104 protein-coding genes and 2 tRNA genes (2 of these 106 cut by a window edge) are annotated in these 115,343 nt (G+C 67.3%); 59 read left to right on the forward strand and 47 right to left on the reverse strand.

What is annotated here, in order from left to right:
- Positions 1-21 carry the start of an SUF system Fe-S cluster assembly regulator gene (locus IFT82_RS00785; protein ID WP_192123428.1) on the reverse strand. It extends 453 nt beyond the left edge of the window, so only the first 21 of its 474 coding nucleotides appear in the window; the start codon lies at positions 19-21; its stop codon lies beyond the left edge, outside the window.
- A 163-nt stretch (positions 22-184) separates the two neighbouring features.
- Between IFT82_RS00785 and IFT82_RS00790 the strand changes: the two genes are divergently transcribed.
- From IFT82_RS00790 to IFT82_RS00800, 3 genes are read left to right on the forward strand one after another with little or no spacing between them, the layout of a single operon-like run.
- Positions 185-1,219, forward strand: a complete 1,035-nt coding sequence (locus IFT82_RS00790) for a quinone-dependent dihydroorotate dehydrogenase (protein WP_192123436.1) — start codon at positions 185-187, stop codon at positions 1,217-1,219.
- Positions 1,220-1,259: 40 nt separating this feature from the next.
- Positions 1,260-3,002 (forward strand): gamma-glutamyltransferase, encoded by a 1,743-nt coding sequence (ggt, locus tag IFT82_RS00795; RefSeq protein ID WP_244646315.1) that lies wholly within the window; start codon positions 1,260-1,262, stop codon positions 3,000-3,002.
- A 44-nt stretch (positions 3,003-3,046) separates the two neighbouring features.
- A complete protein-coding gene (locus IFT82_RS00800) occupies positions 3,047-4,834 on the forward strand; it encodes an AMP-dependent synthetase/ligase (protein WP_192123439.1) in 1,788 nt (595 codons plus the stop codon).
- A 49-nt stretch (positions 4,835-4,883) separates the two neighbouring features.
- Here the strand turns inward: IFT82_RS00800 and IFT82_RS00805 are convergent, their stop codons facing one another.
- The gene (locus tag IFT82_RS00805; protein WP_192123441.1) at positions 4,884-7,802 is read right to left on the reverse strand and encodes a M16 family metallopeptidase; all 2,919 of its coding nucleotides are present in this window, start codon (positions 7,800-7,802) and stop codon (positions 4,884-4,886) included.
- A 123-nt stretch (positions 7,803-7,925) separates the two neighbouring features.
- On the opposite strand from IFT82_RS00805, the gene IFT82_RS00810 reads away from it, so the two are divergent.
- The 16 genes from IFT82_RS00810 (at position 7,926) to mtnP (ending at position 21,613) form a co-directional block, all read left to right on the forward strand.
- Complete coding sequence (locus IFT82_RS00810; RefSeq protein ID WP_192124244.1) at positions 7,926-8,498, forward strand: NifU family protein; 573 nt, start codon at positions 7,926-7,928, stop codon at positions 8,496-8,498.
- Complete coding sequence (locus tag IFT82_RS00815) at positions 8,498-9,088, forward strand: malonic semialdehyde reductase (protein ID WP_192123443.1); 591 nt, start codon at positions 8,498-8,500, stop codon at positions 9,086-9,088. Before IFT82_RS00810 ends, IFT82_RS00815 begins: the two co-directional genes overlap by 1 nt.
- A gap of 20 nt (positions 9,089-9,108) precedes the next feature.
- Positions 9,109-9,720, forward strand: a complete 612-nt coding sequence (gene tsaB, locus IFT82_RS00820; RefSeq protein ID WP_192123445.1) for a tRNA (adenosine(37)-N6)-threonylcarbamoyltransferase complex dimerization subunit type 1 TsaB — start codon at positions 9,109-9,111, stop codon at positions 9,718-9,720.
- The gene (locus tag IFT82_RS00825) at positions 9,720-10,196 is read left to right on the forward strand and encodes a GNAT family N-acetyltransferase (RefSeq protein ID WP_192123447.1); all 477 of its coding nucleotides are present in this window, start codon (positions 9,720-9,722) and stop codon (positions 10,194-10,196) included. The genes tsaB and IFT82_RS00825 overlap by 1 nt, the downstream gene beginning before the upstream one ends.
- 79 nt (positions 10,197-10,275) lie before the next feature.
- Complete coding sequence (locus tag IFT82_RS00830; RefSeq protein WP_192123449.1) at positions 10,276-10,698, forward strand: Fur family transcriptional regulator; 423 nt, start codon at positions 10,276-10,278, stop codon at positions 10,696-10,698.
- 6 nt (positions 10,699-10,704) lie between these two features.
- Positions 10,705-11,424, forward strand: coding sequence for a 1-acyl-sn-glycerol-3-phosphate acyltransferase (locus IFT82_RS00835; RefSeq protein WP_192123451.1), 720 nt, complete (start codon positions 10,705-10,707; stop codon positions 11,422-11,424).
- Between the two features lie 71 nt (positions 11,425-11,495).
- Positions 11,496-12,827, forward strand: a complete 1,332-nt coding sequence (gene miaB, locus IFT82_RS00840) for a tRNA (N6-isopentenyl adenosine(37)-C2)-methylthiotransferase MiaB (RefSeq protein WP_192123453.1) — start codon at positions 11,496-11,498, stop codon at positions 12,825-12,827.
- Positions 12,828-12,884: 57 nt separating this feature from the next.
- Complete coding sequence (locus IFT82_RS20685) at positions 12,885-13,568, forward strand: PEPxxWA-CTERM sorting domain-containing protein (protein WP_244646317.1); 684 nt, start codon at positions 12,885-12,887, stop codon at positions 13,566-13,568.
- A 99-nt stretch (positions 13,569-13,667) separates the two neighbouring features.
- Positions 13,668-14,678 carry a PhoH family protein gene (locus IFT82_RS00850; RefSeq protein ID WP_192123455.1) on the forward strand — a complete coding sequence of 337 codons (1,011 nt, stop codon included), beginning with the start codon at positions 13,668-13,670 and terminating at the stop codon, positions 14,676-14,678.
- 25 nt (positions 14,679-14,703) lie between these two features.
- Positions 14,704-14,973, forward strand: a complete 270-nt coding sequence (locus tag IFT82_RS00855) for a type II toxin-antitoxin system VapB family antitoxin (protein WP_192123457.1) — start codon at positions 14,704-14,706, stop codon at positions 14,971-14,973.
- Positions 14,970-15,368 carry a type II toxin-antitoxin system VapC family toxin gene (locus IFT82_RS00860; protein ID WP_192123460.1) on the forward strand — a complete coding sequence of 133 codons (399 nt, stop codon included), beginning with the start codon at positions 14,970-14,972 and terminating at the stop codon, positions 15,366-15,368. Before IFT82_RS00855 ends, IFT82_RS00860 begins: the two co-directional genes overlap by 4 nt.
- Positions 15,369-15,377: 9 nt before the next feature.
- A complete protein-coding gene (ybeY, locus tag IFT82_RS00865; protein ID WP_192123468.1) occupies positions 15,378-15,887 on the forward strand; it encodes an rRNA maturation RNase YbeY in 510 nt (169 codons plus the stop codon).
- The gene (locus IFT82_RS00870; RefSeq protein ID WP_192123470.1) at positions 15,888-16,790 is read left to right on the forward strand and encodes a transporter associated domain-containing protein; all 903 of its coding nucleotides are present in this window, start codon (positions 15,888-15,890) and stop codon (positions 16,788-16,790) included.
- Positions 16,791-17,005: 215 nt separating this feature from the next.
- On the forward strand, positions 17,006-19,234 hold the full coding sequence (gene katG, locus IFT82_RS00875) for a catalase/peroxidase HPI (RefSeq protein ID WP_192123472.1): 2,229 nt from the start codon (positions 17,006-17,008) through the stop codon (positions 19,232-19,234).
- 119 nt (positions 19,235-19,353) lie between these two features.
- A complete protein-coding gene (locus IFT82_RS00880) occupies positions 19,354-20,679 on the forward strand; it encodes a PQQ-dependent sugar dehydrogenase (RefSeq protein ID WP_192123474.1) in 1,326 nt (441 codons plus the stop codon).
- 64 nt (positions 20,680-20,743) lie between these two features.
- Positions 20,744-21,613 carry an S-methyl-5'-thioadenosine phosphorylase gene (mtnP, locus tag IFT82_RS00885; RefSeq protein ID WP_192123481.1) on the forward strand — a complete coding sequence of 290 codons (870 nt, stop codon included), beginning with the start codon at positions 20,744-20,746 and terminating at the stop codon, positions 21,611-21,613.
- 21 nt (positions 21,614-21,634) lie between these two features.
- Here mtnP and IFT82_RS00890 read toward each other — a convergent pair whose 3' ends face one another.
- Positions 21,635-22,336, reverse strand: coding sequence for a murein L,D-transpeptidase catalytic domain family protein (locus tag IFT82_RS00890; RefSeq protein ID WP_192123483.1), 702 nt, complete (start codon positions 22,334-22,336; stop codon positions 21,635-21,637).
- A gap of 210 nt (positions 22,337-22,546) precedes the next feature.
- Between IFT82_RS00890 and IFT82_RS00895 the strand changes: the two genes are divergently transcribed.
- Positions 22,547-23,140, forward strand: a complete 594-nt coding sequence (locus IFT82_RS00895; protein ID WP_192123485.1) for a L,D-transpeptidase family protein — start codon at positions 22,547-22,549, stop codon at positions 23,138-23,140.
- 9 nt (positions 23,141-23,149) lie between these two features.
- Here the strand turns inward: IFT82_RS00895 and IFT82_RS00900 are convergent, their stop codons facing one another.
- The gene (locus tag IFT82_RS00900) at positions 23,150-23,755 is read right to left on the reverse strand and encodes an HAD family hydrolase (protein ID WP_192123487.1); all 606 of its coding nucleotides are present in this window, start codon (positions 23,753-23,755) and stop codon (positions 23,150-23,152) included.
- A 23-nt stretch (positions 23,756-23,778) separates the two neighbouring features.
- Positions 23,779-23,904 carry a type B 50S ribosomal protein L36 gene (gene ykgO, locus IFT82_RS00905; protein WP_003046794.1) on the reverse strand — a complete coding sequence of 42 codons (126 nt, stop codon included), beginning with the start codon at positions 23,902-23,904 and terminating at the stop codon, positions 23,779-23,781.
- Positions 23,905-24,027: 123 nt separating this feature from the next.
- On the opposite strand from ykgO, the gene IFT82_RS00910 reads away from it, so the two are divergent.
- The 4 genes from IFT82_RS00910 to gpmA are packed head-to-tail and all read left to right on the forward strand — an operon-like array spanning position 24,028 to position 27,008.
- Complete coding sequence (locus IFT82_RS00910) at positions 24,028-24,648, forward strand: DUF4136 domain-containing protein (protein WP_192123489.1); 621 nt, start codon at positions 24,028-24,030, stop codon at positions 24,646-24,648.
- Complete coding sequence (locus tag IFT82_RS00915) at positions 24,645-25,808, forward strand: M14 family metallopeptidase (protein ID WP_192123491.1); 1,164 nt, start codon at positions 24,645-24,647, stop codon at positions 25,806-25,808. The genes IFT82_RS00910 and IFT82_RS00915 overlap by 4 nt, the downstream gene beginning before the upstream one ends.
- A 13-nt stretch (positions 25,809-25,821) precedes the next feature.
- Positions 25,822-26,298: a GNAT family N-acetyltransferase gene (locus IFT82_RS00920; RefSeq protein WP_244646320.1), complete on the forward strand. Its 477-nt coding sequence runs from the start codon at positions 25,822-25,824 to the stop codon at positions 26,296-26,298.
- Positions 26,299-26,321: 23 nt separating this feature from the next.
- Complete coding sequence (gene gpmA / locus IFT82_RS00925; protein ID WP_192123493.1) at positions 26,322-27,008, forward strand: 2,3-diphosphoglycerate-dependent phosphoglycerate mutase; 687 nt, start codon at positions 26,322-26,324, stop codon at positions 27,006-27,008.
- Positions 27,009-27,088: 80 nt separating this feature from the next.
- Here gpmA and IFT82_RS00930 read toward each other — a convergent pair whose 3' ends face one another.
- Positions 27,089-27,286 carry a hypothetical protein gene (locus tag IFT82_RS00930; RefSeq protein WP_192123494.1) on the reverse strand — a complete coding sequence of 66 codons (198 nt, stop codon included), beginning with the start codon at positions 27,284-27,286 and terminating at the stop codon, positions 27,089-27,091.
- 135 nt (positions 27,287-27,421) lie between these two features.
- On the opposite strand from IFT82_RS00930, the gene purE reads away from it, so the two are divergent.
- The 3 genes from purE to IFT82_RS00945 are packed head-to-tail and all read left to right on the forward strand — an operon-like array spanning position 27,422 to position 29,646.
- On the forward strand, positions 27,422-27,901 hold the full coding sequence (gene purE, locus IFT82_RS00935; protein WP_342355009.1) for a 5-(carboxyamino)imidazole ribonucleotide mutase: 480 nt from the start codon (positions 27,422-27,424) through the stop codon (positions 27,899-27,901).
- Complete coding sequence (locus IFT82_RS00940; RefSeq protein ID WP_192123496.1) at positions 27,898-28,992, forward strand: 5-(carboxyamino)imidazole ribonucleotide synthase; 1,095 nt, start codon at positions 27,898-27,900, stop codon at positions 28,990-28,992. The genes purE and IFT82_RS00940 overlap by 4 nt, the downstream gene beginning before the upstream one ends.
- 9 nt (positions 28,993-29,001) lie before the next feature.
- Positions 29,002-29,646, forward strand: coding sequence for a peptidylprolyl isomerase (locus IFT82_RS00945; RefSeq protein ID WP_192123498.1), 645 nt, complete (start codon positions 29,002-29,004; stop codon positions 29,644-29,646).
- 122 nt (positions 29,647-29,768) lie between these two features.
- On the opposite strand, the gene IFT82_RS00950 is transcribed toward IFT82_RS00945, so the two are convergent.
- The 4 genes from IFT82_RS00950 to IFT82_RS00965 form a co-directional block, all read right to left on the reverse strand.
- Entirely contained in the window at positions 29,769-30,779 is a 1,011-nt protein-coding gene (locus IFT82_RS00950; RefSeq protein WP_192123501.1) for a sugar kinase, read from the reverse strand.
- 59 nt (positions 30,780-30,838) lie between these two features.
- Entirely contained in the window at positions 30,839-31,594 is a 756-nt protein-coding gene (gene kduD / locus IFT82_RS00955) for a 2-dehydro-3-deoxy-D-gluconate 5-dehydrogenase KduD (protein WP_342355023.1), read from the reverse strand.
- A gap of 94 nt (positions 31,595-31,688) precedes the next feature.
- Positions 31,689-32,528 carry a 5-dehydro-4-deoxy-D-glucuronate isomerase gene (gene kduI / locus IFT82_RS00960; protein ID WP_192123505.1) on the reverse strand — a complete coding sequence of 280 codons (840 nt, stop codon included), beginning with the start codon at positions 32,526-32,528 and terminating at the stop codon, positions 31,689-31,691.
- Positions 32,529-32,666: 138 nt separating this feature from the next.
- Positions 32,667-33,980: a sugar MFS transporter gene (locus IFT82_RS00965; protein WP_192123507.1), complete on the reverse strand. Its 1,314-nt coding sequence runs from the start codon at positions 33,978-33,980 to the stop codon at positions 32,667-32,669.
- Positions 33,981-34,097: 117 nt separating this feature from the next.
- On the opposite strand from IFT82_RS00965, the gene IFT82_RS00970 reads away from it, so the two are divergent.
- The gene (locus IFT82_RS00970) at positions 34,098-35,282 is read left to right on the forward strand and encodes an aldose epimerase family protein (protein WP_192123509.1); all 1,185 of its coding nucleotides are present in this window, start codon (positions 34,098-34,100) and stop codon (positions 35,280-35,282) included.
- Positions 35,283-35,302: 20 nt separating this feature from the next.
- On the forward strand, positions 35,303-37,093 hold the full coding sequence (locus IFT82_RS00975) for an IlvD/Edd family dehydratase (RefSeq protein WP_192123511.1): 1,791 nt from the start codon (positions 35,303-35,305) through the stop codon (positions 37,091-37,093).
- A 55-nt stretch (positions 37,094-37,148) separates the two neighbouring features.
- On the opposite strand, the gene IFT82_RS00980 is transcribed toward IFT82_RS00975, so the two are convergent.
- The 8 genes from IFT82_RS00980 to rhmD all read right to left on the reverse strand — a co-directional run bounded on the left by IFT82_RS00980 (position 37,149) and on the right by rhmD (position 45,132).
- Positions 37,149-37,979: a formate/nitrite transporter family protein gene (locus tag IFT82_RS00980; RefSeq protein WP_192123513.1), complete on the reverse strand. Its 831-nt coding sequence runs from the start codon at positions 37,977-37,979 to the stop codon at positions 37,149-37,151.
- Positions 37,980-38,045: 66 nt separating this feature from the next.
- Positions 38,046-38,969, reverse strand: coding sequence for a Gfo/Idh/MocA family protein (locus IFT82_RS00985; protein ID WP_199860268.1), 924 nt, complete (start codon positions 38,967-38,969; stop codon positions 38,046-38,048).
- The gene (araD1, locus tag IFT82_RS00990; RefSeq protein WP_274602199.1) at positions 38,969-39,952 is read right to left on the reverse strand and encodes an AraD1 family protein; all 984 of its coding nucleotides are present in this window, start codon (positions 39,950-39,952) and stop codon (positions 38,969-38,971) included. The genes IFT82_RS00985 and araD1 overlap by 1 nt, the downstream gene beginning before the upstream one ends.
- Positions 39,953-40,072: 120 nt before the next feature.
- The gene (locus IFT82_RS00995) at positions 40,073-41,005 is read right to left on the reverse strand and encodes an amidohydrolase family protein (RefSeq protein WP_244646322.1); all 933 of its coding nucleotides are present in this window, start codon (positions 41,003-41,005) and stop codon (positions 40,073-40,075) included.
- A 4-nt stretch (positions 41,006-41,009) separates the two neighbouring features.
- Positions 41,010-42,149: an L-rhamnose/proton symporter RhaT gene (gene rhaT, locus IFT82_RS01000; protein ID WP_192123515.1), complete on the reverse strand. Its 1,140-nt coding sequence runs from the start codon at positions 42,147-42,149 to the stop codon at positions 41,010-41,012.
- Between the two features lie 130 nt (positions 42,150-42,279).
- Positions 42,280-43,032, reverse strand: a complete 753-nt coding sequence (locus IFT82_RS01005) for an SDR family NAD(P)-dependent oxidoreductase (protein WP_192123518.1) — start codon at positions 43,030-43,032, stop codon at positions 42,280-42,282.
- Positions 43,029-43,886, reverse strand: coding sequence for a fumarylacetoacetate hydrolase family protein (locus IFT82_RS01010; protein ID WP_192123520.1), 858 nt, complete (start codon positions 43,884-43,886; stop codon positions 43,029-43,031). The genes IFT82_RS01005 and IFT82_RS01010 overlap by 4 nt, the downstream gene beginning before the upstream one ends.
- Before the next feature lie 61 nt (positions 43,887-43,947).
- Positions 43,948-45,132 (reverse strand): L-rhamnonate dehydratase, encoded by a 1,185-nt coding sequence (gene rhmD, locus IFT82_RS01015; RefSeq protein ID WP_192123522.1) that lies wholly within the window; start codon positions 45,130-45,132, stop codon positions 43,948-43,950.
- Between the two features lie 157 nt (positions 45,133-45,289).
- Here rhmD and IFT82_RS01020 point away from each other — a divergent pair, with 157 nt between their 5' ends.
- From IFT82_RS01020 to IFT82_RS01085, 14 genes are all read left to right on the forward strand, one after another.
- The gene (locus IFT82_RS01020) at positions 45,290-46,108 is read left to right on the forward strand and encodes an IclR family transcriptional regulator (RefSeq protein WP_192123524.1); all 819 of its coding nucleotides are present in this window, start codon (positions 45,290-45,292) and stop codon (positions 46,106-46,108) included.
- Between the two features lie 26 nt (positions 46,109-46,134).
- Positions 46,135-46,899 (forward strand): glucose 1-dehydrogenase, encoded by a 765-nt coding sequence (locus tag IFT82_RS01025; protein WP_192123526.1) that lies wholly within the window; start codon positions 46,135-46,137, stop codon positions 46,897-46,899.
- Positions 46,900-46,909: 10 nt separating this feature from the next.
- Positions 46,910-48,064, forward strand: a complete 1,155-nt coding sequence (lldD, locus tag IFT82_RS01030; RefSeq protein WP_192123534.1) for an FMN-dependent L-lactate dehydrogenase LldD — start codon at positions 46,910-46,912, stop codon at positions 48,062-48,064.
- Positions 48,065-48,349: 285 nt separating this feature from the next.
- Complete coding sequence (locus IFT82_RS01035) at positions 48,350-49,708, forward strand: oligogalacturonate lyase family protein (RefSeq protein ID WP_192123535.1); 1,359 nt, start codon at positions 48,350-48,352, stop codon at positions 49,706-49,708.
- 32 nt (positions 49,709-49,740) lie between these two features.
- Positions 49,741-52,197, forward strand: coding sequence for a glycoside hydrolase family 2 TIM barrel-domain containing protein (locus IFT82_RS01040; RefSeq protein ID WP_192123537.1), 2,457 nt, complete (start codon positions 49,741-49,743; stop codon positions 52,195-52,197).
- A 47-nt stretch (positions 52,198-52,244) separates the two neighbouring features.
- Positions 52,245-52,985, forward strand: coding sequence for a GDSL-type esterase/lipase family protein (locus tag IFT82_RS01045; protein WP_192123539.1), 741 nt, complete (start codon positions 52,245-52,247; stop codon positions 52,983-52,985).
- An 11-nt stretch (positions 52,986-52,996) separates the two neighbouring features.
- Complete coding sequence (locus IFT82_RS01050) at positions 52,997-54,157, forward strand: rhamnogalacturonan acetylesterase (protein WP_192124256.1); 1,161 nt, start codon at positions 52,997-52,999, stop codon at positions 54,155-54,157.
- A 4-nt stretch (positions 54,158-54,161) separates the two neighbouring features.
- Positions 54,162-55,121 carry an alpha/beta hydrolase gene (locus IFT82_RS01055; RefSeq protein ID WP_192123541.1) on the forward strand — a complete coding sequence of 320 codons (960 nt, stop codon included), beginning with the start codon at positions 54,162-54,164 and terminating at the stop codon, positions 55,119-55,121.
- A gap of 154 nt (positions 55,122-55,275) precedes the next feature.
- Positions 55,276-56,844, forward strand: coding sequence for a rhamnogalacturonidase (locus tag IFT82_RS01060; RefSeq protein WP_192123543.1), 1,569 nt, complete (start codon positions 55,276-55,278; stop codon positions 56,842-56,844).
- A gap of 192 nt (positions 56,845-57,036) precedes the next feature.
- Positions 57,037-57,351, forward strand: a complete 315-nt coding sequence (locus IFT82_RS01065; RefSeq protein WP_192123545.1) for an L-rhamnose mutarotase — start codon at positions 57,037-57,039, stop codon at positions 57,349-57,351.
- On the forward strand, positions 57,351-60,326 hold the full coding sequence (locus IFT82_RS01070) for a glycoside hydrolase family 35 protein (RefSeq protein ID WP_192124259.1): 2,976 nt from the start codon (positions 57,351-57,353) through the stop codon (positions 60,324-60,326). Before IFT82_RS01065 ends, IFT82_RS01070 begins: the two co-directional genes overlap by 1 nt.
- A 3-nt stretch (positions 60,327-60,329) precedes the next feature.
- Positions 60,330-61,442 (forward strand): beta-galactosidase BglB, encoded by a 1,113-nt coding sequence (gene bglB / locus IFT82_RS01075; protein WP_192123547.1) that lies wholly within the window; start codon positions 60,330-60,332, stop codon positions 61,440-61,442.
- A 125-nt stretch (positions 61,443-61,567) separates the two neighbouring features.
- The gene (locus IFT82_RS01080; protein WP_446740933.1) at positions 61,568-63,100 is read left to right on the forward strand and encodes an MFS transporter; all 1,533 of its coding nucleotides are present in this window, start codon (positions 61,568-61,570) and stop codon (positions 63,098-63,100) included.
- On the forward strand, positions 63,097-63,912 hold the full coding sequence (locus IFT82_RS01085; protein WP_244646326.1) for an alpha/beta hydrolase: 816 nt from the start codon (positions 63,097-63,099) through the stop codon (positions 63,910-63,912). Before IFT82_RS01080 ends, IFT82_RS01085 begins: the two co-directional genes overlap by 4 nt.
- Positions 63,913-64,065: 153 nt before the next feature.
- Here the strand turns inward: IFT82_RS01085 and IFT82_RS01090 are convergent, their stop codons facing one another.
- The 4 genes from IFT82_RS01090 to IFT82_RS01105 form a co-directional block, all read right to left on the reverse strand.
- The gene (locus tag IFT82_RS01090) at positions 64,066-65,652 is read right to left on the reverse strand and encodes an alpha-N-arabinofuranosidase (RefSeq protein WP_244646328.1); all 1,587 of its coding nucleotides are present in this window, start codon (positions 65,650-65,652) and stop codon (positions 64,066-64,068) included.
- Between the two features lie 56 nt (positions 65,653-65,708).
- Positions 65,709-68,453: an exo-rhamnogalacturonan lyase family protein gene (locus tag IFT82_RS01095; RefSeq protein WP_192123551.1), complete on the reverse strand. Its 2,745-nt coding sequence runs from the start codon at positions 68,451-68,453 to the stop codon at positions 65,709-65,711.
- A gap of 13 nt (positions 68,454-68,466) precedes the next feature.
- Entirely contained in the window at positions 68,467-69,111 is a 645-nt protein-coding gene (locus IFT82_RS01100; RefSeq protein ID WP_199860269.1) for a DUF6250 domain-containing protein, read from the reverse strand.
- A 131-nt stretch (positions 69,112-69,242) separates the two neighbouring features.
- Positions 69,243-72,512: a TonB-dependent receptor gene (locus tag IFT82_RS01105; RefSeq protein WP_192123555.1), complete on the reverse strand. Its 3,270-nt coding sequence runs from the start codon at positions 72,510-72,512 to the stop codon at positions 69,243-69,245.
- A gap of 149 nt (positions 72,513-72,661) precedes the next feature.
- On the opposite strand from IFT82_RS01105, the gene IFT82_RS01110 reads away from it, so the two are divergent.
- The gene (locus IFT82_RS01110) at positions 72,662-74,536 is read left to right on the forward strand and encodes a rhamnogalacturonan lyase (protein WP_244646329.1); all 1,875 of its coding nucleotides are present in this window, start codon (positions 72,662-72,664) and stop codon (positions 74,534-74,536) included.
- A 33-nt stretch (positions 74,537-74,569) separates the two neighbouring features.
- Here IFT82_RS01110 and IFT82_RS01115 read toward each other — a convergent pair whose 3' ends face one another.
- A complete protein-coding gene (locus IFT82_RS01115) occupies positions 74,570-75,337 on the reverse strand; it encodes an SDR family oxidoreductase (RefSeq protein ID WP_192123558.1) in 768 nt (255 codons plus the stop codon).
- A gap of 75 nt (positions 75,338-75,412) precedes the next feature.
- On the opposite strand from IFT82_RS01115, the gene IFT82_RS01120 reads away from it, so the two are divergent.
- Both IFT82_RS01120 and IFT82_RS01125 read left to right on the forward strand, forming a co-directional pair.
- On the forward strand, positions 75,413-76,165 hold the full coding sequence (locus IFT82_RS01120) for an ATP-binding cassette domain-containing protein (RefSeq protein WP_192124271.1): 753 nt from the start codon (positions 75,413-75,415) through the stop codon (positions 76,163-76,165).
- Entirely contained in the window at positions 76,162-77,700 is a 1,539-nt protein-coding gene (locus IFT82_RS01125) for an ABC transporter permease/substrate-binding protein (RefSeq protein WP_192123560.1), read from the forward strand. The genes IFT82_RS01120 and IFT82_RS01125 overlap by 4 nt, the downstream gene beginning before the upstream one ends.
- Positions 77,701-77,882: 182 nt before the next feature.
- Here IFT82_RS01125 and IFT82_RS01130 read toward each other — a convergent pair.
- The 3 genes from IFT82_RS01130 to lon form a co-directional block, all read right to left on the reverse strand.
- A tRNA-Val gene (locus IFT82_RS01130) sits at positions 77,883-77,957 on the reverse strand.
- 52 nt (positions 77,958-78,009) lie between these two features.
- Positions 78,010-78,282 carry an HU family DNA-binding protein gene (locus IFT82_RS01135; protein ID WP_192123567.1) on the reverse strand — a complete coding sequence of 91 codons (273 nt, stop codon included), beginning with the start codon at positions 78,280-78,282 and terminating at the stop codon, positions 78,010-78,012.
- 174 nt (positions 78,283-78,456) lie between these two features.
- The gene (lon, locus tag IFT82_RS01140; protein ID WP_192123569.1) at positions 78,457-80,853 is read right to left on the reverse strand and encodes an endopeptidase La; all 2,397 of its coding nucleotides are present in this window, start codon (positions 80,851-80,853) and stop codon (positions 78,457-78,459) included.
- Between the two features lie 133 nt (positions 80,854-80,986).
- Between lon and IFT82_RS01145 the strand changes: the two genes are divergently transcribed.
- Together IFT82_RS01145 and IFT82_RS01150 are read left to right on the forward strand one after the other, a co-directional pair.
- Positions 80,987-82,720 carry a M1 family metallopeptidase gene (locus tag IFT82_RS01145; RefSeq protein WP_192123571.1) on the forward strand — a complete coding sequence of 578 codons (1,734 nt, stop codon included), beginning with the start codon at positions 80,987-80,989 and terminating at the stop codon, positions 82,718-82,720.
- Positions 82,684-82,959 carry a hypothetical protein gene (locus IFT82_RS01150; RefSeq protein ID WP_244646332.1) on the forward strand — a complete coding sequence of 92 codons (276 nt, stop codon included), beginning with the start codon at positions 82,684-82,686 and terminating at the stop codon, positions 82,957-82,959. The genes IFT82_RS01145 and IFT82_RS01150 overlap by 37 nt, the downstream gene beginning before the upstream one ends.
- A 3-nt stretch (positions 82,960-82,962) precedes the next feature.
- On the opposite strand, the gene IFT82_RS01155 is transcribed toward IFT82_RS01150, so the two are convergent.
- The 8 genes from IFT82_RS01155 to IFT82_RS01190 all read right to left on the reverse strand — a co-directional run bounded on the left by IFT82_RS01155 (position 82,963) and on the right by IFT82_RS01190 (position 90,043).
- Positions 82,963-83,733 (reverse strand): hypothetical protein, encoded by a 771-nt coding sequence (locus IFT82_RS01155; protein WP_192123573.1) that lies wholly within the window; start codon positions 83,731-83,733, stop codon positions 82,963-82,965.
- Between the two features lie 72 nt (positions 83,734-83,805).
- The gene (locus tag IFT82_RS01160) at positions 83,806-84,723 is read right to left on the reverse strand and encodes a glycosyltransferase family 2 protein (RefSeq protein WP_192123575.1); all 918 of its coding nucleotides are present in this window, start codon (positions 84,721-84,723) and stop codon (positions 83,806-83,808) included.
- A 46-nt stretch (positions 84,724-84,769) separates the two neighbouring features.
- Positions 84,770-86,035 carry an ATP-dependent Clp protease ATP-binding subunit ClpX gene (clpX, locus tag IFT82_RS01165; RefSeq protein WP_192123577.1) on the reverse strand — a complete coding sequence of 422 codons (1,266 nt, stop codon included), beginning with the start codon at positions 86,033-86,035 and terminating at the stop codon, positions 84,770-84,772.
- A 182-nt stretch (positions 86,036-86,217) separates the two neighbouring features.
- On the reverse strand, positions 86,218-86,907 hold the full coding sequence (gene clpP / locus IFT82_RS01170) for an ATP-dependent Clp endopeptidase proteolytic subunit ClpP (RefSeq protein ID WP_192123579.1): 690 nt from the start codon (positions 86,905-86,907) through the stop codon (positions 86,218-86,220).
- A 102-nt stretch (positions 86,908-87,009) separates the two neighbouring features.
- Positions 87,010-87,945, reverse strand: coding sequence for a glycosyltransferase family 2 protein (locus IFT82_RS01175; RefSeq protein WP_192123581.1), 936 nt, complete (start codon positions 87,943-87,945; stop codon positions 87,010-87,012).
- A gap of 21 nt (positions 87,946-87,966) precedes the next feature.
- Positions 87,967-88,167, reverse strand: a complete 201-nt coding sequence (locus IFT82_RS01180) for a hypothetical protein (RefSeq protein WP_192123583.1) — start codon at positions 88,165-88,167, stop codon at positions 87,967-87,969.
- Between the two features lie 74 nt (positions 88,168-88,241).
- Complete coding sequence (gene tig, locus IFT82_RS01185; protein ID WP_192123585.1) at positions 88,242-89,897, reverse strand: trigger factor; 1,656 nt, start codon at positions 89,895-89,897, stop codon at positions 88,242-88,244.
- 61 nt (positions 89,898-89,958) lie between these two features.
- Positions 89,959-90,043: transfer RNA gene (locus tag IFT82_RS01190), tRNA-Leu, on the reverse strand.
- A 153-nt stretch (positions 90,044-90,196) separates the two neighbouring features.
- Between IFT82_RS01190 and IFT82_RS01195 the strand changes: the two genes are divergently transcribed.
- Positions 90,197-90,358: a hypothetical protein gene (locus IFT82_RS01195; RefSeq protein WP_192123586.1), complete on the forward strand. Its 162-nt coding sequence runs from the start codon at positions 90,197-90,199 to the stop codon at positions 90,356-90,358.
- A gap of 1 nt (position 90,359) precedes the next feature.
- On the forward strand, positions 90,360-90,611 hold the full coding sequence (locus tag IFT82_RS01200) for a hypothetical protein (protein WP_244646334.1): 252 nt from the start codon (positions 90,360-90,362) through the stop codon (positions 90,609-90,611).
- Between the two features lie 307 nt (positions 90,612-90,918).
- Here the strand turns inward: IFT82_RS01200 and IFT82_RS01205 are convergent, their stop codons facing one another.
- From IFT82_RS01205 to IFT82_RS01220, 4 genes are all read right to left on the reverse strand, one after another.
- Positions 90,919-91,710, reverse strand: a complete 792-nt coding sequence (locus tag IFT82_RS01205; RefSeq protein WP_192123589.1) for a DUF1206 domain-containing protein — start codon at positions 91,708-91,710, stop codon at positions 90,919-90,921.
- 370 nt (positions 91,711-92,080) lie between these two features.
- Positions 92,081-94,003 carry a 1-deoxy-D-xylulose-5-phosphate synthase gene (dxs, locus tag IFT82_RS01210; protein ID WP_192123591.1) on the reverse strand — a complete coding sequence of 641 codons (1,923 nt, stop codon included), beginning with the start codon at positions 94,001-94,003 and terminating at the stop codon, positions 92,081-92,083.
- A gap of 61 nt (positions 94,004-94,064) precedes the next feature.
- Positions 94,065-94,559, reverse strand: coding sequence for a Fur family transcriptional regulator (locus IFT82_RS01215; RefSeq protein ID WP_192123593.1), 495 nt, complete (start codon positions 94,557-94,559; stop codon positions 94,065-94,067).
- Positions 94,560-94,587: 28 nt separating this feature from the next.
- Positions 94,588-94,980: a MerC domain-containing protein gene (locus tag IFT82_RS01220; protein ID WP_192123594.1), complete on the reverse strand. Its 393-nt coding sequence runs from the start codon at positions 94,978-94,980 to the stop codon at positions 94,588-94,590.
- Positions 94,981-95,170: 190 nt separating this feature from the next.
- Here IFT82_RS01220 and IFT82_RS01225 point away from each other — a divergent pair, with 190 nt between their 5' ends.
- The 6 genes from IFT82_RS01225 (at position 95,171) to IFT82_RS01250 (ending at position 101,847) form a co-directional block, all read left to right on the forward strand.
- Complete coding sequence (locus IFT82_RS01225) at positions 95,171-96,211, forward strand: COX15/CtaA family protein (RefSeq protein ID WP_244646335.1); 1,041 nt, start codon at positions 95,171-95,173, stop codon at positions 96,209-96,211.
- Positions 96,212-96,555: 344 nt separating this feature from the next.
- Complete coding sequence (gene rplM, locus IFT82_RS01230; RefSeq protein WP_192123596.1) at positions 96,556-97,035, forward strand: 50S ribosomal protein L13; 480 nt, start codon at positions 96,556-96,558, stop codon at positions 97,033-97,035.
- Positions 97,035-97,589 carry a 30S ribosomal protein S9 gene (rpsI, locus tag IFT82_RS01235; RefSeq protein ID WP_192123598.1) on the forward strand — a complete coding sequence of 185 codons (555 nt, stop codon included), beginning with the start codon at positions 97,035-97,037 and terminating at the stop codon, positions 97,587-97,589. The genes rplM and rpsI overlap by 1 nt, the downstream gene beginning before the upstream one ends.
- Before the next feature lie 255 nt (positions 97,590-97,844).
- The gene (locus IFT82_RS01240; protein WP_244646337.1) at positions 97,845-99,602 is read left to right on the forward strand and encodes a DUF1800 domain-containing protein; all 1,758 of its coding nucleotides are present in this window, start codon (positions 97,845-97,847) and stop codon (positions 99,600-99,602) included.
- Entirely contained in the window at positions 99,602-100,990 is a 1,389-nt protein-coding gene (locus IFT82_RS01245; protein WP_192123602.1) for a DUF1501 domain-containing protein, read from the forward strand. Before IFT82_RS01240 ends, IFT82_RS01245 begins: the two co-directional genes overlap by 1 nt.
- Positions 100,991-101,070: 80 nt before the next feature.
- Positions 101,071-101,847 (forward strand): IclR family transcriptional regulator, encoded by a 777-nt coding sequence (locus IFT82_RS01250; protein ID WP_192123604.1) that lies wholly within the window; start codon positions 101,071-101,073, stop codon positions 101,845-101,847.
- A 12-nt stretch (positions 101,848-101,859) separates the two neighbouring features.
- On the opposite strand, the gene IFT82_RS01255 is transcribed toward IFT82_RS01250, so the two are convergent.
- Positions 101,860-102,924: a glycosyltransferase gene (locus tag IFT82_RS01255; protein ID WP_446740934.1), complete on the reverse strand. Its 1,065-nt coding sequence runs from the start codon at positions 102,922-102,924 to the stop codon at positions 101,860-101,862.
- A 183-nt stretch (positions 102,925-103,107) separates the two neighbouring features.
- Here IFT82_RS01255 and IFT82_RS01260 point away from each other — a divergent pair, with 183 nt between their 5' ends.
- Complete coding sequence (locus IFT82_RS01260; RefSeq protein ID WP_192123606.1) at positions 103,108-104,103, forward strand: hypothetical protein; 996 nt, start codon at positions 103,108-103,110, stop codon at positions 104,101-104,103.
- Positions 104,104-104,358: 255 nt separating this feature from the next.
- Here IFT82_RS01260 and IFT82_RS01265 read toward each other — a convergent pair whose 3' ends face one another.
- Positions 104,359-105,213, reverse strand: coding sequence for an SDR family oxidoreductase (locus tag IFT82_RS01265; RefSeq protein WP_192123608.1), 855 nt, complete (start codon positions 105,211-105,213; stop codon positions 104,359-104,361).
- An 85-nt stretch (positions 105,214-105,298) separates the two neighbouring features.
- On the opposite strand from IFT82_RS01265, the gene IFT82_RS01270 reads away from it, so the two are divergent.
- Entirely contained in the window at positions 105,299-105,679 is a 381-nt protein-coding gene (locus IFT82_RS01270; RefSeq protein WP_192123610.1) for a winged helix-turn-helix transcriptional regulator, read from the forward strand.
- 77 nt (positions 105,680-105,756) lie between these two features.
- Here IFT82_RS01270 and IFT82_RS01275 read toward each other — a convergent pair whose 3' ends face one another.
- The 7 genes from IFT82_RS01275 to IFT82_RS01305 form a co-directional block, all read right to left on the reverse strand.
- Positions 105,757-107,235 carry a porin gene (locus tag IFT82_RS01275; RefSeq protein WP_192123611.1) on the reverse strand — a complete coding sequence of 493 codons (1,479 nt, stop codon included), beginning with the start codon at positions 107,233-107,235 and terminating at the stop codon, positions 105,757-105,759.
- A 5-nt stretch (positions 107,236-107,240) separates the two neighbouring features.
- The gene (lepA, locus tag IFT82_RS01280) at positions 107,241-109,064 is read right to left on the reverse strand and encodes a translation elongation factor 4 (RefSeq protein ID WP_192123613.1); all 1,824 of its coding nucleotides are present in this window, start codon (positions 109,062-109,064) and stop codon (positions 107,241-107,243) included.
- Between the two features lie 29 nt (positions 109,065-109,093).
- Positions 109,094-109,612 (reverse strand): AAA family ATPase, encoded by a 519-nt coding sequence (locus tag IFT82_RS01285; RefSeq protein WP_192123615.1) that lies wholly within the window; start codon positions 109,610-109,612, stop codon positions 109,094-109,096.
- Positions 109,609-110,166 carry a nicotinamide riboside transporter PnuC gene (gene pnuC / locus IFT82_RS01290; protein WP_192123617.1) on the reverse strand — a complete coding sequence of 186 codons (558 nt, stop codon included), beginning with the start codon at positions 110,164-110,166 and terminating at the stop codon, positions 109,609-109,611. Before pnuC ends, IFT82_RS01285 begins: the two co-directional genes overlap by 4 nt.
- A 235-nt stretch (positions 110,167-110,401) precedes the next feature.
- A complete protein-coding gene (locus IFT82_RS01295; RefSeq protein ID WP_192123619.1) occupies positions 110,402-111,256 on the reverse strand; it encodes a flagellin in 855 nt (284 codons plus the stop codon).
- A 294-nt stretch (positions 111,257-111,550) separates the two neighbouring features.
- Positions 111,551-111,817 carry a hypothetical protein gene (locus IFT82_RS01300; RefSeq protein ID WP_192123621.1) on the reverse strand — a complete coding sequence of 89 codons (267 nt, stop codon included), beginning with the start codon at positions 111,815-111,817 and terminating at the stop codon, positions 111,551-111,553.
- Positions 111,818-111,891: 74 nt separating this feature from the next.
- Positions 111,892-112,110, reverse strand: coding sequence for a hypothetical protein (locus IFT82_RS01305; protein ID WP_192123623.1), 219 nt, complete (start codon positions 112,108-112,110; stop codon positions 111,892-111,894).
- Between the two features lie 221 nt (positions 112,111-112,331).
- Between IFT82_RS01305 and IFT82_RS01310 the strand changes: the two genes are divergently transcribed.
- A protein-coding gene (locus tag IFT82_RS01310; RefSeq protein ID WP_199860270.1) for a TonB-dependent receptor crosses the window boundary here: on the forward strand, positions 112,332-115,343 show its 5' portion. The gene runs 15 nt beyond the window's last position; 3,012 of the gene's 3,027 nt are visible here — the first part of the coding sequence; the start codon lies at positions 112,332-112,334; its stop codon lies off the right edge, out of view.

Here is a 115,343-nt window from a genome sequence, read left to right on the forward strand (position 1 = left end):
GGCAAGGGAGGACAGGCGCATAGGCTAATCGGACCAATTCATTCCGATTGGGCAGATGGTGCAGCGCGGGAGGCGAATCAACCGCTATCTTTGCAAACGACTCGCAGGGCGCGGGCGGGTGGCGTTCGAACGGACAGGCGATCCACCCTTCTCGTTTCACGCCGTACAGGGCAGAGGGTCAATCATGGCCTTCTACCACCCCGCCCTCTTCGCCCTCGACGCCGAACGCGCACATCTGCTGACCGTCAGGGCGCTGAAGGCGTGGGGCCGGATCGGTGCCCCGCTGGGCCGCGCGCCGGATGCGTTTCCCCGGCTGGCCAGCCGCGTGGCGGGTATCGACTTCGCCAACCCGGTCGGGCTGGCGGCGGGGGTGGACAAGAACGGCGAGGCGATCGCCGGGTTCTTCGGCCTCGGCTTCGGCGCGGTGGAGATCGGCACGCTGACGCCGCGCCCGCAGCCGGGCAACCCGACGCCGCGCCTGTTCCGGCTGGTCGAGGACCGTGCGGTGGTGAACCGCTACGGCTTCAACAATGACGGGCTGACCACGGGACTCGCGCACGCCAAGGCCGCGAAACGAAGCGGCGTGCTGGGCATCAACGTCGGCGCCAACAAGGATTCCGCCGACCGCATCGGCGATTATGCTTTGGGCGTCGCGGGGGCCGCGCCGGTCGCGGATTACGTGACGATCAACATCAGCTCCCCCAACACGCCGGGCCTGCGCGACCTGCAATCGGGCGCGGCGCTGCGCGACCTGCTGGCCGCGTGCGCGCAGGCACGGGGCGATACGCCGTTGTTCCTGAAGGTCGCGCCCGATCTGGATGCCGCCGGGATCGATGATGTCGTGCGCGCCGCCGCCGACCACCGGGTCGATGCGATCATCATCGGCAACACCACGATCAGCCGCCCCGCGCTGCGCTCCGCCAACGGCGCGGAGACGGGCGGGCTGTCGGGCGCCCCGCTCGCCCCGCTCGCCCGCCAGCGGCTGGCCGATTTCCGCCGGGCGACGGGCGGCGCGATCACGCTGGTCGCCGTCGGCGGGATCGGCGACGCGGCCGAGGCCTATGCCCGCATCCGCGCCGGCGCCAGCCTGATCCAGTTCTATACCGCGCTGGTCTATGAAGGGCCGGGCCTGCCGGCACGGATGCTGCGCGACCTGGATGCGCTGCTGGCGCGCGACGGTTTCGCGCACATGGCCGAAGCGGTCGGAATCGACGCCTGACGGCTTGCCCGTGGCGGCGGGGACGTTACGGTCTGCGATCATGAAAACGCTGCCCGCGCTGCTCGCGCTCCTCCTGCCCCTCGCACCGGCGACTGCCCGCGACACGGCACCGCGTCCGGACCAGGGCATGGTCAGCGCCGCCGATCCGCGCGCGGCGATGGCGGGGGTGGAAATCCTGCGCGCCGGCGGCAGCGCCACCGATGCCGCGATCGCGACGATGCTGGCGCTGGGTGTGGTCGAACCGCAGAACAGCGGCATCGGCGGCGGCAGCTTCTGGGTCAGCCATGCCGCCCGCGGCGCGAAGACGACGACGATCGACGCGCGCGAAGCCGCCCCCGCCGCCGCCACCGCCGACTGGTTCTACGACGCGGCCGGCCGGCCGATGGATCATGCCGAAGCGGTGCCGGGCGGGCGCAGCGTCGGCGTGCCGGGCGCGCTGCGCGGCATGGCGCTGGCGCATCGGCAGGCGGGCACGCTGCCCTGGGCGACGCTGTTCGGCCCGGCGATCCGGCTGGCGCGCGATGGCTTCACCGTGACGCCGCGCCTGGCCAACGGCATGGCCCGCTATGGCAAGCACGTCACGGCGGAGACGCGCGCGATCTACACGATGGCGGATGGCACGCCGGTGAAGCCGGACGTGACGATGCGCAACCCGGCGCAAGCCGCCCTGCTGGAACGGATCGCGAAGCTGGGGGCGGACAGCTTCTATGTCGGGCCGCAGGCCACGAAGATCGTCGCCACCGTCAACGGCGCGGCGCGCAATCCGTCGAAGATGACCGCCGGTGATCTCGCCAGCTACGATGCCAAGGCTCGCCCGCCGGTGTGCGTGACGTACCGGGTCTATCGCATCTGCGGGATGGGGCCGCCCTCGTCCGGGGGAATCACCGTGCTGATGATCCTGAAACAGCTCGAACGGTTCGACATGGCCGCGCTGGGCAAGGACGATGCGACCGCGTGGCACCTGTTCGCCGAATCCTCGCGTCTCGCCTATGCGGATCGCAACCTGTACATCGGCGATCCCGATTACGTCCGCGTGCCGGTGAAGGGGATGCTCGACGCGCGCTACCTCGCCTCCCGGTCGGCGCTGATCGCCCCTGACCGCACGATCGCGACCGTCGCCGCCGGCACCCCGCCCGGCGCCCCCCGGCGGCTGCCGGTACCGGCGTCCGAGGTCGCGGGAACCACCGATCTCGTCACGGCCGACCGGCACGGCAACGTCGTCGAGGTGACGACCACGATCGAGGGGTATTTTGGATCGGGCCTGTCGGTGGACGGCATCCCGTTGAACAACGAACTGACCGATTTCGATACCGTGCCCGCCAGGGACAGCTATCTCGTCGCGAACCGGGTGGAGGGCGGCAAGCGGCCGCGCAGCTCGATGGCGCCGACGATCGTCTATAATCCGGACGGCAGCGTGCGGCTCGCGCTGGGGGCGGCGGGTGGCCCCACCATCATCGCGCAGATCGCCAAGGCGCTGGTCGGCGTGCTCGACTGGAAGATGACCGCGCAGGACGCGATCGGCATGGGCCTGCTCTATGCGCCCGGCCCCGGCGCGACCGCCGAACAGGGCACCGCGCTGGAGGCGATGGTGCCTGCGTTGCAGGCGCTGGGCGAAACCGTGAAGGTCGCGCCGCTGGGGCTGAAGGCGAACGCGATCGAGCGCGTCGGCGGCCGCTGGGTCGGCGCCGCCGATCCCCGCAGCGAGGGCGTGGCGATCGGCGAGGACGGCCGCGTCACCAACATCAGGCGCGTCGGCAGCCTGCTGAGCAGACCACCGGAATAACCACCATGACAGGCGCAGGAAGCAATGCGCCGGGCGGAGAGAGAATGCGCAGGCTCGAACATTTCCCCAACCTCGTCACCATGTTCTTCACCCGCGCGCACGACCTTGGCGATGTGCCGTTCCTGTGGGCGAAGAAAGGTGGCGCGTGGCAATCCACCAGCTGGGCGGAGGCGGCGCGGCAGGTCGCCGCCCTCGCCACCGCGCTGACCGCGATCGGGCTGAAACGCGGCGACCGGGTGATGCTGGTATCGGAGAACCGGCCGGAATGGTGCATCGCCGATCTGGCGATCATGGCCGCGGGCTGCGTGACGGTGCCGACCTACACGACGAACACCGAACGCGATCACCTGCACATCCTCGAAAACTCCGGCGCGTGCGCGATCATCGTATCGACCGACAAGCTGGCGCGCGTGCTGCTGCCCGCCGTGCTGCGATCGAACCAGGGGCAGACGGTGATCGGCATCGATGCGATCCGCGCCCCCGCCGCCAGCCTCGACGTGCATCAATGGGACCGGTTGATCGCCGACCACGCGACCGATCCCGCCACGGTGGCGGCGCGGGCGGATTTCCGGCGCGACGACCTTGCCTGCATCATCTACACCAGCGGCACCGGCGGCGCGCCGCGTGGGGTGATGCAGCATCACGGCGCGATCCTGCACAATGTCGGCGGCTGCGTCGCGGTGATCGCGGAGGATTTCGGCTGGGGGGACGAGGTGTTCCTGTCGTTCCTGCCCCTGTCCCACGCCTATGAGCACAGCGGCGGCCAGTTCGTGCCGATCGGGCTGGGCGGCCAGATCTATTACGCCGAGGGTCTGGAGAAGCTGGCGGGCAATATCGAGGAGGTGAGGCCGACGATCATGTTCGTCGTCCCCCGCCTGTTCGAGGTGCTGCGGACGCGGATCAGCAAGACGATCGAGAAGCAGGGCGGTCTGCCGCAGAAGCTGCTCACGCGCGCGCTCGACATCGGCGCGCGCCGGCACGAAGGGCGGTTGCGGCTGATCGACCGGCCGTCGCAATGGGCGGTGGACCTGCTGTTCAAGCCGAAGATCGGCCGTAAGTTCGGCGGGCGGCTGAAGGCGATGGTATCGGGCGGTGCGCCGCTCAACCCGGAGATCGGCGTGTTCTTCCAGTCGCTCGGCCTCACCTTCCTGCAGGGCTATGGCCAGACCGAGGCGGCACCCGTCATCTCCTGCAACCGGCCCGCCGCCGGCGTGAAGATGGACACGGTCGGCCCGCCGCTCGCCGATACCGAGGTGGTGATCGCCGCGGATGGCGAGATTCTTGTGCGCGGCGAGCTGGTGATGCACGGATACTGGCGCAACGAGGCGGAGACGGCGCGGGTGTTGCGGAGCGGCTGGCTGCACACCGGCGATATCGGCGAATTCGACGCGGCCGGCCGCCTGCGCATCACCGATCGCAAGAAAGACCTCATCATTAACGACAAGGGCGACAATGTCGCGCCCCAGAAGGTGGAGGGGATGCTGACCCTGCAACCCGAGATCGGGCAGGCGATGATCGCCGGCGACCGCCGCCCCTATATGGTGGCGCTGCTGGTGCCCGATCCCGACTGGACGCAGGAATGGTGTGCCAGGACCGGGCGCGGCTGCGACGCGAAGGCGCTGATGGACGACCTGGACTACCGCGCGGCACTGTCGGCGGCGGTGGAACGCGTGAACCGCGACCTGTCGGTGACCGAACGGGTCCGCCGCTTCATCCTGGCCGACGAACCCTTCACGATCGAGAACGAACAGCTGACGCCCAGCCTGAAGATCAGGCGTCACGTGATCCGGCAGATGTATGGCGAGCGACTGGAGGCGCTGTACAAGGGCTAGGCGGCCGGCGCCTGCTTCTCCCCTCCCCGCAAGAGAGGGGAGAAGCTGGTCACTTCGCGACCGCCGCGGCTTCCTTCCCCTTCGGCAACACCGCCAGCGTCCAGTCCGTCTCCGGCCGCAGGTAGCGTGCCGCCAGCGCCTGGATGTCGCCCGGCGTCGTGCCCATCAGGTCGCTGCCCAGCGTACCGATCGCGCTCAGGCGGCGGGGGTCGACGGTGCCGCCGCCCATCTGCTGCATCCAGAACTGGCTGGAGGTGGAGGCGCGCATCAGTTGCTGGCCCATCGGCTTGATGGTGCGCTCCAGCTCGTCCGCACCGACCGGGTTCTTCGCCAGATCGGCCGCGATCTCACGCGACAGGCGGAAGAACAGGCCGACATTCTCGGGCGCGACCTGCCCGATCGCGACCAGCCGGCCGCCGTTGGTCGATCCCATCGGCCACTGGCTCTGCACCGAGGGGCTGTAGCTGGCGCCCGATGCCTGACGCAGCCGCTCGAACAAGCGGTCGGAGAACAGTTGCGCCAGCACGTCGAGCTGGCGGCTGGTGCGGATTTCCGCGACGCCGCCTGCGGTCGGCCATGCGATCACCGCCGCCGCCTGCGTATCCGCGCCGTCATGGGTGCGGATCACCGGGGTTGCGACATGCGCGGGGAAGCGCATTGCTGGGGCGGGCGGCAAATTGCCGTCACGCGGTTTCATGGCGCCGAACGTCGCGGCGACCGCGGCGATCGCTTCGTCGGTCTTCACATCGCCGAACACCATCACTTCGACCGGGCCGGTGGCGAGCAGCGGCTGCCACAGCTTGCGGAAGTTCTTCGGATTCAGCTCGCCGATCTGTTGCGGGGTCGGTGTGGTGAAGCGGGGATCGCCGTCACGCAGCAACCCTTCCAGATCGCGACCGAGCACGCCAGAGGGAGAAGCCGAGAAGCCCGCCTGCGCCGCCAAGGCCCCGGCCCGCGCCCGCGCGATCGGTGCAGGGTCCCAACCGGGAAAGGCCAGCTTGGCGGCCATCAGCTTCAGCTGGTCCTTGTAATCCGCCGGCGAAGTCATCGCACCCAGCAGGAACGCATCGTCATCGATCCCGAAATCGAGTCCGATGCGCCGCCCGGCCGACAGCGTCTCCAGATCGCCCTGATCCAGCTTGCCGACACCGCTGGCCACCAGCGCGTTGTCAGCGGCCCAGGCCGGGGTCGGCCGGTCGGCCGGCAGCGCGCCGTACCCGCCGCCGAAGCGGGTGCGAACATAGACCCGCCCCGTCTCCGACGGATTGGAGAAGACGAGCAGCCGCACCCCGTTGGCGAAGGTGACGCGTTCCAGCCCGATCCCCGCCATCGTCGTACGGCCGGTCACGGCGCCGGGCTGGCCGAGCGACGGCAGGCTGGAGAAATCGACCGCCGCCTGCACCCGCCGCTTGCCGGCCAGGCCGGTCACGTCCGCCTTCAGCGCGGCATCCAGCTTCGCCGCGACCCCGGTTTCGGGCGTCGGCGTGTTGACGATCGCGCGGGTGGCATCCCCCTGGAAGATGCGGCGGGTGGACGCCAGCACGGTATCGGGGGTGAACATCCCCTTGGTCCGCGCATCCTTGAAGATCGCATAGGAGGTGGCGGGCGCAGTCACCGTCTCGCGGATGTCCAGCGCCTCGGCCATGTCGTCGGCCTGCTTGCCGCCCGCCTCGACGCGTGAGGTTTCGACGACGGTGCGCAGGATGGTGTCGTAATCCGCCAGTTCGCGGTCGATCTCGCCCTGCGTCGGCGGCTTGGCGAGCGCATCGGCGACGACCGCGCGCACCTCGCGCAACGCGGCATCCCATTGGTTGCCGACCGGCACGATGGTGGTGAAGGTACCGTTGGCGGAGCGTTCCTGATCGTCCAGCGAGATCGACGCCTGGAGGAAGGGCGCACCGCCTCGCGCGCGTGTCTCCAGCCGGCGGCTGACGACACGGGTGGCGATCGTGTCGACCATCCGCTTCTGGTTGAAGACGATCGTATCGGCATTGAACTGCCACGGCCGCAGCACCGCCATCGCGACGACGGAGGGTAATCCCGGCTCGACGATCGTGGCGGTGGCGGGTTTGGCGGGATCGGGCTTGCCGAAATCGGGATCGGCGGGATCGGGGCCGATCGGCCGCCAGCCGGCGAAATGCTTGACGACGAGGCGCGACAACAGTGCCGGGTCCATGTCACCGGAGATGATGACGACCGCCCGGCTCGGGCGATACCAGCGATCGTGGAACGCCTTCATGGCGGTGCCGTTGGCGGCCAGCAGCGTCTTTTCGGTGCCGATCGGTGACCGTTCCGCCAGCCGCTGCCCGGCGAAGAACGTCTCGCGCAGCGCATCCTGGAAACGGACCTGCGGGCCGGGCTGTTCGCGGCGCTCCGCCAGCACGATCGGCCGTTCGGCATCGACCGAGGCGTCGGTCATCACCGGTGCCGCCATCATGCCCGACAGGATGTGAAGCGACTCGTCGATCCCCGCCTCGGTCGCGGAGGGCAGGTCGAGCTTGTACAGCGTCTGGGTGGGCGTGGTCTGCGCGTTGGAGTCCGACCCGAAGGTCGCGCCCAGCCGCTGCCACACCCGCTTCGCCTCGCCATCCGGGACATAGGCCGATGACCGGAAGCTCAGATGCTCGATAAAATGCGCATAGCCGCGCTCGGCATCCGTCTCGTGCAGCGAGCCGACATCCATCGCGACCCGTACCGACACCTGCCCCGGCGGCACGCCGTTGCGCCGCACCGCGAAGCGCAGGCCGTTGGGCAGGGTGCCGAAACTCCACGCCGGATCGGGGGCGATGTCGCTGCCCTTGTACAGCCAGGCGGTCGTATCGACGGCGACCGGCGCAGGCGCAGGCGCGGGCGTCGCCACCGGGACCGGCCGGGGTCGTGCGGCGCGCTGCTGGGCAACCAGCGGCGACGTCGAGACGAGGAGGAAGGGCAGGATGGAAGCGCGGAACGCGCGCGACAGGGACGTCATGCCCGCCATCTAGCGATGCCGGGACGATCCCGCCATGACCTGTCGCGATTTCCACGACAGGATACGTATCGTTTCGGCCTGCGACGGGTTGATCCCCTGCCCCGGCCGGGCCACATGCCCGATATGCTGATCGAGACAGAATCCACGCCGAACCCGGCAACGCTGAAATTCCTGCCCGGCCGCCAGGTGATGGATGCCGGCACCCGCGACTTCGCCACGCCCGAGGAGGCGGAGGCCAGCCCGCTGGCCGAAGCGCTGTTCGGGCTGGGCGACGTGACCGGCGTGTTCTTCGGCCGTGACTTCGTATCGGTCACGGTCGCGCCGGGGATCGACTGGCGCGACGTGAAGCCCGACGTGCTGTCGATCCTGCTCGATCATTTCACCGCCCACATGCCGCTGTTCCGAGGCCCCTCCGCCGGCTTCTCGGTTCCGGCCGAGGAGGAGGCGTTCGCCGACGATCCCGCCGATGCGGAGATCGTGGCGCAGATCCGCGAACTCATCGAAACGCGGGTGCGCCCGGCGGTGGCGAACGACGGCGGCGACATCGTCTATCGCGGCTTCGACAAGGGCAAGGTGTTCCTGCGGATGCAGGGCGCCTGCGCGGGTTGCCCGTCGTCCAGTGCGACGCTGAAGAACGGCATCGAGCAGTTGCTGCGCCATTACGTTCCCGAAGTCACCGAAGTAAGGGCCGTCTGATGACCGCGATCGATCCCGCCGCCATCGCCCAGTTGTTCACCGAGGCGCGCACCTTCAACCACTATACCGACGAACCGGTATCGGACGCCGATCTGCACGCGATCTGGGACCTGATGAAGATGGGGCCGACCAGCGCCAACCAGCTTCCCGCCCGCCTCGTCTGGTGTACCAGTGCCGAGGCGAAGGAAAAGCTGGCCGCCTGCGCCAGCGACACCAATGCCGACAAGATCCGCCAGGCGCCGGTCGCGGTCATCATCGCGATGGATCACGAGTTCCACGAGCATCTGCCGGAGCTGTTCCCGCATACCGATGCGAAGAGCTGGTTCGACGGCAATGCCGAGCTGCGCGCCGCCTCCGCGTTTCGCAACTCGACGTTGCAGGGCGCCTATCTTATCATGGCGGCGCGGGCGCTGGGGCTGGATACCGGGCCGATGTCCGGGTTCGATGCGGGTGCGGTCGACAAGGCGTTCTTCAGCGACCAGCCGGCGGTGAAGACCAATTTCATCGCCACGCTGGGCCATGGCGACCGTGCGACGCTGCAAGGCCGCTCGCCGCGCCCCGCGTTCGACCGGTTCAACACGATCGCCTGAACGGCCGCGAAGGAAGCGCCGTGCAGGCCGACACGCTGGTCATCGAGACCGCCACCGCCGCCTGTTCGGTCGCATTGCTTGCTGGCGGGCAGGTGATCGAGGCACGATACGAGGAGATCGGACGGGGCCATGCCGAACGGCTGGTGCCGATGATCGCCGAACTGTCGGGTGGCGGCCGCGCCCCGCGCATCCTGGTCGATGTGGGACCGGGCAGCTTCACCGGTGTACGCGTCGGTATCGCCGCGGCACGCGGACTGGCGCTGGGCTGGGGCAGCGAGGTGCGAGGTTTCTCGTCGCTGGCGCTGGTCGCCGCCGCCGCACTTGCCCGCCGACCGTCGCCGCGAATCGCTGCGCTGCTCGAAGCCGGTCATGGCGAGGTCTTCATGCAGATGTTCGATGCCGCCCTGACCCCGCTTGGCGAGGTGGTTTCGCTGCCCCCCGCCGCCGCGGCGGCGGCGCTGGCGGGTCATCCGGCGGTGGGCAGCGGCGTGCGCCGGCTGGCCGGGATGGCGAACAATCTGACCGATGCGCTGCCCGACGCGCGCGACCTGCCGCTGCTGCCGACGCTGCTGGCCGACCTTGACCCGCGCCCGCTCTACGGCCGCGCGCCCGATGCGAAGCTGCCCGGCTGATGGCGACCCGGCTGATCACGCTGCGCCAGGGCGATGCCCGCGATGCCGGCATCGTCGATGCGCTGATGGCGGCGGCATTCGATCCCCGTTTCGGCGAGGCGTGGACGCGCAGCCAGTGTCTGGGCGTATTGGCGATGCCGGGCGTACGGCTGTTGCTGGCGACGGTCGATGACGAGCCGGCCGGCTTCTCGCTGACCCGCGCGATCGCGGGTGAGGCGGAGTTGCTGCTGCTCGCGGTGGCGCCACCGTTCCGGCGCACCGGCGTCGGCCGGGCGTTGATGGACGCAGTGGTCGCGGATTGCCGGATGCAGGACGTCACCATTCTGCACCTGGAGGTGCGCGCCGATAACGACGCGCTGTACCTTTACCGCGCCACCGGTTTCGCCAAGGTCGGCGAACGGCGCGGCTATTATCGCGGTCGCGACGGCCGGCAATATGACGCGCACACCTATTCGCTGGCGCTGGGATCAACCTGATCGGCTTGTTGCGAGTCGGTATCTCTTTTCGCAACAAGCGTTCCGGCCTACAGGAACGGTATCGAAGGGATTTCACGACATGCCGCGCAATATCGATCTGGAAGCACTCTGCCACGAAAAAGGGCTGCGCATCACCGAGCAGCGCCGGGTTATCGCGCGCGTCCTGTCGGAGGCGGAGGATCACCCCGACGTTGAAAAGGTGTACGAACGCGCCTCCGCGATCGACAAGGGCATCTCGATTGCCACCGTCTATCGCACCGTCCGCCTGTTCGAGGAGGCGGGTATCCTCGATCGCCATGATTTCGGCGATGGCCGCGCCCGGTACGAACCCTCGCCAGAGGCGCATCACGATCACCTGATCGATGTCGAGACCGGTCGTGTGCTCGAATTCGTCGATCCGGAACTGGAACAGCTGCAAAAGGCAATCGCCGAGCGGCTGGGCTTCCGGCTGGTCGATCACCGGATGGAACTCTACGGCGTCAGCCTCGACCGCAAGAACTGACCGCACGTGGGGGCGATCCGCGCCGGCCTCCGCCTGATCGCGCTGGCCGCCCTGCTGCTGACGTTGCTGCCGGTCCACGGGCTCTGGCGACTGGCGCGGCGGCCCTCCCCCTGGCCCCGGCGTTTTCTGGGCACATGCGCGCGGATCGTCGGTGCGCGGCCGGTGACAATGGGCACCCCCCTGCCCCGCGACGTGGTGATCCTCGCCAATCATCTGTCATGGATCGATATCCTGTTGCTGGCCGGGTTCGCCAATGCGGTGTTCGTCGCCAAGGGCGAATTGCGTGCCGCCCCGCTGGTCGGCTGGCTGGCGGCGCTGAACGACACGATCTTCGTCGCGCGCGGTGAACGCATGGCGGTAGGCGCGCAAGTGAATGCGGTGCGCGCCGCGATCGGCCCACGCCCGGTGGCGATCTTTCCCGAAGGCACGACGGGCGACGGGATGACGCTGCTCCCGTTCAAGTCCGCGCTGCTCGCCGCGCTTGATCCCGCGCCGCCGGGGGTACGGGTGCAGCCGGTAGCGATCGATTACGGCGCGGCGACGCAGGAACTGGCGTGGACCGGCGGCGAGACGGGAGTGGCCCATGCGCTGCGCGTCCTGCGGCGGCCCGGCGGCTTCACCGCGCATCTCCGCTTCCTGCCGCCGATCGCGCCGGCTGGCCGCAAGGCGATCGCGGCGGCGGCGCAGCAGCAGATCGAGGCGGCATGGGTGCGCGACCGCGAATAGGTCACGTGGAGACGCGGCGCCGACACCGCCGCCCCTCCCCTCGCCACGGGAATCTTGCTACGGGCACAGTCATGAAGACCCCACCCAAGACCTTCCACGTCAAATCCTTCGGCTGCCAGATGAACGTCTATGACGGCGAGCGGATGGCGGAACTGATGGCGGCGCAGGGAATGACCGCGACAGCGGCGGGCGAGGCCGATCTGGTCGTGCTCAACACCTGCCACATCCGCGAACGCGCGACCGAGAAGGTCTATTCGGACATCGGCCGCCTCCGCAAGGATGCGCGCAAGGTCGGTCGCGATCCGATGATCGCGGTCGCCGGCTGCGTCGCGCAGGCGGAAGGCGCGGAGATCGTCGCCCGCGCCAAGGTGGATGTGGTGGTCGGGCCACAAGCCTATCACAACCTGCCCGGCCTCGTCGCGCAGGCCGCCGCCGGTGAGGCGGCGCTGGATACCGACATGCCGCTCGCGTCCAAGTTCGGCCGGCTGCCCGCGCGCCGCCGGGTCGGCCCGTCCGCCTTCCTGACCGTGCAGGAAGGGTGCGACAAGTTCTGCACTTATTGCGTCGTGCCCTATACGCGCGGCGCGGAAATCAGCCGGCCGTTCGCCGCGATCGTCGACGAGGCGCGCGCGCTGGTCGATGCCGGCGCGCGGGAGATCACGCTGCTCGGCCAGAACGTGAACGCCTGGACCGACGGTACCGAGGAGCACAACCGGCGCGGCCTGCACGACCTGATCCGCGATCTGGACCGGATACCGGGGCTGTCGCGTATCCGCTATACCACCAGCCATCCCAACGACATGACGCAGGGGCTGATCGACGCGCACGGCGATGTCGAAAGCCTGATGCCGTTCCTGCACCTGCCGGTGCAGTCCGGCTCCACCCGCATCCTGAAGGCGATGAACCGCAGCCATGGCCGCGACGATTATCTCCGCCTGCTCGACCGGGTGCGCGCGGCGCGACCCGATATCGCGCTGTCGGGCGATTTCATCGTAGGTTTCCCGCGGGAAACTTCCGACGATTTCGCCGACACGCTCAGCCTGGTCGACGCGGTCGGCTATGCCCAGGCATTCTCGTTCAAATATAGCCCCCGCCCCGGCACCCCTGCCGCCGACATGGACGACGAGGTGCCGGAAGCGGTGATGGACGAACGGTTGCAGGCGTTGCAGGCCGCGCTCGGCCGCGATCAGCAGGCATTCAACCGCGCCAGCGTCGGGCGGACCTGCACGGTGCTGATCGAACGGCCCGGCAAGCTGCCCGGCCAGATGCTCGGCAAATCGCCCTGGCTGCAATCGGTCCACCTGATGGGGGATCACGCGATCGGCGATCTGGTCGAGGTGGAACTGACCGCCGCCGGGCCAGTGTCCCTGTCAGGGACGGCACGGCGATTGCTGGCCGCCTGAGTCTTTAATCGGTCATCTCGATCGCCTAGGCATTGTCGATAAAGGGAGAAATCGATCATGACCACGTTTCGCACGCTGGCGCTCGGCGCCGTTGCCGTTGCCCTGTCGCTGACCAGCCTGCCGGCCGCCGCCACGACCTTCGAAGTGGTATCCGGCGCGCGCGCGGTGGCGCTCGGCAGCTTCGGCAACACGGTCGGGCAGAGCTTCACCGCGGTCGACAACAGCCTGACGTCGATCGGCTTCCAGTTCACGCGCGGCGCGAACGCGGCCGCCGTCAACTCCGCCTATACGCTCAACATCCTGTCGGGCGACGGCCTGTCCGGCACCTCTCTATACACCACCAGCTTCGTCGTCTCGTCGACGCTTGCCCAGCGGACCTTCACCTTTGTCGACATCCTGCTGCCCAGCATCGCGGCGACGATCGGCAGCCGCTATACGGCGACGCTGAGCAGCACCAACATCCGCAATCTGGTGGGCATCGGGCCGACGGTGAACACATCTACCGGTGTGCAGTTGACGGGCGATGCCTATGCCGGCGGCACCGCCTACTTCACCGCCGTTCCCTATGCCGACTGCACGACCACCACGAACTGCGACTTCAATTTCCGCGTCAGCGGCACGATGGTCGCCGCGGTTCCGGAACCTGCCACTTGGGCGACGATGTTCCTCGGCCTGTCGCTCGGCGGGGTCGCGCTGCGCCGCCGCTCGCGCCGGTCGGCGACGGTTCGCGCCGCCGCCTGACGAAATCCTGCGCCCGTACCCGTCGCCCCGGCGGCGGGTGCTTGCGCAACGCCGGGCGAGTGGCCACCTTTCGGGTCGTAACCCAACGGAAAGGACCGCATGAGTCGCAAGCCAGTACCCGCCCAGGCGGGTGAACGTTCCCGTGCCGAGGTGCTGTTCGACAGGCCGCAGGCGCTGGCGCAACTGTTCGGGCAATACGACCAGAATCTGGTCGCGCTGGAAAACCGGCTTGGCGTCTACATCACCGCGCGGGGCAACCGCATCGGGCTGGAGGGGACCGCCGAACAGGTCGCGATCGCACGCGACGTGCTGCACGACCTGTACCGCCGGATCGAACGCGGCGAACAGATCGATACCGGGCTGGTCGATGCCGCGATCGCGATGGCGAACGAACCGACGCTGGACGGCATCGTCTCCGCCGAGGCGCAGGGTCGCGGTGGCCCGGGCATCATGATCCGCACCCGCAAGAAGACGATCGTGCCGCGCACCCCGGCGCAGGCGCATTACATGCGCGAACTGGTGGCGAACGACATGATCTTCGCCCTCGGGCCGGCGGGCACCGGCAAGACCTATATCGCGGTCGCGCAGGCGGTGGCGCAGCTCATTACCGGCAGCGTCCAACGGCTGATCCTGTCGCGCCCGGCGGTGGAGGCGGGCGAGAAGCTCGGCTTCCTGCCCGGCGACATGAAGGAGAAGGTCGATCCCTATCTCCGCCCGCTCTACGACGCGCTGTACGACTGCCTGCCCGCCGAACAGGTGGAACGCCGGATCGCCAGCGGCGAGATCGAGGTCGCGCCGATCGCCTTCATGCGCGGCCGGACATTGGCGGACGCCTTCGTGATCCTCGACGAGGCGCAGAACACCACACCCGCCCAGATGAAGATGTTCCTGACCCGGTTCGGCCAGAACAGCCGCATGGTGATCTGCGGCGATCCCAATCAGGTCGACCTTCCCGGCGGCGTCGCGGCCTCCGGCCTCGCCGACGCGGTCCGCCGGCTGGAGGGAGTGGAGAGCATCGCGATGAGCCGCTTCACCGCCGCCGACGTGGTCCGGCACCCGATCGTCGGCCGGATCGTCGAGGCGTATGAAGGGGTCGGCGGCACCGGTTGACGGCTGGGATATACCGACTTACGCTATGGATATACCGGAGGCGGGCATGGCATCGTTGTATATCAAGGATGAGGAAACCAGCCGGCTGGCCCAGGAACTGGCTGAACGGCGTCAGCTGACGAAGACAGCGGCAGTGCGACTGGCGCTGACGAACGAATTGGCGAAGGATCAGCCTGAGCAATCGCTGCATGATGTTATCGCGGAACTGCGGCGCACCTCGACCCTGAAGTTCGATCCGACCGTCGTCATCGACAAGGCGTTCTATGACTCGTTGAACGACGAGGAAGACGGTTGACCGTCTTTATCGACGCATCGGCGCTGGTCGCGATCATCAAAGACGAACCGGAGTCCTTTGCCCTGATTGAAACGATCTCTGTCCATCGCACCCGGCTTACCAGTGCGCTGGCGATGTGGGAGGCGGTGCGCGCCGTCGCCAAGGTGGGATCGAATGACATTCCCGAGGCGCTGCGGCTCTGTGAAGCGCTACGCATCGATGTCGGCATCGACCTGGTTGCGATCGACGAGGCTACAACCCGGCACGCGATCGACGCCCATCAACGCTACGGCAAGGGCACCGGCCACCCCGCCCGCCTCAACATGGGTGACTGTTTCGCCTATGCATGCGCCAAGACCAACGCCGCCCACCTGCTCTACAAGGGCGACGATTTCATTCACACGGACCTGGGCTAGGACACGGGCATGATCCAGATCGAACTCTCCTGCGAATCCCCTTGGCCCGATGGCGACTGGGAGGCACTGGCCGATCGCGCTGCGCGCGCCGCGATCGAGCGGACGCCGCACGGCCCCCTGCTCACCACCCCCGCCACGATCGAGGTCAGCGTGCGCCTGACCTCGGACGAGGAGGTTCATGCGCTCAACCGGCAATATCGCCAGAAGGACAAGCCGACCAACGTCCTGTCCTTTCCGATGGTGCAGCCCGACCTGATCGACACGATCAGCCAGAATTCCGACGATGGCGAGGTGTTGCTGGGCGATATCGTGCTCGCACATGGTGTCTGCGTGGCGGAAGCGGCGGAGCGGGGAATTTCGGTGGAGACGCATGCCACCCATTTGATGGTGCACGGCGTGCTTCACCTGCTAGGCTATGACCACATGTCCGATGACGAGGCGGAGGCGATGGAGGATATCGAGCGGCAGGCGCTGCACGGTCTCGGCATCGCCGACCCTTATCTGATACGCGAGGAATAAGTGTCCGAAGACCGAAGTAGCGCCGCGGGCGGCGACAGCGACAGCATCTGGCGGGGGCTGAAATCCCTGATCTTCGGCAACGATGCCGAGGAATCCCTGCGCGACCAGCTGGAAGAGGCGATCGACCGGCACGAGGGCGATCCCGCCCCTGATGCCAAGGGCGACCTGAGCCAGCTGGAACGGCAGATGGTGCGCAACCTGCTCCATTTCGGCGAGCGCGATGCCGGCGATGTCGGTGTGCCGCGCGCGGACATCGTCGCGGTGGAGGAGAAGACGACCTTCGCCCACCTCGTCCAGATCTTCGCGGAGGCTGGGCATAGCCGCCTGCCGGTCTATCGCGAGAAACTGGATACGATCATCGGCATGGTCCACATCAAGGACGTGTTCACGATCCTGGCGACCGACGCGCCGCATCCGGAGGACCTGTCGGGCCTGATCCGCGAGCCGCTATATGTGCCGATGTCGCGCGGCGCGCTCGACGTGCTGGCCGACATGCGATCGAAGCGGGTGCATCTGGCGGTGGTGCTCGACGAATATTCCGGCACCGAGGGGCTGGTGACGATCGAGGACCTGATCGAGGAGATCACCGGCGATATCGAGGACGAGCATGATGACGCGCCCACCGCGCTGCTGATCCCGCTCGATGGCGGCGGCTGGGATGCCGATGCCCGCGCGCCGCTGGAACAGGTGGCACAGGTCGTCGACGAACGGCTGGGTGAAACCGAGGAGGATGTCGATACGCTCGGCGGCCTTGCGGCGGTGCTGGCGGGGCGGGTGCCGCCGGTCGGGGAGTGCGTCGATCACGTATCGGGGTGGAAGCTGGAGATCACCGACGCCGACGAGCGTCGCGTCCACCGCCTGCGTCTGCATCCTCCCGTGGCATTGGCCATCGAAGAAGACTGAGCATCGGGATGAAGGCGCATCCCAAGTGCGGCTTCATCCCGACCCGCTACCGATCGGATCGTCGTTTTTGCTGCACGCATCATCGATACAGGCAATGACCGTCAGGCTATTGATCGAGTCAGCCACTTAAACCCATCAGGCTAAATCGTTGCCGTTTTACGCTCGAATCCCTTATCTGGCTGGAAGCACACGATAGCGCGATCGAGGAGAGAAAGATGGATGCGATCACCGAAGGCAGCCCGATCAATGATCCCGCCAAGCAGCCGGCCGCGAAGCGTGCGCTGCTGGGCCGCACCGCCCGCGATTGGTGGCCTGATACGCTGCCGCTGGAAATCCTGCAGGGTCCGGGGCTGGCCGTCAGCCCGCTGGGCGACGATTTCGATTACCGCGCCGCGTTCAAGACGCTCGACTACGCGGCGGTGAAGGCCGACATCACGGCGCTGATGACCGACAGTCAGCCCTGGTGGCCGGCCGATTACGGGCATTACGGCCCCTTCTTCATCCGCATGGCGTGGCATTCGGCCGGCACCTATCGCACCGGTGACGGGCGCGGCGGTTCGTCGTCGGGCGCGCAACGGTTCGCACCGCTCAACTCGTGGCCCGACAACGGCAATCTCGACAAGGCACGCCGCCTGCTCTGGCCGATCAAGCAGAAATACGGTCGCGCGCTCAGCTGGGCGGACCTGTTCATCCTGACCGGTAACGTCGCGATCGAATCGATGGGTGGCCCCACCTTCGGCTTCTCCGGCGGGCGTGCCGACGTGTTCGAGCCGCTGAAGGACATCTACTGGGGCACTGAGGAGGAATGGCTCGGCCAGACCCGGATCGACGAGGAAGCCGGCATGGCGTTGGAGGAGCCGCTCGCGGCGATCCAGCACGGCCTGATCTACGTGAACCCCGAAGGCCCCGGCGGTTGCCCCAACCCGATGGGATCGGCGCGCGACATGCGCGAGACGTTCGGCCGCATGGGCATGGACGACGTGGAGACCGCAGCGCTGACCGCGGGCGGCCACACCTTCGGCAAGGCGCACGGCAACGGCGATGCGTCCAAGGTCGGCAAGGAGCCTGAGGGGTCGGACATCGCGTCGCAGGGCCTTGGCTGGACGTCGACTCACGGCACCGGGATGGGCGACGATACGATCACCAGCGGGATCGAGGGCGCATGGACGCCCACGCCGATCACGTGGGACATGACCTATTTCGACATGCTGCTCGACCATGAGTACGAACTGGTCCGCAGCCCCGCCGGCGCGCATCAGTATCAGCCGGTCGGCAACCCCGCGGAGACGCTGGCCCCCGGCGCGCATTCGCCCGACAAGCGCGTGCCGACGATGATGACCTCCGCCGACATGGCGCTGAAGGTCGACCCCGCCTACCGCGCGGTGATGGAGAAATTCCGGGCTGACCCGGCGTATTTCGCCGATGCCTGGGCGCGGGCGTGGTTCAAGCTGACCCACCGCGACATGGGACCGAAGCAGCGTTACCTCGGCCCGGAAGTGCCGACCGAGGACCTGATCTGGCAGGATCCGATCCCCAAGGCGGATTACAAGCCGATCGACAGCTTCGACGTCGCCGACCTGAAGAAGGCGATTGCCAATTCCGGTCTGGAAATCGCCGAACTGGTCAGCACCGCATGGGCATCGGCATCGACCTGGCGCCGGTCGGACCATCGCGGCGGCGCCAACGGTGCGCGCATCCGCTTCGCACCGCAGAAGGACTGGGACGTCAACGAGCCCGAACAGCTCGCCCGCGTCCTGGCGGTGTATGAGGGGATCAAGGCGGAATTCGATGCCAAGGACCCGAGCGAGGGCGCCAAGCGCGTGTCGGTCGCGGACCTGATCGTGCTGGGCGGCTCGGTCGGGATCGAGGCGGCGGCGAAGGCGGCCGGTCATGAGATCGAGGTGCCCTTCACTCCCGGTCGCACCGACGCGACCGAGGAACAGACCGACGCCGAGAGCTTCAAGGTGCTCGAGCCCAAGGCCGATGCGTTCCGCAACTATCTCCAGACGCGCTTCACCGTGCCGACCGAGGAGTTGATGGTCGACAAGGCGCAGTTGCTCGGCCTTTCCGCGCCGGAGATGACGGCGCTGATCGGCGGCCTGCGCGTGCTGGGCGCGAACCATTCGAGCGCGAAGGCGCACGGGGTGTTCACCGACCGGCCGGGCCAGCTGACCACCGACTTCTTCGTCAACCTGCTCGACATGAACACCGCGTGGAAGCAGGTGAGCGAGGAAAGCGATCAGGAATATGTCGGCACCACGCGCGGCACCCACGATCACCGGTGGACCGCGTCGCGCACCGATCTGGTGTTCGGCTCCAACTCGCAACTCCGCGCGCTGGCGGAAGTCTACGCCTGTGCCGATGCCGGGCCGACGTTCGTTGCGGATTTCGTGACGGCGTGGACCAAGGTGATGAACGCGGACCGCTACGACCTGCTCGACTGAGTGGTTCGACTGGCAAGAGACGAAGGGGCGTCGGCAGCCATGCCGGCGCCCCTTTCGTTTGCCGCGCGTCTTTCCTTCCCGGCATTGCCGCGCCCGCGCATGCCGCCTAGATATCGGCCATGCTGAAACACGTCCTGCGCATCCTTGCGCTCGTCATCGTCGTCGGGGGCGCGATCGTCGCCTATATCGCGTGGCCGGACACGGCGACGCTGCCGATCGCCGCCGTGCAGGGCGACCGACCGAATATTTCCACGCCCCGCGTGCAGACCATCCCCACCGTCAAGGTCGCCGATGTGGTCGGCTGGCCCGCCGGCACCACGCCGACCGCCGCCGCCGGCCTGCGCGTCGGAGCCTTCGCGGCGGGGCTGGATCATCCGCGCTGGCTGTACGTGCTGCCCAATGGCGATGTGCTGGTCGCCGAAACCAACAGCCCGCCGCGCAAGGGCGGTGGCATCCAGGGCTGGGTGATGGGCCTGCTGATGGGCAAGGCGGGGGCGGGCGTCCCCTCCGCCAATCGAATCACGTTGTTGCGCGATGTCGATGGCGACGGGGTGGCGGAAACCCGGTCGGTGTTCATGTCGGGGCTGAACTCGCCGTTCGGCATGGCGCTGATGGACGGGCAGCTCTACATCGCCAACACCGATGCGCTGGTGCGCGTGCCCTATACCGAGGGGGCGACCAACATCACTGCGAAGCCCGAACTGATCGTGAAGCTGAACGGCGGCGGCAACCATTGGGCGCGCAACGTCATTCCGGCGGCGGACGGCAAGACGCTGTTCGTCAGCGTCGGCTCCGCGAGCAACATCGCAGAGGGTGGCATGGAGGCGGAGAAATACCGCGCCAACATCCTGCAGGTATGGCCCGACAAGAACTGGCGCATCTATGCCGCCGGCCTGCGCAACCCGGTCGGCATGGCGCTGAACCCAAAGAACGGCAATCTGTGGACGGTGGTGAACGAGCGCGACATGCTCGGCTCCGATCTCGCCCCCGATTACCTGACGCAGGTCGAATTCGGCGATCATTTCGGCTGGCCCTGGTATTATTGGGGCGGTTACCCCGATGACCGGGTTGAGCCGAAGCGGCCGGAGATGCAGCAATATTCCAAGCGTCCCGATTACGCGCTGGGGCCACATGTCGCGGCATTGGGCCTGACCTTCGCGCAGGATGCGAAGCTGGGCGACCGGTGGACGCAGGGCGCGTTCGTCGGCGAGCATGGCTCGTGGAACCGCAAGCCGGTGTCGGGATACAAGGTGGCCTGGGTGCCGTTCACCGCCACCGGCTACCCTGTGAAGGGCGCGAAGCCGATCGACGTGCTGACCGGCTTCCTCGATGCGGAGGGCGATGCCCGTGGCCGCCCGGTCGGCGTGACGATCGACCGCGCCGGGGCGCTGCTGGTGGCGGACGATGTCGGCAACCGTATCTGGCGGGTGACGGCGGCACGCTGACGTTCCTCCGCTTCCCCTCGACGGTCCGGCCCTTGTCTACCGGGCACCCATGGAGATGCCCGGCATGACTCAGTGGACGATCGGTATCATCGGCGGCTCCGGTCTGTACGGGATGGAGGGGCTGACGGATGCCGAATGGCTCGATCTCGACACGCCGTGGGGGCCACCGTCCGACCGGCTGCTGCGCGGGCGGATCGGGCCGGTTGGCTTCGTCTTCCTGCCGCGTCACGGGCGGGGCCATCGCCTGCCGCCGGCCGCGATCAATGCCCGTGCCAATATCCATGCGCTGAAGGCGGCGGGCTGTACCGACCTGCTGGCGATCTCGTCGATCGGATCGTTGCGGGAGGAACTGGCGCCCGGCCGGTTCGTGGTGGTCGACGATTTCATCGACCGCACCGTCCACCGGGCGTCGAGCTTCTTCGGCCCCGGGCTTGTCGCGCATGTCTCGATGGCCGAACCGGTCTGTCCGCGACTGTCGGCACTGGTCGCCGATGCCGCCGCGGCGGCGGGGGCCGGGGTGACGCGGGGTGGCACCTATCTGGCGATGGAGGGGCCGCAATTCTCCACCCGCGCCGAAAGCCTGTTGTACCGCACATGGGGTGCCGACGTGATCGGGATGACCGCGATGCCGGAGGCGAAACTGGCGCGAGAGGCGGAGCTGCCCTACGCGCTGCTCGGCATGGTCACCGATTACGATTGCTGGCGACCCGATACCGCGCATGTCGAGGTGGCGGAGGTGCTCGCCCGCGTCGGCGCCAACGGCACGCTGGCAAAGGCCGCGATCGCGCGACTGGCCGACATGCTGCCCGCGACCCGTGCGCCGTCACCGATCGATACGGTGCTGGATCAGGCGATCATCACCGCCCCCGCCCATCGCGATCAGGCGATGCTGGCGCAACTGGCCCCGATCGTGCGGCGGGCGACCGCCGCCTGATCTCCGCCCCCGATCCGGGCGTCAGACCTTGGCGGCGAACAACAGCCGGTCGGGGCCAAGCCGCGCGAAGACCTGATCCAGATCGCCCTCGCCGACCGCAAAACAGCCCTGGCTGCGCCCCAGCATTCCATGCGTGCGGATCATATCCGGATTGGCGTACCACGCGGAATGGATCACGATCGCGCGACCGAGCGCGTTGTTGTTGGTCGGGTCCAGCCCCTGCAACCGCTGCGACCGGCCATGCTTGCCGACATAATAATCGGCGGTGACGAACGCCCCCTCGCATGATGCGTTGGAGCCGAAATCGTTGGAAAAGCGGCGAACATAGCCCGTGTGCGAGGGATCGGAACCGCTGCCGTGCGACACCAGCAGCGATTCGCTGCGCCCGCTGGCCAAATCGACGAAGTGGAAGCGCGGCTGCGACGATCCGGCGGTGAAGTCGGCGATCGCGATCCGGTCACGCTTGCGGATGTGCGCGCCGTGACGATCGAGCGAGGCGATGGCGCGGCGCAGCAGTTCGGGGCGCACGACGCGCGACGACACGACCGGGCTGGCCGGCATCCGCTGTGCGGAGGCACGGTTGGCGGCGGCGGTTTCGCTGTCGCGCCCGGCGGCGGGACGGATGGCGGAGGCGACGGCCCCCGGTACGGCCAGCGATCCCGCCAGGATCAGGCCATTGGATAAAAAGGCGCGGCGCGTGCGCGCGGCATCATGATCGTGCATCGATTACCCGAAAATATCGTGGGCCCCTATGACATGCTTAATAGCATGGAATGTCGGTGATTCCGCCCCGTTGCGGCCTGATTGTTCCCGAACCGGGCTCGCCCTGCCGCAGCGAATACACCATTCGCCCGGCGCCGACCATGGCACGAAATGCTGCACAATGCGTTAGGCAAGTCAAGACAGTGAAAGCGTAACAAGGATCAAGTTGCGATGAATCGCATTCTCTCTCTCGCCGCCATGGCGACCCTGGTTTTGACCACCCCGGCCCAGGCAAGCGATGCCAATGACGCGACGATGGCGTTGGAAACCGCCGCGGCGACGCTGGCACCCAACCGCTTCGTCTGGTCCGATGCCAGTCTGGTCGATCCGGTAATGAGCCCGGTCACCGTCGTGGTCAGTATCCCGTTGCAGCGCGCCTTCGTCTATCGCGGCGACACGCTGGTCGCCGCATCCAGCGTGTCGACGGGCAAGGACGAAAACCCGACGCCGGTCGGCATCTATCCCATCCTGCAGAAGAACGAGAAGCATCGGTCGAATCTGTATAACGACGCGCCGATGCCCTTCATGCAGCGGCTGACCTGGGATGGCATCGCGCTCCATGCCGGGCGCAATCCCGGCTTCCCCGATTCGCATGGCTGTATCCGTCTGCCGACCGAATTCGCCAAAAAACTGTTCGCGATCACCGATGTCGGCACCACCGTGGTCATCACCGACGACTTCGTCGAAGGCAGCACCCTGGATCGCAATATGCTGGTGACCGAAGTGATGCGCGCCAATGCCGAACAACTGGCGGTTCTGCCCTGAACGGGTCGATCAGGCCGGAAATCCCAATGCGCGCAGTCGGGGCACGAGATCGTCGATGCCGGTGAACAGGATGCCGGTCATCCCCATCGCATCGGCCCCGGCCACGTTGGCGGCATTGTCGTCGATGAATACCGTTCCCTTGGCCGGCAGGCCGAAACGGTCCAGCGCCAGCCGATAGATCGCGGCATCGGGCTTCACCAGCTTCTCCTCGCCCGACACGACGATACCGCGGAACCGGTCGAACAGCGCCGCCTCCGTCGCCCGGAACGGCGGGAAGAATTCGTGGCTGAAGTTGGTGATCGCGAACAGCGGCACGCCGGCGGCATCCAGCCGCGCGACCAGATCGTGCATGCCGGGGATCGGGCCGGGAATGCTTTCCGCGAACCGTGGCCCCCAAGCGGCGATCAGATCGGCATGATGCGGATGCAACGCGGTGAGTTCCGCCGAGGTATCGGCGAAATCGCGCCCGGCATCATGCTGGAAATGCCAGTCCACAGTGACCACATCGCGCAGGAACGACTCAAGCGCCTCACCCCTGGGGATGAGACGCTCGTACAGGAACCGTGGGTCCCAGTCGTAGAGAACCCGGCCGATGTCGAAGATGATCGCCGACATGCGGGTGGCCGGGGCCGGGCGGATCAGCCCTGGCGTGCCTTGAACCGGCGGTTCGTCTTGTTGATGACATAGGTGCGCCCGCGACGACGGATCACGCGGTTATCGCGGTGACGGTCCTTGAGCGACTTCAGCGAATTGCGGATCTTCATGGGTTGCGCGCTTCTGTTGGAATGGTTCGGAAAGTGCTGGCACCTAGTGTTCGCAGGCGCTCAAGTCAAGCAACGGACCACCGGTTCCGTGCGTTCCGCCTTCGCAACGTTCATGAGGTATCGATGTCCATCCGCCCGACCGCCCTGCTTACCCCCGCCCTTCTCGCCGCCGGCCTCGCGCTGTCCGGTTGCGCCACGGGCGGCGCGCTGCCCCCGACCGAGGTGATCCGCTACCATCTGGGCGCCCCGCTCGATCGCGGTACGATCCGCGTCGAGCCGCTGACCGCCGGCACCGCCAGCATCGAGTTCAAGACCTATGCCGCCGCAGTCGAGACGCAATTGCTGCGCAACGGCTATACCCTGCCAGCGCCGGGTGCGCAGCCGCTGCTGGTGGCGACTGTCGGGTTCAACCGCGCCAACCGGCTGGGGCCGCCGCGCCAGTCGCCGGTCACGGTCGGGCTGGGCGGCGGATCGTTCGGCGGCGGGCGTGGTGGCGGCGTCGGTCTGGGCGGCGGCATCGGCTTCCCGATCGGCGGTGGCGGCGCGCGGGAACTGGTCGCGACCGAACTGGTGGTGACGATCAAGCGCCGACTCGACCAGTCCCCGGTCTGGGAGGGGCGCGCACAGGCGATCAGCGACCCGCGCAAGCCGGACGGCGATGCGGGGATGATGGCCGGAAAGCTGGCGACCGCGCTGTTCACGGGGTTTCCGGGAGAGTCGGGGCGCACTATCGAGGTGAAATGACGCTCACCACCTCAGCCCCCGCGCTGCCCGTCCCCACCATCAATGCCGCCTTTGACGGCGGCAACATCCAGGTTGTCTCGATCGACGACAGCGGCCCGGAAACCCGGATCGACCTGTCGATTGCCACGGATCGCGACTCGGATTTCTTCCAGTGGTTCTATTTCCGCCTCGCCGGCGTCGCGGTGGGGCGGACGGTGGTGTTCCGTATCCTGAACGCGGGCAGGTCGGCCTATCCGTTCGGCTGGCCCGGTTACAAGGTGCGTGGGTCGACCGACCGGACGGCATGGCGAATGCTCGACACCGGCTATGCCGACGGGGTGCTGGAATGGAGATGGACCGCGCAGGCGCCGCTGGCGTGGTTCGCCTATTTTCAGCCCTATACGATGGAGCAGCACGAGGCGCTGGTCGCCCGGATCGCACAGGCGCCGGGCGTGTCGCACCGCGAACTGGGGCAGAGCCTTGACGGGCAGGCGATCGATTACCTGCGGATCGGCACCGGTCGCAAGCAGGTGTGGCTCTATGGTCGCCAGCATCCCGGCGAATCGATGACCGAATGGTGGATGGAAGGCGCGCTGGAACGGCTGACCGATCCCGCCGATCCGGTGACGCGCGATCTGCTGGCGAAGGCCACCTTCCACGTCGTGCCCAACATGAACCCGGACGGCACCCGGCGCGGCCATCTGCGCACCAATGCGGCGGGCGTGAACCTGAACCGCGAATGGCATGCCCCCTCGCCCGAACGCAGTCCCGAGGTACTGGGCGTGCGCGCCATGATGGATGCGACCGGCGTCGACGTGGCGATGGACATCCATGGCGACGAGGCGATCCCCGCGAACTTCATCGCCGGGTTCGAGGGCATCCCGTCCTGGACCGACGAACATGGCGGGAAATTCTACGAATTCGGCCGCCGGCTTGCGGCGCATACCCCCGATTTCCAGACCGAGCAGGGCTATCCCCGATCGGCGCCGGGCACCGCCAACCTGTCGATGTCGACCAACCAGCTTGCCGAGCGGTTCGGCGCGGTGTCGATGACGCTGGAGATGCCGTTCAAGGATCACGACCCCAATGCCGATCCGGAATTCGGTTGGAACGGCGAACGGTCGAAGAAGCTGGCCCATGCGATGCTGGAGACGCTGGCCGGCATGATCGACGAGATATGACCGACGGCCCCATATGACCGACCACCTCGTCATCCGGCCCGACGATCCCGGCGCGGCGCATGTCGCGGATTTGCTGGCCTACCATCTGGCCGAAGTGCGCGGTCACATGCGCGACTTCGCCTTCGCGCTCGATGCGAACGGATTGTCGGCCCCTGGCGTCTCCTTCTGGACGGCGTGGCGGGGCGATGGGCTGGTCGGCTTCGCGGCGCTGAAGCGGCTGGACGACGAGGCCGCGGAACTGAAATCGATGCGCGCGGCACCTGCCGCGCGGGGCACCGGCGTGGGCCGCGCGCTGCTGGCGCATGTCGTCGCCGTCGCCCGGTCGCGGGGGTATCGCCGCCTCTGTCTCGAAACCGGCACGGCGGCGCTGCACGCACCGGCGGTCGCGCTGTATCGCAGCGCCGGCTTCATGGACTGTCCGCCCTTTGCCGACTATCAGCCCAGCCCGCACAACCAGTTCATGACGCTGCCGCTCCAAGGCGGTTCATGACGCTCCCGCTCGAAGGAAACCGTATGCCTCAGCTCGTCCTCATCCGTCACGGCCAGTCCAGCTGGAATCTGGAAAACCGCTTCACCGGCTGGTGGGATGTCGACGTGACCGAGCAGGGCGCGCGCGAGGCGAAGGCGGCGGGCGAATTGATGGCGGCGAAGGGCCTCGATTTCGACCAGACCTTCACCAGCCTCCAGCTGCGCGCGATCAAGACGCTGAACATCGCGCTGGAAGCGATGGGCCGCCTCTGGCTGCCGACCGAGAAGCACTGGCGGCTGAACGAACGCCATTACGGTGGCCTCACCGGCCTCGACAAGGCGGAGACGGTGGCCAAGCACGGTGAGGCGCAGGTGAAGATCTGGCGCCGCAGCTTCGACGTGCCGCCGCCGCTGGGCGAGCCGGGCGGCGCGTTCGACCTGTCGAACGACCGTCGCTATGCGGGCATCCCCATCCCGCAGACCGAAAGCCTGAAGGACACGATCGCCCGCGTCCTGCCCTATTGGGACGATCGCATCGCCCCGGCGCTGCGCGACGGGCAGCGCGTGCTGATCTCCGCTCACGGCAATTCGCTGCGCGCGCTGGTGAAGCACCTGTCGAACATCCCCGACGACGAGATCACCGGGCTGGAAATCCCCACCGGCCAGCCGATCGTCTACGAACTGGACAATGACCTGACCCCGACCGACCGCTATTATCTCAGCGAGCGTTGATCGGCCGATCAGGTTACCTGTTTTCCACCACCCCGGCGCAGGCCGGGGTGGTGGAATTTCCATCGACGTCGCGCTGCCGATCAGAGTGCGTCGATTGCAGCCTTTAGAGCCTCTCTGGCCAAGGCGCGGGCTTTGGCATCAACCTGATCCATCGTGAGGGAGCCAGTATCCCCCAGTTCGATCTGATTGATGTGGACGTAAGCGCCATCCGGGATTTTCAAAGCGATGCTTGCGGTATCGTTGGTCGTATCGATGCTGATAGTCGGGTTTGGTGTCATTCTCGGTCTCCTTGCCTCGCCATTCGCAGATGAATCAATCAAACGCAGCCTCAACCCGGTCCGGATCGGACATAAAACCAACCGTTGCCCCGCCCTTCCCGCATCGCTAGTCAGCCCGCTTCCGTGGAGGGCAATGTGACAGCGCAGGTCGGCATCATCATGGGCTCGACGTCCGATTGGGACACGATGCACCATACCGCCACGACGCTCGATACGCTCGGCGTCGCGTACGAGACGAAGGTGGTGTCCGCGCACCGTACCCCGCACCGGCTCGTTGATTACGCGACGACGGCGGCCGATCGCGGCTTGCAGGTGATCGTGGCGGGCGCCGGCGGCGCGGCGCACCTGCCGGGCATGGCGGCGGCGATGACGCATCTGCCGGTGCTGGGCGTGCCGGTGGAATCCAAGGCGCTGAAGGGCATGGATAGCCTGCTCTCGATCGTGCAGATGCCCGGCGGCATCCCCGTCGGCACGCTGGCGATCGGCAAGGCCGGCGCGATCAACGCCGCGCTGCTCGCCGCCGCGATCCTCGCCTTGGCGGACCTGGCCCTGGCGGAACGGCTGAAGGCATGGCGCGCGGCCCAGACCGACGGCGTCGCGGTCGACCCGGCATGATCGCGCCCGGCGGCACGATCGGCATCCTGGGCGGCGGGCAGCTTGGCCGGATGCTCGGCGTCGCGGCGGCGCAGCTCGGCTATCGCACGCATGTGCTGGCGCCGGACCGCGAAAGCGTGGCGGCACAGACCGCGTCGAGCATGACCCGCGCCGACTACCACAACCGCATCGTGCTGGCCGATTTCGCCGCCGCCTGCGACGTGGTGACCTACGAGTTCGAGAATATCGCGCTGGCCCCGGTCGAATGGCTGGCCGAGCGCGTGCCCGTCCATCCCCATCCCCGCGCGCTGGCGGCGGCGCAGGAACGGATCGCCGAGAAACGCTTCGTCGAGCGGGTCGGTGGCCGGCCGGCGCGCTGGGCGGCGGTCGACAGCCTCGCCACGCTGGAGGCGGCGATCGCCGAGGTGGGCACCCCGGCGGTGCTGAAGACCGCGCGGTTCGGCTATGACGGCAAGGGACAGGTGCGCCTCTCCTCGCCCGAGGATGCGACGGAAGCATGGGCGGCGATCGGCGGTCCGGCGGTGCTGGAGGCGTTCGTGCCGTTCGAGCATGAATTCTCGATCCTGATCGTGCGCGGGCAGGACGGCGATACCCGCCGCTACGACGCCCCGCTCAACATCCATCATGACGCGATCCTGCGCACCTCCACCCTGCCTGCGCCGCCGGCGGTGCTGGCGCAGGTGGAGGAGGCCAGCGCGCTGGCCTGCCGGATCGCGGCCGAACTGGACTACGTCGGCGTGCTGGCCTGCGAGTTCTTCGCGACCCCCGAAGGCCCGGTGTTCAACGAGATGGCGCCCCGCGTCCACAATAGCGGCCACTGGACGATCGAGGGGGCCGAAACCTCGCAGTTCGAGAATCATATCCGCGCGATCTGCGGCCTGCCGCTCGGATCGACCGCGCTCACCGGGCGGGAGGTGACGATGCGCAACCTGATCGGCGACGACGACTGGCAAGGCGTGCTGGCCACGCCGGGCGAACATCTCCACCTCTATGGCAAGGGCACCGCCCGGCCGGGCCGCAAGATGGGCCACGTCACCACGGTGAACAGGCGCGCGGATCGCGGCGTGGCGGAAAGCGACGTGACCGGATAGGAACGTGGCATGAACGCCCGCCTGATGCTCCTCGCCTGTTCGCTGCTCACCATCGCGGCCGCGCCGCAAACGGCACCGCCGCCGGCACCCGCACCGTCACCCACCGCCGCACCCCGCCCCTATGCGACCATCGCAGTGACGATCACCACCACCGAGGGGCCGATCACGCTGGCGCTCGAACGGGAGCGTGCGCCGATCACCACCGCCAATTTCCTGCGTTACGTCGATAAAAAGCGGTTCGACGGTACCGCTTTCTACCGTGCGATGCCGCTGGGGGAGAGCGCGGGGCTGATCCAGGGCGGCGTGCGCAATCGCAGCGACCTGATCCTGCCGCCGATCGCACACGAGCCGACGACGACGACCGGGCTGACGCATGACGATGGCGCGATCTCGCTGGCGCGGGCGGCGCCGGGCAGCGGACGCGGCGATTTCTTCATCGTGGTGGGATCGGTGCCGACCCTCGACGCCAATCCGGCGGCGAGCGGCGACAAGCTGGGCTATGCCGCGTTCGGCCACGTTACCGCCGGCATGGACATCGTCCGCCGCATCCTCCGCGCCCCGACCGCCGCCGGTGGCCCGCCGGGCATGACGGGGCAGATCCTGTCGGCCCCGGTGAAGATCGTCAGCGTGCGGCGGGTGGTGGCGAGGCGTTAGACACCGCCTTGACCCCTTCCGTCATTGCGGGCGCAGCGAAGCGATCCAGAGCGTAACACGCTGGGCTGTGGATTGCTTCGCTACGCTCGCAATGACGATCGAGCGAGACGGGTGAGGGGTTCCTACCGCCGCACGTCCAGTCCGCCCGCCAGATAGGCGTCGAGATCGGCCTGCCGGAACAGCCCGGCATCACCCGGCAGCGAATGCTTGAGCGCCGCCAGCGCCACGCCGGTCGCGGCGGCCTGCGCAATGTCGTGTCCCGATCGCAAGGCGTGGAGCACGCCGGCGGCGAAGGCGTCACCGCCGCCGATCCGGTCGACGATCCCGGCCAGCACGACCTCCTCGGTCTGCGCGGTGCCGTCGCGCGTGTCGATGCGCGCGGCGATGCGGTGGAGATCGACATGCTCGACATGCCGCGCGGTCGACGCGATCGTCTGCAGGCGCGGAAAGGCTTCGAACGCCGCCTCGGCGGCATGGCGGCGGCGGTCCTCGCCATCCCCGGAGAAGTCGTCGCGACCGAGCAGCAGCGCGATATCGCGGTGGTTGCCGAACATCAGGTCGGCATGGGCGACCAGTTCGGTCAGGATCGCGCGCGGGTTCGAATCCCACCGCTCCCACAATTTGCCGCGCCAGTTGCCGTCGAACGACACCGGGATGCCGCGATCGGTGGCGGCGCGGGCGGCGGCGATCGCGCTGTCGGCCGGCACCGGCCCCAGCGCGGGGGTGATGCCCGACAGGTGCAGCCGGTCGACCCCCGCCAGCAGCACGTCCCAGTCCCATGCCGCCACCGGCGCCTGCGCGAACGAGGACCATGCCCGGTCGTAGATCACCTCGGTCGCGCGCATCCCGGCGCCCGAGGTGACGAAATACAGCCCCATGCGATCGCCACCCAGCGCGATCGTACCGGTATCGACGCCGTGTCCGCGCAGGGTGGAAATCGCGGCACGACCCAGATCGTTGTCGGGTACGAGCGTGGCGATGCCGGCATCATGGCCCAGCTTCGCCAACTGGGTGACGACGTTCGCCTCCGCCCCCGCGACCCACACGTCGAACCGGGGCGTCTGCATCAGCAGCTCGCGGCCGGGGGGCGACAGGCGCAGCATGATCTCGCCGAACGCCAGAAACTTCGCCATGCCCTACTCCCTTGCGGCGCCCCGGCGCCTTGTTACCCCGCCACCGGCGGGGGCCGTGGTTACCGTGCCAGCCAGCCGCCATCGACGGCCAGGATATGACCCTGCACGTAATTCGCCGCGCCGCTGGCGAGGAACACCGCCGCGCCGCCCAGATCGTCGGCATTGCCCCAGCGCGCGGCGGGGATGCGGTCGAGGATCGATTTGTTGCGCGCCTCGTCCGCCTGCAGCGCCGCGGTGTTGTTGGTGGCGATATAGCCCGGTGCGATCGCGTTGACGTTGATGCCCTTGCCCGCCCATTCATTGGCCAGCAGCTTGGTCAGCCCGCCGATCCCGCTCTTGGACGCGGTGTAGCTCGGCACGCGGATGCCGCCCTGGAAGGTCAGCATCGACGCGATGTTGATGATCTTGCCGCCGCCGTTAGCGATCATATGCCGACCGGCGGCCTGGCACAGGAAGAACACCGATTTCAGGTTGGTGTCGACGACCGCGTCCCAATCCTCCTCGCTGAAATCGACCGCGTCGGCGCGGCGGATGATGCCGGCGTTGTTGACGAGGATGTCGAGCCCGCCCAGCTTCGCGACCGTCTCGTCGACGACGCGACCGACCGGCTCGATCGTGGAGAGATCGGCGGATATCACCTCCGCCTTGCGGCCGAGCGCACGGATTTCGGCGACGGTTTCCTCGGCCGGGGTACGACCGACACAGGCCACGTCCGCCCCGGCGGCGGCCAGCGCGACGGCGATGGCCTGACCGATGCCGGTATTGGCGCCGGTGACAATGGCGACCTTGTCGGTCAGATCGAAGGGATTGGTAATCATCATCATCTCCTCCCCCGCCGGTGGCGGCAGGGGTCGAGGGGGAGCATGCGGAACGACGCCCCCTCCCGTCGGACGGGAGGGAGCGTGCCGGTTACGCCAGCTGACAGATGTCGAGGACGTTCATGTCGGTATAATCCTGATTCTCGCCCGCCATCGCCCAGATGAAGGCATAGGCGCGCGTGCCGGAACCCATATGGACCGACCAGGGCGGTGAGATCACCGATTCCTCGTTGCCGACGACGATGTGGCGCATCGCATCGCCCTCGCCCATGTAATGGAACACCTTGTCGTTGTCGGTCGGCAGCTCGAAGTAGAAATAGATCTCGCTGCGGCGCTCGTGGATGTGCGGGGGCATCGTGTTCCAGACGCTGCCCGGCTTCAGGACGGTCAGCCCCATCACCAGCTGCGCCGAATCGCAGACGCCGGGGATCACGAGCTGGAAGATCGTCCGCTCGTTCGATTCCTCCAGGCTGCCACGCTCCAGCGCGTTGGCATCGGCGATGCCCAGCTTGCGGGTGGTGAACGCCTTGTGCGCGGGGCACGACGCCAGATAGTAACGCGCGCCCGCGCCGGCGAACTCGACATCGGTCGCGCCCATCGTGACGTACAGGCAGTCCTTGTTGCCCAGCGTGAAGCTTTCGCCATCGACGGTGACGGTGCCCTCGACCTCGCCGACGTTGACGATCGCCAGCTCGCGGCGTTCGAGGAAGGGGTGACCCTCCGCCGACTTCGGCTCGGTCTGCGTCGGCAACTTCACCGGCGCGCCGGCCACGGCGACGCCGCCGATCACGAAACGGTCGGCATGGGTGTAGTTCAGCACGCACTCACCGTCGCGGAACAGCCCCTGGATCAGGTAACGGTCGCGCAGTTCGTCGTTGGAGACGCACTCCATCATGTCGGGATGCGTGGCGTAATAGGTGCGGTCGAACATCGTGTCACTCCGGTTTCGGCGGGGCCGGAGGCCACTCGCCCTGACAGGGGGACGCCGGGCCGGCCGCCCCGTCAGGAGCGGCCGTCACCACGGCGCTTGTGCGTCACATCGCACATGCTGGAATGTTTTCCCAAATGATTATTGCGGGTCGGCAGCCGCCTCGTCCGGGAAGGCGTTGGTCGGCTTGCTGCCCCACAAGGCATAGAAGAGAATATACAATTCGCAGATCGCGGTCAGGACGAAGGACAGCTGCAGGCCATATTCGTCGGCCAGCCAGCCCTGCACCGCGACCAGCGCGCCACCGGCGATCGCCATGATGAGCAGGCCCGAGCCCTCCTCGGTCAACGGCCCCAGCCCCTTGATGCCGAGCGTGAAGATCGTCGGGAACATGATCGAGTGGAACAGCCCGACGAGGATCAGCGACCACATCGCGACATGCCCGGTCGTCACCACCGTGATCGACATCACGATGAACGCGCCGATCGAGAAGAACGCCAGCACCTTGTCAGCCGCCACCTTCTGCATGATCGCGGAGCCGGCGAACCGGCCGATCATCATGCCGCCCCACAGGAACGTCAGGTAACGCCCTGCCTGTTCGGTGGTCATGTTGCCGATGTCGGGACGGCTGACGAAGTTCACGAACAGGTTGCCGACGCCGATCTCGGCGATCAGGTAGATGAATATCGCGGGGATGCCGAACACCAGGTTGCGATGCTTCCACAGCGAATGGTTCTTGCGATCCGCCTTAGCGACGCGGCTGGTGGCCGATCCCATCGCCGGCAGGGGGAAGCGGGCGATGATGATCGCCAGCACGACCAGCACGATCGCGACCAGCGCATAGGGCAGGACGACCGACTGCGCGTCGGCCAGCCGCTCCGCCTGGGTCAGGACGGTCCCCGCCTCCGCGGTGCCGCCTTTCGACCGGCCGAGGATCAGGTACGCACCGAACAGCGGCGCAAGCATCGTGCCCGCCGAGTTCAGCGCCTGCACCAGATTGAGCCGCGACGACGCGGTCTTGGGCGACCCCAGCACGGTGACATACGGGTTGGCCGCGACCTGCAAGAGCGTGATGCCGCTGGCGATCACGAACAGCATGACCAGCGTGACCCCATAGGACGGGATGCTGGCGGCCAGGATCATGCCGAGCGCACCGGCCGCCATGATGAGCAGCCCCACGACCAGCGATTTCTGGTAGCCGATCCGCTCGATCAGCTTGGCCGACGGGATCGAGGCGAAGAAATAGGCGATGAACCACACGCTTTCGATCAGCGCCGCCTGGAAATAGCTGAGTTCGAATACGCTGCGCAGATGCGGCAGCAGCGTCCCGTTGATGACGGTGATGAAGCCCCACATGAAGAACAGGCTGGCGAGCAGCCCAAGCGCGCGGCCGTAACTGGCCCCCGGCGCGGCCGATGCCGTATAGGCGGTACTGGTTCCCACTGGTCCGGCCATCTGGCGGTCCTCCCTTTGAATACGTTCCGGTTTGCCCGGCGATCGCCACCCCACTGGCATGGCCGCGCCCCGACGTCGAGGCTTGCCCCCGATCATCTTGTCAGACTATAAGTCCGCATGAGCAACGTCAACGGCCGGGAACGGGCCGATCAGGGAGAGCCCAACGTGAACATCCTGCCCGCGGCCGGTGCCGCCGCCCTCGCGCTTGCCGGCGCCGCCACCGCCCAGGCGGAGGTTAAGCGTGCGCCCTTCGGCACGCTGGCCGATGGCCGTGCGGTCGAATCGGTCACGCTGACCAACGGCAAGGGCGTCACCGCCCGGATCATCAGCTACGGCGCGATCCTGCAGTCGGTCGAGGCGCCCGACCGCACCGGCAAGATCGCCGAGATCACGCTGGGCTATGACAGCATCGACGGCTATCTGAAGGCGCCGAATTATTTCGGTGCCACCGTTGGCCGTTATGCCAACCGGATCGCGAACGGCCGCTTCGCGATCGACGGCAAGACGTACACGCTGGCGCAGAACAACGGCGTCAACGCCCTGCACGGCGGCAAAGTCGGGTTCGACAAGGTGCTGTGGCGGATCGTCGCGGTGAAGGACGGCCCCGCCCCCGCCGTCACCCTCGCCTATACCGCCGCCGATGGCGAGGAGGGCTATCCCGGCAAACTCGACGTCACCGCCACCTACACGCTGGGCGCTGACAACGCGCTGACCGTGGAATACAAGGCGACGACCGACAAGCCGACGATCGTCAACATCACCAACCACAGCTTCTTCAACCTGTGGGGCGAGGCATCCGGCAAGCAGATCGTCAGCCATGTGCTGACCATGCCCGCCGCGCAGTTCACGCCCGTAGGCGAGACGCTGATCCCCACCGGCGAGCGTCGTTCCGTGGCGAACACGCCGTTCGATTTCCGCGCCCCCCGCGTGATCGGCGACCGCATCCGCGACGGGCGCGACGACCAGATCCGCATCGGCCAGGGCTATGACCACAACTATATTCTCGGCGCCCCCGATGCGAAGGGAATGCGGCTCGCCGCGCGGGTGGAGGAGCCGGGCACCGGCCGGGTGATGGAGGTTTCCACCAACCAGCCCGGCGTCCAGTTCTACACTGGCAACTTCCTCGACGGCACCGCGATCGGCCGTTCCGGCCTCGCCTATCGTCAGTCCGACGGACTGGCGCTGGAGCCGCAGGTGTTCCCCGACACGCCCAACCAGCCCGCGCTCGGTTCCGCCCGGCTCGACCCCGGCCAGACCTATCGCAGCGTCATCGTCTATCGCTTCTCGACCAGCGCCCGCTGATCCAACCCGGACCTGCCTTCATGACCGATCCCACCCCCTTGCGTAGCCGTGCCTGGTTCGACAACCCGGCCAATATCGATATGACCGCGCTCTATCTGGAGCGGTACCTGAACTTTGGCCTGTCGCTGGAGGAACTGCGTTCCGGCAAGCCGATCATCGGCATCGCCCAGACCGGCAGCGACCTGTCCCCCTGCAACCGCCATCATCTGGTGCTGGCGGAACGGGTACGCGACGGCATCCGCGACATGGGCGGCATCCCGCTGGAATTCCCGGTCCATCCGATCCAGGAAACCGGCAAACGGCCGACCGCCGGGCTGGACCGCAACCTCGCCTATCTGGCGCTGGTCGAGGTGCTGTACGGCTATCCGCTCGACGGCGTGGTGCTGACGATCGGCTGCGACAAGACGACGCCGGCGTGCCTGATGGCCGCCGCCACCGTCAACATCCCAGCGATCGCGCTGTCGGTCGGCCCAATGCTGAACGGCTGGCACAAGGGCGAGCGGACCGGGTCGGGCACGATCGTGTGGAAGGCGCGGCAGATGCTGGCCGCGGGCGAGATCGACGATGCGGAATTCATCCGCCTCGTCGCGTCGTCGGCGCCGTCGACCGGCTATTGCAACACGATGGGCACCGCCACCACGATGAACTCGCTGGCCGAGGCGCTGGGCATGTCGCTGCCCGGCTCCGCCGCGATCCCCGCCCCCTACCGCGACCGGCAGGAAGTGGCATGGCGCACCGGCAAGCGCATCGTCGAGATGGTCGCCGAGGATCTGAAGCCCTCCGACATCCTGACCAAGCCCGCGTTCCACAACGCGATCCGCGTCAATTCCGCGATCGGCGGATCGACCAACGCACCGATCCACCTGGCGGCGATCGCCCGCCATATCGGCGTCGACCTGCCGCTGAAGGACTGGGAGACGGAGGGGCACAAGGTGCCGCTGCTGGTCAACCTGCAACCGGCGGGCGAATATCTGGGCGAGGATTACTACCATGCCGGCGGCGTGCCGGCGGTGGTGAACCAGCTGATGGGCCAGGGCATGATCCATGAGGACGCGCTGACCGTCAACGGCCGCACCATGGGCGACAATTGCCGGGGCGCCACGATCGAGGACGACAAGGTCATCCGCCCGTTCGACCGGCCGCTGAAGGAGGATGCCGGCTTCATCGTGCTGTCGGGCAACCTGTTCGACGCGGCGGTGATGAAGACATCGGTGATCGGCCCCGAATTCCGGGACCGCTATCTCTCCAACCCCGACGATCCCGAGGCGTTCGAGGGGCCGGCGGTCGTGTTCGACGGGCCGGAGGATTACCACCACCGCATCGACGATCCCGCGCTCGGCATCACGCCGGAAACGCTGCTGTTCATGCGCGGTGCCGGGCCGATCGGTTATCCGGGCGCGGCCGAGGTCGTGAACATGCGCCCGCCGGCGTACCTCATCACCGAGGGTATCCATGCGCTGCCCTGCATCGGCGACGGTCGCCAGTCGGGCACGTCGGGCTCGCCCTCGATCCTCAACGCCAGCCCGGAAGCGGCGGCGGGCGGCACGCTGGCGCTGCTGCGCACCGGCGACCGCGTGCGGATCGACCTGAACAAGGGCACCGCCGACGTGCTGATCCCGCTGGAGGAACTGGCGGAACGGCGCGCGGCGTTGCAGGCGACGGGCGGCTATGCCTATCCCGCCTCGCAGACCCCGTGGCAGGAAATCCAGCGCGCCACCGTCGGCCAGATGAATACCGGCGCGATCCTGGAAGGGGCCGAAAAATACCAGCGTATCGCCCAGACCAAGGGCCTGCCGCGCGACAATCACTGACCGGCAGCACGCCCCGCTGACGGCCCCGTCCCGGTCCTGATGACCGGGCGGGCCGTCAGCCCCGCCCGTTGTCCGTCGGGGGGTTGTCCGTCGGCTCCCCATGCACCTGTCCGTGCGCGAGTAGCGCGAACAGCCCCGCCCCGCCGATCAGGTTGCCGGCCACCGCCGGCGCGATCAGGCTGCCCAGCGCGCGTGCGGCATCGATCTGCCCCGCCCACAGCAGCGTGAACGCCTCCGCCGACCCCACTACCGAATGGCTCAGCCCCGCCGCGCCAACGATATAGGTCAGGGTGGCGATCACCCAGAATGATTGCTCGCGCGCATTGGGCAGCAGCCACGCGATGCCCGCGATCAGGAACCCGGCCGGTATGGCGGTCCGGAAGGTCGACAGCGCATCGTGTTCGAGGATCGCGGCGGACACCGCCACCATCCCGTCCCGCAACGCCGGATCGACCAGCGGCAACCCGGTCAGCGCCAACGTGGCGATCGCGGTGCCCGTCAGATTGGCGACGAGCACCAGCCCCCATAGCCGCAATGTCCGCCGCGCCTTCCGCCAGGACGGGCGGGTGACGAGCGGCAACATCGCGGTGATGGTGCTTTCGGTGAAGAACTGCATCCGGCCGAGGATCACGATCAGGAAACCGACCGGATAGCCGAGGCTGACGAGCAACGGCTGCCACGGCGTCGCTGCGGTCATGTCGTGGATCACCGCCTCCGCCAGCAGCGACGCGGTGATGGCGAGGCCGGCGGCCAGCGCCGACCACAACAGCGATGCGGTCGGCCGATCCAGTTCCGCCTCGCCTTCCTCGCGTACCGCACGATGGACCTGCCTGGCGTCGGCCGCCTTCAGTTCCTCGATATCGTCGCCGCCGGTCTGATCCATCATCCCCCAACGGGCGGTGGCGGCAATCGGCTCCGCTGCGCCGCCGCTGATCGGATCGACCCCGCCGGATCAGTAGTGGAAGTCCTCCACCGTCACCCGCCGCCCCTTCATGAAGGCATCGGCGACATGCGCCAGCGGCACGGTATCGGCGTCCACCGCGCCACCGTCGCCGATCAGCCCGGCGAAGCGGGCGTAAAGCCCGCGATATTCGGCCTCCGGCTCCGTCGTCTTCAGCTCGCCGTCGACCCATAGTTCGTTGCCACCCTTGGCGAGCAGCATCGTGCCCGCTTCGGTCTGGGCATGGACATCCCAGTTGTGGGGGCCAGGCTGGCGGAAATCGAACGTCGCGCCGATCGGCAGACCCGTGGCATCGGTATAGGCCAGATCGGCCGCGATCGGCGCATGCCGGTTGGCGGGATATTCCAGCACCGCCTCACGCAGGAAAAAGGGCCGCGGCAGCAGCGCGGTCAGCACCGACAGCGCGTTGATGCCGGGATCGAACACCCCCAGCGCACCCTGTTCCCACAGCCATTCCTGGCCGGGATGCCACACGCGCACGTCCTCCTTCCACACCGCCTGGATGCCGTGGATCGTCGTCGCGGCCAGCCAGTCGCGCGCCGCGTCCATCGCCGCACCGTAACGGGAATGCCAGCTGGCGAACAACGTCACGCCCCGCTCGCGCGCCAGATCGGCCAGCGCCACCACCTCCGCCTGCGTGGTGCCGGGCGGCTTTTCGAGGAAGACGTGCTTGCCCGCCTCGATCGCCAGCTTCGCCGCGTCGTAGCGGACGTGCGGCGGCTGGCAAAGCGCGACCGCGTCGACCTGTTCGCCGTCCAGCATGGCCTCGATCGAGGTATAGGCGGGGATACCCTCGACACTGCCCTGACGGCTGGCGGTGCAGACCAGTTCATAGGCGGGCGATGCCTTGATCGCGGGAATATGCTGGTCGTGCGCGATTTTGCCCACACCGACCAGCCCGAGCCGGATCGTCATCAGAGCGCCCTCACCGAGACCGGTTCCGCCGCCTCGATCGCGATCGGGTTGCGCAGCGGCAGCGCGAAGGGTGCCGCCTCGATCTCGAACACGTCGCCGGCCTGCGTCGTCACGCCATCGCTGAACGACAGGGTGGCGGTGCCGAAGAAGTGGACGTGGACATCGCCGGGCGAGCGGAACACGCCGTATTTGAAGTGATGATGCTCCAGATTGGCGATGCTGTGCGACATGTTCGCCTCGCCCGACAGGAACGGCTTCTCCCACAGCGTCTCGCCCTCGCGGACGATGCGGCTGGTGCCGATCACCTCCTGCGGCAGGTCGCCGACCAGCAGTTCCGGCCCGACCGCGGCGGGACGCAGCTTGGAATGCGCCAGCCACAGGTAATTGCCGCGTTCGGTGACATGGTCGGAAAATTCGTTGGCCAGCGCGAAGCCGAGCCGCACCGGCGTCCCGTCGCCCGCCACCAGATAGATGCCGGCGATCTCGGGCTCCTCGCCTGCATCCTTCGCAAAGGCGGGCGAGCGCAGCGGCGCGCCGGGGGCGACGAGGCCGTGGCCGTTACCCTTGTAGAACCATTCCGGCTGGGCGCCGACGGTGCCATCGGCGGGCTTGCCGCCTTCCACGCCCATCAGGAACATCTTCATCGAATCGGTCGGTGCGGCGTCCGCCTTGGCGGCGCGGTGCATCTGGTCACGTCCCTCCGCCGAACCGAGATGCGTCAGGCCGGTGCCGGTCAGCACGCAATGCGCGGGATCGTCATGATCGATCGGCGGCAACAGCGTGACGGTGCCAAGATCGACCACCTCGCCCAGCCCCGCCGCCGCGACGGCATCGGCCAGGCCATGCCCGGCATCGATCGCCCCCTGCGCCAGGGCGCGCGTGGTTTCCACGCCGGTGACACGGCGGGGAACGCGATCCTCGCCCAGCGCCGCGACGCCCCGCACACCCGATCCATCCCGAAATTGCAGCAACGACAGGCGCATTGGCCATCCTCTCCCTTGCAGGCCCTCGGCCTATTACTCGGACAAGTCGTAGCGGGTTGATCGTGGAGGGGCAAGATGGCTGGCGTCAGGGCGATCCCGTACCGGTTGCCGGGTGCGGGATCAGACCCCCAGCCCCAGCCGGTACACCCGGTCCGCGTTACGCCCCCACATCGCCCGGCGTTCATTCTCGGAATAGCCAGCGATGATCGCGGCATAGGCATCCAGCGTGGCATCGAACGTACCGAACAGCCGGTCGGTGGGAAAATCGCTCGCGATCAGGCAGCGGTCCGGCCCGAACAGGTCGATCGTCTCCGCGATCCACGGCCGCGCGTCGTCCACGCGCCACAGCCGCTGCACGAAGCCGAAACCGGATATCTTCACTGCCACCTGCGGCAGCGCGGCGAGCGCGGCCATGCCGGTGCGCCACTGTGCGCGACCATCGGGATCGTCGGCCACCGGCATTCCCAGATGATTGATGACGACCGGGGTATCGGGATGCGCCGCCAGCAACCGGGCGAGCGCCGGAAACTGGCCCGGATACGCCTGCAGGTCGAACGACAGGCCGTATTTGCCCAGCAGTGCGAAGCCGCGTGCCCAGTCGGGATGATCGGTGATGTCGCGCGCCGTATAGGTTCGGCGCGGATTGGCGTGCCAGTTGACGATATGGCGGATGCCGCGCACCCGGCCATGCCCGGCATGGGCCGCCAGCAGCGTCTCGACCTCCGGATCGTCCAGCGCGGCGAAGGCGACGATGCCGGTCGGCAGGCCGCCCTTGTCGGCCAGTCCCTCCAGCCATTCGGTTTCCGCCAGCGCGTGCGCCGCGTCGGCGCCGGCATCGACATGGACGATGCCGGCGACGGTCCAGTTCGTCGCTTCGGCGCGGTAATCGGCAGGCAGATAGGTCGTCGCGATCGCCTCGACACTGCCATTGGGACCGTCGTCGCCGAACGGCCCGGTCAGCCACGGATAGCGGAGATGGTCGAGGTCCCACAGATGGACATGGGCATCGACGAACGGGATGTCTCGCATCCACTCGGGCGGGATGTCGCGCATGACGTTATGCTCCGCGATAATTGCCATAACCGATCACGATGGTGGCGAGGATCAGGATCGCGACCCCGCCCCACACCATGCCCCGCACGCGCGGTGCGGCATCCTTCCATTCGCGGAAGGCGAAGCCCCACAATGTACCGAAGATGATGATCGAGGCCATGTGCAGCGTCCACGACGAGAAGCCGTAGGTACCCATCTGGCTCTCTCCCATCGTGTAGAAGAAGAACTGGAAATACCACGCGATGCCCGCCACCGCGCACAGCAGGTAGTTGCGCAGCATGGGCGCTTTCGCCGGCGTGGCCGATCCGGCGGCGATGGCGGCCGGCTCGAACGTGGCGCCATGCTCGGGCGAGGCGGTCTGCGCGGCGGGATCGGTGGCGACCCCGCGGCCGAACCACTGCCCGGCGCTGCGGTTCTTCATCACGAGGTATCCGCACCACAAGGCGTTGGTAATGAGCCCGCCGAACATGACGAGGCACAGCACCGGCAGCCCCGTCCACAGCGGCCCGGTGCCGGCAGCGGCGGACAGCGCCTTGATCGGCTCGCCCGCCGCCAATCCGAACGCGAAGCAAGCGGACATGATGCCCGCGAAGATCGCGACGACGATGCCCTTCCTGAAATCGAACTCCGCCACCGCTGCGGCCTTTTCGGCGTCGGACAGCGCGGCATCCTTGCGCGCCCCCGCCATCGCGACGACGATGATGCCGACCAGCGTCAGCAGGATGCCGGCGAGGATGATGTTGCCCGACGTCGTCGCCAGCAGCTTTTCATGGAAGTCGCCCAGGAACAGCGGCGGTACCAGCGTACCGAACACAGTGCACAGCCCCAACACCACCGCCATGCCCAGCGACAGGCCCAGATACCGCATGGTCAGGCCGTAACCCAGACCGCCGAACCCCCACAACACCCCGAAGAACACCGGCCACCAGATGTTCGGGGCGGGCGTCGCCGCCAGCACGCCGAGCAGGTCGTTGGTCTGCACGCCGGCGAAGAACCACGGCGCCAGCAACCACGAAAAGATGCCCCCGGTCAGCCAGTACACTTCCCACGACCAGCGCTTCACGCCCCGATAGGGAACGTAGAAACTGGCGGACGCCAGCCCGCCCAGCCAGTGGAAGGCGACGCCGATCAGGGGATTGCCCATGGTTGATCCTCTTCTTCTTGCTCCCCTCCCCTTCAGGGGAGGGGTTGGAGGTGGGGCGCTTCAACAAACGCGGCGCTTGTGGAGAGGCCCCACCCCGCTCCTCTCCCGAAGGAGAGGAGCTGGTAGAATTTCAGAACGTCGTCCGCCCACCCGACGTGTCGAACGTCGACGCCGTGGTGAAGCTGCACTCCTCGCTGGCCATGAAGCATACCATCGCCGCCGATTCGTCGATCTCGCCCAGTCGGCCCATGGGGATCTTGGAGCGCATGTAATCGACCTGGCTCTTGGGCAGCTGTTCCAGGATCGGGCTTTCGAACGTCGCCGGGGTCAGCGTGTTGGCGATCACGCCCTTGCCCGCCAGTTCCTTGCCCAGCGACTTGGTGAAGCCGATCACGCCTGCCTTAGACGCGGAATAGGCGGAGGCGTTGGGATTGCCCTCCTTGCCTGCGACCGAGGCGACGTTGACAATGCGGCCATATCCGTTCGCCAGCATCAGCGGCACCACCGAACGGTTGCAATAGAACAACCCGTTCAGGTTGATGTCGATGACCCGCAGCCAGCTGTCGAGCGGGAATTCGTGCACCGGCACCGTCGCGCCGGTGATCCCCGCCGAACAGACCAGCACGTCGACCCGGCCGCCGAGCGCCGCATTGGCTTCGGTGGCGGCGCGGGCGACCGCGGCATGGTCGGACACGTCGATCGCCACGGTATGCGTCGCGCCGACCTCGCTTTTCGCGGCGGCCAGCGCGTCGGGGTTCAGGTCCCACAGGCAAACCTTGCCGCCCTCGGCGACGATGCGCTTGGCCACCGCCTTGCCGAGGCCGGAGGCGCCGCCGGTGACGATCGCGGTACGGCCGTCGAAGCGGCCTGCGAAGGTCGTCATGCGGCGGCACCCGTGCGCGGATGCGCCCAGGCGACGACGGCTTGGGTCTGCGTGCCCAGCTTGTCGATCGTCAGCGACATCGTGTCGCCCGCCTTCAGGAAGATCGATTCGGGCTTCTTGCCCTCGCCCACGCCCGGCGGGGTCCCGGTGATGAGCAGGTCGCCTGGCTCCAGCGTGACATACTCGCTGACATACGCGATCAGTTCGTCGATCGCGAAGATCATCGTCTTCGTGTTGCCGGTCTGCATCCGCTCGCCGTTCACGTCGAGCGACATGGCCAGATCCTGCGGATCGCCGATCTCGTCCGGGGTCACCAGCCACGGGCCAACCGGGCAGAAGGTGTCGTGCCCTTTGCCCTTCGACCACTGGGTGCCGCGCTGCTTCTGGTTGAAGCGTTCCGACACGTCGTTTGCCAGCACATAACCCGCGACGTGATCCATCGCCTCGGCCTTGTCGACGTAACGGCAGGTCTTGCCGATGATGACGCCCAGTTCGACTTCCCAGTCGCTGTGCGTCGAATTCTTGGGCAGCATCACCTGATCGTTCGGGCCGGTCAGGCTGGGCAGCGGCTTCATGAACATCATCGGTTCGGTCGGGATCGGCAGATTCGATTCGATCGCATGATCGCGGTAGTTCAGGCCGATCGCCACGATCTTGCCGATGCCCGCCACCGGCACGCCGTAACGCGGGCTGCCCTCGACTACCGGCAGGCCGGCGGCATCGACCCCGGCCAGCGTCGCCAGCACGCCGACGGTGATGTCATCGACCTGCGCGGACAGGTCGCGGATGCGGCCGTCATCGTCGACCAGACCGGGTTTCTCGGCGCCTTTCGGGCCATAACGGCAAAGTTTCATCGGGTAGTCCTTGGCTGGGGAGGCAATTCCCCCCTCCCTTGAAGGGGAGGGGCTTGATGGGTCAATGCGTGTATGGCCGGTGCAGCGCGACCTCGGGGTTCAGCTCGACGCCGAAACCCGGCTTGTCGAGCGCCGACGCCTTTAGTCGTCCGTTCTGCGGCACCGGCTCGCCCAGCAGCTGCGGGCTGAACATCGGCACCACCTCGGTCGGCCCCGGATGCATCATCAGGAACTCCGCGAAGGGCGAGTTGTGGCGGGTGATGACGAAGTGGTAGCTGTAGACCGACGATCCGTGCGGCACGACCATCTTGCCCTTGGCATCCGCCAGCGCGCTGATCTTCAGCAACTCGGTCACGCCGCCGCACCAGCCCACATCGGGCTGGATGATGTCGCAGCAATCCATCTCCATCAACATGCGGAAGCCCCAGCGGGTCGCCTCATGCTCGCCGGTGGTCACCAGCATCCCCTTGGGCACGTTGCGCTTCAGTTCGGCATAGCCCCAGTAATCGTCGGGGCTGATCGCCTCCTCGATCCACTTCAGGCCATGTTCGTGGCAGGCGATCGCAAGGCGGGTGGCGTAGTCCACGTCCAGCGCCATCCAGCAATCGTACATCAGCCAGAAATCGTCGCCGACCTTGCTGCGCATGTCGGCCAGCAGCGCGACGTTCTTGTGCAGCCCCTCCAGTCCCTCGGCCGGGCCATGGTGGAGCGGCAGCTTGCCGCCGATGAAGCCCAGTTCCTTGGCGATGTCGGGCCGTGCGCCGGTGGCGTAGAACTGCAATTCGTCACGCACCGCGCCGCCGAGCAGGTGATAAACCGGCTCCTGCCGCAACTTGCCGAGCAGGTCCCACAGCGCCAGGTCGACGCCGGAGATCGCGTTCACCACGATACCCTTGCGCCCGTAATATTGGGTCGAGAAGTACATCTGGTCCCAGATCTTCTCATATTCCGCCGGGTCGCGCCCTTCGAGGAAACGGGCGAGATGCTTTTCGACGATGAACGCCGCCGGCTCGCCGCCGGTCGTCACCGCGAAGCCGACCGTGCCGTCCTCCGCCTCGATCTGGACCACCAGCGTGCCCAACACGTTGATCCCGAAGCTTTGTCGCGACTGGCGGTATTCGGGATAGCGGCTCATCGGCGTCGCGATGTGATCGTCGATCCAGTGGCCTTCGCCCTGATCGTGATAATCGGCGCCGCCGCCGCGCACGACGAACGCGCGAACATGCTTGATCTTCGACAAAGTCATGCGTCTTCTCCGGCCATGAGGGGCAGGCCGCGCGCATCGATCGACACGCACCGCAAGACGGTGCCGCCGCGTGATGGCTGACGATGGCTGCGCATGGCCCCTCCCCTAACCGCTTGCAGCGGCCTTACTTCCACATTATGGAATTGCGTATTACGAAATGAAAAACTCTCCGTCAAACCCCGAATCCGTCGAAACGGCCGCGAAAAGCCCCCCCGGCAGCCAGACGCTGCTGCGCGGGCTGGATGTGCTGGATGCCGTGGTCGATGGCCCGATCGCGCTCGCCGATCTGGCCGCCAAGCTGGGGCTGACCCGGTCGACCACGCATCGCCTCGCCAATGCGCTGATCGATCGCCGCTACCTGACGTTCGTGCCCCGGCTGGGCTATCAGTTCGGGCCGAAGCTGCTGGAACTGGGCTTCCTCGCGCAGCGGCAGGCGGACGTGGTGCAAATCGCCCGCCCGCATATCGAGGATCTCGCGCTGGCGACGGAGGATACCGTGCATCTCGGCATCCTCGACGGCGAACGCGCGCTGTATCTCGACAAGATACCCGGCCGCCGCCGCGTCGAGATTTCCAGCCGCGTCGGCGATCGTCAGCCGCTGACCGCGACCGGTCTGGGCAAGGCCCTGCTGCTCGACGATGCGCCCGGCCGCTGGCAGTCGCTGTTCGACGGCGACCGGATCGCGGGTGCGCCGGAGGCGGATTACGGCGTCTGGACCGAGCGGATGAACGGCTATGTCGCGGCGGGCCGCGCCTATGATCTCGAAGAGAATCAGGACCAGATCCGCTGCGTCGCCGCGCCGATCCGCGACGCATCCGGCCGGATCGTCGCCGCGATCAGCGTGTCGAGCGCGGCGCAGTACATGGCCGACGACCGGATGGAATCACTGACCGCCGAGGTTTGCGCCACCGCCACCGCGATCAGCCGCGATCTTGGCTGGACCGACGAGACACCCCGACCCAAGGTCAGGAAATAGGCCGCTTTTTTGTTAGGAGAGTTTGCGTGAAGCTTCTGGAAGGCAAGACGGTGCTGGTCACCGGCGCATCCGCCGGCATCGGCCGCGCCGCCGCGATCGGCGCGGCGCGCCACGGTGCCGACGTGGTCATCAACTTCTCGCGCGACGAGGCGGGCGCCGCCTCGGCGGTCGCGGAGATCGAGGCTCTGGGCCAGCGCGGCCTGTCGGTGAAGGGCGACGTGTCCGACCCGGCCACCGCCAAGGACTTCATCGCGCAAGCGGTCGACGCGTTCGGTACGGTCGACGTATTCGTCAACAATGCCGGCATCTGCCCGTTCCACGCGTTCCTCGACATGCCGGTCGAGACGTTCGAGCGGACGATGCGCGTCAACCTGCACGGCGCCTATTTCATGGTGCAGGCCGCCGCGAACCAGATGGTGAAACAGGGTCACGGCGGCGCGATCGTCGCGGTATCGTCGATCTCGGCGCTGGTCGGCGGCGAGTATCAGACGCATTACACGCCGACCAAGGCGGGGCTGCATTCGCTGATGCAGTCGACCGCGATCGCGCTGGGTAAATACGGCATCCGCTGCAACTCGGTGCTGCCGGGCACGATCCTGACCGACATCAACAAGGACGATCTCGCCGACATGGACAAGCGCGAGCGGATGGCGGCGCGCATCCCGCTCGGCCGGCTCGGCCAGCCCGACGATCTGGAAGGGCCGATCGTGTTCCTCGCCTCCGATCTCGCCAAATACGTCACCGGCGCCTCGCTGCTGGTCGATGGCGGCGCGTTCGTGAACCTCCAGTAAGGCACCGACCATGGCGAAGGCGGCATCCGCGCTCGATTACCGGGAACTCGCGCGGCGGCGGCTGCCGCACTTCCTGTTCGAATATATCGACGGCGGTTCCTATGCGGAGGTGACGCTGCGCCGCAACGTCGCCGACCTGGAGGCGATCGCGCTGCGTCAGCGGGTGCTGACCGACGTGTCGACGCTGGACCTGACGACGACGCTGTTCGGGCGCGAACAGCGGCTGCCCGTCGCGCTCGCCCCGATCGGCCTCGCCGGCATGAATGCGCGGCGGGGCGAGGTGCAGGCGGCGCGCGCGGCGGAGAAAGCGGGCATCCCCTTCTGCCTGTCCACCGTCTCCGCCTGCCCGATCGACGAGGTGGCGCAGGCCAGCGCGCAGCCGATCTGGTTCCAGCTCTACATGATCCGCGACCGGGGGTTCATGAAGGACCTGCTGGCGCAGGCGCGGGCGGCGGGGTGCTCGACACTGGTCTTCACCGTCGACATGCCGGTGCCGGGTTCGCGTTACCGCGACTATCGGTCGGGGCTGGCCGGCGCATCCGGTTTCGCGGGCTCGTTCCGGCGGACGGTGCAGGCGATGCTGCGGCCCGCCTGGGCGTATGACGTCGGCGTGCGCGGTCGCCCGCACCAGTTGGGCAACGTCGCGCCGGTGCTGGGCAAGAACACCGGGCTGGAAGATTTCTTCGCGTGGATGCGCAACAATTTCGATCCGACCGTGTCGTGGAAGGACCTCGAATTCATCCGCGAGAGCTGGGACGGCCCGCTGGTCATCAAGGGCATCCTCGACCGCGAGGATGCGATCGCCGCCGCCGATCTGGGCGCGGACGGCATCGTCGTGTCCAACCATGGCGGCCGCCAGCTCGATGGCGTTCCCTCCACCGCGCAGGCGCTGCCCGCCATCGCCGATGCGGTGCGTGACCGGTTGACCGTGCTGGCCGATTCCGGCGTCCGTTCGGGACTGGACGTGGTGCGGATGCTGGCCCTGGGCGCGCACGGCGTGCTGCTCGGCCGTGCCTGGGTCTATGCGCTGGCGGCGGCGGGCGAGACCGGCGTCACCCACATGCTGCAACTGGTGGAAGCGGAGATGCGCGTCGCGATGGCACTAACCAGCTGCACCCGCATCGACCGCATCACCCGCGATGCGCTGGTGAACCTGCGCGCCTGATCGAACAACAAGACGGGTTCGCGCGGAGGCGCGCAGACGAAAGTCGAGGGCGCTGCACGCGGCTGGCATCCGACGCCGCAGGCGTCCGAACGACACGAGTCCGCCGGATCACGACAGAGCAGATCAAGCGCTCCCATCGCCGCCCTTTCTCCTCCGCGTCTCCGCGCCTCTGCGCGAATCCACCTTTTTCAGACCACATAATTCGCTTGCATCATGTGAGATAGAGTCCGATCATCTGGGATGAAGGCGGCCGAAGATCGCCCTGCGTTTCCCAAGGAGTGGTGCATGAAGTTCGCGTCCCTGTTGCTCGCCTTGGCGTTACCGGCCGCCGCCCTCGCGCAGGCGCCCGCGCCGGCCGCGTCGGCCACGTCGAAACCCGCGTCGTGGATCGACGCGAAGACCGGCCACCGTATCATCCGCCTGTCGGATGCCCCCGGTAATTACGCGCTCTATTTCAACTATAACGCCTTCACCCCGCAGGGCGACAAGATGGTGTTCTCCACCGCCGAGGGCATTTCGGTCGTCGATCTGAAGACATGGGGCGTGACGCCGCTGGTCCGGCAGAAGATCGTCCGCCTGCTGTTCACCGGGCAGAAGACGCGCACCGCCTATTACACCGTCGCCGCCACCGGCAAGGCACCCACCGCCGGCGCGGGATCGGACGGGCAGCGCGAGCCGCTGGAGCTCTGGGCCGCCGACATCGAAACCGGCAAGGCGCGCAAGGTGATCGATCTGCCCGCCGGGCAGGTCGACACGATGAACGCGGACGAGACGCTGGTCGCGGGCCAGGTCGCGGCGCGCGCGATGCCGCTGCAACCGGGGCGCGAGGGGCGCAGCGGCAAGACCGATCAGGCCGAATACGCCGCCAATGGCCCCGACGGCAAACCCCTGCCCTTCGCGGAGGCCAAGGAGGTGCGCCTGAACGACCGGCTCGAAGCACGCATCCCGATGGAGATATTCACCGTCAATTTGAAGACGGGCGAGCGCAAGGTCGTCCACAAGGCGACCGACTGGCTCAATCACCTGCAATTCTCGCCGACCGATCCCGGCCTGCTGATGTTCTGCCACGAAGGACCGTGGCACAAGGTCGACCGCATCTGGACGATCCGTACCGACGGCACGCAACTGACCAAGGTCCACCAGCGCACCATGAACATGGAGATCGCCGGCCATGAATGGTGGAGCCCGGACGGCAAGACGATCTGGTACGATCTGCAGACCCCGCGCGGTCAGGTGTTCTGGGTCGCCGGCTACGATGTCGATACGAAGAAGCGCCGCTGGTATCATGTCGAGCGCGACCAGTGGTCGGTCCACTACAACACCTCGTCGGACGGGAAGACCTTCGCGGGCGACGGCGGCGACAGCGAGATGGTGGCGCACGCCAAAGACGGTAAATGGCTGTACCTGCTGACCCCGAAGGCGATCCCCGACGTCGCCGGCATCCACGCCGCCGATGCCGACCAGCTGATCGCGCCGGGCACGTTCGAACCCGAACGGCTGGTCGACCTGTCGAAGCACAATTACCAGCTGGAGCCGAACATCCACTTCACGCCCGACAACAAGTGGCTGGTGTTCCGGTCGAACATGGAGGGCCGCACCGGCATCTACGCGGTCGAGATCGCCAAGGCGGGAGCGGCACGGTGAGCGGCGCCCCACATACTACTCCACCCCGGCGGATGCCGGGGTCCAGTTGGGATAGCTGGAGTGGCTTCCACGGAACGTCCCCCAACTGGACCCCGGCCTCCGCCGGGGTGGAAAAAAAGTGGGGTGGATCACGACTGGCCACCATCCTCTTTGCCCCGCTGCTGCTGCTCGCCACGCCCGCGCTGGCGGGTGACAGGGTGCCGTTCGACGCCGACTGGCGCTTCAACCGCGGTGACGTGGCCGGGGCCGAAGCGCCGCAGTTCGGCGACACCGGCTGGACCGCGGTCGACCTGCCGCACGACTGGGCGATCGCCGGCCCGTTCGACGAACATGCCGCCGCGACCGGATCGGGGGCGTTCCTGCCGACCGGCGTCGCCTGGTATCGCAAGCACTTCACCGTCACCGCCGCGATGCGCGGCAAGCGCGTGTTCGTCGAGTTCGACGGGGTGATGGAACGGTCCGGCGTGTGGGTGAACGGCGTGCATGTCGGCCACCGGCCCAACGGCTATGCCAGCTTCCGCTACGAGATTACCCCGCACCTGAAGGCGGACGGCGACAATGTGATCGCGGTGCGCGCCGACACCTCGTCGCAGCCCGCGTCGCGCTGGTATGCCGGCGGCGGCATCTATCGCCATGTCCGCCTGATCGTCAGCGGCGACGTGCATGTCGATACCGACGGCACCTATGTCACCACCCCGACCCTGACCGCCGACGCCGCGACGGTCGCAGTGCGCAGCAGCGTGGTGAATCAGGGTACGACCGATCGCACCGCGCATCTGGAGGTCGACCTGCTCGGCCCCGACGGCCGCCGCGTCGCCACCAGCAAGGGCACCCCCGTCGCACTGCCCGCCGGCCGTACCATCGACCTGTCGGCGCAAGCCGCCGTCACGAAGCCGCGTCGCTGGGACATCGCCGACCCCGCGCTGCACAACGCCGTGGTCCGCGTCGTCGCCGACGACGGCGCGGTGCTGGACGAGGACCGGGTCTCCTTCGGCATCCGCGACATGAAGTTCGAGGCCCCGACCGGCTTCTGGCTCAACGGCCGCAACATCAAGCTGAAGGGCACCGCGATCCACGCCGATGGCGGCGCGTTCGGCATGGCGGTGCCGCTGTCTTTCTACGAGCGCCGGCTGAAGGGCCTGAAGGCGCTGGGCGTGAATGCGATCCGCACCGCGCACCATCCGTTCGGGCCGGAATTCCTCGACCTGTGCGACCGGCTGGGGCTGGTGGTGATGGACGAGGCGTTCGACATGTGGACGGTGGCGAAGAACCCGCAGGATTATCACCTGTTCTTCACCGACTGGTCGAGCATCGATGCGCGCGCGATGGCGCGGCGCGACCGCAACCACCCCTCGATCGCCTTGTGGTCGATCGGCAACGAAATCCACGACACGCCCTATCCGCTGGTCGCGCAGTCGATCATCACCCGCCTGCGCGACGTGTTCCATGCCGAGGACCCGTCCCGCCCGGTCACCATGGCGCTGTTCCGCCCCAACGTGACGCATGATTACGAGAACGGCACCGCCGACCTGCTCGACGTGGTCGGCCAGAACTACCGCGAGAACGAACTGGCCAAGGCCCATGCCGACAAGCCGAGCCGCAAGATCGTCGGGACCGAGAACAGCAAGAACCGCGGGAGCTGGACGATCGTGCGCGACGATCCCGCCTATGCCGGCATGTTCCTGTGGACCGGCGTCGATTATCTGGGCGAGGCGGATCGCGCCGGCTGGCCCGCGATCAGCAACCCCTCCGGTCTGGTCGACCGCACCGATGCGGTGAAACCGATCGGCTGGGAACGCGCCAGCTGGTGGTCGGAAACGCCCGTCGTCAAGATCGCGCGGCGCGTGACCGAGGTGATCGACATTAGCGAGATGCCGACGATGGTCGGCGTCGCGCTGCCCCAGCCCAAGGGGCCGGGCGCGCTGGCCGACTGGTCGCCCGCGGATCGCAGCGCCCATCCCGAAACGGTCGAGGTCTACAGCAACGCGCCCGAGGTGGAGTTGTTGGTGAATGGCCGCTCGCAAGGGCGCAAGCCCCGCCCCAGGGACGACAGCGCGCGCAGCTGGCCGGTGACCTATGCGCCCGGCGAGGTTCGCGCGATCGGCTGGGATGGCCGGCGCAAGCTGGGCGAGAACCGGTTGCGGACCGCCGGCCCGGCGGCGGCGATCCGGCTGGTGCCGGAGGCGAAGGCGATCGGCACCGGCTTCGACGCGGTCGGCTATGTCCGGGTCGAGGTGGTCGATGCGAAGGGCGTGATCGTGCCCGACGCGGCGGTGCCGGTGACGGTCGCGGTCAGCGGCGGTACATTGGCGGCGTTCGACAATGGCAGCGTGACCGATCACACCCCCTTCGCCAGCCCGACCCGCACCACCAATGCCGGCCGCGCGCTGGCAATGGTGCGAGGCGGCAGCGGCGGCGGTGCCGTCCGCATCACCGCCACCGCTCCCGGTCTGCGCACCGCCGCCACCAGCCTGACGAGCAAGCCATGATCCCCATTGTCCCGCGGCGGCCGACCCGCATTCCCCATGGACCGTTGGTGAAGCAAGCCGGATCGCTGCTCGCCGCGCTGTTGCTGACGGGAGCGGCGCCGGCGCCCCGCATCTTCATCGCGGGCGATTCCACCGCGCAGGATTACAAGGCGGACAAGGCCCCCCAATCCGGCTGGGGCACGGCGCTGCGCTGCTGGACGCCGCAACCGGTGGAGAACCGCGCGATCGGCGGGCGCAGCACGCGCAGCTTCATCGAACAGGGGCGGTTCGACAGGATCGCCGCCGATATCGGGCCGGGCGACACGCTGCTGATCCAGTTCGGCCATAACGACGCCGACACCAAAAAAATGGCGGAGCGCTTTACCCCGATCCCCGATTACATCGCGAACCTGCGCCGCTTCATCGACATGGCGCGTGAGCATGGCGCGTCGCCCGTCATCATCACGCCCGTCACCCGCCGCAGCTTCCGGGACGGTCACGTGCCCCGCAGCTTCCCGCTGTACGAGGATGCCGCCAAACAGGTCGCCGAACAGACCAGGACGCCGCTGATCGACCTCGCCGCGCTGTCGCGCCGCTGGGTGGAACGCGCGGGCGACGCGGGATCGCGCCGGTTCTATCTCCATGCTACCCCGGCGGACAACTGGCCGGGCTTTCCCAAGGGCGTCGACGACGACGTGCATTTCAGCAAGGCGGGGGCGGACGGCGTCGCCGCGCTGATCGCCGGTGGCCTGCGCCGCACCGGCCTGCCGGTCGCGAAGACGTTGCGGCGGACGCCGTCGTGCGGCTGATCGTCGCCGCGATGGCCTTGCTCGCGACCCCGGTCGTCGCGCAGCGGTTCACGCCGATGACCGCCGCGCCCTATGACGGCACGTCGGGGCACGAACCGGGCGAGCGGCGGCTGTTCTCGGTCAAACTGCCCGAGGGCAATTACCGCGTCACCGTGACGCTGGGCGATCCGAAACGCGCGTCGGTGACGACGATCAAGGCGGAAAGCCGACGGCTGATGCTGAATGCCGTCGCGGTGCCGCGCGACGGCAGCGTGACGCGCAGCTTCGTCGTCAACGTCCGCACCCCCGCACTCGCCCCGCCGCCGCTCAATGCGCCGGGCGGCACGGCGGTGCGGCTGAAGGACCGCGAGCAGGGATCGTTCACCTGGGACGACCGGCTGACGCTGGAGATACTGGGCGAGACGGCGGCGGTACGATCGATGGAGATCGCACCGGTCGAGGTGCCGACGCTGTACCTGCTGGGCGATTCCACCGTCACCGACCAGCGGTTCGAACCGGCGGCGAGCTGGGGCCAGATGCTGACCGCGTTTGTCGGCCCCGACATCGCGGTCGCCAACCATGCCGAATCCGGCGAGACGCTGAAATCCTTCGTCACCGAGTTGCGGCTGGACAAGGCATTGTCGCGGGTAAAGCCGGGCGACTGGGCGATGATCCAGTTCGGCCACAACGACCAGAAGGCACAGTGGCCGCAGACCCATGCCCCCGCCGCGACCACCTATCGCGACTGGCTGCGCACCTTCGTCGCCGAATTCCGGCGGCGCGGCGCGACGCCGATCCTCGTCACCTCGCCCGAACGGCGCAACTGGACGGGCGACCGGATCAAGCCGACCCTGTCCGACTATGCCGAAGCGGTGCGCGCGGTGGCAGCATCGGAAAAGGTGCCGCTGATCGACCTGAACGCCGCCTCGATCGCCTTTTACGAGGCGCTGGGGCCGGCCCGCGCGCCGCTCGCCTTCAACGATGGCGGCAAGGACGCGACGCATCATGATAATTACGGCGCCTGGGTGCTGGCGCGCGCGGTGGCGGAGGGGGTGCGGACCGCCGGCCTGCCGCTGGCCGCGATGCTCGCCCCCAGGCTGCCGCCGTTCGACCCGGCGCATCCGCCGGCGCCCGAGACATTCCGGATCGCCCCCAGCGTCGCGTTCAGCGACCAGCGACCGGCAGGAAACTGACCCGATGGACCGTCGCACGCTTCTCGCCTCCGGCCTCGCCCTTGCCGCCGCCGCACCGCTGCGCGCGCAGGGACCCTCACCGGCAAAGGCGGCACAGCGCCTGCCCCTTTGGCCCAAGGGCGTGCCCGGTGGCGAGGGGCGCACCGTCACCGATGTGTTCGTCAAGCGATCGCCCGATGGCCCCGCCGACGACATCGCGTGGACTCACCTCGCGACCCCGGTATTGAAGGTGACGCCCGCCGCCCGCCCCAACGGGACGGCGGTGCTGATGATCCCCGGCGGCGGCTATGCCCGGATCGCGGTGGGCAACGCGCCATCGAACCTCGCGCAGCTTTATGCCGCAAACGGCACGACCGCGTTCGAACTGCTCTATCGCCTCCCGCACGACAATTGGGCGGCCGGGCCGGATGCGCCGTTGCAGGATGCGCAGCGGGCGATGCGGGTGATCCGCGCGGGGGCGACGCGCTGGGGCTTCGATCCGGCGAAAGTGCTGGCGCTGGGTTTCTCCGCGGGCGGGCATCTGGTCGGGCGACTGGGCGAACAGGCGGCGGCGAAGACCTATGACCCGGTCGATGCCGCCGACGCGCTGCCGGCGCGGCCGATGGCGATCGGCATGTTCTTCCCCGTGGTGACGATGGCGGAGGCGGACGCGCATGGGCCGTCGAAGCGCGAACTGCTGGGCAATGGGCCCGATGCCGCGATGGCGGATCGATACTCGCTGGAACGCCATGTCGCCGCGACGATGCCACCGACCTTCGTCTGTCATGCCGCCGACGATCGGACGGTACCCTATACCAACAGCATCCGCATGTTCACCGCGCTGCAGGCCGCGAAAATTCCCTCGGAGATGATGATCGGCGAGGCGGGCGGCCACGGCGTGCCGTTGATCGGGCGCGACGGCAAACCGCATGTCTGGATCGACCTGGTCGCCGCGTTCGCCGCGCGGCACGGCTGGACGGCGTGACGATGTTCCGCCCCCACCGCTCCGCTTCTCCCCGGCGAAGGCCGGGGTCCAGTTGGGCGAACGGGAATGATGAATCGCGACGGGCTTCCCAACTGGACTCCGGCCTCCGCCGCGGAAGATCCATGGCCGAGATATCCTCCATCGGGTCGATCGCATGATCGACCGACGCACCGTGATCGGCGCAGGGCTGGCCGTGCCGCTGTTGACCGCCGCCGCTGCGCCGGTCGACGTGCGGACCTTCGGCGCGAAGGGTGACGGGCGGACGCTGGATCACGACGCGATCAACCGCGCGATCGTTGCGGTGGCACGATCGGGCGGTACGGTGCTGATCCCCGCCGGCCGCTATCTGTGTTTCTCGATCCGGCTCAAAAGCGGCGTCACGCTGATGCTGGCGGCGGGTGCGGTGATCGAGGCGGCCGATCCGGCGCATCACGCGGGCGGATACGACCTGCCCGAACCGCCGTCGAACGACGTGTATCAGGATTTCGGCCACAGCCATTTCCACAACAGCCTGATCTGGGCGGACGGGGTGCACGACGTGGCGATCGTCGGCCCCGGCATGATCGACGGGATCGGCCTGACGCGTGAGGGGCCGGGCGCGCGGTGGAAGGGCGGCGGCAAGAACGCCGGGTCGCACCCCGCTTCGATGCGCAGCGTGACGGGCACCGAGATGCGGCAACTGGAGCCGGACCGCAGCCTGATGAACGGGCGCGGCAACAAGGCGATCGCGCTGAAGAACGCGCGCCGGGTGCGGATCGCGGACTTGACGATCGCACGTGGCGGCCATTTCGCGATCCTCGCCACCGGCTGCGACGATGTGACGATCGAGGGTCTGCGGATCGACACCAACCGCGACGGCATCGATATCGATGCCTGCCGCCGCGTCACCATCACCAACTGCCACGTCAACAGCCCCAATGACGACGCGATCGTGCTGAAGGCGAGCTATGCGCTGGGCGACGCGCGGCCTTGCGAGGATGTGACGATCACCGGCTGTTCGGTATCGGGCTTCGACCCCGGCACCTTGCTGGACGGCACGCGCCGGCGGACCCAGCAACTGGCGCCCGACCGCGACCGGGTGACGGGGCGGATCAAGCTGGGCACCGAATCGCATGGCGGCTTCCGCCGCATCCGCATCGAGAACTGCCGGTTCCAGCGGTCCCGCGGGCTGGCGCTGGAAACGGTGGACGGCGGCGTGCTGGAGGAAGTGACCGCGCGAAACCTGACGATGGACGAGGTGACGACCGCGCCGCTGTTCCTGCGCACCGGCGACCGGCGGCGCGGGCCGGACGGCACCGGCCTTGGCCGCATCCGCCACGTCGCGATCGCCAACCTGACCGCCACGGGGATCGATCCGCGTTTCGCCGCGTCGATCGTCGGACTGGCGGACAGCCCGGTCGAGGACGTGACGCTGACCGATCTCGATGTCCGCTATGCCGGTGGCGGTACCGCCACCGATGCGGCACGCCCGGTGCCGGAGGCGCGGGACGGCTATCCCGAACCCAGCATGTTCGGCCCCCTGCCCGCTTATGGCCTGTACATCCGCCACGCGCGCGGCATCACCGCCCGCCATGTGACGCTGTCGACCGACATGCCCGATGCCCGCCCGCCAGTGATCGTCGAGGACGGGCGCGACATTGTGATCGAAGGGCTGAAGGCATCGGGCGAGCCGGTGGTGCGGGATAGCAAGGACGTGCGGATCGCCAAGGCCGATCAGGGGTAACAAAGCCCCTTCCGTTCAGGGGAGGGATTGGGGTGGGGCGTTTCAACAGACGGAGCACGCGCAGAAAGGCCCCACTCCCGGTCCCTCCCCTGAAGGGGAGGGGAGAGGAACGATTGACGGGTCCGCCCCAATCGGGCATGACTCCCAGATAATGATCCGTTGTCCCACATGATCGACGGACGGAGAGGTCCGATGTCTACCCACGCGTTTCGTATGCAGCTGAAGCCCGGCGTCATCGACGAATATCGTCGCCGTCACGACGAAATCTGGCCCGAACTGGCCGAGACGATCTCGGCCGCCGGCATCTACGATTATTCGATCTTCCTCGACGAGGAGACGCTGGCGCTGTTCGCAGTGCTGAAGCTGCGCGACGATAACACGCGCGACGCGTTGCCGCACCAGCCGGTGATGCGGCGCTGGTGGGATCATATGGCCGAACTGATGGTGGTGGAGCCGGACAACAAGCCCGTCGAATGGCCGCTCGTGCCGCTGTTCCACCTCGCCTGATGCGCCGCCTCGCCCTTCCCGTCGCGCTGCTCGCGTCGACCGCCGCCACCGCGCAGGTCGCGGCACCCGCACCGCGAACGACGGCCGCCGCCCAACCGCGCGTGGCGTTCGACGAACGGTCGTTCATCATCGACGGCAAGCCGACCTTGATCTGGTCCAGCGAGTTCCACCCGTTCCGCCTGCCCTCCCCCGATCTGTGGCGCGACATCCTGCAGAAGATGAAGGCGAGCGGGTTCAACGCGGTCGCGCTGTATTTCGACTGGGGATACCATAGCCCGAAACAGGGCGTGTACGACTTCACCGGCATCCGCGACATGGACCGGGTGCTGGATATGGCGAAGGAGGAAGGGCTCTACGTCATCACCCGCGCCGGGCCGTATGTGAATGCGGAACTGTCGCGCGGCGGCTTCCCCGGCTGGCTGGTCAACCAGCGCGGCCGCGCGCGCAGCGACGATCCCGAATATATGGCGGCGGCCGACGAATGGCTGACCCGGATCAACGCGATCATCGCGCGCCACCAGTTGAACGACGGGCGCGGCACCGTGATCCTGCACCAGATCGAGAACGAACTGGCGCTGACCACGCCGTCGCAGAGCCGCTACATGCAGCACCTGTACGACAAGGCGCGGGTGGACGGCATCACCGTGCCGATCTTCCACAACGATCAGGGCCGCAACGGCTATTGGGTGCCCAAGTCGTCCACCGTGCCGCTGACCGTGCCGGGGCCGCAGGAACTCTACGCGTTCGACGGCTATCCGGGCGCGACCTGCACCGTCCATAACAAGGTGACCAAGGGCGCCCCCGCCCCCGACTGGGGCCTGTACGGCGAGGGCGCGCGCGGCGGCGCCAGCGCCTCGCCCAAGACGCCGGGGTTCATCGCGGAATTCGGCGGTGGCTGGTTCGATTACTGGGGATCGAACGGCATGTACCCATGCAACGCGATCCAGCGCGGCGTCGGGTATCAGCGTGTCTTCTACGGCACCAACATCGCCAACGGCATCGCCGCGCAGAGTTTCTACATGGGCTATGGCGGCACCAGCTGGGGCTGGCTGCCCGCACCGGTGGTGTACACGTCCTACGATTACGGCTCGGCGATCTCCGAACCCCGCGTGCTGCGCGACAAGGCGCTGGAGCTGAAACAGCTCGGCCAGTTCGCCACCGGGGTGGCCGATCTGGCGAAGCTGGTGAAGGCACCACCCGTCACCGTCTCGGCCACGGACGTGCAGGTCTATCACGACCGCAATCCCGACACCGATACGCGGCTGCTGTTCGTGGCGCACAAGCCGTCGACCGCCGGCGGCGACAAGAGCTTCACGATCACCGCCGACCTGCCCGATGGCCGCTACAGCTTCGCCAGCGAACTGCACGGGCTGGACGCCAAGCTGCTGCTGGCGGGATATGATCTGGAACGGCAGCGGCTGGTCTATTCGACCTCCGAACTCCAGACCTCGCTGCGGCGGGGCGCGGAGGACATCGCGCTGTTCTATGGCCGGCCGGGCGAGAAGGGCGAAACCGTGCTGCGCTTCGCCGCCGCGCCGACAGTGACGGTGCTGGACGGCAACGTCGCCTCGACTTGGGATGCCGGCAAGCGCGACCTGAAGCTGACCTATGCGCATAACGGCCTCGCCCGCGTGCGGATCGAGGGGGGCAAGGCCACGCTGACGCTGCTGATCGGCGAGGTGAAGGAGGCGCAGCGCTTCTTCCGCCCCGATGCGGCGACGCTGGTGCGTGGTCCCAACCTCGTCCGTCATGCGACGCTGTCGGGCGGGACGCTGGCGCTGACCGGCGACACCACCGGGGGCGAGCCGCTGGAGGTGTGGACCGGTGCCGGCCGCGTGCGGTGGAACGGGCAATCGATCGCGACGACACGCAGCGCCAGCGGCAGCCTCGTCGCGCGCACCGCGCTGGCCGGCCCACGCGCGCTGACGCTGCCGGTGCTGACCAACTGGAAGAGCGCACCGGGGTCGCCGGAAACCGATCCCCGCTTCGACGACAGCGCGTGGGCGACGGCGGCGGGCGGGCGCAACGCCAGCACGATCCGGCCACCGACCGGGCAACCGAGCCTGTCGATGGACGGCTACGGTTTCCACGACGGCGACGTCTGGTATCGCGGCCGTTTCACCGGCTCGCCCGAGGCGAAGACGATCGCGCTGCATTATGGCGCGGGCGGCGCGGGGATGCTGCAATTGTGGCTGGACGGGAAACTGGTCGGCCAGCACGAACTGCCGAGCGGCCTGCCCCGGCCGATCACCACCGGCGTTGCGGAGTTCGCACTGCCGGCCGAGGCCAGCACGCCGGGCGAGCATGTGCTGTCGGTGATGGTCCGCAACAACGGCCATAACTGGGACCTCGATTCCGACGAGTTCCACAAGGAGGCGCGCGGGCTGATCTCCGTCTCGATCGCGCGGCCCGGCGGCATCAGCTTCGCGGTGCCGGTGGCGTGGAAGATTCAGGGCAAGCAGGGCGGCGAGGATCTGCCCGATCCGGTGCGCGGCCCCGCCAACAATGGCGGCCAATATGGCGAACGGATGGGCTGGCACCTGCCGGGCTTCGACGACGCCGGCTGGACCGCCGCGACCGTGCCGGCGCAGACACCGGTGCCCGGCACCCTCTGGTATCGCACCCGCTTCGACCTGAACGTGCCGAAGGGCGAGGATGCCACGATCGGCGTCCAGTTCGGCGATCCCGCCACCCCGCGTTCGCCGGGGCCGGGGCGTTACCGCGTGCTGGTCTTCGTCAACGGCTGGCAAATGGGGCAGTTCGCCGCCAATGTCGGCCCGCAGCGGACCTTTCCGGTGCCGGAGGGAATCCTGAACCATCGTGGCCGCAACACGCTCGCCCTCGCCGTCACCGGCGACGGTGCACCCGGCGCCGCGCTGGAACCGGTGACACTCGTCACCCTCCACCATGTTCGCGGCGGCGTGCCTGTCGGCACCGTCACCGCCCCCACCACCCTATCGACCCCCAAGGAGTAATTCGTGGCCGCCCTTACCCATCAGGTCCCGCGCAAGCAGGTGACCGACGCGATCGCATTGCTGATCGACAACCTCGTCAACATCAAGGACGAGACGGGCGAGTTCCTGTTGCGGCTGGAGGACGGCCGCGTCATCGACACCAAGGGGTGGAACGACTGGGAATGGACCCACGGCATCGGCCTGTTCGGCCTGTACCGCTATTACGAGCAGACCGGCGACCAACACGCGTTCGACGTGATGCTGAAATGGTTCGAGGACCGGTTCGCGGCGGGCACGCCGACCAAGAACATCAACACGATGTCGCCGTTCCTGACGCTGGCCTATCTGTACGAGCAGACCGGCGACCAGAGCTATATCCCCTATCTCGACACCTGGGCCGAATGGCTGATGGCCGATGACGGCCTGCCCAAGACCGAGGAGGGCGGCTTCCAGCACATCGTCTTCAACGACGAGAATCCGGGCGAACTGTGGGACGACACGCTGATGATGTCGGTGCTGCCGCTGGCCAAGATCGGCCTGCTGCTGGACCGGCCGCATTATGTGGAAGAGGCCAAGCGCCAGTTCCTGATCCACATCAAATACCTGTTCGATACGAAGACCGGGCTGTGGTTCCACGGCTGGGACTTTAACGAGCGGCACAATTTCGCCGGCGCGCTGTGGGCGCGGGGCAATTGCTGGGTCACGATCGCGATCCCCGAGATCATCGAGATGCTCGACCTGCAACCCGGCGACGCGTTCCGCACCTTCCTGATCGATACGCTGGCGGCGCAGGTGAAGACGCTGGCCAAGCATCAGGACGAAAGCGGCCTGTGGCACACGCTGATCGTCGATCCGACCAGCTATCTGGAAGCGTCGGCGACGGCGGGCTTCGCCTATGGCATCCTGAAGGCGGTGCGGAAGGGTTACCTGCCGCGCCATTACGAGGCGGTCGGGATCAAGGCGGTGCAGGCGGTGCTCGCCAATATCGACGACAAGGGCGAGTTGAAGCAGGTCAGCTTCGGCACCGCGATGGGCGACACGATGCAGTTCTACAAGGACATCGCCCTCACCTCGATGCCGTACGGCCAAAGCCTGGCGATCGTCGCGCTGGGCGAGTTCCTGCGCTCATATATCTGACCCTGTTGCCCCCCTCCCCTTCAGGGGAGGGGCTGGGGGTGGGGCCTTACCAAGAGCATCGCGCTTGCGGGAAGCGCCCCACCCCAACCCCTCCCCTGAAGGAGAGGGGCTTTTGAGGATACCGCATGGCCACCGATCCCATCGCCGCCGCCCCCATAATGCCGACCGCCCCCTCACGCCCGGTCAAGTGGTACAACCTGCTCGCCTATGGCTCGAACGACGTGCTGGGCGCAGGCTCGATGGCGGTCATCAGCACGTGGATCCTGATCTTCTACACCAGCTTCTGCGGGCTGTCGGCGGCGCAGGCGACGATCATCTTCGGCGTGGCGCGGGTGCTGGACGCGTTCACCAGCCCGATGATCGGGCATCTGTCAGACAATATCGGCCGGACGCGACTGGGCAAGAGGTTCGGGCGGCGCCGGTTCTTCATCCTCGCCGCGATCCCGCTGCTGCCGGCGTTCGCGATCATGTGGGTGTCGGGACAAAGCTTCTGGTATTATCTCGTCACTTACGTCCTGTTCGAGATGGTCTATGCGATGGAGATCATCCCGTACGAGACGCTCGCGTCCGAAATGGCGACCGATTACAAGACCAAGGCGAAGTTCGCCGGCGCACGCATCCTGTGCGGCCAGTGTTCCGCGATCGCCGCCGCGTTCCTGCCGGCATGGCTGATCGCGTATCTGGGGCCGGATTCGCCCGACACGTACCTGTATATGGGCATCATCTTCTCCATCCTGTTCATGGGGGCGGCGGGGCTGCTCTATGCGTTCAGCTGGGAACGCGCGCGGCCACCCGAGCTTGAGGCGGAAGAGGATGCGCGCGAGCGGCCGACGCTGGGCGCGTCGTTCCGGGCCTTGTACCGCAACCTGTTCTCGACGCTGCGCATCCGCGCGTTCCGCCTGCACCTGGGCATGTATCTGGGCGGGTACATCAGCCAGGACATCTACAACGCGGCCTTCACCTATTTCGTGATCTTCGCGCTGGCCGGATCGACCGCGATCGTCGGGCAACTGGTCGGCGTGACGTACATCGTGCAGTTGGTCGCGGTGGTGCTGGCGATCAACTTCGCGCTGCGGCTGTCGCCCGCGATGGCATACCGCTTCGCCGCGCTCAGCTTCGCGATCGGGGTGTTCATCTTCCTCGGCATGTACGGCGCGGGCTATACCGCCACCTCGTCGCTGTTCTGGCTGCCGGTGGTATTCGCCGGGCTGGGGCGCGGCGCGCTGAACTACATTCCGTGGGCGACGTACAACTACATGGCCGACGTCGACGAGATCGTGACCGGGCGCCGGCGCGAGGGTGCGTTCGCGGGGGTGATGACCTTCGTGCGCAAGATGAGCCAGGCGCTGGCCGTCATCCTCGTCGGACAGGTGATGCAGGCGTCGGGCTTCGTGTCGAAGGCGACGGTGCAAAGCCCGCAGGCGATCGCGGCGATCGTCGGCGTGCTGGGTCTGGGGACGGTCGCGATGCTGATCTTCGGCGTGATCGTGTCCACGCGGTTCCGGCTCGACCCGAAGACGCACGCGATCCTGCTGGACGAGATCGAACATCTCCGCGCTGGCCACCACACCCCCACCGACGAGCGTAACGCCCGCGTGGTCGAGGACCTGTCGGGCTGGCGCTACGACCAGCTCTGGGGCCGGAACCCGGTGGCATGAGCGGGCCGATGTTCGGGCCAATGTTCGGGGCGGACAGCGCGACGGCGTTGTGGGACGACGAACCGGTCGAGGGCGCGTTCACGCTGTCCGACGAGGGCGTAGTGACGGCGGTGGCGCGGCCATGGCTGTTCGGCTTTGCGGGCGGCGCGATGGATGCCCCGGCAATGCTGGTGCTGGCCGGCGGCGGCTATACGCAACTGATGGTCGAGCGGGAGGGCATCGCGGTGGCGCGGTGGCTGAACACGCTCGGCATCCACGCCTATGTGCTGGTCCATCGTTTCCCGACCAGCGATACCGGGCCGCTGGCCTCGCGCGCCGATGCGATCCGGGCGATGGCGATGATCCGGGCGGCGGGGCATGGCACCGTCGGCGTGGTGGGGCTGTCGTCGGGCGGGCACCTCGCGGCGTGTCTGTTGGCGGAGGGCGCGGAGGTGGCACGGCCGGACGTGGCGGTGATCGGCTATGCGCCGATCTCGACCAACGCGGCGGGGCGCACCATCGTCGCCGACAAGCCGCCGCTGCCGCCGGCCGAGAAACAGGCGATGTACGATCTGCTGCAACCCGATGCGCAACTGGCGGATGCGCCGCCGCCGACGTTCATCGTCTATGCCGGCAACGACCCCGTCGTGCCGGTGGCGAACGCATACCGGCTGAAGGACGCGATCGTGGCCAAGGGCGGCGCGCCGGACCTGCACGTCTTCGCCGACGCACCACACGGGTTCGCGCTGGACACGCCCGACCTGCCGGTCAGCCTGTGGCCGCTGCTGTGCGCAGCGTGGTTGCGCCAGACGGGGTTCGCACCGGGCGGTTGATTGCGGCGGCCCCGGCCCGGCTGCCATTATTCGTCATGGCGAGCGAAGCGAAGCCATCCAGAAGCCGCGCGCGTGACGCGCTGGATGGCTTCGCCGCGCTCGCCATGACGGCGGGTAGAAAAGCCCCTCCCCGTATGGAGAGGGGCTTGAAGGTCAGCGCAGTTCCAGCACCACCACCGATTTCGCCGGCAGCGTCACCGACAGCGTACCGCCGGCCACCTGCGCGCCGGTGAAGGCGACCGGCGTCACCGCCTCCGCCTTTCCGAAGTCGTTGTAGGAACCGATCGTCGCGGCGGTCAGCACGCGTCCCGTCGCGGTCGTCGCGGTGATACCGTCGAGCGTCAGCGAGACGCTGGCGGCGCGGTTCGGATCGACGTTGGTCAGCGCGACGCGCACCACCCCGTCGGTGCCGCGCGCGGCGGTCGTGCTGACCGACGGCATCACCCACTGTTCCTTGTTGTACCAGGGTGATTTCAGCTCGACCGGCAGGAAGGTCGCGTCCTGGAAGCCCTTGTACATCTCGAACACGTGATAGGTCGGGGTCAGCACCATCTGCCCGTCCTTCGTCAGGATCATCGCCTGCAGCACGTTCACCATCTGCGCGATGTTGGTCATCCGCACCCGATCGGCATGGCGGGTGAAGATGTTGATGTTCAGCGCCGTGACGATCGCGTCGCGCATCGTGTTCTGCTGATACAGGAAGCCGGGATTGGTGTTGGGCTCGACGTCGTACCACGTACCCCATTCGTCGACCGCCATGTTCACGCGCTTCTTCGGATCATATTTGTCCATGATCGCGCCGTGCCTGGTGATCAGTTCCTCCATCTTCAGCGTCTTCGAGAGGGTGCGGGCATATTCCTCCTCGTCGAACTGCGTCGCGGACCCCTTCTTCCCCCAGGTGCCGGGGACGGTGTAGTAATGCACGCCGATGCCGTCGATGCGGTCGCCCGCCTCGCGCATCATCACCTCGGTCCAGTTATAGTCGTCCGAATTCGCGCCGCTGGCGATCCGCAGCGTCTTCGTACCCTCGGGCACCTTGATGAAGGTGCCGTAGCGGCGGGTCAGGTCGGCGGCATATTCCGGCCGCATGTTGCCGCCGCAGCCCCACAATTCGTTGCCGATGCCGAACATCGGCAGTTTCCACGGCTGCTTGCGCCCGTTCTTCGCGCGTTCGTCGGCCAGCGTGCCGGCGGGCGACGTGATGTATTCGACCCACTCCGCCATCTCGGCGGGCGTGCCGTTGCCGACATTGCCCGACACATAGGCTTCCGCGCCCAGCAATTCGGCGAAGTCCATGAATTCGTGCGTGCCGAACGCGTTCGACTCGGTCACGCCGCCCCAATGGGTGTTGATCTTGACCGGGCGCTTGTTCCGCGCGCCGATCCCCTCCCGCCAGTGATATTCGTCGGCGAAGCAGCCGCCCGGCCAGCGGACCACCGGCACCTTCAGCGCGCGCAGGGCGGCGATCACGTCGTTGCGATAGCCGCGCGTGTTGGGGATCTTCGATCCCGGCCCCACCCAGATGCCGCCATAGATGCCATAGCCCAGATGCTCGGCGAACTGGCTGAAGATGCGCCGGTCGATCGTCGCGCCGGGCGCCCCCGCCTTCACCGTGCCGGTCGCGGTGACCGTCGACGTCGCCGTCGCCGCAGCCGGTGCGGCCTGCTGCGCGGTCGCGGCGGCGGGCGTCAGCATCATCGCTGCCGACGCCAGCACCGCTCCAAGGAATCCAGCCTTCATACATCCTCCCAGATTTTATCTGGTCCGAGTAATGCACCACGCCGCCGGCGTAAAGGTCAGGACACCTGTTGCGACTTGTTCTTTTCCGACCAGGGCGGAATCGTGCCGCGATCGATCGCCTCCGGCACCAGCGCCAGCAACTGGATCGCCGCCAGCCCCCATTGCGAGGCGGCGTTGGTCGATACGCCGGGCCATTCGACCACGGACGCACCCGATACATCCTTAATGGTGCGGCGCGGGTCGGTGGACCATGTTCCCAGCCCCGCCTCTCCCGAGAAGAACTCGGTCGCGGCGCGATCCGCCAGCGCGGTATCGTGTTCGGCATGGGCGGCCCAGGCGGTCAGCCGCGAATGGCCTTCGCGCAGGTTGCGGGGGCCGGCGGGGGGGCCGAACTTCGCGACGAAATCGGCGCGCGGCGCATTGTACCAGCGGCAATAGTCGAGCCACGCGGCCTTGTAGCGCGGCACGTCGATCAGCTGGATCATCTCCGCATTGATCTCGACCGCGCCGAACACGGCGGACAGATGCGACAGCCGGATCTTCGCGCCGGGATCGAGATAGCGTCCGCTCTTCAGCTCGAACGGCGCGCTACCGGTCAGCCAGCCGCGCGCCATGCGCCCGATGCTGTCCATCCCCGCCGCGATCCGATCACGCCATTTCGGGTCACCGGTCCGTTCCCACTCGGTCAGCCACGCGCCGCACAATGCGGTCCAGCTGGGGCCGAAGCCCATCTCCACCGTGCCCGGCGGCGTCGGCGCGGGCGGGCCGGAGGGGACCTTGCGCCCGATTTCCACCGTGGTCAGCGCCTGGTCGCTGACCAGGAATTCGCGCAACAGGTCGCCGGTGCGCTCGTCGGCGGTCAGGTAATAGAAATGGCGGCGATAGATCGCGTTGGCGACGCGCGGCTGTTTCGAACTGTCGGCGAAATGCTGGATGCCGTGGCGCGTGCCCAGCCCCATGAACCGGCCGAGGTGATAGCTGTCGACCTCGCCCGTGTGCCGCGTCATCGCCTCCGCCAGCCGGAACGCCTGCGCCTTGCCGGTGCGCAGCGCCGCGTACCACAGCCACAGATCGGGCGAGAGTTCGCTGTTCGCCCAGGCGAAACCGCCGATATCGTACTTCCACTGGTGCCGGTCGGCGTCATAGCTGTGCATCACGTCGCCGTGGTTCCAGAACCCGTACCAGTTGCGCCGTTCGACCTCGCCCGCGTAGAAATCGATCAGGCGATTCATCTGGTCCTCGACCGCGGCGCGGTTGGCGGTGGAGCGGTCGGGCAGGCCCCAGTCGCCCAGCACCTGCGCGGCATGCAGGCTGGCCGGGTCCGCCATCAGTTGCGGCGGGGTGGCGTTCGCCGTCGCCATCGCCGCCAGCGTCGCGGTCGGCGGGGTGGCGGGCAGTGCCCACAACGTCAGTTCGCTGGTGCGCGCGATGCCGGTCGCACTGTCCCAGCCGGGCTCGTAATCCTCATAGGTGATGTCCAGCCCCTCGTTCTGCGCGGGGAAACCCTCCATCCCCATCACGCCGCGATAGGGGCGCAGGTCCATCGCCGGTGCCTGCGGCGACCACAGCCACGCCGTCAGCGTCGCGGTATCGGTGGCGGCGTCGCGGATGTGGAGCGCGCTGGGGTGGCGCTCCCAGAAAAACCGCTGCGCGATCGCGACGCCGCCGTCCGGACCACCGACATAGGCGAGGCCGGGCGCGCGGGCGCCTTGCGCGGAATCGATCCAGGCATGGCCCTCCCCCGTCCGCTTGACGATGGTATAGCCATGCGCGGTCGGCTGTTCGAGCGACACGTCGCCCCAGGTGGGGATGCGCTCCAGCCGGTCGCGCACCGTCTTCGCCATCTGGTCGAGCGGCGGCACCGCCCGCCCCTCGATCTGCGCGGCGCGGAACGCAGGCCCGGGATCGCGGCGCAGGCCGGTGAGCGGCCGCACCGCCTCGACGAACATCGGCCCGTCCGCCGCCATACGCAGGTGGCGATCGTGCATCGCGCCACGCATCGGCACGCCGGCGCGGATACCGATCGCCGACAGGAAATCCTTCGCCGGATCGCCGTCATAGACGAAGCTGTGGACGATGCGCAGGTGGTTGCCGCCCGCATAGGCATAGAGCCGGACGGTGAAGGGCAGCCAGCCGCGCGGCCCCGCCCGGTGCATCCCCTCCACCTTGATGCACGCGCGGACAGGGCCACGCTGTTCGATCGTCACCCGCTCGATCCGGCCGGTGAAATCGACCGGTGCGCCCTCGATCGACGGCCGCACCGCGCCGACCAGCGTCACCGGCCCCAGCACTGGCCGGTCGCCATGCCGCGCGCCCCGGATCAGCACGTCGCCGCTGCGCGCGACCTCCCACGTCACCGGTCCCTGCCGGATCAGGATGGCATCGCCACGTTCCTCCACCCGCACCGCGCCGGTCGGCAGGGCCGCGCGGCCGGGCGCAACGGTCAGGCCCCCGGTAGTCAGGGCCCCGGTCGCGGTGCCGGGGGGGATGGCATGCGCGGTCCACTTGATCGATCCGTCGGGCCAGGTCGCGGTGGTCCATGCCTGCGATGGCACCGCCGTGCCGCCCGCGCTGACCGACAGCGCGGTACCCTTGCGCAGCCGCCCGCGCGGCCAGGCGACGCCCACCGTCTGGCCCAGATGCAGCGGCGGCGCGGTGCCGTCGATCCAGCGCAGCGGCACCGGCGTGGCGGGCGGTCCCTTCGCCAGCGCCGCGCCGACGCCCGGCGCGATGCCGGATGCGGTGGTGGCGATGCCGCCGAACAGCGCGGCCTTCACCGCATCGCGTCGGGAAATGGTCATGGGGATCGGTCCTTCAGGGATGCGTGATGCGGACGCGCCGGATGCGCAGATGGCTGGCGGTGGTGCGCAGCCCGAACCAGCCCCGGGCATAGGGCGCGGCATCGGTCAGCGTGAACAGCGTCGCGCCGTCCCGCTCCACCGCGATCCGCGATCCGTCCGCGATCAGGCGGATGCGCGTCCAGCGGTTGGGCACCAGCAAGGCGGGTGCATCGGCACGGTCATGCTGGGGCAGCAGCGGCCGGTCGCCGGGCCGGCCGACATAGCGACGCATCCGCGTCGACGTGTTCCGGTTGCCGCCGATGCCGACATAATAGGTCAGGAGCGTGTCATACGCCTCGAACTTGCCCGAGCGCCGCCCGACCGGCGAGCCGCCGGGCGCTCCCGGATCGGTCGCCATCCAGAAGGCGTTGAGGTCGCTGACGTGATCGTTTGCGCCGCTCGCCTGCACCGCCATCGCCTCGAACGCGATCGTCGCGGGGCCGGTGATCGCGCGGGGATACCAGAGGGTCAGGCCACCGGGCGTATCGATGTCGATCACCCGCCCGTCGCCCCGCACCCGCGCGGCGGGACTTTCCGCCTCGACCCGCCACGCCGACACCCGCATCGCCGGATCGCGGCCGGCAACCGGCGACGGCACGACGACCGCGAGCGCGCACAAAAATGCCCCGGCACGAACGGATCGCACCGGGGCAGAGCGACCGTCGCTCGCACGACGACCGCGGGGGAACGAGGGGGCAGAGGGACGGATGAACGACCAGAACCAGCCTGACGACAACCCCGCCCCCCGCATCACAGCTTCAACTGCGCGCCCAGGAAGAAGCGGCGACCGGGATAGAACGCCTCAACGGTACGAAGCCGATCGATATAGGTCTGGGTGAATTCCTTGGTCAGGTTCAGCGCCTCGCCGAACACGCTGAACTGAGGACTGATCCGGAACAGCACCTTGGCGTCGACGAACGCCTCTGCCTTGCGGAAGATCGGGTTGTTGGCATCGGTGCCGCTTGCGGCCGTCTGCAACCAACGACTGCGCTTGTTGTAGCTGATACGCGCATTCAACCAGTCCTTATCGTAGAACGCGCTGGCGTTGTACGTGTATTTCGAGAGGCCCGGATAGAAAGGTAGCGATTCTTGAGTCGCGAGATTAACAAGTCCCGAATTGAGTGCACGGGCATAAGTAAAGTTACCCGACGCACCGAAGCCGCTGAAAAAGCCCGGCAAGAATGTGAACGCAGTTTGCGCGCTAACTTCCACGCCGTCCAGCTTGGCCCCGAAGCCATTGATCGGCTGCACCACCGTGAAGCTGCCGCCGTCACCAAACAGATCGACGCCAATTCTGGTCTGTCCGTTCAAGATAAAGCTTTTCACGTCTTTTTTGAAGTAACCGATGCTGATAAGGGTGTCCTGATTGGGATACCAAGCGACATTCAGATCGTAAGAGTCGGCGCGATACGGCTGAAGTGCCGGATTGCCAGCCGTACACGTGTCTTCTCCAGCGATCGCACCATCAAGATCGAAGTTGCAGGTGACGGTCGCTGCCAACCGATCTGGCTGCGGTCGCGCCAGGTTCTTGGCAAACGTTGCGCGCACGAACAGATTGTTGAATACCTCAAGATTGAGGTTCAGTGCCGGCAACCAGTCGTCATAGCTGTTTTTGACCGTAACCTGCTCGACCGAAATAAGCGTGTTGACCGTCTGGAGCGGAACGCCGTTAACGCCCGTTCCCGGCACGATACGGATTTCCTGCCGACGGTTGCTGCCGGTGGAATCATCTTCCGTGCGGACGTAACGATAACCGGCATTCCCGGTCAGACGCATCCCGAACAATTCCTGTTCGAAATTGAACTTGAGATATCCGGCATAGATGCTTTCATCGACAATTCGGTTCGGAATCTGCGACTGACCGTCCGCAAAACGGATACGACTGCGATTGAAATTGGACAGATCGTAAAAACGCGACAGCGTTGCGAAATCGAATTGCGGGATGGCCAGTTGGCGCGGCGCGGTATCAGGAATACCTGACAGTCCCTCGTAGATCGGCGCACCGCCAAGGACACCACCTGTCTCGCGGATGAATTGCGCATAACGGTCTGGCGAAAAATAATAGGTGTTGGGTGCGGCACCAGCAGCCGGTGGGCTTCCGATAACCGTCGTATAGCTGACATTGTTACCGTACTGAAACACTGCAGGCGTCGTACCAGATGCGGGACGCAGGATACGGGAACCACCCGACAGATACTCGTACGTCTCCTGCTTACGATATTGCCCGCCAAACTCGATCCTGCGCAGTGGTCCCAGTTCTACCTCATAGTCGAAATCGATCTTTGCCTGATCCTCCGAGCTACCGTTCTCGCTTGGACGATACTGAACGCTGGGGCCAAATTGCGTCAATGCAACGCCGTTCGCACCGACGCGAGGCCGGGCATAGGTATCCGAGTCAGCAGGATCAAAACCAGCCGGGAAGACGATGAACGGAGCACCAAGGTCGTTACGGCGATCAACTGTGGCACCACTCACGCCCGTGCTGATCGATACAAGATTGGAATCGCTTTTTCGATCCGCCTTGGCACGCGATGCCAAACCAACGACCGAAAGCCTACCGAGCTCCCATGTGAAGCCCGTCTGCAAATAGAGGCTGGTTTCCGGATAGCGGAAATCCCGCCGCTGGATGCCAAGATTGTTAGTAGCCCCACCGAACACTGGAGCAGCGGCCGTGCCGAGATTGATTTGGTTGGCTTGGGTTTGCCAACTGGTGACGACATGATCTTCCGCCGTGAAAGTACCGGCCGTTATCCGCGGTCGCGAGGTTCCGCCGGCCGCATTCGCGGCCAGTGCGGGATCGAAATTAAAGCGCTGAAAATTGCTGTTGTCGAGAAAGAAGTTGGCATCGCGCAATTGCTGGTCGCGCCGGGTATATGTCGCTTGGCCCCAGACGGTCAGGTTGTCAGCAAGCCGCAGTTGCGCCTGAAAATCGGCGCTCAGGCGATTGTCATCGATGGTACGCGAACGGGTGCGGACACTGTTCGGGGTCCAGTCGAAGAACTGCGTTTCGCAGGCCAGCCGATTTGTTGTCGCAACTGCCGCCGTCGCGCCAGTCACCCCGGCGCAGCTTTCGTAGGTATTGAACGCGGCATAGGCCGGGTTTGCGAGCGTCTTATCAGTCGATCGATCGAAATCCGCCTGACGCGCCCAGTTGGTGTTACTAATGTAATCCTGCCGCAGCTTGACCTTGTAATAGGTGACGTTGGCCAGCACGCCCAGCCGGCCGCCGAACAGATCGGAACGACCCGCAAGGAAATTGAAACGCGGCCCCCATTTGCGCGCCAGATCGAGCCGCTGCGCCTCGCCCTTGATGCTGAAGATCGGCGCCTTCAACTCCAATGGACGACGCGTCTCGATGCTGATCGTACCGCCGATGCCGCCCTCGGTCAGGTCGACGGTGTAACCCTTGTACACATCGATCGACTTGACCAGTTCCGATGCCAGTTCACGGAAATCACCGGCGCGGCTGCCGCCGGCGCTCTGCTGGCTGACGCCGTTGATCTCGACGCGGTTCAGATCGGGCTCGATGCCGCGAATCGACACCGCCGTACCTTCGCCGAAATCGCGGCTCAACTGGATGCCAGTGACGCGGGCGAGCGATTCGCCGACGTTCTTGTCCGGGAAGCTGGCGATGTCGTCCGCCACGATCGAATCGACCACGGTGCCGGCGTTCTTTTTGCGCGCGATCGCCGATTGCAGCGAGGCGCGGGTGCCGGTGACGATGATGTCTTCGGGGTTCGTGTTCTCCGGCGTGTCGGGTGTCGCCGGGTCCTGCACGGTGGTGACGGCTTCGGGCGCGGGATCGACCGCCTGGCTGCCGGTGGTATCGGTCGGCGTCTGCGCGGCGGAGGCGGGCGTGCCGGTCTGGGCGATCGCGGCGGGGGCAACGGCCATGCCCGTCACCAGCGCGATCATCGACGTGGCGCCGCGGATCGCGATAGCCCGGTTACGAAACGTCTTCACCCTGAACCTCCCCAGTATTCCATCCCTGACGACGCCGTCGGCCGGCGTCGCGAGCATTTTTCATGCCTTGTGCTTCGCCATATCCCAGATGGGACAGGATGCAAGCCTATTTTCAACATATCGAAAATGTGCCCATATGTTAGGACAAGGATGAGGATGATTCGATGCGAAGCCCGACGTTCACGGCCATGATCCTGGCTGGCACGATGATGATTCCGGCCGTCTCGCCGGCAGCGCCCACCCGACAGATCGAGCGGCTGGACCGGGGGCTGGTCGCGGTGCCGGCCGATGGCGGCGGCAATCACGTGCAGTGGCGGCTGCTGGCGACCGATCCCGCCGCGACGCGCTTTCACCTGTATCGCGACGGACGCCGGCTGACCACGATCGATCGCGGCGGCGCCACCAGCGTGCATGACAAAACCGGCACCGCGACCTCGCGCTACGCGATCGAGGCGGTCGGCCGGGGTGGCCGGTCGGCGGCGGTGCCGGTGTGGGGGGCGGGGTACCTCCCCATCCCGCTCGACGTGCCGGCGGAACGCACCACGCCGACCGGCGAACGCTATGGCTATACCGCCAACGATGCCAGCGTCGGCGATCTCGACGGCGACGGCCGGTACGAGATCGTGGTCAAATGGTATCCGACGATCGCCAAGGACAACGCCTTTCCCGGCTATACCGGCGAGACGCTGATCGATGCCTATACGCTGGACGGCAAGCGCCTGTGGCGGATCGATCTGGGGCGCAACATCCGCTCGGGCGCGCACTACACGCAGTTCCTGGTCTACGACTTCGATGGCGACGGCCGGGCGGAGGTGATGATGAAGACCGCCGACGGCACGGTCGACGGCACCGGCCGCGTGGTCGGCGATGCGGCGGCGGACTGGCGCAGCACGCCGGCGGACGGCGAGGTCGACCAGCGCGACCGCACCGGTGCCAAGACGCTACCCGACGGCCGCCGCGTCGCGCCGCTGGTCGGTCGCATCCTGAAGGGGCCGGAATTCGTGACGGTGTTCGACGGTCGCACCGGTGCCGCGCTCGCCACCGCGCCCTATGCGCCGCCGCGCGACGCCGCCTCGCTCACGCCGACCACCGCGGCGTTGGCGGCGACGTGGGGCGATGGCTATGGCAACCGGTCCGACCGGTATCTGGCGGGGGTCGCCTATCTCGACGGCAGCCGGCCCAGCGCGGTGTTCGGGCGCGGTTACTATGCGCGCTCGGCGGTGGCGGCGTGGAACTGGCGCGGCGGCAAGCTGGTGCAGCGGTGGATGTTCGATTCCGCCGCGCCGGGCAACGCCGCCTATGCCAGCCAGGGCAATCACCAATTGTCGGTCGCCGATGTCGACGGCGACGGGCGTGACGAGGTGATCTACGGATCGATGGCGATCGACGACAATGGTCGCGGCCTGTGGAGCAGCGGCCTGGGCCATGGCGACGCGATGCACGTCTCCGATCTCGACCCCGCCCATCCGGGACTGGAGAAGTTCGGCGTGCACGAAAACGTGCGCGGCAATGGCGGCATCGGCGCGGCGATGCTCGATGCCCGCACCGGCCGGGTGCTGTGGACCAAGCCTGCCGATACCGACACCGGTCGCGGGCTCGCCGCCGATATCGATCCGCGCCATCCCGGTGCGGAAACCTGGGCGTCCAATGCCCCCGACCTGTTCGACGTGCATGGCCAGCCGATTCCCGGCGGCCGCCCCCGCGCGGCGAACTTCGCGATCTGGTGGGACGGCGATGCTCAGCGCGAACTGCTCGACGGCAACCGCATCGACAAATGGGACTGGCAGGCGGGGCGCGAGCGTCCGCTGCTGATCGCCGACGGCACCGAGTCGAACAACGGCACCAAGAAGAACCCCGCCCTCAGCGCCGATATCCTGGGCGACTGGCGCGAGGAACTGCTGGTGCGCAGCGCCGACAGTCGCGAACTGCGCATCTATGCCACGCCGTTTCCGACGACGTACCGGCTGGCGACGCTGATGCACGATCCGGTCTATCGGCTGGGCGTGGCGTGGCAGAACACCGCCTACAACCAGCCTCCGCACACCAGCTTCGATCTGGCGAGGCGGCTGACGGGGAAATAGGCGCCCCCTCGCCCTGAACAGAACGGCCCGCCGCTACCGCCCGGCCCTCAGCTTCGCGCGCAGGCGGCCGGGCAGCCAGCGCGCGGCGAAGGCGAGGCGGCGGGCGGTGGGGCCGATCGGCCAGAGCAGCCGGTCGCCATGCACCGCCGCCCATGCCGCCTCCGCCACCCGCTCCACGGCGGTGAACTCCAGCCCGGCGGCGACCACGCCGTCGCGGGCGCTGCGGTTGGACCCGGCCAGCGTCGCGTCCAGCAGCGGCGTGTCGATGAAGCCCGGCATCAGCGCGCGCACCTTGATCGCGTCGGGTGCCCATTCCGCGTCCAGCGCCTCGGTCAGCCCGCGCACCGCGCATTTGGTCGCGGCATAGGTGGCGAGACCGGGCGAGCCATAGATGCCCGCCGCCGACGCGGTGTTGAGCAGGCACGATCCCGGCCTCGCCTTCAGATACGGATAGGCCAGCCGCGCGCCGTCGATCATCGCGGTCAGGTTGATCGCGATCACCCGGTCGATTGCCGCGCCCGTCATTGCCGCCAGCGGGCCGCCCGCCGCGATCCCGGCATTGTTGAACAGCACGTCGAACCCGCCGTCCCGCCCGAAATCCGCCAGCATCCTCGCCCACGCATCGCGGTCGCACACGTCCATCGCATAGGTTGCCGCCCCCGCCGGCAGCAGCGCCGCCGTCGCCGCCAGCCGGTCCGCGTCGATATCGGCCAGCCCGATCCGCCAGCCGCGCGCGGCGAACAGTTGCGCCGTCGCCCGGCCGATGCCGGAGCCGCCGCCGGTAATCAGGATCGCGCGCATCCGTCCCCTCTCCCTTGTTGCTTGTCGCACCGGCTTCCCCCATCGTCGCGCCGGATGCAATCGCCCCCTTCCCCCATGGTGCCGCCCGCGATCCGCTGGGACCAGGTAGAGCGGCGGTACGGCACGGTCATGGCGGTCGATGGCGTGACGCTGGCGATCGACACGGGCGCGTTCGTCGCGCTGGTCGGCGCGTCGGGATCGGGCAAGTCGACGTTGCTCCGGATGGTCAACCGGCTGGTGCCGCCCAGTGCCGGCCGCGTGCTGGTGGACGGCACGGATGTCGCCGCCGGTCCCGCCCCGGCGCTGCGGCGACGGATCGGTTATGTATTCCAGCATATCGGCCTGTTCCCGCACATGACCGTGGGGGAGAACATCGCGATTGGGCCGAGGCTGGCGGGCGATCCGCCCGCCGATGTCGGACGGCTGCTCGATCTGGTCGAGCTGCCACGCGCCGTGGCGACGCGGATGCCCGCCGAACTGTCGGGCGGCCAGCGCCAGCGGGTCGGCATCGCCCGCGCGCTGGCGCCGGGTGCGAAGCTGCTGCTGCTGGACGAGGCGTTCGGCGCGCTCGATCCCGTCACGCGCGACGCGCTGGGCCGGCGACTGCGCGCATTGCACGACGAACTGGGGCTGACGACGGTGCTGGTGACGCACGACATGGCGGAGGCGCTGCTGCTGGCGACCCGCGTGGTGGTGATGGCGGCGGGGCGGATCGTCGCGGACGAGACGCCGGGGGCGTTGCTGGCCGGTACGGGCGGGGATGCGGCACAGGCGCTGGTCGGCGTGCCGCGCGCGCAGGCCGCACGGCTGGCGGCACTGGCCTCATGAACGCCTTTCTCGACGCGCTGGGCCGGGTGCCGCCGTTGCTGGCGCAGCATGTGCTGCTGGCGATGGCGGCGCTGGCGCTGGCGGTGGCGATCGCCGCGCCGCTGGCGATCGTGTCGGCGCGGCGGCCACGCGTGGCGCGGATCGCGCTGGGGTTCGCCAGCCTGATCCAGACCATTCCGTCGCTGGCGCTGCTGGCGCTGTTCTTTCCCGCATTGCTCAGCCTGTCGGCACTGGTCGGGGGCGGCATCCCCGCGCTCGGCTTCCTGCCGTCGCTGCTGGCGCTGACGCTCTATGCCCTGCTGCCGCTGCTGCGCAACGCGGTGGCGGGGCTGAACGGGATCGACCCGGCGGTGGTCGAGGCGGCGGACGCGGTGGGGATGACGCCGTGGCAGAAGCTGCGGCTGGTGGAGGCGCCGCTGGCCGCGCCGGTCGCCATCGCCGGGCTGCGGACGGCGGCGGTGTGGACGATCGGCGCGGCGACACTGTCGACCACGGTCGGCCAGCCCAGTCTCGGCGACCTGATCTTCGCCGGGTTGCAGACGCAAAGCTGGGCGCTGGTGCTGGCCGGCTGCGTCGCCGCCGCCGCGCTGGCGCTGGCGGTGGATGCCGGCATCGGGCTGGTCGAACGCGGCATCGCCACCCGCCGCCGCCCGGTCTGGCTGGGCGCGCTGGTGGCACTAGGGATCGGGCTGATCGCCGCCACCGCCCCGGCCTGGCCACGCGGCGGCGACGGCCCGGTGGTGGTGGTCGGCGCGAAGAATTTCGGCGAGCAGTATATCCTCGCCCGGCTGATCGGGCAGCGGCTGGAACGCGCCGGCTACCGCGTCGAATATCGCGACGGGTTGGGTTCGGCGGTGATCTTCGGCGCGGTGGCGAGCGGGACGATCGACGTCTATGTCGATTATGCCGGCACGATCTGGAGCAACGAGATGCACCGGCGCGACGTGCCGGCCCGCCCCGCGATGCTCGCCGCTATCGCCGATTGGGCGCGAACGACGCACCGGGTGCGGCTGCTGGCGCCGCTGGGGTTCGAGAATGCCTATGCCTTCGCGATGCCGGAACACGTCGCGGCGCAGCGGCGGATCGCGACGCTGGACGATCTCGCCGCGCAATCGCCGCGCCTGCGGCTGGGCAGCGATCTGGAATTCCTCGAACGCCCCGAATGGGCGGCGGTGCGGCGCGCCTATCCGATGCGGTTCGCGGCGACCACGCCGTACAGCCCGACGTTCATGTATCGCGCGCTGGGCAGCGGGCGGGTGGATGCGATCACCGCCTTCTCCTCCGACGGGCGGATCGCGGCGGAGCGGCTGCGCGTGCTGGCCGATCCACGCCGGGCGATACCGGGATACGATGCGATCCTGCTGCTCGCACCCGACCGGGCGGCCGACGCCCGCTTCACCGCCGCGCTGCGACCGCTGGCGGGGAAGATCGACGTGGCGACGATGCGGCAGGCGAATTACCGGGTAGACCGCGATGCGGACAAGGAAACGCCGGAACAGGCGGCGACCTGGCTGGCGAAGCAACTGGGGTTGTAGGCCCCTATCCCACCATCCGTCATGGCGAGCACAGCCAAGCAATCCAGGGCGGCACATGCGGCGCTGGATTGCTTCGCTGCGCTCGCAATGACGGTGGGAATGGGAACGAACACCACCCCCCGAACGCGACACGGCCCGCATATCCGGCATGGATACGCGGGCCGTGTCGTGGCTGCCGAGGATGGTGGGCGCGACAGGGATTGAACCTGTGACCCCACCCGTGTGAAGGGTGTGCTCTACCGCTGAGCTACGCGCCCATCCTCGTGCGGAGGGAGGCCATTAGTCGGCCGCCCCGCGCCTGTCCAGCCGTTAGTTGACCGAATCCTTCAGGATCTTGCCCGCCTTGAACTTGGGCTGGGTCGATGCCTTGATCGTCATCGGTTCGCCGGTGCGCGGATTGCGCCCCGCCGACGCCTTGCGCCGCGAGACGGAAAAGGTGCCGAACCCGACCAGACGCACCTCCTCTCCCTTCTTGAGAGTGACGGAGATGGTGTCGAACACCGCCTCCACCGCTTTCACCGCATCGCTGCGCGCCAGTCCCGAATGATCGGCCACCGTCGCGATCAGCTCCTGCTTGTTCATGGACGAACCCCCTTCACGAATCATGGTCCACGCGCAGCCCGGGCCACGCGCATGAGCCCCTCAATAGCAGGCGCGGCCCCGATGAAGTCAACCGACCAGGGCGATCGTCGCGACGAACGGCAGGACGACCCACCGGATCGTTCCGCCGCCCGTCGCGCCGATCATCACCCGGCATCAGTGGTGGAGTTCGGCTCCCGCCGCCGGCACCCCCTGCGGCGGCAGCGCGGCGAGTTCGTCGGCATCGGTCCAGTCGATCGCCACCAGTGGTTCGGTCAACGCCAATCGCAGCACCTCGTCGACATGCTTGACCGGGATGATGGTCAGCCCCTCCTTCACATTGGCGGGGATTTCAGCGAGGTCCTTCTCGTTCTCCTCGGGGATCAGCACGGTGGTGATGCCGCCGCGCAGCGCCGCCAGCAGTTTCTCCTTCAGCCCGCCGATCGGCAGCACGCGACCGCGCAGGGTAACCTCGCCGGTCATCGCAATCTCGCGCCGCACCGGTACACCGGTCAGCGTCGAGACGAGCGAGGTGACGAGGCCGATACCCGCCGACGGCCCGTCCTTGGGCACCGCGCCCTCGGGCAGGTGGACATGGACGTCCTTGCGGTGGAACAGCGACGGCTTGATACCGTAGCTCGGCGCCCGTGCCTTCACGAAGCTCCACGCCGCCTCGACCGACTCCTTCATCACATCGCCCAGCTTGCCGGTGGTCTTCACCGCGCCGCGTCCGCCGACCGTCACGCTCTCGATCGTCAGCAACTCGCCGCCGACCTCGGTCCAGGCCAGCCCGGTCACCGCACCGATCTGATGCTCCGTCTCCGACAGGCCGTGGCGGTATTTCTGGACGCCCGCGAACTCGTGCAGGTTCTCCGGCGTCACAGTGACCGACGTCGCCTTGCCCTCCAGGATACGGCGCAGCGCCTTGCGGCACAGCTTGGCGATCTCGCGCTCAAGCGTGCGGACGCCCGCCTCGCGGGTATATTGCTGGATCAGCGCGCGGAGCCCGTCGTCGGTCAGCGTGAACTCGTCCGGCTTCAGCCCGTGCGCGTCGATCTGCTTCTGCACCAGATGGCGGTCGGCGATCGCGACCTTCTCGTCCTCGGTATAGCCTTCCAGCCGGATGATCTCCATCCGGTCGAGCAGCGGCTGCGGCAGGTTCAGCGTGTTCGCGGTGCAGACGAACATGATGTCCGACAGGTCGAGGTCGATCTCCAGATAATGGTCCTGGAACTTGCCGTTCTGTTCGGGGTCCAGCACCTCCAGCAGCGCCGACGCCGGGTCGCCGCGAAAATCCTGACCCAGCTTGTCGATCTCGTCGAGCAGGAACAACGGGTTGGAGGCACCCGCCTTTTTCAGGTTGGTGACGATCTTGCCTGGCAGCGAGCCGATATAGGTGCGGCGGTGACCCCGGATCTCCGCCTCGTCACGCACGCCGCCCAGCGACTGGCGGATGAACTCACGCCCGCACGCCTTGGCGATCGACTTGCCGAGACTGGTCTTGCCCACGCCCGGCGGGCCGACGAGGCACAGGATCGGCCCCTTCAGCTTGTTGGTGCGGGCCTGCACGCCGAGATATTCGACGATCCGGTCCTTCACCTTCTCCAGCGCGTAATGATCCTCGTCCAGCACCGCCTGCGCGGCGGCGATGTCCTTCTTCACCTTGGTCTTCTTGCCCCAGGGCAGGCCGAGCAGCACGTCGAGGTAATTGCGCACCACCGTCGCCTCGGCGCTCATCGGCGCCATCGTCTTCAGCTTCTTCAGCTCGGCGGTCGCTTTGGTGCGCGCCTCCTTCGACAGTTTCAACGTCGCGATCTTCTGGGTCAGTTCGGCGAGTTCGTCGCCCTCATTCTCCTCGTCGCCATTGCCCAACTCGCGCTGGATCGCCTTCAACTGCTCGTTGAGGTAATATTCGCGCTGCGACTTCTCCATCTGGCGCTTGACGCGGCTCTTGATCTTCTTCTCGACCTGCAGGACGCCGAGTTCGCCCTCCATCAGCGCGAAGGTCATCTCCAGCCGCTTGGCGGGATCGGTTTCCACCAGCAGCGCCTGCTTGTCGGCCACCTTCACCGCAATGTTCGCCGCCACCGCATCGGCCAGCTTCGACGCATCGTCGATCTCGCCCAGCTGCACCGCGGTTTCGGCGGGCAGCTTCTTGTTGAGCTTGGCGTAATTCTCGAACTGGCCGACGACCGAGCGCATCAGCGCCTCGGTCTCGGCACCTTCCGGTTCCAGATCGGCGATCGCCTCGATCGTCGCGGTCAGGTGCGTCTCGCCCGCGGTCAGTTCGCCCAGCCGGCCGCGCTCCTTGCCTTCGACCAGCACGCGCACGGTGCCATCGGGCAGTTTCAGCAATTGCAGGACGGTGGCGGTGACGCCCACCTCGTACAGGTCCTCGCGCGCGGGATCGTCCTCGGCGGGATCGAGTTGCGCGACGAGGAATATCTCCTTGTCGGCGTTCATGGCCGATTCCAGCGCGGCGACCGATTTGTCGCGGCCGACGAACAACGGCACGATCATGTTCGGGAAGACGACGATGTCACGCAGCGGCAGGACGGGATAGGACTGGTTCATGCAAACTCCGGTCGGCCCCGATCGGGGCCACGATGGTTCTTTATATGGGATGTGCGAACGATCCATCAATCTGGCCACCGCCCTGATTGTGATCCGCTCTTGCCAAGCCATCGGCGGTGCGCAACGATGCGTCATGAATCGTATACTTTCATCGCTGATCGCGGTCGCGTTCATCCCCGCCGCCGCCGCGCAGACCGGCACGCTGCCCGCCAAGGGCACGCCGGCCCTGACCGAACAGACCAAGGTTTCCGGTGGCCTCCGCCCGGCCGAACAGACCGCGCTGACGTCCGACCGGGCCGATCTGGCGTTCGAGCTGCATCCCGACAGCTACCGCCTGACCGGGGTGGCGACACTGGATTTCACCGCGAAGGCACCGGTCGCCCGGCTGGTGATCGATCTCGATCGCAACCTGCCCGTCACCGCGATTGCGATCGACGGCGTCGCCTTGCCCGCCGGGCGCTGGTCGAATCCGCAGGGGCAGTTGACCATCCCGCTGCCCCGGCCGCTCGCGGCGGGTGGCAAGGTATCCGCGCGCATCACCTATGGCGGCACCCCGCATGTCGCGGTGCGCGCGCCGTGGGACGACGGGGTGGTGTGGTCAAAGACGCCAGCAGGGGCGACCTGGTTCGCGACCACGGCGGAGGGGTATGGCTGCGACCTGTTCTGGCCGTGCTTCGATTTTCCCGAGGGGGAGCCGGGCAGCGTGACGCTGCACATCACCGTGCCCAGGGGATTGAAGGCCCCCTCGAACGGCCGGCTGCTCGGCGTCGACACGCTGCCCGACGGGCGCACGACGTGGAACTGGCGGACCGATCACCCCAACACCTATGCGATCGCGCTGAACGTCGGCCCGTACGAAGAGATCGCCGGGACCTATAAAAGCCGGTTCGGCAACACGATCCCGATGTTCTACTGGTACCTGCCCGGCGAGAAAGCGAAGGCGGAAAAGCTGTTCGCCGAGTTCGCCCCGACGCTCGACTTCTTCGAAAGCACGATCGGCCCCTACCCCTTCGGCAACGAGAAGGTCGGCGTGATCGAGACGCCGCACAAGGGCATGGAGCACCAGACGATCAATGCCTATGGCAACGACTATGCCAAGGCGGCGGAGGGGTTCGACTGGCTGTTCCAGCACGAATTCGCGCATGAATGGTTCGCCAACCAGCTGACCGCCGCCAACTGGGACGATTACTGGCTGCACGAGGGCTATGGCACCTACATGCAGCCTGCCTATGGCGAATGGCGCGAGGGCGCGGCGCGGTATGCCGCGATGATGAACGGCCAGCGCGGCGGCATCGCCAACCGGGTGCCGATCGTTCGTGGCCGCGTCATCACCGAGGAGGAGGTGTACGAGGCGGACAAGGGCGGCCCCGGCCTCGACATCTACAACAAGGGGTCGTGGATGCTCCACACGCTGCGCTGGGCGATCGGCGACAAGGCGTTCTGGGACGTGACCCGGCTGGCCGTCTATGGCCGCCTCGATCCGAAACCCGGCAACTTCGTGCCCCGCTTCGGCTCGACGACCGAATATGAAGGCTTCGTCGCCCGCGTGACGGGCAAGGACTATCGCTGGTTCTTCGATGCGTACCTGCGTCAGGCGGCATTGCCCGATCTGATCCCGACGCGGACCGGCGACACGCTGACGCTGGCATGGCACGTGCCGGGGAACGGCCCCTTCCCGCTTCCGGTCGAACTGGCGGTCGACGGCGTCCGCCGGACCCTGCCGATGACGGAGGGGCGTGCGACGTTGAATGTGCCCGCCTCGGCGCATGTCGTGATCGATCCCGACGCCCGCGTGTTGAGACGATCGATCGCGATCGAGGAGATGCAGGCATGGCAAAGCGGACGGCAGGGTCGACCGGCGAAATGAGCGGCACCGCCCTCGGCATCCGCCGGGCGGCGGAAATGGCGGCGGTGTTCATGATCGGCGACGGGTTGCTCGGGCTGCTCCAGCCGACCCGCCATGTCGATCTGTGGCGATCGGACGTGGCGGCGGTGGATGCGCTGGTGCGCCCGTTCGGTGGACGCCCGACCCGGCGGCGCTGGTACGGCGCGCTGCAACTGGCGGCCGGCGTGACGCTGGCGGCGGGATTGCGGCCGCCGCGATGAAGGTCAGCGCCGGTGCGGCACCGCCTTGTCGCGTGTCGCGCCGGCATAGTTGCCCGTCGCCAATATGAACGGCCGGGTCGCGGCCCGGACGATCCGCTTCAACGCCAGACTGCCGCGTCCCCAGTCCTTGCCGTCCATGCCTCGTCGGCCGGATATCTTGGGATCGGTGAAGAAGTAGGTGCGGACCGGCACGTCGGTGGATTGCAGCACCTGCGCGGACAGGATCATCTCCGGCGGCAGGCGGTTCACGTCGTCGCGCAGCGAGAGATAACGGTCGCGGAGGATCGCGTCGAATCCCGCCTTCGTCCAAATGAACAGCCGCATGTCCAGCCACGGGCGCCGCCGGTTCCAGATGTCGCCCGCGAAATCGACGCCGCGGCGGGCGCGGACCACCTTGGGCAGGTTCGACACCAGATAACGCCCGGTCACCTTCACGACGGTGCCATCACCCAGATACGGAACATGGTCCATCGCGTGCTGGATCAACGCCAGCTCGCCATAGCCGTACCCATAGGCGGGCGGATATTCGATGCCGGGATAGGACATCACATCGATCGGATGGCCGGCCGCCACCTGCTCGAACGCGGTCATGTCGCTGGCCGAGTTGTCGACGAACAGGATCCGGTCGATGCCATGCCCGATCATGCCGCGATAGAATGTCAGCGCGCGCAGATACTCGTCACGCCGCGCATCCGCATTGGCGATCATCGTCCGCATCCCGCCGGCGGGTGCGACCGTCGCGGTCATCAGCAGGGTCACCGGATCATCGGACATCGTGTTGGACCTTCGCCATCCTCGACCCGCCGGTCGATGCCGCATCCCGGCCGGCGTACCGACCGGCGATCGTCAGATCATCGCCGCGACGATCGCGGCCTTCATCCGGGTTTCGCCGGTACGGGCCGACCGTATCTCACGCAGCCGCCCGACCGTATGGCCATCCAGCATCGTGCGCAGCGTCGCCTGCACGGCCGGCGGCGCGGTATCGCCGAACCGGTCGCGAAACGCCAAAAGCGTATTGCGCGCCAGCGCGGCCTGCCGGCGACAACTGTCCAGCCGCCGCAGCGGTTCGCCCAGACGACCGAACCAGCGGGAAAACAGCCGCTCCGTCATCGGCGCACCGACCGTGTTGGCGCCATGCTGCCGATAGAGGACCAGCGGTTCCTCGACGCTGTCGACCACCCCGAAGGCGGCCGCGACCAGCGCCAGCCACCAGTCGTGCATCATCACCTCCGCCGGCACCGGCAGCGCCAACCGCATCAGCGCGTCGTTGATCAGCATGGTGCAGCCGGGCACGTGATTGCTGAGCAGGAAATCGCGGGGGGCCGACGCCTTCAGGCTTTTGCTGGTGAACCGGAAGAAACTGTCGCCCAGCACGTTCAGGTCGGAATCGACGACCTTCAGGTCGCTGAACACCATCACCGGCGCCCCCGGTTGGCGCGCCTCGCATTCCTGCATCCGGCGCATCAGCGACGATAGCTTGTTCGGTTCCCAGACATCGTCCTGATCCGCCAGCGCGACATAGCCACCGCCGGTTTGCGTCATCGCGTTGCTGAAATTACCGATCACGCCACGCGCGGCGGTGTTGCGATGGACGGCCGCCCCGTCCCACAGGGCGGCGACCATCTCGCGCGTGCGATCGGTGGAGCTATCGTCGGATACGACGAGACGGACGTCCTGCCAGTCCTGTGCCCGAACGGACGCGAGGAACGGTTCCAGATAGCGTTCGCCATTGTACGTAGCCAAAGCTACCGAAATCGCCGTCATTCACCGCCCCCGCATACCACCCGTCCGCCGACCCCTAACCTCCCCGTCAGGCCGCGTCGCCCGCTTTCTTCTTCTCGGCATAGACGCGGATCGGTTCCTTGCGACCTTCGACCACGTCCTTGTCGATCATCACCTCGTCGACGCCGTCCATGCCGGGCAGGTCGAACATCGTGTCGAGTAGGATACCCTCCAGGATCGATCGCAGGCCGCGCGCGCCGGTCTTGCGCTCGATGCCCTTCTTGGCGACCGCGGTCAGCGCCTCGTCGGTGAAGCCCAGATCGACCTGCTCCATCTCGAACAGCTTCTGATACTGCTTCACCAGCGCGTTCTTCGGTTCCTTCAGGATCTTGACGAGCGCCCCGACGTCGAGGTCCTCCAGCGTCGCGATCACCGGCAGGCGGCCGACGAACTCGGGGATCAGGCCGAACTTCAACAGATCCTCCGGCTCGGTCGACCGCAGCACCTCACCGGTGCGGCGTTCCTCGGGCGTGGCGACATAGGCGCCGAACCCGATCGACTTGCCCTGCAACCGGTCGCCGATGATCTTTTCGAGACCGCTGAACGCGCCGCCACAGATGAACAGGATGTTCGTCGTGTCGACCTGCAGGAATTCCTGCTGCGGATGCTTGCGCCCGCCCTGCGGCGGCACGCTGGCGGTGGTGCCCTCCATCAGCTTCAGCAATGCCTGCTGCACGCCCTCGCCCGACACATCGCGCGTGATCGACGGATTTTCGGCCTTACGGCTGATCTTGTCGATCTCGTCGATGTACACGATGCCGCGCTGCGCCCGCTCGACATTATAGTCGGATGCTTGGAGCAGCTTGAGGATGATGTTCTCGACATCCTCACCGACATAACCCGCCTCGGTCAGCGTCGTCGCGTCGGCCATGGTGAACGGCACGTCGAGGATGCGCGCCAGCGTCTGCGCCAGCAGCGTCTTGCCGCAACCGGTAGGGCCGACGAGCAGGATGTTGGACTTGGCGAGTTCGACGTCCGCACCCTTGGCGCCGTGGTTCAGCCGCTTGTAGTGGTTGTGCACCGCCACCGACAGCACGCGCTTCGCCTGCTTCTGCCCGATGACGTAATCGTCGAGCACGTTGCAGATTTCCTGCGGGGTCGGCACGCCGCCGTCCTTCTTGGATACCAGCGCCGACTTCGTCTCCTCGCGGATGATGTCGTTGCAGAGTTCCACGCACTCGTCGCAGATGAAGACGGTCGGACCCGCGATCAGCTTGCGTACTTCGTGCTGCGACTTGCCGCAGAAAGAGCAGTAGAGGGTGCTCTTCGAGTCGCCACCGCTCAGCTTCGTCATTAAGATAACCCTCTTGGTCGATACGCCATCCGCACCGACACATTGCGCATGGGCGGATCCAGGGGCGGATCACGCCGGACGACAGATATGGCAATCCCGCCCCGGCTCTACAAGCGATAACCGGCCGCGCCCGGTTGCCCGGCCACGGAGCGGCCGGGCGCGGCGACGGGGCGGGAAGCCGATCAGGCGGTGGCCGCGCCGTCTTCCGAAGGCATCGGCCGCTTGTCGAACACCTCGTCGATCAGTCCGAAATCCTTCGCCTCGGACGACGACAGGAAGGTGTCGCGGTCCATCTTGCGCTCGATCTCCTCGATCGGCTGACCGGTGTACTTGGCGTACAGCTCGTTCATCCGCGCACGGATGCGCAGGATTTCCTTGGCCTGGATCTCGATGTCCGATGCCATGCCCTGCGCGCCGCCGGACGGCTGGTGGATCATGATCCGCGCATTGGTGAGCGCGACGCGCATCCCCTGCTCGCCCGATGCCAGCAGGAAGCTGCCCATCGATGCCGCCTGCCCGATGCACACCGTGCCGACGCGCGGCCGGATGTACTGCATCGTGTCATGGATCGCCATGCCCGCCGTGACGACACCCCCCGGCGAGTTGATGTACATGAAGATGTCCTTCTTCGGGTTCTCCGATTCGAGGAACAGCAACTGCGCGGTGATGAGGCTGGCCATGCCGTCCTCCACCCCGCCCGTCACGAACACGATGCGTTCGCGCAGCAGGCGGCTGAAGATGTCGAACGAGCGCTCGCCGCGGTTCGACTGCTCGATGACGATCGGCACCAGACCGGCCCGGGTCTGCTGGAGGCCGACGCCGGCCTGCGCCAGCGGGCTCGCGAAATCGCCGGTCTCGAACGGATTGTGCATGGGTGAACTCTCTGATGGCATGAAGAGCCCCTATGTCGCCCGCCAGCCGGGGGAGTTCAACCCCGCCCCGAAACGATCAGGGTTAACGCGCGACCCTAACAGTCATGCGCCCGGCGCGGGATACGTCAGATAGGCCAGCCGCCGCATCTCGCGCCGCCCCCGCACCACGGTATCGAGGATCAGCCCCGCGAAGAAACAGAGCGCCGCCACGATCACCAGTCCCGTGACGAGGATCGCGGTAGGGAAACGCGGCACCAGCCCGGTCTGCGCATAGGTGACGACCAGCGGCACCGCGAGCGCGACGGCGACCAGCGCCAGCAACAGACCGAGCCCGCCGAAATACAGCAGGGGCCGTTCGATCCGGTACAATGTCAGGATCGTCGACAGGATACGCCAGCCGTCGCCGTACGTGGACAGCTTCGATTCCGACCCCTCCGGCCGGGCATAATAGGGCGTCTCGATCTCCGCGCACGGCATCCTGAGTTCCAGCGCATGGACCGAGATTTCCGTTTCGATCTCGAACCCCGCCGACAGCGACGGGAAACTCTTCACGAACCGGCGCGAGAAGACGCGGTAGCCCGACAGGATATCGGTGAAACTGCGCCCGAACAGCCGCGCCAGCATGCCGGTCAGCAACGCATTGCCGAAGCGGTGGCCCCGCCGGTACGATTCCTGCACCTGGCTGACGCGGCTGCCGACGATCATGTCGAGCTGTTCGTCCACCAGCCGCTCGACCAGCAGCGGCGCGGAGGCGGCGTCGTAGGTCGCGTCGCCGTCCGCCATCACATAGACATCGGCGTCGATGTCGGCGAACATCCGCCGCACCACCGCGCCCTTGCCCTGGATGCGTTCGCGCCGCACGACCGCCCCGGCGCGCTCCGCCACCTCGACGGTGCGGTCGGCGGAGTTGTTGTCGTAGACATGGATCACCGCGTCGGGGAGCGCGGCGCGGAAGCCGGCCACGGTCTGCGCGATCGCCGCTTCCTCGTTGTAGCAGGGCAGCAGGACGGCGATGCGGAGCGCGCGCGGGCCGGTCATGATCGGGTCTTCTCCGTGACGCTATTGCTGACCCGTGGTCCGCTCGTACCCGCCTTGCAGGATCGTATCGCGGCACGTCGCGGTCCAGCATCGATCGGCGTCGCGTGCCGCGATGGCGGCCTCGTCGTGACGACTCATCACCAGCCAGCCGATCACCGCGACGACGACCAGCACCGCCACGACGATCAACTGGATATTGCCCCCGCGATCACCATTCGCCACGCGCCGTTCGCCTCCGTTTTCCATGCCGCAACGGTCACCCCGATCGCCGGACCGGGGCGGCCGTCATCGGGCGATCAGCCCTCGGACTTCACCTTCTTGGCCCGCGGCTTCTTGACCGGGGCGTCGGCGGCTTCGGTACCCTCGGCCTTTTCGGCAGCCTCAGGCGCAGACTCGGCGACCTGCGTCTCGGCGTCGACCGGGGCGGCGGCCTTCTTGGCGCGCGGCTTCTTCGCCTTGAGCGCCGGCGCGTCCTCCACGTTACCGCTCACCTCGGTCTCGGCGACCGGGGTGGCGTGATCGTGGTCATGGCCGTGATCGTGGTCATGCCCGTGGTCGTGCGCATGGTCATGGTCGTGCGCATGATCGTCGTGGTTATGGATGTGCGTGCCGGTCGCGAAGCCGTCTTCGCTCTCGATCGCCGCTTCCAGTTCCTCGCGGGTTGAATCACGGTCGGTGATCGTCGCCTTCTCGAACAGGAAGTCGACGACCTTGTCCTCGTACAGCGGCGCGCGCAGCTGGGCGGCCGCCATCGGCTCCTGCTGGACATACTGCATGAAGCGCTGGCGATCCTCGGGACCGTATTGCTGCGCGGCCTGCGCGATCAGCCGGTTCATTTCCTGCTGGCTCACCTCGATGCCGTTGGCCTGGCCGATCTCGGACAGCAACAGGCCCAGGCGGACGCGACGCTCGGCGATCTTGCGGTAATCGTCGCGCTCGGCCTCCATCTCGGCCTTCGCCTTTTCGGGGTCGGCCTCGTGGGTCGCCTCATGCTCCAGCTGCGCCCAGATCTGGCTGAACTCGGCCTCGACCATCGACGGCGGCACCTCGAAGTCATGCCCCTCGGCCAGCTGGTCGAGCAGCTTGCGCTTCATGTGGGTGCGCGTCAGGCCGTTATGCTCCTGCTCGATCTGCCCCTTGATGAGGCCGCGCAGCTGCTCCAGGCTTTCCAGCCCGAGATTCTTGGCCATGTCGTCGTCGATCTTGGCCTCGCCCGCGGTCTTCACCGACTTGACGACGAGGTCGAAGGTCGCGGGCTGGCCGGCGAGGTTCTTCGCCTGATAGTCCTCGGGGAAGGTGACGGAGATCTGCTTCTCGTCGCCCGCCTTCACGCCGACGATCTGATCCTCGAAACCGGGGATCAGCCGGCCCGAACCGATCTCGACACCCATGTCGGTGCCGGTGCCACCCTCGAACGCGACGCCGTCGGCGGTCTTGCCGACGAAATCGACGGTGACGAGGTCGCCCTGCTCGGCCGCCTTGTCGCCGGCATCGTCCCAGCTCTTCTGGCCTTCGGCGAACTTGGCGATCTGCTCGTCCACCGCCGCGTCGGCGACGGGCACGGTCAGCCGCTCCAGCACCAGCGCGTCGATCGCGGGGGCGGGCACCTGCGGCAGCACTTCGAGCGTCACCGTGATCTCGGCATCCTTGCCGGGCTCATAGCCTTCGGCCAGCTCGACCGAGGGCTGCATCGCGGGGCGCAGCTGGTTGTCGACCATCAGCTGCTGGATGCCCTGCTGGATCGCGGCATTCAGCGCGTCCTGCGCCAGCGCCTCGCCGTGCATCTTGCGGACCAGATTGGTCGGCACCTTGCCGGGGCGGAAACCGGGCATCTTCACCTGGGGGGCGACGCGCTTCACCTCGGCATCGACCTTGGCGTCGATATCCTTGGCGGTGATGGTGAGCGTGTAGGCGCGCTTCAGCCCCTCGTTCAGCGTCTCGACAGTCTGCATTGCTGGCCTTCGATCTGGAGAAATCTGTTGTCGGGCGACCACGCCTTGCGCCGGGCGGGACTGGTGCGGGCGAAGGGACTCGAACCCCCACATCTTGCGATGGCAGGACCTAAACCTGCTGCGTCTACCAGTTCCGCCACGCCCGCACTGCTGGACCCGTCGTTGGGGTGTCCCGACAAAACAACGCTTCGTCGGGCGGCCCCTTGGGCGGGCGTCTATACCAGCACGACGCCCTACGGCAAGCACGCAGGCAACCGCAAGTGTCTTGCCGCGTTGAAAGACCCGAAGGAGAAGAACCGATGGCCACCCAGCCCCCCACCGAGGTCCCCACCCCCGATCCCCAGCCGGCCCAGCCCGACAGCCCCCCGCCGGAGATCACCACGCCCAGCCCCGACTTCGACCAGCCCTCTCCCGGCACCCCCGCCAACGACCCCGGCACCGCGCAGCCGGCGGAGATCTGAGATGGCCGGCGACCAGCACGACGACCGGAACAGCGATGCCCTGCCCGAAAGCCACGCCGGCACCGATCCGGCATCCTCGTCGGCAGCACGGGACGACGATGCACGCAGCGATCTGGAACAGGCGGTCGCCGCCCGTTCCGACGCGGTCGAACGCGGCGAAGGCGGGCCGGATACGGTGACGGCACCGGGTGACTTCGCAGGCACCGGTGGCACCGGCGGCGTGGTCCGCAATCAGGATCAGGACGCGCAGTAACCCGTTCCGACGGAAGACAGCCGATAAGGAAAAGGGGCGGTACCGTGTCGGTGCCGCCCCTTTTCACGTGATACGGGAAACCGGACGGCGATGACGCGATGCGGGCCGATCCGCCATGGTCACGCTACCCCCGCCCGCCATGGCGAACGGGGGCCCGTCATGCGGGCCTGGAGCCGGATGAGATCAGGTCGAACCGGATGTTCGTCGTTGCGAGCGGAGCGAAGCAATCCAGGGCGTCCTGGTCCGGCGCTGGATTGCTTCGCTCCGCTCGCCATGACGGATCGGGTCAGAACAATGTCATCCCGCTCTAACCGGCCGATACGCGGCGACGCAGGCGATCCAGCACCTGCGGATCGGTGATGCGGCGGTACACCGCCTCCACCGCGCTGAACACGCCGAACAGGAACAGCCCGGCTGCGACCAGCACCTGCCAGTCGTCGGGGATGCGATCCAGCGCCTGTTCCATGCCGCCGGCTGCCGCCGCGCGCTCCTGCCGGCTCGCCTCCCACATGAACAGCGCGGTCATCGCGAACACCACGCCGCGCGCGAGATAACCGGCCCGGCCGACCCAGGCGATCCACGGCCGGCCGGCGACGGCGGGGTCGAGATGCTTCAGGAAACCCAGCCGGTACGCCTTGACGATCTGGAACGCCGCCAGCGCGAGCAGGATCGCGGCGACCACGACCAGCATCCAGCTGCCGCCCGGCAGCGCCAGCGCGGTGGATGCGCCCTGTTCCGCCGAATCGGAAGACGATCCCTTGCCGCCCGTCGCCAGCCCGATCGCCGCCCAGCACAGGAACAGGTGGATGATCCCGGACACGCCGCCGCCCAGCCGCTGCGCAATGCCCTTCGCGCCGGTGCCCTGCCCCTCGGTATCGATCAGCGCCTCCGACAGCCGCCAGACGCCGTAACCGAGAAACCCGATCGCCATGATGCCGAGCAGGATGCCGCCGCCGACACCCTGGATATAGGCCAGCGCCCCCTCATTGTCCTCGGTCCGCCCCAGCCGCAGCGCCAGATAGCCGATCGCGGCATACATCAGCGCCCGCGCGGCGAAGCCCAGCCGCGCCAGCATCTCGAACCCATTGATTCCCGGCATGTACGTCTCCCTTTGCGCGGGCAACCGTCATGCAGGGGCGATCGTTCCGCCAAGGTTACGAAGTGGTCGGTGGCCGCCGGAACACCGGTGGCGGGAGTACCGGCCGAAACCGGTCATATCCATCGTTCGGAATGCCCCGGCTCCGCCAGCCCTGCGACGCCACGGCAAACCACGTCGTGGATGCCGCCCCTCACACGCCACCGTCAGGGCACAACGGCCGTCAGGGCACGACGACATGCCCCCCCCTTGCCGTCATTGCGAGCGCAGCGAAGCAATCCAGCGCCACACGCGTGACGCTCCCGATCGCATCGCCGCACCCGCGATCACGCCAAAGGTTCAGACCAATGCCATCACGCTCCGGACCCCGACATCACGCCCGCGCTTCCGCCACGCCCCCGGAATTGTGGCGCAGCGCCTTCAGCACGGTGTCGATGATCGCGGCGGCGTCCAGCCCCGCCTCGGCATATTGCACGTCGGGCTTGTCCTGATCCTGGAACGTATCGGGCAGCCGCATCGTGCGCAGCTTCAGCCCGCCGTCGATCAGCCCCTCGTCCGAAGCCAGCGTCAGCACATGCGCGCCGAACCCGCCGACCGCGCCCTCCTCGATCGTCACCGCCACCTCGTGCGTGGTCAGCAGGCGGCGGATCAATGCCTCGTCCAGCGGCTTGGCGAAGCGCAGGTCGGCCACGCTCGTCGACAGGCCCTTCGCCTCCAGCTGGTCCGCGGCCTTCAGCGCCTCGGTCAGGCGGGTGCCGAGCGACAGGATCGCCACCGTCTTGCCCTCGCGCACCATCCGGCCCTTGCCGATCTCCAGCACCTGCGGCACGTCCGGCAGCGCGACCCCGGTGCCGGCGCCGCGCGGATAACGCACCGCGATCGGGCCGCTGTCGTGCGCGACGCAGGTATGCGTCATGTGGACCAGCTCCGCCTCGTCGGCGGCGGCCATCACCACGAAATTGGGCAGGGTCGCCAGATAGGTGACGTCGAACGACCCGGCATGGGTCGCGCCGTCCGCCCCGACCAGCCCGGCGCGGTCGATCGCGAAGCGGACCGGCAGGTTCTGGATCGCCACGTCATGGACCACCTGGTCGTAGGCGCGCTGGAGGAAGGTGGAATAGATCGCGCAGAACGGCCGCATCCCCTGCGCGGCCAGCCCGGCGGCGAAGGTCACGCCGTGCTGTTCGGCGATGCCCACGTCGAAGAACCGGTCGGGATAGCTGGCGGCGAACGCCTCCAGTCCGGTGCCCGACGGCATCGCCGCGGTGATCGCGCAGATGCGGTCGTCGGTGGCCGCGGCATCGGCCAGCGCCTGCCCGAACACGTTCTGATACTGGGGCGGCCCCGGCGGCGCCTTCGCCTGCGCGCCGGTGATGACGTCGAACTTCTGGACGCCGTGATACTTGTCCGCCGACGCCTCCGCCGGGGCATAGCCCTTGCCCTTCTTCGTCACGACATGGACGAGGATCGGCCCCTCCTCGGCATCGCGGACATTCTCCAGCACCGGGATCAGATGGTCCAGGTTATGGCCGTCGATCGGGCCGACATAATAGAAACCCAGTTCCTCAAACAGCGTGCCGCCCATGGTCATGCCGCGCGCGAACTCATCGGTCTTGCGCGCCGCCTGATGGAAGGGGCGCGGCAGTTTGCGCGCCAGCTTCTTCATCATCTCGCGGATGCTCAGGAATTCGCGACTCGACACGATCCGGCTCAGATAGGCGGACAGGCCACCCACCGGCGGCGCGATCGACATGTCGTTGTCGTTCAGGATCACGACCAGCCGGTTGCCCGCCTGCTCGGCATTGTTCATCGCCTCGTATGCCATGCCCGCCGACATCGCGCCGTCGCCGATCACCGCGATGCCCTTGCCCGGGGTGCCGGCCAGCTTGTTGGCGATCGCGAAGCCCAGCGCGGCGGAGATCGAGGTCGACGAATGCGCCGCGCCGAACGGGTCGTATTCGCTTTCGGAACGCTTGGTGAAGCCCGACAGGCCACCGCCCTGCCGTAGCGTCCGGATGCGGTCGCGCCGCCCGGTCAGTATCTTGTGCGGATAGCATTGATGGCCGACATCCCAGACCAGCCGGTCGCGCGGGGTATCGAACACGTAATGGATCGCCGTCGTCAGTTCGACCACGCCCAGCCCCGATCCCAGATGCCCGCCGGTCGTCCCGACCGCTGAAATCGTTTCCAGCCGCAACTCGTCGGCAAGCTGCCGCAGATCTTCGGGTTTCAGGCGGCGGAGGTCGTCTGGCGTCGAAACGGTGTCGAGCAAGGGCGTTACGGGAAGGTCAACCATCGAACGGGCTTACCCTTCCGTCGCGACCGTGTCGATTGCCGACCGTATCGGTCCGGCCATATCAGGCCGCGGCGGGCACCGCGTCCGACAGCGCGCGGCGGCAGTCGGCGCATTGCCCCCGCACCTCGATCACCGGCCGCACCGGCGCGAAGCCGGCGGCGCGGGCGGCGGCACGGACGTCGCCGGTGACACGGTCGTCATCCAGATGCGTCGTCTGCCCGCACCCGTCGCACACCAGGAAGATGCAGTCGTGCAGGCAGTCGGGATGCGCGTTGACGATATAGGCGTTCGCGCTTTCCACCCGGTGCGCCAGATTGGCCCCGACGAACAGGTCGAGGATGCGATAGACGCTGTTGGCGGCCACCCGCCGCCCCTCCGCCTTCGACACCGCATCGGCGATGTCATAGGCGCTGGCCGGCTTCGCGAACCCCGCCAGCGATGCATAGACGCTGGCCCGCATCGTGGTCCATTGCTCGCCGGATTTCTCCAGCGTCGCCTGTGCCGCGGTCGCCAGATCGTCGCGCTGCAGTTCGTGATGATGATGAACGTGCGCCATCGCACGGAAATAGGATGCGGGTGCCGCTCTAGCAAGCGCGCAGGGAGGCGCGACGGTTCATCTCGTGGCCCAGCGCCAGCAGCGCGACGCCGACGATCGTCCACAGCGCCTCGCCGTTCGACCCGTCGTGCGGCAACTGCATCGCCCCTGCCATGACGCCCAGCCCGAACGCCCCGACCGCCGCCGGCACCGCCTCGCCATGCCGCACCACGCCGCGCCCCAGCGCCACCGCGCCCAGCGCGATCGCCATCACCAGCCCGACCTCGTGGATGTGTGGATCGAGCAGCAGCCCGCCCGCCGCCGACATCAGCGCCAGCAGCACCGACGTCGCCAGGCAATGCACCACGCACAGTCCTGACAACCCGATCGCCAGACGATCGAGCCCCGGCACACGCCGGATGCGGATGGATGAAGCGGCCATGGTCACGGGCAGCGATATAGCTGGGGCCAAGACAGGTTACAACATCACATCAATATTAATGACCTGCGCCCCACGTCATCAATCCGGGGTTACCTTCCCGGCGCAGATGCCGGGCTTGTACAGACGCCGGGAACGCAAGAAGCACCGGTCCCGCCATTGCCGCCCTCCCCCACACGTCATAGATGGGGTCATGCTCCTGCCCAGTGCCGCCTTCATGTCCCATGCCCGGCCGCGCGCGGTGGCGCGGTGGCTGTTCGTCGTCGCCGCGCTGATCGTCGCGATGGTGGTGGTCGGCGGCATCACCCGCCTGACCGAATCGGGCCTGTCGATCACCCGCTGGCAACCGGTCAGCGGTATCGTGCCCCCGCTGAACGATGCCGCGTGGCAGGCGGAGTTCGACCGGTACAAGCGTATCCCCGAATATGCCGCGTTCAACCGCGACATGACGCTGGCGGGGTTCAAGGCGATCTTCTTCTGGGAATATCTCCATCGCCTGCTGGGGCGGGTGATCGGCCTCGCCTTCGCGCTGCCGCTGCTGTGGTTCGCGGTGAAGCGGCAGATTCCGCGCGGCTACGGCATCCGGCTCGTCGCGCTGCTCGCCCTGGGCGGGTTGCAGGGCGGGATCGGCTGGTGGATGGTCGCTTCCGGCCTGTCGGAACGTACCGACGTCAGCCATCTGCGCCTTGCCGTCCACCTCGTCACCGCGCTCGTCATCCTCGCCGGGCTCGTCTGGACCGCGCTCGACCTGATGCAGCTGCACCGCGACCGATTGGCGACGCCCGCGCGACTCGCCCCCGCCGCCCTGCTCGGACTCGGGCTGCTGTTCGTGCAGATCGTGTGGGGGGCGTTCACCGCCGGGCTCGATGCGGGCTATGCCTTCGCCAGCTGGCCGCTGATGGGTGACAGCCTGTTCCCGGCGGGCGTGCCGCTGACGGGGACGCTGGCCGACGCGGTCGACAATCCGGTGATGGTGCAGTTCATCCACCGCTGGCTGGCCTTCGCGGTCGGCGCGGCGCTGTTCTGGCTGGCGGTGCGCGCCACCCGGCGGGGATCGCGCGCGGGGTTCGTCGTGGTCGGGCTGGTGACGCTCCAGATCTTCCTCGGCATCGCCACGCTGATGACCGGGGTATTGATCGAGGTGGCGGTGGCGCATCAGGCGAACGCCGCGCTGCTATTGATCGCCACCGTCTTCGCCGCCCACCGGATCGGCATCCGCAAAGCCTTCGTCTGAAAGTCTGTTTGAAAACGCGCCGGGCGCGTTTTGCGGTGCCGGCCCGCTCCCCCTCCCGACCACCCATTCGGGATACGCTGTGGGTGGCCGGGAGGGGGAGCGGGCGGAACATGCCAAGGTTCCGGCGATCCGCAGGATCGTTGGAAAGCAGGTGGAGGGCGGCACCGCCTTGAAACTCGCTCTTTCGCGAGTTTCCAAGCAACTCTTGAAGCCCATGGTATCCTGATACCCGTCAGGAACGCCGCCGAAATCTTGACTTCAGCGACAGTCGCGGGCATTGGCGCCGGGTCCGCGCTGTTCCCATCCGGGAGCGGCGCGCTCTCGTTCGAAAGGTTCTCACGCCCATGAAGGCGCTCATGAAGACCACCAAGTCGGCCAAGCCGCACGAGGTGGAGAAGAAATGGCATATCGTCGACGCGACCGATCTGGTCGTCGGCCGTGCCGCGGTGGTGATCGCCAACGTCCTGCGCGGCAAGCACAAGACGTCGTTCACCCCGCACGTCGATTGCGGTGACAATGTCGTCGTCATCAACGCCGACAAGATCCGCTTCACCGGCAACAAGGCCGCGAAGAAGATCTATTACAAGCACACCGGCTATGCCGGCGGCATCAAGGGCGTCACCGCCGCCAAGGTCCTCGAAGGCCGCTTCCCGGAGCGCGTGCTGGAAAAGGCCGTGGAGCGCATGATTCCGCGCGGTCCCCTCGGCCGTGACCAGATGCGCAACCTGCGCATCTTCAAGGGCACCGAGCATCCGCACACCGCCCAGAACCCTGAGGTTCTCGACATCGCCGGCATGAGCCGCAAGAACAAGGTGGGTGCATAATGTCCGACAACCGCCAGTCCCTTTCCGATCTCGCCGCGACGCTGGGCCAGCAGCGCGACGCCGCCGAGAATCCCGCCGCCACCGCCGATTCGGCCGACGCCTATCTGGCGGGTGCCGAGCCGGCGCCGGTCAGCACGATGCCGCTGCGTGAGCAGATCATCGACAAGCAGGGCCGCGCCTATGCCACCGGTCGCCGCAAGGACGCGGTCGCCCGCGTCTGGCTGAAGCCGGGTTCGGGCAAGATCACGGTCAACGGCCGCGATCAGGAAGTCTATTTCGCGCGTCCGACGCTGCGTCTGGTCATCAACCAGGTGTTCGGCATCACCGAGCGCGAAGGCCAGTACGACGTGGTCTGCACCGTCAAGGGCGGTGGCCTGTCGGGTCAGGCCGGCGCGGTCAAGCATGGCATCAGCCAGGCGATCACCCGGTACGAGCCGACCCTGCGCGCCTCCGTGAAGGCCGCCGGCTTCCTGACGCGCGACAGCCGCACCGTCGAGCGCAAGAAGTACGGCCGTGCCAAGGCACGCAAGAGCTTCCAGTTCTCGAAGCGCTAAGCGTTTCGGCATTGCTGCCACGAGGGGCGGTCCGGCAACGGGCCGCCCTTTTCGTATCCGGGCCGGACGACGCCCGGCGATCCGGCAATCACGCGGCCTGACAACGCCGGCGCCCGGCCGCCCCCGGCCTGCACCGGGGCAACGCGGAATTCTCATGCGCGCGCCGGGCATCTGCGAACGGCGCGTTAACCATTTCGGGCTATCCTCCACCGACGACACGGCACCGCGAGTCGCGATCCGTCCGGGGGCAGAAGCTTGTTGCACGACGATAACCCGATCATGACGGCGGCGCATCGTGCCCCTGCGTCGACCCCCCCTGCTCCACCCCCCGCCCCGCTCCTGATCCCGCCGGGCGATCTGCCGGTTGCGGCCGCCACCACCGCTGCCCCCTTTGCGGTTCTTGCCCCCGCCATCCTGCTCGCGGCCTGTGGCGGCGGCGGCGATAACGGCCCCACGGCGGCGGCGCCCACCGTCTCCGCCCCCGTCGCCATCGTCCGCACCGCGCCGACGCCCGCGCAGGCCAGCCGTTTCCTGGGGCAGGCGACGATGGGGACGACGAAGGCGCAGATCGCCGACGTCGTCGACAAGGGCTACGAGGCGTGGATCACCGCGCAGATGGCGCTGCCCCGCGCGACGACGCATTGGGATTGGCTGGTCACGAACGGATACAACGTCGCCGCCAACATCAACAACACCGCCGGGTTCGACACCACCGTCTGGCGGCAGTTGATCGTCGAGCCGGACCAGCTTCGCCAGCGCGTCGGCATGGCGCTGCTCGACCTGCTCGTCGTCGGGATCGACGCGGTGAACCTCAACTGGAAACAGTTCGCCGCCGCCGCCTATCTCGATATCCTGCTCGACCGGGCATTCGGCAATTACCGGGATATCCTCGACGCAATCACCACCAATGCGGCGATGGGGTCGTTCCTCACCTTCCTCGGCAACCGCAAGGCGAACACCCGCACCGGCGCCGTCCCGGACGAGAATTATGCGCGCGAACTGATGCAGCTGTTCACGCTCGGCCTCTACCAGCTGAACATGGACGGCAGCGTGAAGGGCGGCGCGACCCCGCTCGAAACCTACCGGCCGGAGGATGTCGCCGGCCTCGCCCGGGTCTTCACCGGCCTGTCGCTGGCCACCGCCGACAGCACCACGCCCGATCGCTATCGCCAGCCACTGGTGATGAACGCCACGCTGAACGAGACCGGCAGCGCCAGCTTCCTCGGCGCCACCGTCTCGGGCGGCGGCATGGCGGCGGTGAAGATCGCGCTCGACACGATCTTCGTCCACCCCAATCTGCCGCCCTTCGTGTCGAAGCAATTGATCCAGCGCCTCGTCACCTCCAATCCCTCGCCCGCCTACATCGCCCGCGTCGCGACGAAGTTCGCCGACAACGGCAGCGGCGTGCGCGGCGACCTGAAGGCGGTCGTCACCGCGATCCTGCTCGATAGCGAGGCGCGCGGCGATGCCGCGCTGACCACCACCGCCGCGGGCAAGCTGCGCGAACCGGTGATGCGCCTGACCGGCTGGGCACGCGCCTTCGCGGTCAACTCGCCCTCCAATGCCTGGGGCTTCGGCGACACCAGCAACCAGTCGACCCGGCTGGGCCAGTCGATGGGGCGCAGCCAGACGGTCTTCAACTTCTTCCGCCCCGGCTATTCCCCGCCCGCCAGCGCGATCGCGGCCGGCGGGCTGGTCGCACCCGAATTCCAGATCACCAACGAACAGTCGGTGGTCGGCTACATCAACTATATGTACGGCCTCGTCGCCAACGGCACCGGCGATACGAAGGCGGATTACAGCGACATCCTGCAAAAGGCCGCCGACACCAATGCGCTGGTCGACGAGGTCGCGTTGCTGCTCGCCGCCGGACAACTCTCCGCCGCCACGATCGCGCAGATCCGCAGTGCGGTCGACAGTGTGTCCGCCACCGCCAGCGGCGGCCCCACCAACCGGGTGGGGATCGCGATCATGCTGACGCTCGCCGCCCCCGAATATCTGACGGTGAAGTGATGAGCTGCTTCGATCACGACCAGTCGCGCCGCGCCTTCCTGAAGCGGTCGGCCGCGCTGGGCATGGCGGGCGTCGCCGCCCCCTTCGTCACCAGCCTGGGCGCGATCGGCGAGGCCGCGGCCGCCACCGCGACCGACTACAAGGCGATGGTGTGCATCTTCCTGTACGGCGGCAACGATTACGCCAATACGCTGACGCCCTACGATCAGGCCAGCTATGCGCAATATCTCGCCGCGCGGACCAACATCGCCCACACCCGCGACTCGCTGGCCGCGACCTTGTTGAAACCCGCTCAGGCATTGGCGGGCGGGCGGCAATATGCGCTGGCCCCGACGATGAAGTCGCTGCTGCCGCTGTTCGACGGCGGCAAGCTGGCCCCGATCCTGAACGTCGGCACCCTCGTCCAGCCGACCACCAAGGCACAGTATCTGGCCAATTCGGTGCGCCTGCCGCCCAAGCTGTTCAGCCACAACGACCAGCAAAGCTATTTCCAGGCGTCCAGCCCCGAAGGCGCGACCTCGGGCTGGGGCGGGCGGATCGGCGACGTGTTCCAGAACGGCAACGGCGCCGCCGCGCTCACCTGCATCAATGCCAGCGGCAACGCGGTGTACCTCACCGGGCGCAACGCCGTGCAATATGCCGTCGGCACCGGCGGCCCGATCGCGCTGCTCAACAACAGCCGCACGATGTACGGCTCCGCCGCCGCCGCCACGACGCTGCGATCGCTGATGACCGCCGCGCCCGGCAGCCTGCTCGGCGACGAACATGCCCGCGTGTCGAAGCGCGCGCTGGATACCTATGCGCAGGTGTCGGGCGCGCTGGCGGGGGCGCCGGTGGCGAACTTCCCGCTGTTCCCGACCGGCAACAGCCTGGCCGATCAGTTGCGGATGGTCGCACGGCTGATCTCCGTCTCGTCCGAACTGGGGGCGAAGCGGCAGGTGTTCTTCGTGTCGATCGGCGGGTTCGACCTGCACGACAATCTCGTCGCGCAGCACCCGGCGCTGATCGGCCGCGTCGCCGATGCGATGAAGGCGTTCTACGACACCACCGCCGCGATGGGCGTGGCGGACAAGGTGACCAGCTTCACCGCCTCCGATTTCGGGCGCACGCTGCAATCCAACGACGACGGGTCGGATCACGGCTGGGGGTCGATGCACTTCGCGATGGGCGGCGCGGTGAAGGGCGGCCGCCTCTATGGCACCCCGCCCGCGATCGGCAACGGCACCGCCGACGATGTCGGGCAGGGCCGCCTGATCCCGACCGTCTCGGTCGATCAATATGTCGCCACGCTCGCCAGCTGGTTCGGCGTGTCGGACGGCGATCTGCGCACCGTGCTGCCCAATATCGGCAACTACGACGCATCCAGCTGGAAGCTCGGCTTCCTGTGATCGTGCCGGCGGTCGGGCCGGATCGGCTAAATCGCCGCGCCCCTCTGTACGAAGGCGGCGGGGCCGGATAGACGCGGCAGATGCGCGACGACCCGGCCAAGGAAGACGATGAAGCCAGCCGCACGATCGGCGCGCAGACGCTGTTCCGTGGGCTCGACATCCTCGAGATCGTCGGCGCCCGGCCGATGACCGCCGCCGACCTGACCACCGCCAGCGGCCTGACCCGCGCCACCGCCTCGCGCTTCGTCGCCGCGCTGGTCAGCCGCCAGATGCTCACCCGCTCGGCGGACGGGGTCCTGCGGCTCGGGCCGCGGCTGATGTACGCCAGTTCGCGCGCGGCGGAGCAGATCAACCTGCAAAGCATCGCCCGCCCCTTCTTCGAACGGTTCGTGATGGCTGAGGGGTTGAGCATCTTCCTCGGCCGCCGCGACGGCGACTGGTCGGTCCATCTCGATCGCCATGCCGGGCGCGAGCATATCGGCGTCACCACCCGCCCCGGCGACCGGCGCGGCCTGCCCGAGACGGGGATGGGCAAGGCGCTGCTGCTCGACGACGACGTCGACAGCTGGACGCGGCTGTTCCACCAGTTCGGCGACCGCTACACCGGCGACGGCTGGCTGGAACGGATGCAGGACCATGCCCGCGCCGGCGTGGTGGTGCAGCAGGGGCCGCCGCCCGATCATATCCGGTCGGTCGCGGCGCCCGTCCGCGATGCGAGCGGCGGTATCGTCGCCGCGATCAGCGTCGCCACCGCCGCGCAGAACCTGGACGAGGCGGCGATGGCTGCCCTCGCCCCCCGCGTCGCGGAGATCGCCGCCGCGATCAGCGCCGAACTGGGCTGGTCCCCGCGCGGCTGAACCGGCGCGCCGTCACCGTTTCCGCCAGGTGAACAGCGACGACATCGTATAATTCCACACCACGCTGATCAGCACGCCGGCCACGGCGGACAGCATCCAGTAGGTGTGCTGGACGAACAGCCATTCCGCGATGCCGATATTGGCGACCGCCCCCGTCGCGCAGACCAGGTTGAACGTCAGCCAGCCGCGCACCAGCGCCGGCCCGCGCAACCGCTGGTCGCGATAGGTCAGCAGGTTGTTGAGGAAGAAGTTGTTCGAGATCGCGACCACCGTCGCCGCCAGTTGCGATGCGCCGAACGACAGGCCGACGCCCAGATACAGCGCCGACAGGATCAGGAAATGGATCGCCAGCCCGATCGCCCCGACCAGCCCGAACCCGATGAACCGGATCGGCACGATGCGCCCGAACGCCTTGTCGAGGATCAGCTGCAGATATTCCCACAGCACCAGCGCATCCAGCTTGCTGTCGCCGAACTGCCGGCACCGGAACACATAGGGCAGCTCCGCCACCCGCAGCGGCGCGGGCGCGCTGGCGGCGATGTCGAGCAGGATCTTGAACCCCACCGTCGACAATTTGGGCAGCGACCGTTCGAACGCGGCGCGCGTCATCATGAAGAACCCGCTCATCGGATCGCCGATCGGCGTGCGCGTCAGCATCACCGCCATCCGCGTCGCCAGCCGGCTGGCCGCGGCGCGCCCCTTCGCCCAGTCGCCCAGCCCGCCGCCTGCGCAATAGCGGCTGCCGACCACCAGATCGACATTCCCCTCGCGCAGCGTCGCCAGCATCCGCCCCAGCAGCCGTTCGTCATGCTGCAGATCGGCGTCCATCACCGCGACATAGGGCGCGGCGGTCGCCATGACCCCCTCGACACACGCGGAGGCCAGCCCCCGCCGCCCGACCCGGTGGACGATCCGCACCCGGTGATCGCGCATCGCCAGGTCGCGCACCCGCGCGGCGGTGCCGTCGGGCGAGTCGTCGTCGACGAACACGATCTCCCACCGCACGTCGGGCAACGCCGCCGCCACCGCCTCGACCAGCAGCGGCACGTTGTCGATCTCGTTATAGGCGGGCACCACGATCGCCAGCTCGGCCGGCGGCGGCAGGATGGGATCGGTAATGGGAAACCTGCCTCTTATCAGCCGCGTACATCCCCGACATGGCGCCGTTGCGGATGAACCGGGCGGCCATTTGGTGGCGCGGCCGCCCCTGACACAACCGGCCCTGTCCTACAACCAACCATATGGGTTAAACACCCGATCATGATCGACCGCACCCCCGTCGCGCGCAACGCGCGCCCCCCGCTGCCGGCCTTCGAGCCGGTTCCCCGCAAACCCCGCCACGATGGGTGGACGCCCGCCCGGCAGGTGGCCTTCATCGAGGCGCTGGCCGACACCGGCTCGGTCTCCACCGCCGCCGCGCAGGTCAACATGGCCGCCGTCGGGGCCTATCAACTTCGCCGCCAGCCCGGCGCGGAGGGATTCGCCCGCGCGTGGGAGGCCGCGCTCGACATGGGCGTGCTGCGCCTGAAGGACGAGGCGTTCGACCGCGCGCTGAACGGCCAGCTCGTTCCCGTCATCGCCGGCGGCAAACTGCTGGGCTACCGCCGCCGTCGCAACGATCGCCTCATCATGTTCATCCTGCGCCATTACAGCCGGCACCCCCAGTCCGGCAGCTTCCGCCAGCCCGGCCCTGTCGATGCCGGCCCTATTCCTTCCGGTCATGCCCACTCCGCGCCAGCCGCCCCGCCGATCGAACCCGGCGCCGTCATCGCCGCCTTTGCCGGGTTCGACCTGGACGAGGCGGCGCAGGAACAGATCATCGCCACCCTCACCGCCAGCGCCGCCCGCCGCCGCGATAGGCTCGAACGGCCGGTCGATGTGGACGCCCCTGACCTTCCCTTCGTCTCCGCGCGCATGATGCCGGTGGATCACCCCGCCACGATCCAGCCCTTCGGCGTTTCGCCCTTGCTCGAACTCGGCGAGCATCGCGAGGGCGAGGAACCCTGGGTAACGCTGGACCTGCCCGACCAGCGCGATGCCATCGCCGCCTTCCTGGCCGATCAGGCGCAACGCGCGGCAGACCACCCACCCGCAGAAGCCGGCCCGACCCCAGCGCCTGCACCCGCCCTCATTCCCGCCCCAATCCCCGATCCCGACCCCGGGTCATCGGCAGGAAAACACGATCGCCTCACCCGCTTCTCCCAATTTCTCGCCTCGGGCCGCCCGTTGGACGAATGGGAGGAATGGACCGGGTAGGGTCGAACCGGAAAAGCCGGACGGGTGGATGGATCGGCCCCGATCGCCGATACCCGCCCGACGACGGAGCATGATGACGGAAGACCCACCCATCCGTCGTTGCAAGCGTAGCGAAGCAATCCAGCGCCCGGTGCGTCACGCCCTGGATTGCCTCGCTACGCCCGCCCCGATCGGGCGGATAAGGCCGATCACCCCGCCGCGAAGCGGCCGCCCACAGGGCCGCCGCAGCCATGCCGCGTCACCTCTGCCAAACGCTCACCCCTGCAAGGCGGCGCGCAGCGTGTCGCGCCACGGCGTCGTCGGCCGGCCGATCAGCCGACTGAGGGCGCGACCATCATCGTACAGGCTGCCCTGTGCCGCCTTGGCGTCGCTTTCCGCCAGCATGGCCGCGACCGGTGCCGGCAGACCGACGCCTTCCAGCATCTGGCGGTAGTCCGCTTCCGGCATGTCCCGATATACCACGGGCCTGCCCGCGATCTCGCCGATCGCGGCGGCGAACTGGTCGAGCGTGAAGGCATCGTCGCCGGCCAGTTCGATCACCCGGTCCGCCGTGCCGCCATCGGCCAGCACCGTCGCGGCCGCCGCCGCATAGTCCGCCCGGCTGGCGCCCGAGATACGGCCGTTGCCAGCACTGCCCGCCAGCACACCGTGCTGCACCGCGGGGGCGGCGGATGCGGTATAGTTTTCGGTGTACCACCCGTTGCGCAGGATCGTGTGCGCCAGTCCACTGGCGACGATCGCTGCTTCCGTCTCGCGATGCTCGCCCGCCAGTTGCATCGGGTTGTCGGGGGCATGCAGGATGCTGGTATAGACGATATGGCCGACCCCGGCCGCCTTGGCCGCCTCGATCACCGCACGATGCTGGGAAACCCGCTTGCCCACCGCGCTCGACGATATCAGCAACAGCCGGTCGACACCCGCCAGTGCCGGTGCCAGCGTCTCCGGCCGGTCATAGTCGAACGGCCGCACCACGACGCCCCGATCCGCCAGCCGGGAAAGCCCGGCGGGGTCGCGGACCAGCGCGACGATCTCGGCCGGCGCGACCTTGGTCAGCAGGTCTTCGATGACCAGTTGGCCCAGTTGGCCGGATGCTCCGGTGATGGCGTACATATCATTCTCCGCTGTCGTCGTTGTACGCCGGACATAAGCCCCTATCTTACCATTCGTAAGTACGCACACAAAGGTAAGCATGACGATGCCGGATCGTTCGCCCGCCCGTCTCGCGGATCGCCTGCGGCAGGGCGATGTCTTCGCCCCGCGCTGCCCGTCGCGCGCGATCCTGAAACATGTGACGAGTACATGGGGCACGCTGGCGCTCATCGCCCTGATGCCCGGCACGCTCCGGTTCAGCGACCTGCGCCGGACGGTCGCGGGGGTCAGCGAACGGATGCTGTCGCAAACTCTCAAGCAGCTCGAAGGCGATGGTCTGGTGCGACGGCAAAGCTTCGCCACCGTCCCGCCAAAGGTGGAATATACGCTGACGGATCAGGGGCGGCAGGCGGCCGCGCTGGTCGAGGCGCTGACCGACTGGATCGAGGACAGCCTGCCCCTGCTCACGAAGACCGCCGCCAACTGACCGGCCACGGGCGGACGCGCCGTCGCCCGGCCATGCCCGCCACGGCGGTATGGATCAGGCCGATGTCGTGCCGTCGTTCAGTAATTCCACTGCAATTGCGTGCGGATCAGGCTTCCCTCCGCCTGACCGATCCGGCGTTCGTCCGCCTCGGTGCGGTCCATCCGGGCATAGGCGATCGTCAGTTCCAGCGGCGGGGTCGGCTGGAACTCGATGCCCAGTTCCCATTCGTCGGTGTCCAGGCGCGGGGCATTGGGCAGGGCCTTCCAGCCGCCGCGATAGCGTTGCCACCGGGCATAGGGCATGAACGGCCCCAGCGGCGACTGGCGCACGCGTGCCATCGTCTGGATATAGCCGCCGTTCAGCCGCTTCGTCGTGATCGCCCGCAGATCGCGGTCGAATTCGGGGCCGCGCCCCCAATTCCATTCCGCCTGGAACCCGATCGGCTGAGGATAGAGCATCGCGTGGAACCCGACCCGTTCGTCGCGGAACGATACCGCGCTCACGCCGCCCGCGCGCAGTTCGGGCTTCACCTGATTGCGCAGGGCCGCCGCGCCGAACTCGAACACCTGCCCCGTCCAGCCCGCGCCCAGCCCGTCCAGCTCGATCGGCCAGGTCGCCATCGCCACCGTCATCAGGCCATCGTTGGTTTCGGCCCGGTTGGTGCCCTGCCCGTTATACACCGCCAGTCCGAACGCGCCGTAATTGCCGAACAGCTTCTGCCCGTCGTCGGTCAGCCGGTCCCAGATCTTTTCCACGCGTGACGGCGTGTAATAGGCGACGATCCCCAGATCGCGTTCGCTGGGCACCGCGCTGTTGATGCCGTCGCTGCGGTCCAGCGTCAGCCGGTTCGATGATGATTGCAGGTTCTCCCACCCGAACGGCACTTTCGACTGGCCGAAGCGCAGCCGGAACCGGCGATCGGGATCGAGGAACGCGTCGACATAGGCATCACGCAGCTGGAGAAAGCCTTCGCGCCGCTCCCCGCCCGACTGGTTGCTGACATTGGTCGCGAAATCGGGTTGCAGGTAGAACGAGACGCGGTCGCTGATGTCGCCCTGCAGGATCAGGCGGACCCGGCGCAGCGTGAAGTTGCTGTCCTCGCCGATGCCGCCGTCATGCACCGAACGGAGGCGCGACACGCCGGCCGGCGCGGTCCGGTCGCCCGACAGGAACTCGTTGAGGCGCATCTGCGTATAGCCGCGCAGCGTGATCCGCTCGTACCAGTGCGCCGGCTTCGGCTTGTCTGCTACCACCGCCACCTGCGTGGTGGTCGGCCGTGTGACAGCAGGCTGGATGGCGGCGGATTGCGTGGCCGTGGGGGCAACGGCGGGCGCCCCCGTCGTCGGCGACGCTGCCACCGCCGTGCCCGCCGGGGCGATCGGCGCGGCGGCGGGGGCGGATGCCCTGCCCGCCTGCGCCGCCTTCAACTCCGCGATCGTCGCCTTCAGTTCGTCGATCTGGCGTTGCAGGTCCTGCACGGTCTGCGCCTGTGCGGGCAGCGCCGCCGCGCCGCCCAGCATCAGCGTGCCGGCGGCGATCCACCCTTGCCGCGTCATCGGGATCAGCCGTCGTCGCCCATCCGCAGCGCGGCGATGAACGCCTCCTGCGGGATGCTGACCGAGCCGTACTCGCGCATCTTGGCCTTGCCCTTCTTCTGCTTCTCCAGCAGCTTCTTCTTGCGGCTGGCGTCGCCGCCATAACACTTGGCGGTCACGTCCTTGCGCATCGCGCTGATCGTCTCGCGCGCGATCACCTTGCCGCCGATCGCCGCCTGGATCGGGATCTTGAACAGGTGGCGCGGGATCAGTTCCTTCAGCCGCTCCACCATGCCACGCCCGCGCACCTCGGCGGTGCCGCGATGGACGATCATCGACAGCGCATCGACCGGCTCCTCGTTGACGAGGATGCTCATCTTGACGAGGTCGCCCTCGCGGTAACCGATCTGGGCATAGTCGAAGCTGGCATAGCCCTTCGACAGCGATTTCAGCCGGTCGTAGAAGTCGAACACCACCTCGTTCAGCGGCAGTTCGTAGGTGGCCTGCGCCCGGCCGCCGACATAGGTCAGGTTCTGCTGGATACCGCGCCGGTCCTGGCACAGCTTCAGGATGCTGCCGAGATATTCGTCGGGGACGTAGATCGTCGCGCTGATCCACGGTTCGCTGATCGTCTTGATCTTGTTGACGTCGGGCATGTCGGCGGGATTGTGCAGGTCGATCTGCGTGATCCCCGCCGGATCGGGATGGGTGAATTCGATCTGGTACACCACCGACGGCGCGGTGGTGATCAGGTCGAGGTCGTATTCGCGCGTCAGCCGCTCCTGGATGATCTCCAGATGCAAAAGGCCCAGGAACCCGCAGCGGAAGCCGAAGCCCAGCGCGGCCGACGTCTCCATCTCGAAACTGAACGATGCGTCGTTCAGGCGCAACTTGCTGATCGATTCGCGCAGTTTCTCGAAATCGTTGGCGTCGACCGGGAACAGCCCGCAGAACACCACCGGCTGCACTTCCTTGAAGCCTTCCAGCGCCTCCGCCGCCGGCCGCTTCGCATCGGTCAGCGTATCGCCGACGCGGGCCTGCGCCACATCCTTGATCTGCGCGGTGATGAAGCCGATCTCGCCCGGCCCCAGATCCTGCAACTGCTCGATCTTGGGGCGGAAACAGCCGACCCGGTCGACCAAATGCACGGTGCCCGCCTGCATGAACTTGATCTGCTGGCCGCGTTTCAACACGCCGTCGATCACGCGGATCAGGATCACGACGCCCAGATACGGGTCGTACCAGCTGTCGACCAGCATCGCCTTCAACGGCGCCTCCGCATCGCCCTTGGGCGGCGGAATGCGGGTCACGATCGCCTCCAGGATGTCGGCGATGCCGATCCCGGCCTTGGCACTGGCCAGCACCGCGCCCGACGCATCGATGCCGATCACGTCCTCGATCTCCTTGCGCACCATCTCCGGCTCGGCAGCGGGCAAGTCTATCTTGTTGATAACAGGGACAATTTCGTGATCGTGCTCGATCGACTGATAAACGTTGGCCAGCGTCTGCGCCTCGACCCCCTGCGCGGCGTCCACCACCAGCAACGCCCCCTCGCACGCGGCCAGGCTGCGGCTCACCTCATAGGCGAAGTCGACATGCCCCGGCGTGTCCATCAGGTTCAGCGTATAATCCAGGCCGTCGGCGGCGAGATAGGACAGGCGCACCGTCTGCGCCTTGATCGTGATCCCCCGCTCCTTCTCGATGTCCATGTTGTCGAGCACCTGCTCGCTCATCTCGCGCGCGGTCAGCCCCCCGGTATGCTGGATGAGGCGGTCGGCCAGCGTCGACTTGCCATGGTCGATATGCGCGATGATCGAGAAATTGCGGATGCGGGAAAGGTCGGTAGCCATATGTGCCTGCCCCTAGCAGGGTGTTGCGCTCAAGCCAAAGCCGCTTCGATCGCGGCAAGCGCGGCATCGTACCGCGCCTGCCCCTGCCCCCGCACGACCGCGAACGGCAGGTCGCGCCTGACCAGTTCCATCATCGCCGCCGCCCGGAACCGCTCCCGCTCGCTGACGGTACCGAACAGGCGGGTGCCATCCTCCACCCAGGGCAGGTCGGTGTCGAGGAACAGGTAGAGGTCGGCAGTGCCCGTCCATGCGTCGAACCACGGGTCCTGCCGCCCGAACAGCATCGTCGCCCACGCCGCCGTCATCAGCGGATCGGTATCGAGGATCACCGGATACGGACCCGATGCCACCGCCGCCCGCGCCATGCGATCATGGCCCTCGGCGATCGCGATCAGGTCGGCCATGGTGAAGTCGGTGCCGTGTTCTTCGGCATAGGTGCGGCCATATTCGGGAACGTAGGGACTGCCGAAACGCCGGGCGAGGCGCGGACCGATCGTGGACTTGCCGGTGCTCTCCGGCCCGTGCAGGCACACCGAACGCAGGGTCATGCTGCCACCCGCCGCCGCCAGTCGACCAGTCCCCACGCCGCTAGCAGCAGGAAGATCAGATACAGGAGCGCCGTCAGCCAAAGTTCCTTGACCAGATAGAGGCCGATCGAACCGATATCGACCGAGATCCACAGCACCCAGTTCTCCCATTTGCGCCGCGCCAGCAACCATTGCGCGGCGATGCTGGCCGCCGCCATCGCGGCATCCCACCATGGCAGGCTGGCATTGGTGAAACGGTGCATCAGCCCACCCCAGACCAGGGCGATCGCGGTAGTGGCCAGCGTCCAGCGCCAGCGTTCGCTTCGCGTCATCCCCTCCACCACGACCGCGCCGGTCGCCGCGCGGTGGCGTATCCACGATATCCAGCCATAGGCGTTGACGGCGATGAAGAAGAACTGGAGCAGCATGTCGCTGTACAGCCGCGCCTCGGCGAACACGACCGCATATAGCGACACCATCGCGATCCCGAACGGATAGTTCCAGATGCTACGGCGAACGACCAGCGTCACGTTCACGATGCCCAGCACGAAGGCGATCACCTCGGTGGTGTTCACGTCGAGGCCGATCGGGATGCAGCGATGAAGATCATGATGGAGCGGGCGGGCGATCGTGAGAGGAACAGGCGAGCCGCTAAGCGACCAAAATTTTCGGGTCCGCAACGATTTTCTTGACGCCCTGCCATAAATGCCGCTGCGCTGGGCGCATACGACGCAAAAAAGCCGGGGCGGATCGCTCCGCCCCGGTATGCCGGATCGTATCGCCTCCGAAGAGGCGGCCGCCCCGTGTTCCTTAACGGAACAGCGAGGTGACGGTCTGCGGCGCCTGGTTGGCGATCGACAGGGCCTGCACGCCAAGCTGCTGCTTGACCTGCAATGCCTGCAGCTTCGCCGACTCCTTGGCCAGATCGGCATCGACGAGGTTGCCGATACCGCCCTCGATCGCGTCCGACAGCTTGCTGGCGAACGCGCTCTGCGCGTCGATCTTGCGCGAGGCCGAACCCAGATCGCTGAGCTTGGTGTTGATGTCCTTGCCCAGCGCGTCCAGCGTGCCGACCATCGTCTTCGCATCCGATGCCGACTTGATCGTCGATCCCGTATCCAGCTTGCCGGTCGTTGCGGTCGTCGCCAGATCCATCTTCTGGTTTTCGACCTTCAACGTGTCGGCGGTGTAGCTGCCGCTCGACACGCTGCCCAGCGACTGCAGGGCGGAGACTTCGCCGCCACTGGTCTTGAGCAGGTTGGTGCCGTTGAACTCGGACGAGTTGACGATCGTGGTGATCTGGTCGCGAAGGGCCGTGAAGTCCTTGTTGTACGCATCGCGGCTCGCCTGGTCGACACCTTCATCCGAAGCCTGCTTCGCAAGCGTCTTCATCTGGTTGACGACGTCGGAGATCTGCTCTGCGCCTGCGACCGCAACATCGGTCACGCTCTTCGCCCGGCTGAGCGACGAGGTGACCGCCTTCAGCCCACCCAGATCACCGCGAAGCTTTTCCGCGATGGTGAAGGCAGCCGAATCGTCCTTGGTCGAGCTGACGTTCAGGCCGCTGTTGATGCGGCTCTGGACGGTGGCCAGACCCTTGCTGGTGGAGTTCAGCGCCTGCAGCGCAGCCATCGCACCGGTGTTCGTGTTGACGGACATTGCCATGTGAAATCTTCCTTCTGGAAAGAACGGCTGCTTCTGCGGCCGTGGACCAAGGCGGTGGTCCCCCGGCGCGTCGCCTCAAAGGCAACCCGCCCTCCCTTCATGGCGCCATTTCCCTAACAACGGGCAAACACCGACAATTTATTGATGGTTAACGTTCGATCAACGATACTTTCCGATGCTTTAAGAAACCCGACATATCATCGCTCTTGATTGGGCGATCGGTATGCAAACGCACTATCTAGCTCCTTGTCAGGCCGGCATGACTATGTGCAGGTCAGGCAACCCGGGCATTGATCATTCGTCTTCAGAAGCGAGCCGCTCGGTCATCTCGATCAACGTCCGAGCCGCATTACGGTCGGCCGGGTCCGTGAACGTGATATCCAAATCCGGTGCAGCGCCCAGCGTAAACATCAGGGTCCACAACGCAAAGCGACGCGACCGGTCCTTTTCCAACCCAAGGTCGACTCGCATATGCTCAAGCCCCGCGGCGAGCGCCACCGGTGGCACAGCGTTCAGGTCGGCGGTGCCGAAATAGCGGCGCATCTGGTCGTCAAGGTCCATATGCCCGACCTAACCGATCGCGGCCGTGCCACAAGAACGACAGCGACGCCGGGGGCCGAACGACCGCGCGATTGCTATCGCATGCCGAATCCGGCCGAATGGCGGTTGCCGTCATCGGTACGGTCATGCCCGGCCAAGACGTTCTCCAGTTCGGCGATCGTATGCGGCACATTGAGATGCTGCCCGCCCAGATACAGGCGAAGTCCTTCGCCTTCCGGCACAGCATGCGTTAATTTATCCATATCAACCAACGCCTTGCCAGCAGGCAACATCTCGATCTGTACGAAGCGCATCGCCGTTCTTCCCGACATCGGACAGCCATTATGGCGGTCCATCAACAGTCGAACGCCTGCCATCGTCGTATCGCTTCATCAGCTATCATCGCGACATTCATGCATCAGTGCTCAAATTGCATGGCAGCCGATCATATGCCGAGTTGTCGTTGCCGATTGCCTGTGCCTATCATGAGATGAACGATGCCGAAAAGGCACCGACATACAGGAGGAGGATTTCCATGGCCCGCCCACATGTCCATCGCGCCTACATTCTCGGCAGCGCATCGCTGACCGGCCTGATGATCGCACTTGTCTCGCCAATGCCAGCGCTGGCCATGGCAACGCAGGACGCGGCCCGGACCGCACCCGTCCGGCAACCGACGCCGCAGCCCGGTGGCTCCGTCCCGGCGAACACCGAAGGACCGGCGACCGATCCCAGCGGCAGCGCCGGCAATCCGCAGGCGGTGGACGCGGCCGCGGCCGGCGACGGCCCGGACATCATCGTCACCGGCTTCCGGGCCAGCCTGAACAGCGCGCTCAACGCCAAACGCAACGAAACCTCGGCGATCGACGTCATCAAGGCGGAGGATATCGCCGACTTCCCCGACAACAACCTTGCCGAATCGCTCCAGCGCGTGCCCGGCGTGTCGATCAACCGCGTCGGCGGTGAAGGGCGCGCGATCACGGTGCGTGGCCTGTCGGGCAGCTTCACCCGCGTACGCGTGAACGGGATGGAGGCACAGGCGATCTCGGGCGCGACCACCTCCGATCGCGGCATCAACACCGGTCGCGGCTTTGATTTCAACGTGTTCGCGTCCGAGCTGTTCAACAATCTGGTCGTCCGCAAGACCGCCGATGCCGAGACGATCGAGGGATCGCTGGGCGCGACCGTCGACCTGAACGTCGCGCGCCCGTTCGATTACAAGGAACCCACGCTCGTGCTGAGCGCACAGGCGGGCTACAACTCGCTGGCGAAGAACGTCGATCCGAAGCTGACCGGCGTCGCCTCGCGCACCTGGGATACCGGGATTGGCCGGATCGGTGCGCTGGTGTCGGCGGCATTCAGCAAACGACGCTATTACGAGGACCAGTTCGGGTCGGGTGGCTGGAACCCGGCGACGGCGGATGGCGGCTTCTGTTCGCCGGTCGGGGTGACACCGGTTTCGCCCGCCTTAAACGCGGCGCAGGGCACCGATGCCGCCAATTGCGCGACCGGCGTGGCGCGGCCGGCGGCGGGCGATCCGTTATACGGGCAGGTCAACCGTTCCACCGTCTTCCTGCCGCGCCTGCCGCGCTACGGCCGGTTCAACCACAACCAGCAGCGATTGGGGGTGACCGGGTCGCTGCAATGGGCGCCGACCGACGGGGTGGAAATCGGCGTCGACGCGCTGTTCTCCGACTTCAAGGTGAAGCGTGAGGAGAACTGGCTGGAGGGCTTCTCGTTCGCCCGCGCGATCGCCTCCCCCAATTTCGGCAAGCCGCAGACCGCGATCCGCGAGGCGGTGCTGCGTCCGGCGGGGACCAGCGGGACGCAGGGCGCCAATTTCGGCCAGCAGGTGTCCGACATCGCCTACGGCGTATTCGATGGCGTCGATGTGCGGTCGGATACGCAATATGACCGGTTCCGCAGCAAGTTCAGCCAGTACACGCTGCACGGCAAGTTCGACATCACCGACAATCTGGTCGGCACCGCCCTGCTCGGCATCGCGAAGACCGACTTCAGGCAAAAGGATCAGACGACGTTCCTGTTCGGGCGCAACAACACCCGCCAGACGATCGATTTCCGTGATAGCCGCAACCAGCCGACGATCGGGTTCGGTTTCGACGTGACCGATCCCTCGCAGTTCACACTGGCACCGGGCAGCGCCGAAATCCGCGCCACGCCGTCGACGCTCGATAACAGGAACCGGACGTTCGAATACAACCTCGCGTGGAAATTCGAGGACGGCTTCACGCTGAAGGGCGGTCTTCATTACGACAAGTTCGATTTCCTGAACCGCGTCTATCAGCGTCCCAACAACTTCACGGTACCGACGCTGACCGCCGCCGAACTGGCCGGGCTGACCAAGCTGGTCAAGGATTTCGGCGACGGGATGCGCGACGGCGTATTCCCGACATCATGGGTGGCGATCAACTATGGCGCGTTCGCGCAGCAATATGGCCTCGACGATTATACCGGTGCCTTCGCGCTGATCGAGAATCTCGGCGCGTCGCGACGGGTGCATGAGAAGATCTTCTCCGCCTTCGGTCAGCTCGACTTCGATCTCAATCGCTGGGGCCTGCCGATCCGGGGCAATGCCGGCCTGCGCTATGCCAAGACCGATCTGACCTCGACCGGCTATTCCAGCGGCATCGCCCGGTTCGTAACCGCCGGCAACAAATATGACGACTGGTTGCCGTCGATCAACCTCGTCGGCGACCTGACCTCCAACCTGCTGGTGCGGGCGGCGTTCGCGAAGGTCATCACCCGGCCCGAGCTCGGCTTCCTCAGCCCCGGGGCCAGCGTGACGATCAGCGGCACGCCCAGCGTCAACGGCGGCAATCCCGCACTCGATCCGATCCGCGCCAGCACCTACGACGCGTCGCTGGAATGGTATTTCTCGCGCAACTCGCTGTTGTCCGTCGCGGTCTTCTACAAGGACATCAATTCCTACATCCAGAACCAGGCGCAGCAGCTGACGTTCAACCAGACCGGATTGCCGGTCGAGCTGATCGCCAACAGCGGCCTCGATCCCAACGTCACGCTGTTCACCGTCAACCAGGCGCGCAACACGCCGGGCGGGCCGCTGAAGGGCGTGGAGGTGAATTACCAGCAGGCGTTCAGCTTCCTGCCGGGGCCGCTCGCCAATACCGGTGCGCTGTTCAACTACACGCACGTTCAGTCGAAGATCACTTATTTCCTCGCGGCCAGTGCCGCCAACACCACCAAGCGCGATCTGCTCGGCCTGTCGCGCGACGCCTTCAACGCGACCTTATATTACGAAGACAAGAAGGCGAGCGCGCGCATTTCCGGGTCGTATCGCGGGCCGTACATCATCGCCCTGCCCGCCAACAATCCGCTGCAGGATCTGGAGGGGGTCGACAAGAGCCTCGTCTTCGACCTGTCCGCTTCCTATCAGGTGACCGACAAGATCAAGCTGACCTTCGAAGGGCTGAACATCTTCGATCGTTTCTATCGGCAGTTCATCGATTCGACCCGCGACAGCACCTTCGTCTACAGCCACACCGGCCCGCAATTCTATGCCGGGGTG

The sequence above is a fragment of the Sphingomonas sp. CFBP 8760 genome, from assembly GCF_014841615.1.
Taxonomy (GTDB): Bacteria; Pseudomonadota; Alphaproteobacteria; order Sphingomonadales; family Sphingomonadaceae; genus Sphingomonas.

Bases quoted from the DNA above. Each gene is read 5' to 3' on its own strand.
- rhmD (WP_192123522.1), bottom strand. From the start codon at position 45,132: ATGACTTTGTCGAAGATCAAGCATGTTCGCGCGTTCGTCGTGCGCGGC.
- IFT82_RS00890 (WP_192123483.1), bottom strand. From the start codon at position 22,336: ATGCACGATCATGATGCCGCGCGCACGCGCCGCGCCTTTTTATCCAAT.
- IFT82_RS00805 (WP_192123441.1), bottom strand. From the start codon at position 7,802: ATGACGTCCCTGTCGCGCGCGTTCCGCGCTTCCATCCTGCCCTTCCTC.
- IFT82_RS01175 (WP_192123581.1), bottom strand. From the start codon at position 87,945: ATGACCGGCCCGCGCGCGCTCCGCATCGCCGTCCTGCTGCCCTGCTAC.
- rplM (WP_192123596.1), top strand. From the start codon at position 96,556: ATGAAGGCGCTCATGAAGACCACCAAGTCGGCCAAGCCGCACGAGGTG.
- IFT82_RS00850 (WP_192123455.1), top strand. From the start codon at position 13,668: ATGAGTCGCAAGCCAGTACCCGCCCAGGCGGGTGAACGTTCCCGTGCC.
- lepA (WP_192123613.1), bottom strand. From the start codon at position 109,064: ATGGCTACCGACCTTTCCCGCATCCGCAATTTCTCGATCATCGCGCAT.
- IFT82_RS01160 (WP_192123575.1), bottom strand. From the start codon at position 84,723: ATGACGGCGATTTCGGTAGCTTTGGCTACGTACAATGGCGAACGCTAT.
- IFT82_RS01080 (WP_446740933.1), top strand. From the start codon at position 61,568: ATGGCCACCGATCCCATCGCCGCCGCCCCCATAATGCCGACCGCCCCC.
- clpP (WP_192123579.1), bottom strand. From the start codon at position 86,907: ATGCACAATCCGTTCGAGACCGGCGATTTCGCGAGCCCGCTGGCGCAG.
- IFT82_RS00910 (WP_192123489.1), top strand. From the start codon at position 24,028: ATGTCCATCCGCCCGACCGCCCTGCTTACCCCCGCCCTTCTCGCCGCC.
- ybeY (WP_192123468.1), top strand. From the start codon at position 15,378: ATGATCCAGATCGAACTCTCCTGCGAATCCCCTTGGCCCGATGGCGAC.
- IFT82_RS01035 (WP_192123535.1), top strand. From the start codon at position 48,350: ATGAAGTTCGCGTCCCTGTTGCTCGCCTTGGCGTTACCGGCCGCCGCC.
- IFT82_RS01060 (WP_192123543.1), top strand. From the start codon at position 55,276: ATGATCGACCGACGCACCGTGATCGGCGCAGGGCTGGCCGTGCCGCTG.
- IFT82_RS01095 (WP_192123551.1), bottom strand. From the start codon at position 68,453: ATGACCATTTCCCGACGCGATGCGGTGAAGGCCGCGCTGTTCGGCGGC.
- IFT82_RS01285 (WP_192123615.1), bottom strand. From the start codon at position 109,612: ATGACCCTGCGTTCGGTGTGCCTGCACGGGCCGGAGAGCACCGGCAAG.
- IFT82_RS00975 (WP_192123511.1), top strand. From the start codon at position 35,303: ATGACCGATCCCACCCCCTTGCGTAGCCGTGCCTGGTTCGACAACCCG.
- IFT82_RS00900 (WP_192123487.1), bottom strand. From the start codon at position 23,755: ATGTCGGCGATCATCTTCGACATCGGCCGGGTTCTCTACGACTGGGAC.
- IFT82_RS00940 (WP_192123496.1), top strand. From the start codon at position 27,898: ATGATCGCGCCCGGCGGCACGATCGGCATCCTGGGCGGCGGGCAGCTT.
- IFT82_RS01110 (WP_244646329.1), top strand. From the start codon at position 72,662: ATGATGATTCCGGCCGTCTCGCCGGCAGCGCCCACCCGACAGATCGAG.
- IFT82_RS01215 (WP_192123593.1), bottom strand. From the start codon at position 94,559: ATGGCGCACGTTCATCATCATCACGAACTGCAGCGCGACGATCTGGCG.
- araD1 (WP_274602199.1), bottom strand. From the start codon at position 39,952: ATGCGCCTGTCGTTGCTGCAATTTCGGGATGGATCGGGTGTGCGGGGC.
- IFT82_RS00980 (WP_192123513.1), bottom strand. From the start codon at position 37,979: ATGATGGATCAGACCGGCGGCGACGATATCGAGGAACTGAAGGCGGCC.
- IFT82_RS00800 (WP_192123439.1), top strand. From the start codon at position 3,047: ATGCGCAGGCTCGAACATTTCCCCAACCTCGTCACCATGTTCTTCACC.
- IFT82_RS01295 (WP_192123619.1), bottom strand. From the start codon at position 111,256: ATGGCAATGTCCGTCAACACGAACACCGGTGCGATGGCTGCGCTGCAG.
- IFT82_RS00895 (WP_192123485.1), top strand. From the start codon at position 22,547: ATGAATCGCATTCTCTCTCTCGCCGCCATGGCGACCCTGGTTTTGACC.
- IFT82_RS00825 (WP_192123447.1), top strand. From the start codon at position 9,720: ATGGCGACCCGGCTGATCACGCTGCGCCAGGGCGATGCCCGCGATGCC.
- IFT82_RS00920 (WP_244646320.1), top strand. From the start codon at position 25,822: ATGACCGACCACCTCGTCATCCGGCCCGACGATCCCGGCGCGGCGCAT.
- dxs (WP_192123591.1), bottom strand. From the start codon at position 94,003: ATGGTTGACCTTCCCGTAACGCCCTTGCTCGACACCGTTTCGACGCCA.
- IFT82_RS01040 (WP_192123537.1), top strand. From the start codon at position 49,741: ATGCCGGGGTCCAGTTGGGATAGCTGGAGTGGCTTCCACGGAACGTCC.
- IFT82_RS01005 (WP_192123518.1), bottom strand. From the start codon at position 43,032: ATGACGACCTTCGCAGGCCGCTTCGACGGCCGTACCGCGATCGTCACC.
- IFT82_RS00930 (WP_192123494.1), bottom strand. From the start codon at position 27,286: ATGACACCAAACCCGACTATCAGCATCGATACGACCAACGATACCGCA.
- IFT82_RS00880 (WP_192123474.1), top strand. From the start codon at position 19,354: ATGCTGAAACACGTCCTGCGCATCCTTGCGCTCGTCATCGTCGTCGGG.
- IFT82_RS01115 (WP_192123558.1), bottom strand. From the start codon at position 75,337: ATGCGCGCGATCCTGATTACCGGCGGCGGCTCCGGCATCGGCCGGGCG.
- IFT82_RS00915 (WP_192123491.1), top strand. From the start codon at position 24,645: ATGACGCTCACCACCTCAGCCCCCGCGCTGCCCGTCCCCACCATCAAT.
- IFT82_RS01305 (WP_192123623.1), bottom strand. From the start codon at position 112,110: ATGCGCTTCGTACAGATCGAGATGTTGCCTGCTGGCAAGGCGTTGGTT.
- IFT82_RS01105 (WP_192123555.1), bottom strand. From the start codon at position 72,512: ATGCTCGCGACGCCGGCCGACGGCGTCGTCAGGGATGGAATACTGGGG.
- rpsI (WP_192123598.1), top strand. From the start codon at position 97,035: ATGTCCGACAACCGCCAGTCCCTTTCCGATCTCGCCGCGACGCTGGGC.
- IFT82_RS01150 (WP_244646332.1), top strand. From the start codon at position 82,684: ATGGCAAAGCGGACGGCAGGGTCGACCGGCGAAATGAGCGGCACCGCC.
- kduI (WP_192123505.1), bottom strand. From the start codon at position 32,528: ATGTTCGACCGCACCTATTACGCCACGCATCCCGACATGATGGAGTGC.
- IFT82_RS01275 (WP_192123611.1), bottom strand. From the start codon at position 107,235: ATGACGCGGCAAGGGTGGATCGCCGCCGGCACGCTGATGCTGGGCGGC.
- IFT82_RS01085 (WP_244646326.1), top strand. From the start codon at position 63,097: ATGAGCGGGCCGATGTTCGGGCCAATGTTCGGGGCGGACAGCGCGACG.
- IFT82_RS00995 (WP_244646322.1), bottom strand. From the start codon at position 41,005: ATGCGCGACATCCCGCCCGAGTGGATGCGAGACATCCCGTTCGTCGAT.
- ykgO (WP_003046794.1), bottom strand. From the start codon at position 23,904: ATGAAGATCCGCAATTCGCTGAAGTCGCTCAAGGACCGTCACCGCGAT.
- IFT82_RS01200 (WP_244646334.1), top strand. From the start codon at position 90,360: ATGGCCGGCGACCAGCACGACGACCGGAACAGCGATGCCCTGCCCGAA.
- ggt (WP_244646315.1), top strand. From the start codon at position 1,260: ATGAAAACGCTGCCCGCGCTGCTCGCGCTCCTCCTGCCCCTCGCACCG.
- IFT82_RS01225 (WP_244646335.1), top strand. From the start codon at position 95,171: ATGCTCCTGCCCAGTGCCGCCTTCATGTCCCATGCCCGGCCGCGCGCG.
- IFT82_RS00985 (WP_199860268.1), bottom strand. From the start codon at position 38,969: ATGACGATCCGGCTCGGGCTGGTCGGTGTGGGCAAAATCGCGCACGAC.
- IFT82_RS01155 (WP_192123573.1), bottom strand. From the start codon at position 83,733: ATGTCCGATGATCCGGTGACCCTGCTGATGACCGCGACGGTCGCACCC.
- IFT82_RS00790 (WP_192123436.1), top strand. From the start codon at position 185: ATGGCCTTCTACCACCCCGCCCTCTTCGCCCTCGACGCCGAACGCGCA.
- IFT82_RS00810 (WP_192124244.1), top strand. From the start codon at position 7,926: ATGCTGATCGAGACAGAATCCACGCCGAACCCGGCAACGCTGAAATTC.
- rhaT (WP_192123515.1), bottom strand. From the start codon at position 42,149: ATGGGCAATCCCCTGATCGGCGTCGCCTTCCACTGGCTGGGCGGGCTG.
- katG (WP_192123472.1), top strand. From the start codon at position 17,006: ATGGATGCGATCACCGAAGGCAGCCCGATCAATGATCCCGCCAAGCAG.
- IFT82_RS00970 (WP_192123509.1), top strand. From the start codon at position 34,098: ATGAGCAACGTCAACGGCCGGGAACGGGCCGATCAGGGAGAGCCCAAC.
- IFT82_RS01145 (WP_192123571.1), top strand. From the start codon at position 80,987: ATGAATCGTATACTTTCATCGCTGATCGCGGTCGCGTTCATCCCCGCC.
- IFT82_RS01055 (WP_192123541.1), top strand. From the start codon at position 54,162: ATGGACCGTCGCACGCTTCTCGCCTCCGGCCTCGCCCTTGCCGCCGCC.
- gpmA (WP_192123493.1), top strand. From the start codon at position 26,322: ATGCCTCAGCTCGTCCTCATCCGTCACGGCCAGTCCAGCTGGAATCTG.
- IFT82_RS01065 (WP_192123545.1), top strand. From the start codon at position 57,037: ATGTCTACCCACGCGTTTCGTATGCAGCTGAAGCCCGGCGTCATCGAC.
- lon (WP_192123569.1), bottom strand. From the start codon at position 80,853: ATGAACCAGTCCTATCCCGTCCTGCCGCTGCGTGACATCGTCGTCTTC.
- IFT82_RS01245 (WP_192123602.1), top strand. From the start codon at position 99,602: ATGAGCTGCTTCGATCACGACCAGTCGCGCCGCGCCTTCCTGAAGCGG.
- IFT82_RS01250 (WP_192123604.1), top strand. From the start codon at position 101,071: ATGCGCGACGACCCGGCCAAGGAAGACGATGAAGCCAGCCGCACGATC.
- IFT82_RS01090 (WP_244646328.1), bottom strand. From the start codon at position 65,652: ATGAAGGCTGGATTCCTTGGAGCGGTGCTGGCGTCGGCAGCGATGATG.
- IFT82_RS01135 (WP_192123567.1), bottom strand. From the start codon at position 78,282: ATGAACAAGCAGGAGCTGATCGCGACGGTGGCCGATCATTCGGGACTG.
- IFT82_RS01270 (WP_192123610.1), top strand. From the start codon at position 105,299: ATGCCGGATCGTTCGCCCGCCCGTCTCGCGGATCGCCTGCGGCAGGGC.
- IFT82_RS01010 (WP_192123520.1), bottom strand. From the start codon at position 43,886: ATGAAACTTTGCCGTTATGGCCCGAAAGGCGCCGAGAAACCCGGTCTG.
- IFT82_RS00815 (WP_192123443.1), top strand. From the start codon at position 8,498: ATGACCGCGATCGATCCCGCCGCCATCGCCCAGTTGTTCACCGAGGCG.
- lldD (WP_192123534.1), top strand. From the start codon at position 46,910: ATGGCGAAGGCGGCATCCGCGCTCGATTACCGGGAACTCGCGCGGCGG.
- IFT82_RS00965 (WP_192123507.1), bottom strand. From the start codon at position 33,980: ATGGCCGGACCAGTGGGAACCAGTACCGCCTATACGGCATCGGCCGCG.
- IFT82_RS01265 (WP_192123608.1), bottom strand. From the start codon at position 105,213: ATGTACGCCATCACCGGAGCATCCGGCCAACTGGGCCAACTGGTCATC.
- clpX (WP_192123577.1), bottom strand. From the start codon at position 86,035: ATGACGAAGCTGAGCGGTGGCGACTCGAAGAGCACCCTCTACTGCTCT.
- miaB (WP_192123453.1), top strand. From the start codon at position 11,496: ATGAAGACCCCACCCAAGACCTTCCACGTCAAATCCTTCGGCTGCCAG.
- IFT82_RS00855 (WP_192123457.1), top strand. From the start codon at position 14,704: ATGGATATACCGGAGGCGGGCATGGCATCGTTGTATATCAAGGATGAG.
- IFT82_RS01220 (WP_192123594.1), bottom strand. From the start codon at position 94,980: ATGGCCGCTTCATCCATCCGCATCCGGCGTGTGCCGGGGCTCGATCGT.
- IFT82_RS00945 (WP_192123498.1), top strand. From the start codon at position 29,002: ATGAACGCCCGCCTGATGCTCCTCGCCTGTTCGCTGCTCACCATCGCG.
- IFT82_RS01050 (WP_192124256.1), top strand. From the start codon at position 52,997: ATGGCCTTGCTCGCGACCCCGGTCGTCGCGCAGCGGTTCACGCCGATG.
- IFT82_RS01260 (WP_192123606.1), top strand. From the start codon at position 103,108: ATGATCGACCGCACCCCCGTCGCGCGCAACGCGCGCCCCCCGCTGCCG.
- IFT82_RS00830 (WP_192123449.1), top strand. From the start codon at position 10,276: ATGCCGCGCAATATCGATCTGGAAGCACTCTGCCACGAAAAAGGGCTG.
- mtnP (WP_192123481.1), top strand. From the start codon at position 20,744: ATGACTCAGTGGACGATCGGTATCATCGGCGGCTCCGGTCTGTACGGG.
- IFT82_RS01195 (WP_192123586.1), top strand. From the start codon at position 90,197: ATGGCCACCCAGCCCCCCACCGAGGTCCCCACCCCCGATCCCCAGCCG.
- IFT82_RS01120 (WP_192124271.1), top strand. From the start codon at position 75,413: ATGGTGCCGCCCGCGATCCGCTGGGACCAGGTAGAGCGGCGGTACGGC.
- IFT82_RS20685 (WP_244646317.1), top strand. From the start codon at position 12,885: ATGACCACGTTTCGCACGCTGGCGCTCGGCGCCGTTGCCGTTGCCCTG.
- IFT82_RS01020 (WP_192123524.1), top strand. From the start codon at position 45,290: ATGAAAAACTCTCCGTCAAACCCCGAATCCGTCGAAACGGCCGCGAAA.
- IFT82_RS01125 (WP_192123560.1), top strand. From the start codon at position 76,162: ATGAACGCCTTTCTCGACGCGCTGGGCCGGGTGCCGCCGTTGCTGGCG.
- IFT82_RS01070 (WP_192124259.1), top strand. From the start codon at position 57,351: ATGCGCCGCCTCGCCCTTCCCGTCGCGCTGCTCGCGTCGACCGCCGCC.
- IFT82_RS01205 (WP_192123589.1), bottom strand. From the start codon at position 91,710: ATGCCGGGAATCAATGGGTTCGAGATGCTGGCGCGGCTGGGCTTCGCC.
- IFT82_RS01300 (WP_192123621.1), bottom strand. From the start codon at position 111,817: ATGGACCTTGACGACCAGATGCGCCGCTATTTCGGCACCGCCGACCTG.
- tig (WP_192123585.1), bottom strand. From the start codon at position 89,897: ATGCAGACTGTCGAGACGCTGAACGAGGGGCTGAAGCGCGCCTACACG.
- IFT82_RS00950 (WP_192123501.1), bottom strand. From the start codon at position 30,779: ATGGCGAAGTTTCTGGCGTTCGGCGAGATCATGCTGCGCCTGTCGCCC.